110 protein-coding genes, 2 tRNA genes and 6 pseudogenes (1 of these 118 running past the window's edge) are annotated in these 112,565 nt (G+C 56.9%); 78 read left to right on the forward strand and 40 right to left on the reverse strand.

Annotated features, from left to right (window positions below):
• The 6 genes and pseudogenes from A3220_RS01475 to A3220_RS01500 form a co-directional block, all read left to right on the forward strand.
• On the forward strand, positions 1-709 hold a 709-nt coding region (locus tag A3220_RS01475), incomplete at its 5' end, for a transposase (RefSeq protein ID WP_164834371.1).
• 267 nt (positions 710-976) lie between these two features.
• The gene (locus A3220_RS01480) at positions 977-2,440 is read left to right on the forward strand and encodes a methyl-accepting chemotaxis protein (protein ID WP_252860397.1); all 1,464 of its coding nucleotides are present in this window, start codon (positions 977-979) and stop codon (positions 2,438-2,440) included.
• Between the two features lie 30 nt (positions 2,441-2,470).
• Positions 2,471-2,677: pseudogene (locus A3220_RS16680) on the forward strand (NAD(P)H-binding protein); the annotation flags it as partial.
• 188 nt (positions 2,678-2,865) lie between these two features.
• Positions 2,866-3,435 carry a DJ-1/PfpI family protein gene (locus A3220_RS01490; RefSeq protein WP_062372606.1) on the forward strand — a complete coding sequence of 190 codons (570 nt, stop codon included), beginning with the start codon at positions 2,866-2,868 and terminating at the stop codon, positions 3,433-3,435.
• A 92-nt stretch (positions 3,436-3,527) separates the two neighbouring features.
• Positions 3,528-3,920: a ribbon-helix-helix domain-containing protein gene (locus tag A3220_RS01495; protein ID WP_062372610.1), complete on the forward strand. Its 393-nt coding sequence runs from the start codon at positions 3,528-3,530 to the stop codon at positions 3,918-3,920.
• Positions 3,921-4,230: 310 nt separating this feature from the next.
• Positions 4,231-4,581: a hypothetical protein gene (locus A3220_RS01500; protein WP_062372612.1), complete on the forward strand. Its 351-nt coding sequence runs from the start codon at positions 4,231-4,233 to the stop codon at positions 4,579-4,581.
• 21 nt (positions 4,582-4,602) lie between these two features.
• On the opposite strand, the gene A3220_RS01505 is transcribed toward A3220_RS01500, so the two are convergent.
• Entirely contained in the window at positions 4,603-4,815 is a 213-nt protein-coding gene (locus tag A3220_RS01505) for a DUF3820 family protein (RefSeq protein ID WP_054641478.1), read from the reverse strand.
• A gap of 188 nt (positions 4,816-5,003) precedes the next feature.
• Here A3220_RS01505 and A3220_RS01510 point away from each other — a divergent pair, with 188 nt between their 5' ends.
• A complete protein-coding gene (locus A3220_RS01510) occupies positions 5,004-5,228 on the forward strand; it encodes a helix-turn-helix domain-containing protein (protein WP_062372615.1) in 225 nt (74 codons plus the stop codon).
• Between the two features lie 47 nt (positions 5,229-5,275).
• Here A3220_RS01510 and A3220_RS01515 read toward each other — a convergent pair whose 3' ends face one another.
• Positions 5,276-6,151: a LysR family transcriptional regulator gene (locus tag A3220_RS01515; RefSeq protein ID WP_062372793.1), complete on the reverse strand. Its 876-nt coding sequence runs from the start codon at positions 6,149-6,151 to the stop codon at positions 5,276-5,278.
• A 189-nt stretch (positions 6,152-6,340) separates the two neighbouring features.
• Between A3220_RS01515 and A3220_RS01520 the strand changes: the two genes are divergently transcribed.
• Complete coding sequence (locus A3220_RS01520) at positions 6,341-6,766, forward strand: VOC family protein (RefSeq protein WP_062360191.1); 426 nt, start codon at positions 6,341-6,343, stop codon at positions 6,764-6,766.
• A gap of 20 nt (positions 6,767-6,786) precedes the next feature.
• On the opposite strand, the pseudogene A3220_RS16685 reads toward A3220_RS01520, so the two are convergent.
• Positions 6,787-6,933, reverse strand: a pseudogene (locus A3220_RS16685) (helix-turn-helix domain-containing protein); the annotation flags it as partial.
• A 24-nt stretch (positions 6,934-6,957) separates the two neighbouring features.
• Entirely contained in the window at positions 6,958-7,725 is a 768-nt protein-coding gene (locus A3220_RS01525; protein WP_062372618.1) for a class I SAM-dependent methyltransferase, read from the reverse strand.
• Positions 7,726-7,940: 215 nt separating this feature from the next.
• Here A3220_RS01525 and A3220_RS01530 point away from each other — a divergent pair, with 215 nt between their 5' ends.
• Genes A3220_RS01530 through A3220_RS01540 form a run of 4 tightly spaced genes read left to right on the forward strand, consistent with a single transcriptional unit; the run spans position 7,941 to position 9,494 of the window.
• Positions 7,941-8,120: a hypothetical protein gene (locus A3220_RS01530; protein WP_062372621.1), complete on the forward strand. Its 180-nt coding sequence runs from the start codon at positions 7,941-7,943 to the stop codon at positions 8,118-8,120.
• Positions 8,117-8,848 carry an oxygen-insensitive NADPH nitroreductase gene (nfsA, locus tag A3220_RS01535; protein WP_062372624.1) on the forward strand — a complete coding sequence of 244 codons (732 nt, stop codon included), beginning with the start codon at positions 8,117-8,119 and terminating at the stop codon, positions 8,846-8,848. The genes A3220_RS01530 and nfsA overlap by 4 nt, the downstream gene beginning before the upstream one ends.
• 11 nt (positions 8,849-8,859) lie before the next feature.
• Positions 8,860-9,021, forward strand: coding sequence for a hypothetical protein (locus A3220_RS17715; RefSeq protein WP_252860398.1), 162 nt, complete (start codon positions 8,860-8,862; stop codon positions 9,019-9,021).
• 11 nt (positions 9,022-9,032) lie between these two features.
• Positions 9,033-9,494 carry a hypothetical protein gene (locus A3220_RS01540; protein ID WP_252860399.1) on the forward strand — a complete coding sequence of 154 codons (462 nt, stop codon included), beginning with the start codon at positions 9,033-9,035 and terminating at the stop codon, positions 9,492-9,494.
• A gap of 18 nt (positions 9,495-9,512) precedes the next feature.
• On the opposite strand, the gene A3220_RS01545 is transcribed toward A3220_RS01540, so the two are convergent.
• Complete coding sequence (locus A3220_RS01545; RefSeq protein ID WP_062372626.1) at positions 9,513-10,442, reverse strand: glycerophosphodiester phosphodiesterase family protein; 930 nt, start codon at positions 10,440-10,442, stop codon at positions 9,513-9,515.
• A gap of 195 nt (positions 10,443-10,637) precedes the next feature.
• On the opposite strand from A3220_RS01545, the gene A3220_RS16690 reads away from it, so the two are divergent.
• Entirely contained in the window at positions 10,638-11,003 is a 366-nt protein-coding gene (locus tag A3220_RS16690; RefSeq protein WP_252860400.1) for a hypothetical protein, read from the forward strand.
• Here A3220_RS16690 and A3220_RS01550 read toward each other — a convergent pair.
• The gene (locus A3220_RS01550; protein ID WP_062372629.1) at positions 10,980-11,870 is read right to left on the reverse strand and encodes a LysR family transcriptional regulator; all 891 of its coding nucleotides are present in this window, start codon (positions 11,868-11,870) and stop codon (positions 10,980-10,982) included. The genes A3220_RS16690 and A3220_RS01550 overlap by 24 nt on opposite strands.
• Positions 11,871-11,992: 122 nt before the next feature.
• Between A3220_RS01550 and trpB the strand changes: the two genes are divergently transcribed.
• The 6 genes from trpB to A3220_RS01580 all read left to right on the forward strand — a co-directional run bounded on the left by trpB (position 11,993) and on the right by A3220_RS01580 (position 15,991).
• On the forward strand, positions 11,993-13,210 hold the full coding sequence (trpB, locus tag A3220_RS01555; protein WP_062372631.1) for a tryptophan synthase subunit beta: 1,218 nt from the start codon (positions 11,993-11,995) through the stop codon (positions 13,208-13,210).
• Between the two features lie 20 nt (positions 13,211-13,230).
• Positions 13,231-14,049 carry a tryptophan synthase subunit alpha gene (trpA, locus tag A3220_RS01560; RefSeq protein ID WP_062372634.1) on the forward strand — a complete coding sequence of 273 codons (819 nt, stop codon included), beginning with the start codon at positions 13,231-13,233 and terminating at the stop codon, positions 14,047-14,049.
• 112 nt (positions 14,050-14,161) lie between these two features.
• A complete protein-coding gene (locus A3220_RS01565; RefSeq protein WP_062372637.1) occupies positions 14,162-14,413 on the forward strand; it encodes a type II toxin-antitoxin system Phd/YefM family antitoxin in 252 nt (83 codons plus the stop codon).
• Positions 14,403-14,687 carry a type II toxin-antitoxin system RelE/ParE family toxin gene (locus A3220_RS01570; RefSeq protein WP_062372641.1) on the forward strand — a complete coding sequence of 95 codons (285 nt, stop codon included), beginning with the start codon at positions 14,403-14,405 and terminating at the stop codon, positions 14,685-14,687. Before A3220_RS01565 ends, A3220_RS01570 begins: the two co-directional genes overlap by 11 nt.
• 42 nt (positions 14,688-14,729) lie before the next feature.
• On the forward strand, positions 14,730-15,050 hold the full coding sequence (locus A3220_RS01575) for a hypothetical protein (RefSeq protein WP_062372643.1): 321 nt from the start codon (positions 14,730-14,732) through the stop codon (positions 15,048-15,050).
• A 47-nt stretch (positions 15,051-15,097) separates the two neighbouring features.
• Positions 15,098-15,991: a dihydrodipicolinate synthase family protein gene (locus A3220_RS01580; RefSeq protein ID WP_062372646.1), complete on the forward strand. Its 894-nt coding sequence runs from the start codon at positions 15,098-15,100 to the stop codon at positions 15,989-15,991.
• 25 nt (positions 15,992-16,016) lie between these two features.
• On the opposite strand, the gene A3220_RS01585 is transcribed toward A3220_RS01580, so the two are convergent.
• The gene (locus A3220_RS01585) at positions 16,017-17,000 is read right to left on the reverse strand and encodes a putative zinc-binding metallopeptidase (RefSeq protein WP_062372649.1); all 984 of its coding nucleotides are present in this window, start codon (positions 16,998-17,000) and stop codon (positions 16,017-16,019) included.
• A 154-nt stretch (positions 17,001-17,154) separates the two neighbouring features.
• Between A3220_RS01585 and A3220_RS01590 the strand changes: the two genes are divergently transcribed.
• From A3220_RS01590 to A3220_RS01600, 3 genes are all read left to right on the forward strand, one after another.
• Positions 17,155-17,490 carry a zinc ribbon domain-containing protein YjdM gene (locus A3220_RS01590; protein WP_062372795.1) on the forward strand — a complete coding sequence of 112 codons (336 nt, stop codon included), beginning with the start codon at positions 17,155-17,157 and terminating at the stop codon, positions 17,488-17,490.
• Positions 17,491-17,572: 82 nt separating this feature from the next.
• A complete protein-coding gene (locus A3220_RS01595; protein ID WP_062372652.1) occupies positions 17,573-17,827 on the forward strand; it encodes a type II toxin-antitoxin system prevent-host-death family antitoxin in 255 nt (84 codons plus the stop codon).
• The gene (locus A3220_RS01600) at positions 17,820-18,086 is read left to right on the forward strand and encodes a Txe/YoeB family addiction module toxin (protein WP_062372655.1); all 267 of its coding nucleotides are present in this window, start codon (positions 17,820-17,822) and stop codon (positions 18,084-18,086) included. Before A3220_RS01595 ends, A3220_RS01600 begins: the two co-directional genes overlap by 8 nt.
• A 141-nt stretch (positions 18,087-18,227) precedes the next feature.
• Here A3220_RS01600 and A3220_RS01605 read toward each other — a convergent pair whose 3' ends face one another.
• Positions 18,228-19,121, reverse strand: coding sequence for a LysR family transcriptional regulator (locus tag A3220_RS01605; protein WP_062372658.1), 894 nt, complete (start codon positions 19,119-19,121; stop codon positions 18,228-18,230).
• 145 nt (positions 19,122-19,266) lie between these two features.
• Here A3220_RS01605 and A3220_RS01610 point away from each other — a divergent pair, with 145 nt between their 5' ends.
• From A3220_RS01610 to A3220_RS01650, 10 genes are all read left to right on the forward strand, one after another.
• On the forward strand, positions 19,267-20,478 hold the full coding sequence (locus A3220_RS01610) for a YbfB/YjiJ family MFS transporter (RefSeq protein WP_062372661.1): 1,212 nt from the start codon (positions 19,267-19,269) through the stop codon (positions 20,476-20,478).
• Positions 20,479-20,513: 35 nt separating this feature from the next.
• Entirely contained in the window at positions 20,514-21,122 is a 609-nt protein-coding gene (locus tag A3220_RS01615) for a glutathione S-transferase N-terminal domain-containing protein (protein WP_062372663.1), read from the forward strand.
• 343 nt (positions 21,123-21,465) lie between these two features.
• Positions 21,466-21,786, forward strand: a complete 321-nt coding sequence (locus A3220_RS01620) for a DUF427 domain-containing protein (RefSeq protein WP_062372666.1) — start codon at positions 21,466-21,468, stop codon at positions 21,784-21,786.
• Positions 21,787-21,953: 167 nt separating this feature from the next.
• Positions 21,954-22,481, forward strand: coding sequence for a toll/interleukin-1 receptor domain-containing protein (locus A3220_RS01625; RefSeq protein WP_062372669.1), 528 nt, complete (start codon positions 21,954-21,956; stop codon positions 22,479-22,481).
• 10 nt (positions 22,482-22,491) lie between these two features.
• Positions 22,492-22,977 (forward strand): TIR domain-containing protein, encoded by a 486-nt coding sequence (locus A3220_RS16695; protein WP_084812730.1) that lies wholly within the window; start codon positions 22,492-22,494, stop codon positions 22,975-22,977.
• A 228-nt stretch (positions 22,978-23,205) separates the two neighbouring features.
• The gene (locus A3220_RS01630; protein ID WP_062372797.1) at positions 23,206-23,805 is read left to right on the forward strand and encodes a TIR domain-containing protein; all 600 of its coding nucleotides are present in this window, start codon (positions 23,206-23,208) and stop codon (positions 23,803-23,805) included.
• Positions 23,806-23,867: 62 nt separating this feature from the next.
• Positions 23,868-25,484 carry a CBASS cGAMP-activated phospholipase gene (locus A3220_RS01635; protein ID WP_062372672.1) on the forward strand — a complete coding sequence of 539 codons (1,617 nt, stop codon included), beginning with the start codon at positions 23,868-23,870 and terminating at the stop codon, positions 25,482-25,484.
• Between the two features lie 81 nt (positions 25,485-25,565).
• Positions 25,566-26,708, forward strand: coding sequence for a toll/interleukin-1 receptor domain-containing protein (locus A3220_RS01640; RefSeq protein ID WP_062372674.1), 1,143 nt, complete (start codon positions 25,566-25,568; stop codon positions 26,706-26,708).
• 2 nt (positions 26,709-26,710) lie between these two features.
• On the forward strand, positions 26,711-27,277 hold the full coding sequence (locus tag A3220_RS01645; protein WP_062372677.1) for a hypothetical protein: 567 nt from the start codon (positions 26,711-26,713) through the stop codon (positions 27,275-27,277).
• Between the two features lie 236 nt (positions 27,278-27,513).
• Positions 27,514-28,677: a toll/interleukin-1 receptor domain-containing protein gene (locus A3220_RS01650; protein ID WP_062372680.1), complete on the forward strand. Its 1,164-nt coding sequence runs from the start codon at positions 27,514-27,516 to the stop codon at positions 28,675-28,677.
• A 158-nt stretch (positions 28,678-28,835) separates the two neighbouring features.
• Here A3220_RS01650 and recD read toward each other — a convergent pair whose 3' ends face one another.
• From recD to A3220_RS01670, 4 genes are all read right to left on the reverse strand, one after another.
• Positions 28,836-31,223, reverse strand: a complete 2,388-nt coding sequence (recD, locus tag A3220_RS01655) for an exodeoxyribonuclease V subunit alpha (protein WP_062372682.1) — start codon at positions 31,221-31,223, stop codon at positions 28,836-28,838.
• Positions 31,220-34,906, reverse strand: a complete 3,687-nt coding sequence (gene recB, locus A3220_RS01660) for an exodeoxyribonuclease V subunit beta (RefSeq protein WP_062372685.1) — start codon at positions 34,904-34,906, stop codon at positions 31,220-31,222. The genes recD and recB overlap by 4 nt, the downstream gene beginning before the upstream one ends.
• 112 nt (positions 34,907-35,018) lie before the next feature.
• A complete protein-coding gene (locus tag A3220_RS01665; RefSeq protein WP_054641496.1) occupies positions 35,019-35,555 on the reverse strand; it encodes a hypothetical protein in 537 nt (178 codons plus the stop codon).
• Positions 35,552-35,860, reverse strand: coding sequence for a nucleotidyltransferase domain-containing protein (locus A3220_RS01670; protein ID WP_062362969.1), 309 nt, complete (start codon positions 35,858-35,860; stop codon positions 35,552-35,554). The genes A3220_RS01665 and A3220_RS01670 overlap by 4 nt, the downstream gene beginning before the upstream one ends.
• 183 nt (positions 35,861-36,043) lie before the next feature.
• On the opposite strand from A3220_RS01670, the gene pncB reads away from it, so the two are divergent.
• On the forward strand, positions 36,044-37,219 hold the full coding sequence (gene pncB / locus A3220_RS01675) for a nicotinate phosphoribosyltransferase (RefSeq protein ID WP_062362966.1): 1,176 nt from the start codon (positions 36,044-36,046) through the stop codon (positions 37,217-37,219).
• Positions 37,220-37,229: 10 nt separating this feature from the next.
• On the opposite strand, the gene recC is transcribed toward pncB, so the two are convergent.
• A complete protein-coding gene (gene recC / locus A3220_RS01680; RefSeq protein WP_062372687.1) occupies positions 37,230-40,793 on the reverse strand; it encodes an exodeoxyribonuclease V subunit gamma in 3,564 nt (1,187 codons plus the stop codon).
• Between the two features lie 145 nt (positions 40,794-40,938).
• On the opposite strand from recC, the gene A3220_RS17720 reads away from it, so the two are divergent.
• The 3 genes from A3220_RS17720 to chrA all read left to right on the forward strand — a co-directional run bounded on the left by A3220_RS17720 (position 40,939) and on the right by chrA (position 44,626).
• A complete protein-coding gene (locus A3220_RS17720) occupies positions 40,939-41,550 on the forward strand; it encodes a type II toxin-antitoxin system RelE/ParE family toxin (protein ID WP_084812731.1) in 612 nt (203 codons plus the stop codon).
• 95 nt (positions 41,551-41,645) lie between these two features.
• Positions 41,646-43,331: a dihydroxy-acid dehydratase gene (ilvD, locus tag A3220_RS01695; RefSeq protein ID WP_062372694.1), complete on the forward strand. Its 1,686-nt coding sequence runs from the start codon at positions 41,646-41,648 to the stop codon at positions 43,329-43,331.
• Positions 43,332-43,432: 101 nt separating this feature from the next.
• Complete coding sequence (chrA, locus tag A3220_RS01700) at positions 43,433-44,626, forward strand: chromate efflux transporter (RefSeq protein ID WP_062372799.1); 1,194 nt, start codon at positions 43,433-43,435, stop codon at positions 44,624-44,626.
• A gap of 19 nt (positions 44,627-44,645) precedes the next feature.
• Here the strand turns inward: chrA and A3220_RS01705 are convergent, their stop codons facing one another.
• The 4 genes from A3220_RS01705 to A3220_RS18120 form a co-directional block, all read right to left on the reverse strand.
• The gene (locus tag A3220_RS01705; RefSeq protein ID WP_062372696.1) at positions 44,646-47,741 is read right to left on the reverse strand and encodes a molybdopterin dinucleotide binding domain-containing protein; all 3,096 of its coding nucleotides are present in this window, start codon (positions 47,739-47,741) and stop codon (positions 44,646-44,648) included.
• Positions 47,734-48,927, reverse strand: a complete 1,194-nt coding sequence (nrfD, locus tag A3220_RS01710) for an NrfD/PsrC family molybdoenzyme membrane anchor subunit (RefSeq protein WP_062372698.1) — start codon at positions 48,925-48,927, stop codon at positions 47,734-47,736. The genes A3220_RS01705 and nrfD overlap by 8 nt, the downstream gene beginning before the upstream one ends.
• Positions 48,911-49,687 (reverse strand): sulfate reduction electron transfer complex DsrMKJOP subunit DsrO, encoded by a 777-nt coding sequence (gene dsrO, locus A3220_RS01715; RefSeq protein ID WP_062372699.1) that lies wholly within the window; start codon positions 49,685-49,687, stop codon positions 48,911-48,913. Before dsrO ends, nrfD begins: the two co-directional genes overlap by 17 nt.
• 256 nt (positions 49,688-49,943) lie before the next feature.
• Positions 49,944-50,216: an XRE family transcriptional regulator gene (locus tag A3220_RS18120; RefSeq protein WP_062362957.1), complete on the reverse strand. Its 273-nt coding sequence runs from the start codon at positions 50,214-50,216 to the stop codon at positions 49,944-49,946.
• A gap of 217 nt (positions 50,217-50,433) precedes the next feature.
• On the opposite strand from A3220_RS18120, the gene purE reads away from it, so the two are divergent.
• The 3 genes from purE (at position 50,434) to A3220_RS01735 (ending at position 53,883) form a co-directional block, all read left to right on the forward strand.
• Positions 50,434-50,952, forward strand: coding sequence for a 5-(carboxyamino)imidazole ribonucleotide mutase (gene purE, locus A3220_RS01725; protein WP_054645228.1), 519 nt, complete (start codon positions 50,434-50,436; stop codon positions 50,950-50,952).
• A gap of 9 nt (positions 50,953-50,961) precedes the next feature.
• Positions 50,962-52,116 carry a 5-(carboxyamino)imidazole ribonucleotide synthase gene (locus A3220_RS01730; protein ID WP_062372702.1) on the forward strand — a complete coding sequence of 385 codons (1,155 nt, stop codon included), beginning with the start codon at positions 50,962-50,964 and terminating at the stop codon, positions 52,114-52,116.
• Between the two features lie 141 nt (positions 52,117-52,257).
• Positions 52,258-53,883, forward strand: a complete 1,626-nt coding sequence (locus A3220_RS01735) for a diguanylate cyclase (RefSeq protein ID WP_062372704.1) — start codon at positions 52,258-52,260, stop codon at positions 53,881-53,883.
• Here A3220_RS01735 and A3220_RS01740 read toward each other — a convergent pair.
• From A3220_RS01740 to A3220_RS01770, 7 genes are all read right to left on the reverse strand, one after another.
• Positions 53,861-54,685, reverse strand: a complete 825-nt coding sequence (locus A3220_RS01740) for a TraX family protein (RefSeq protein ID WP_062372706.1) — start codon at positions 54,683-54,685, stop codon at positions 53,861-53,863. The two genes, A3220_RS01735 and A3220_RS01740, sit on opposite strands and share 23 nt — an antisense overlap.
• 20 nt (positions 54,686-54,705) lie before the next feature.
• Positions 54,706-54,933 (reverse strand): hypothetical protein, encoded by a 228-nt coding sequence (locus A3220_RS01745; RefSeq protein ID WP_062372709.1) that lies wholly within the window; start codon positions 54,931-54,933, stop codon positions 54,706-54,708.
• A 173-nt stretch (positions 54,934-55,106) separates the two neighbouring features.
• Positions 55,107-55,877 (reverse strand): transporter substrate-binding domain-containing protein, encoded by a 771-nt coding sequence (locus A3220_RS01750; RefSeq protein ID WP_062372711.1) that lies wholly within the window; start codon positions 55,875-55,877, stop codon positions 55,107-55,109.
• Positions 55,878-56,013: 136 nt separating this feature from the next.
• Complete coding sequence (locus tag A3220_RS01755) at positions 56,014-56,745, reverse strand: ABC transporter permease (protein WP_062372714.1); 732 nt, start codon at positions 56,743-56,745, stop codon at positions 56,014-56,016.
• 1 nt (position 56,746) lies between these two features.
• A complete protein-coding gene (locus A3220_RS01760) occupies positions 56,747-57,448 on the reverse strand; it encodes an ABC transporter permease (protein ID WP_054641064.1) in 702 nt (233 codons plus the stop codon).
• A gap of 19 nt (positions 57,449-57,467) precedes the next feature.
• A complete protein-coding gene (locus tag A3220_RS01765; RefSeq protein WP_062372717.1) occupies positions 57,468-58,238 on the reverse strand; it encodes an ATP-binding cassette domain-containing protein in 771 nt (256 codons plus the stop codon).
• A 243-nt stretch (positions 58,239-58,481) separates the two neighbouring features.
• Complete coding sequence (locus tag A3220_RS01770; protein ID WP_062372720.1) at positions 58,482-59,468, reverse strand: succinylglutamate desuccinylase; 987 nt, start codon at positions 59,466-59,468, stop codon at positions 58,482-58,484.
• A 345-nt stretch (positions 59,469-59,813) separates the two neighbouring features.
• Here A3220_RS01770 and wrbA point away from each other — a divergent pair, with 345 nt between their 5' ends.
• Positions 59,814-60,413, forward strand: a complete 600-nt coding sequence (gene wrbA, locus A3220_RS01775) for an NAD(P)H:quinone oxidoreductase (protein WP_062372723.1) — start codon at positions 59,814-59,816, stop codon at positions 60,411-60,413.
• A 72-nt stretch (positions 60,414-60,485) separates the two neighbouring features.
• Here wrbA and A3220_RS01780 read toward each other — a convergent pair whose 3' ends face one another.
• The gene (locus tag A3220_RS01780) at positions 60,486-61,559 is read right to left on the reverse strand and encodes a tartrate dehydrogenase (protein ID WP_062372726.1); all 1,074 of its coding nucleotides are present in this window, start codon (positions 61,557-61,559) and stop codon (positions 60,486-60,488) included.
• 131 nt (positions 61,560-61,690) lie between these two features.
• Between A3220_RS01780 and A3220_RS01785 the strand changes: the two genes are divergently transcribed.
• Positions 61,691-62,608 carry a LysR family transcriptional regulator gene (locus A3220_RS01785; RefSeq protein WP_062372729.1) on the forward strand — a complete coding sequence of 306 codons (918 nt, stop codon included), beginning with the start codon at positions 61,691-61,693 and terminating at the stop codon, positions 62,606-62,608.
• A gap of 10 nt (positions 62,609-62,618) precedes the next feature.
• On the opposite strand, the gene A3220_RS01790 is transcribed toward A3220_RS01785, so the two are convergent.
• Positions 62,619-63,152, reverse strand: a complete 534-nt coding sequence (locus A3220_RS01790; protein WP_062372732.1) for a lipocalin family protein — start codon at positions 63,150-63,152, stop codon at positions 62,619-62,621.
• A gap of 190 nt (positions 63,153-63,342) precedes the next feature.
• Between A3220_RS01790 and A3220_RS01795 the strand changes: the two genes are divergently transcribed.
• Entirely contained in the window at positions 63,343-63,771 is a 429-nt protein-coding gene (locus tag A3220_RS01795) for a secondary thiamine-phosphate synthase enzyme YjbQ (RefSeq protein ID WP_062372734.1), read from the forward strand.
• Between the two features lie 40 nt (positions 63,772-63,811).
• Positions 63,812-66,076 (forward strand): glycosyltransferase, encoded by a 2,265-nt coding sequence (locus A3220_RS01800; protein ID WP_062372737.1) that lies wholly within the window; start codon positions 63,812-63,814, stop codon positions 66,074-66,076.
• A gap of 13 nt (positions 66,077-66,089) precedes the next feature.
• Here the strand turns inward: A3220_RS01800 and A3220_RS01805 are convergent, their stop codons facing one another.
• From A3220_RS01805 to A3220_RS01815, 3 genes are all read right to left on the reverse strand, one after another.
• Positions 66,090-66,782 (reverse strand): VTT domain-containing protein, encoded by a 693-nt coding sequence (locus A3220_RS01805; RefSeq protein WP_062372740.1) that lies wholly within the window; start codon positions 66,780-66,782, stop codon positions 66,090-66,092.
• A 71-nt stretch (positions 66,783-66,853) separates the two neighbouring features.
• A complete protein-coding gene (locus tag A3220_RS01810; RefSeq protein WP_062372743.1) occupies positions 66,854-67,792 on the reverse strand; it encodes an ABC transporter substrate-binding protein in 939 nt (312 codons plus the stop codon).
• A gap of 23 nt (positions 67,793-67,815) precedes the next feature.
• Positions 67,816-69,000, reverse strand: coding sequence for a TauD/TfdA family dioxygenase (locus A3220_RS01815; protein WP_062372746.1), 1,185 nt, complete (start codon positions 68,998-69,000; stop codon positions 67,816-67,818).
• A gap of 125 nt (positions 69,001-69,125) precedes the next feature.
• Between A3220_RS01815 and A3220_RS01820 the strand changes: the two genes are divergently transcribed.
• From A3220_RS01820 to A3220_RS01835, 4 genes are all read left to right on the forward strand, one after another.
• The gene (locus A3220_RS01820; protein ID WP_062372749.1) at positions 69,126-69,998 is read left to right on the forward strand and encodes a LysR substrate-binding domain-containing protein; all 873 of its coding nucleotides are present in this window, start codon (positions 69,126-69,128) and stop codon (positions 69,996-69,998) included.
• Between the two features lie 113 nt (positions 69,999-70,111).
• The gene (locus A3220_RS01825; RefSeq protein WP_062372750.1) at positions 70,112-71,563 is read left to right on the forward strand and encodes a sodium:alanine symporter family protein; all 1,452 of its coding nucleotides are present in this window, start codon (positions 70,112-70,114) and stop codon (positions 71,561-71,563) included.
• A 184-nt stretch (positions 71,564-71,747) separates the two neighbouring features.
• The gene (locus A3220_RS01830) at positions 71,748-72,356 is read left to right on the forward strand and encodes an NAD(P)H-dependent oxidoreductase (protein WP_062372752.1); all 609 of its coding nucleotides are present in this window, start codon (positions 71,748-71,750) and stop codon (positions 72,354-72,356) included.
• Between the two features lie 29 nt (positions 72,357-72,385).
• Positions 72,386-72,688 (forward strand): MGMT family protein, encoded by a 303-nt coding sequence (locus tag A3220_RS01835; RefSeq protein WP_058577101.1) that lies wholly within the window; start codon positions 72,386-72,388, stop codon positions 72,686-72,688.
• A 125-nt stretch (positions 72,689-72,813) separates the two neighbouring features.
• Here the strand turns inward: A3220_RS01835 and A3220_RS01840 are convergent, their stop codons facing one another.
• On the reverse strand, positions 72,814-74,382 hold the full coding sequence (locus tag A3220_RS01840) for a bifunctional GNAT family N-acetyltransferase/carbon-nitrogen hydrolase family protein (RefSeq protein ID WP_062372754.1): 1,569 nt from the start codon (positions 74,380-74,382) through the stop codon (positions 72,814-72,816).
• Between the two features lie 43 nt (positions 74,383-74,425).
• A complete protein-coding gene (locus tag A3220_RS01845) occupies positions 74,426-75,343 on the reverse strand; it encodes a DMT family transporter (RefSeq protein WP_044628479.1) in 918 nt (305 codons plus the stop codon).
• A gap of 231 nt (positions 75,344-75,574) precedes the next feature.
• On the opposite strand from A3220_RS01845, the gene A3220_RS01850 reads away from it, so the two are divergent.
• From A3220_RS01850 to A3220_RS01870, 5 genes and pseudogenes are all read left to right on the forward strand, one after another.
• Positions 75,575-77,596, forward strand: coding sequence for an NADPH-dependent 2,4-dienoyl-CoA reductase (locus A3220_RS01850; RefSeq protein ID WP_062372755.1), 2,022 nt, complete (start codon positions 75,575-75,577; stop codon positions 77,594-77,596).
• A 140-nt stretch (positions 77,597-77,736) separates the two neighbouring features.
• Entirely contained in the window at positions 77,737-78,789 is a 1,053-nt protein-coding gene (locus tag A3220_RS01855; RefSeq protein WP_044628481.1) for a low specificity L-threonine aldolase, read from the forward strand.
• Positions 78,790-79,054: 265 nt separating this feature from the next.
• A pseudogene (locus A3220_RS01860) lies at positions 79,055-80,978 on the forward strand (PrkA family serine protein kinase).
• 71 nt (positions 80,979-81,049) lie between these two features.
• A complete protein-coding gene (locus tag A3220_RS01865) occupies positions 81,050-82,339 on the forward strand; it encodes a YeaH/YhbH family protein (RefSeq protein ID WP_062372758.1) in 1,290 nt (429 codons plus the stop codon).
• A gap of 20 nt (positions 82,340-82,359) precedes the next feature.
• The gene (locus A3220_RS01870; protein ID WP_062372760.1) at positions 82,360-83,922 is read left to right on the forward strand and encodes a SpoVR family protein; all 1,563 of its coding nucleotides are present in this window, start codon (positions 82,360-82,362) and stop codon (positions 83,920-83,922) included.
• Positions 83,923-83,998: 76 nt separating this feature from the next.
• On the opposite strand, the gene A3220_RS01875 is transcribed toward A3220_RS01870, so the two are convergent.
• Complete coding sequence (locus A3220_RS01875; protein ID WP_044628485.1) at positions 83,999-84,313, reverse strand: high-potential iron-sulfur protein; 315 nt, start codon at positions 84,311-84,313, stop codon at positions 83,999-84,001.
• A 252-nt stretch (positions 84,314-84,565) separates the two neighbouring features.
• Between A3220_RS01875 and A3220_RS01880 the strand changes: the two genes are divergently transcribed.
• Together A3220_RS01880 and A3220_RS01885 are read left to right on the forward strand one after the other, a co-directional pair.
• Positions 84,566-84,841 (forward strand): Lrp/AsnC ligand binding domain-containing protein, encoded by a 276-nt coding sequence (locus tag A3220_RS01880; RefSeq protein ID WP_044628486.1) that lies wholly within the window; start codon positions 84,566-84,568, stop codon positions 84,839-84,841.
• Positions 84,842-84,919: 78 nt separating this feature from the next.
• Complete coding sequence (locus A3220_RS01885) at positions 84,920-85,768, forward strand: DNA/RNA non-specific endonuclease (protein ID WP_062372763.1); 849 nt, start codon at positions 84,920-84,922, stop codon at positions 85,766-85,768.
• 230 nt (positions 85,769-85,998) lie between these two features.
• Here the strand turns inward: A3220_RS01885 and A3220_RS01890 are convergent.
• Together A3220_RS01890 and A3220_RS01895 are read right to left on the reverse strand one after the other, a co-directional pair.
• Positions 85,999-86,085: transfer RNA gene (locus tag A3220_RS01890), tRNA-Leu, on the reverse strand.
• Positions 86,086-86,146: 61 nt separating this feature from the next.
• Positions 86,147-86,233 (reverse strand) — tRNA-Leu (locus tag A3220_RS01895).
• Between the two features lie 270 nt (positions 86,234-86,503).
• On the opposite strand from A3220_RS01895, the gene rnr reads away from it, so the two are divergent.
• From rnr to A3220_RS01940, 9 genes are all read left to right on the forward strand, one after another.
• Entirely contained in the window at positions 86,504-88,888 is a 2,385-nt protein-coding gene (gene rnr / locus A3220_RS01900; protein WP_062372766.1) for a ribonuclease R, read from the forward strand.
• Positions 88,889-88,890: 2 nt separating this feature from the next.
• On the forward strand, positions 88,891-89,691 hold the full coding sequence (rlmB, locus tag A3220_RS01905; RefSeq protein ID WP_062372769.1) for a 23S rRNA (guanosine(2251)-2'-O)-methyltransferase RlmB: 801 nt from the start codon (positions 88,891-88,893) through the stop codon (positions 89,689-89,691).
• 211 nt (positions 89,692-89,902) lie between these two features.
• Complete coding sequence (gene rpsF, locus A3220_RS01910) at positions 89,903-90,280, forward strand: 30S ribosomal protein S6 (protein ID WP_062372773.1); 378 nt, start codon at positions 89,903-89,905, stop codon at positions 90,278-90,280.
• Between the two features lie 33 nt (positions 90,281-90,313).
• On the forward strand, positions 90,314-90,541 hold the full coding sequence (gene rpsR / locus A3220_RS01915; RefSeq protein WP_009097135.1) for a 30S ribosomal protein S18: 228 nt from the start codon (positions 90,314-90,316) through the stop codon (positions 90,539-90,541).
• A 12-nt stretch (positions 90,542-90,553) separates the two neighbouring features.
• A complete protein-coding gene (locus A3220_RS01920) occupies positions 90,554-91,405 on the forward strand; it encodes a hypothetical protein (protein WP_044628491.1) in 852 nt (283 codons plus the stop codon).
• A gap of 15 nt (positions 91,406-91,420) precedes the next feature.
• Positions 91,421-91,867, forward strand: coding sequence for a 50S ribosomal protein L9 (gene rplI, locus A3220_RS01925; RefSeq protein WP_044628492.1), 447 nt, complete (start codon positions 91,421-91,423; stop codon positions 91,865-91,867).
• A gap of 154 nt (positions 91,868-92,021) precedes the next feature.
• A complete protein-coding gene (dnaB, locus tag A3220_RS01930) occupies positions 92,022-93,410 on the forward strand; it encodes a replicative DNA helicase (protein WP_044628493.1) in 1,389 nt (462 codons plus the stop codon).
• A gap of 82 nt (positions 93,411-93,492) precedes the next feature.
• Positions 93,493-93,786: a hypothetical protein gene (locus A3220_RS01935; RefSeq protein WP_044628494.1), complete on the forward strand. Its 294-nt coding sequence runs from the start codon at positions 93,493-93,495 to the stop codon at positions 93,784-93,786.
• 139 nt (positions 93,787-93,925) lie between these two features.
• Positions 93,926-94,228: a DUF6482 family protein gene (locus tag A3220_RS01940; RefSeq protein ID WP_044628495.1), complete on the forward strand. Its 303-nt coding sequence runs from the start codon at positions 93,926-93,928 to the stop codon at positions 94,226-94,228.
• Positions 94,229-94,252: 24 nt separating this feature from the next.
• Here the strand turns inward: A3220_RS01940 and A3220_RS17730 are convergent.
• A pseudogene (locus A3220_RS17730) lies at positions 94,253-94,421 on the reverse strand (DUF393 domain-containing protein); the annotation flags it as partial.
• A gap of 79 nt (positions 94,422-94,500) precedes the next feature.
• Here A3220_RS17730 and hemH point away from each other — a divergent pair.
• The 10 genes and pseudogenes from hemH to A3220_RS01990 all read left to right on the forward strand — a co-directional run bounded on the left by hemH (position 94,501) and on the right by A3220_RS01990 (position 103,955).
• Positions 94,501-95,580 (forward strand): ferrochelatase, encoded by a 1,080-nt coding sequence (gene hemH / locus A3220_RS01945; protein WP_044628496.1) that lies wholly within the window; start codon positions 94,501-94,503, stop codon positions 95,578-95,580.
• Between the two features lie 200 nt (positions 95,581-95,780).
• Positions 95,781-98,130, forward strand: a pseudogene (locus A3220_RS01950) (putative monovalent cation/H+ antiporter subunit A).
• Entirely contained in the window at positions 98,123-98,554 is a 432-nt protein-coding gene (locus A3220_RS01955; protein ID WP_044628498.1) for a Na+/H+ antiporter subunit B, read from the forward strand. The pseudogene A3220_RS01950 and the gene A3220_RS01955 overlap by 8 nt, the downstream one beginning before the upstream one ends.
• Positions 98,555-98,587: 33 nt before the next feature.
• Positions 98,588-98,935 carry a Na+/H+ antiporter subunit C gene (locus A3220_RS01960; protein ID WP_044628499.1) on the forward strand — a complete coding sequence of 116 codons (348 nt, stop codon included), beginning with the start codon at positions 98,588-98,590 and terminating at the stop codon, positions 98,933-98,935.
• Positions 98,932-100,533, forward strand: coding sequence for a Na+/H+ antiporter subunit D (locus tag A3220_RS01965; protein ID WP_062372776.1), 1,602 nt, complete (start codon positions 98,932-98,934; stop codon positions 100,531-100,533). Before A3220_RS01960 ends, A3220_RS01965 begins: the two co-directional genes overlap by 4 nt.
• Positions 100,530-101,003: a Na+/H+ antiporter subunit E gene (locus A3220_RS01970; protein ID WP_044628501.1), complete on the forward strand. Its 474-nt coding sequence runs from the start codon at positions 100,530-100,532 to the stop codon at positions 101,001-101,003. The genes A3220_RS01965 and A3220_RS01970 overlap by 4 nt, the downstream gene beginning before the upstream one ends.
• Positions 101,003-101,272: a cation:proton antiporter gene (locus A3220_RS01975; RefSeq protein ID WP_044628502.1), complete on the forward strand. Its 270-nt coding sequence runs from the start codon at positions 101,003-101,005 to the stop codon at positions 101,270-101,272. Before A3220_RS01970 ends, A3220_RS01975 begins: the two co-directional genes overlap by 1 nt.
• Positions 101,265-101,669, forward strand: a complete 405-nt coding sequence (gene mnhG / locus A3220_RS01980) for a monovalent cation/H(+) antiporter subunit G (protein WP_044628503.1) — start codon at positions 101,265-101,267, stop codon at positions 101,667-101,669. The genes A3220_RS01975 and mnhG overlap by 8 nt, the downstream gene beginning before the upstream one ends.
• A gap of 367 nt (positions 101,670-102,036) precedes the next feature.
• Entirely contained in the window at positions 102,037-103,329 is a 1,293-nt protein-coding gene (locus tag A3220_RS01985; RefSeq protein WP_062361649.1) for a lytic murein transglycosylase, read from the forward strand.
• A gap of 71 nt (positions 103,330-103,400) precedes the next feature.
• A complete protein-coding gene (locus tag A3220_RS01990) occupies positions 103,401-103,955 on the forward strand; it encodes an ATP-dependent zinc protease (RefSeq protein WP_062361645.1) in 555 nt (184 codons plus the stop codon).
• A 22-nt stretch (positions 103,956-103,977) separates the two neighbouring features.
• On the opposite strand, the gene A3220_RS01995 is transcribed toward A3220_RS01990, so the two are convergent.
• Positions 103,978-104,688 (reverse strand): 16S rRNA (uracil(1498)-N(3))-methyltransferase, encoded by a 711-nt coding sequence (locus tag A3220_RS01995; RefSeq protein WP_062361642.1) that lies wholly within the window; start codon positions 104,686-104,688, stop codon positions 103,978-103,980.
• 135 nt (positions 104,689-104,823) lie between these two features.
• Between A3220_RS01995 and phaR the strand changes: the two genes are divergently transcribed.
• From phaR to A3220_RS02020, 5 genes are all read left to right on the forward strand, one after another.
• Positions 104,824-105,288, forward strand: coding sequence for a polyhydroxyalkanoate synthesis repressor PhaR (phaR, locus tag A3220_RS02000; RefSeq protein WP_062361638.1), 465 nt, complete (start codon positions 104,824-104,826; stop codon positions 105,286-105,288).
• 78 nt (positions 105,289-105,366) lie between these two features.
• A complete protein-coding gene (gene purD, locus A3220_RS02005; protein WP_062361635.1) occupies positions 105,367-106,653 on the forward strand; it encodes a phosphoribosylamine--glycine ligase in 1,287 nt (428 codons plus the stop codon).
• A 47-nt stretch (positions 106,654-106,700) separates the two neighbouring features.
• The gene (locus A3220_RS02010; RefSeq protein WP_062372779.1) at positions 106,701-107,141 is read left to right on the forward strand and encodes a thioesterase family protein; all 441 of its coding nucleotides are present in this window, start codon (positions 106,701-106,703) and stop codon (positions 107,139-107,141) included.
• Positions 107,141-108,013, forward strand: a complete 873-nt coding sequence (locus A3220_RS02015; protein ID WP_062361629.1) for a phosphoribulokinase — start codon at positions 107,141-107,143, stop codon at positions 108,011-108,013. Before A3220_RS02010 ends, A3220_RS02015 begins: the two co-directional genes overlap by 1 nt.
• 59 nt (positions 108,014-108,072) lie before the next feature.
• Entirely contained in the window at positions 108,073-108,414 is a 342-nt protein-coding gene (locus tag A3220_RS02020; protein ID WP_044628511.1) for a histidine triad nucleotide-binding protein, read from the forward strand.
• A gap of 96 nt (positions 108,415-108,510) precedes the next feature.
• On the opposite strand, the gene ettA is transcribed toward A3220_RS02020, so the two are convergent.
• From ettA to A3220_RS02040, 4 genes and pseudogenes are all read right to left on the reverse strand, one after another.
• Positions 108,511-110,172 (reverse strand): energy-dependent translational throttle protein EttA, encoded by a 1,662-nt coding sequence (ettA, locus tag A3220_RS02025; protein ID WP_062372782.1) that lies wholly within the window; start codon positions 110,170-110,172, stop codon positions 108,511-108,513.
• A gap of 199 nt (positions 110,173-110,371) precedes the next feature.
• Positions 110,372-110,584, reverse strand: coding sequence for a PA3496 family putative envelope integrity protein (locus A3220_RS02030; protein WP_044628513.1), 213 nt, complete (start codon positions 110,582-110,584; stop codon positions 110,372-110,374).
• Between the two features lie 162 nt (positions 110,585-110,746).
• Positions 110,747-111,184, reverse strand: a complete 438-nt coding sequence (locus tag A3220_RS02035; protein ID WP_044628514.1) for a PAS domain S-box protein — start codon at positions 111,182-111,184, stop codon at positions 110,747-110,749.
• Positions 111,185-111,370: 186 nt separating this feature from the next.
• A pseudogene (locus A3220_RS02040) lies at positions 111,371-112,565 on the reverse strand (MFS transporter); it runs 121 nt beyond the window's last position.

Raw genomic sequence — 112,565 nt, forward strand, 5'->3', positions numbered from 1 at the left:
AGAGCGGGACGCCACCGAGCAAGCCGCCTATCAGGAAAAGGTGGCGCGGCGGGAGGCGCAGCGCAAGGCCGGCAAGAAGCCCCGTGGGCGTGACCCCGAACCGCCCACTGGTGGCCCGCGTGACAAGGATCAGATCAATTTCACCGACCCGCAGTCGCGCATCATGCCGGTCACCGGCAAGGGGTTTGATCAGTGCTACAACGCCCAAGCCGCGGTTGATACCGAGAGTCTGCTGGTGACCCATGTCCACGTCACGCAGGCGACCAATGACAAGCAGCAAGTCATGCCGCTACTGACGGCCTGGCAAGGTTACCCGGAAACGCTGGGAAAACCTGACCACCTGCTGGGTGATACCGGCTACTTCAGTGCCAGCAATATCCAGGCCTGCCATGACCATGGTATCGAACCGCTGTTGGCGATGAAGCGAGACGTCCATCACCTTCCGGTCTTTGAACGTTTCGCCGCGGATCCGCCTGCCCCGGAGAGCGAGGACCCCGTCGAACAGATGGCACACCGCTTGAAGACGCAGGCGGGCCGAGCGCTCTACGCATTGCGCAAACATACCGTGGAGCCGGTCTTCGGGATCATCAAACACGTGATGGGGTTCCGGCAGTTCTCGCTACGCGGACTGGATAAGGTCAGCGGCGAGTGGCGATTGGCCACCATGGCGTGGAATATCAAGCGGATGCACCGGTTGACGGCGGGCTGAGGGCTCGCCGCGCCCAACCGGCCAGCAGGCAAGGCGTCAGAACCGCCTTGCAGAAGCTGAGGGGCAGGTTAAGAGCCACACAACAGCACCAACACCAACACAGGGGGGGTGAAGAACCCACGCCTCAGCTCATCCATTAACCTCAAGTCCGACAGACTGCTAGTAGAAGCTTGGCGGCAGGAGGGAACAACTACACTGCCGACGCGGTTATTAGATGACATCTTTAGCGCGCAGGTGGATGTCGGGCGGCTAAGTAGCAACGCGCGTATGGCGGTTGCCACTCTTGCAGACCTAGGGCGTCAAATGATGCAGGTTGATAGCGTTGATGCGCTGGTTAACCTGCGCAGTAACCAAATTTCTCAGCAAGTCTCGCTAGCGCGCCAATCACTTGCTGCCATCGCAACTGCGCCGGACACCACGTTTGTACAGCGCGAAATGATTAAGCGGCTTGATGCGGTCATCGTCGAGCTGAACGGCCTGATGGTGGAAGATGCTGACTCAGTTTACGCCCTACGCCAGCAGCAGCTGACGTTAGGTGCCCAATTGCAAGCAGCTCTGGTGAATGTTGCCCAGGCCACCATGCAAATGCGTAATGCGCTCAGTGATATTGAAGCTTACACGGTAGAGAAGGCAGCAAGTGCCAGCGATGAAGCCCAAACCCTGGCTAACGCAGGTCGTACGCTGCTGATTTTGGTAACGTTAGGCGTCATCGTAGTATTGGCCATCTTCGGCTGGCGCACCCTCGTGCGTGTGCTGGGCCCACTAGTGGCCATGCGCCGTCAGATGGAGAACATCAGCGGCGCTGCCGGTGAAAATGCCGACTTATCCATGCGCTTAGCCCTAGAGCGTAATGATGAGGTCGGGCAAGCGGCCCAGGCATTTAACCGAATGATGGATACCTTTGAAGGCATGGTGGCGAGAATTCGTGAAAGCGCCGAAGCCATTGCCGCGAGCAGCCGTCAGATTGCCGCCGGTAATGAAAACCTTTCCCAGCGGACCGATCAGCAGGCGGCATCGCTGGCTGAAACGGCCTCTAGCCTGGAGCAGATAACCGCCACGGTAAAACAGACCGCTGACTACGCCGACCAAGCTAAAGGTGTCAGCGGTAGTGTGGATGAGCGAGCGCGTTCAGCGGGCGATGTTGCCAAGCGCACCACTGCTGCCATGAGCGATATCCGGCAGGCGAGCGAAAAGATTACCTCTATTATCAAAGCCATTGATGATATCGCCTTCCAAACGAACCTTCTGGCATTGAACGCTTCGGTAGAAGCCGCCCGGGCAGGAGAGCAGGGGCGTGGTTTCGCGGTGGTTGCCCAGGAGGTACGTAAACTAGCAGGGCGCAGTGCGGAAGAGGCGGCGCAAATTCGCCACCTAGTAGATGACAGCGTGAAAAAAGTGAGTGAAGGCGAACAACTGGTAAATGCCTCCAGCCACCACTTGCAGGAGATCATCGACAGCCTATCCGAAGTGACTCGCTACGTAACGGAAATTGCCGGAGCGACCAAAGAGCAGTCGGCGGGTATCGACCAGATTAACCAAGCGATCTCGCAGTTGGATCAGGTCACGCACCAAAATGCCCGCTTGGTACAAGAAGCCTCTACAGCTAGTCAGACCTTGGACGATCGCGCAGGCGATATGCACACGCTGGTCAGCCGCTTCCACGTGAGTCACAGCCCTGGACAGCATCAGGCTGCGCTGCCTGCGAAGCAGGATACCGCCCGCCTGACCTGATCGAAAGCTTGAACCTTTCGTCATAGCGATGTCTCCTATGTAATTCTAAAACCAGGCCGCCTCACTGATGATGCGCCGACCCATAAGTTTGCCAGTACCGTCGAAGAAGCGGGGGATAACCAAATCTCTCGGGCCAACGTGGCCTATGCATTGCTACGTGTGGTGCAAACCCCTGGCCTCATCAATCAAGAAGTCACGCTGCTTGATGGCCAGCGGCCTATCGACGCGCTGCTGTAGCGCTAGTTGTTTTAGCGCTAAGTGATCATAAGCCCGCTGGTTCTCAACGGGCTTTTTTTTTGTGCTGAGTGAAATCATTGCTAGGTGTAGTAAGGGCGTACTACCCGACTGAGCACAGCGCTTGCTAGTCTCAATAAACACGCCCATTGCGTGTGCTCCACCTCGACACAATCACAAGGAGAACGGAGATGAGCAGCAAACGTATTTTAATGATTACCGGTGATTTCACAGAAGATTACGAAACCATGGTGCCCTTTCAGGCGCTGATGGCGGTGGGGCACCAAGTCGATGCGGTATGCCCCGGTAAAGCCTCGGGGGATACGGTTGCCACTGCGATCCACGATTTCGAAGGCGACCAGACCTACAGCGAGAAACCCGGGCACCGGTTTGCGCTAAATGCAGATTTCGCCAGCATCAATCCGGCCGATTACGACGCCCTGGTCGTGCCCGGTGGCAGGGCACCTGAGTATCTGCGGCTCAATCAAGAAGTGCTCGCCATGGTGAGGCACTTCTTTGATACCCAAAAACCGGTCGCTGCCATCTGCCATGGCGCCCAGCTGCTGGCCGCTGCCAAGGTGCTGGAGGGTAAACAGTGCTCGGCTTATCCCGCATGCCAGCCGGAAGTCGAGCTCGCTGGCGGGCAGTTCGCCAACTTGGAAGTCACCGATGCCGTTACCGATGGCAATCTTGTGACTGCCCCTGCATGGCCCGCCCATCCAGCTTGGCTGGCGCAGTTTATGGCGCTATTGAACAAGTAAAGCGAAGGAGCGCGCCCGCTTGTTGGGCGCGCATTACATCAACCGCTATGCTGAGCTCATACAATGGGCGCAAGTAAGTGCAAGGGGGCGTTATGTGCAAACTGTTTATTGATGCTGACCCAGAGCTGTGGCGAAGCGCTACGCACTCGCTGCGCATCGACGGGATGGTGACCAGCGTGCGAATGGAGAACTACTTCTGGCGGCTGCTAGAAGAAATCGCCCAGCGCGATGGTATGAACACCGCACAAATGATCACCCGGCTTTACCATGAGTCGATTGATGCCGGGCACGACTTGGGAAATTTCACGTCGTTTTTGCGCGTATGCGCATTGCGCTACCAAGCCCTACAGCTCAGCGGCGATATACCGCCAAGCGTGACAGTGCCCATCGGCGAGCTGGATGCGCAGAAAATTCTTTCCCGTGAAAGCACGTTGCGTGATATCACTTTGAGTGAGCGCGCGCTGCATAAAAAACACGTTCACTAGTGTCGGTATGTTGCGGTTACTCCAACCGCTCGCGCAGCGCAATAAATGCTGGAGGGTTTGGGTGTCGGTGGTGATGTCATGAATCACCGGGGCCTGCTGGGCGCGCTGCCACTAGCGCCAGCACACTGAACCACGTCAGCACCTTGGGCCAGCGGCTTTTATGGCGTTGCTGGTGGAGTTTATCGGCCATGTTTCCCCCTTGCGTTTTTGTGAGCACCGTTTGAAATAACAGACATTGGCCACCGCATAGCCAGCGATATGGTAGCGTGGCTATTTTCTGGCCTGATACCCGAACGTAAGAGTAACCCTGATGAGCCATTCCCATGCCACTTCGCCCTTAGCGGCTCCCATACGCGCACTGTTAACCCAGGCCCCGGCCAGCGCGCTGCCCATGACCTATCAGCAGGTAGCCAACACCCTAGGGCTGACGCCACCGCGTACCATTGCACGGGTGGCCCAAGCGCTTGAACAGTTAATGGAAGAGGATGTAGCCGCCGGGCGGCCAATGATCGCCGCGCTGGTTATCAGCCGTCGAGGAGAGGATTTACCGGCCAGCGGCTTTTTTGAAAAAGCCGTTGCACTAGGCCGGTTTCCAAGTGCCCCAGCGCAGCATAGCGCCCGCTATGCTGAAGAGCGCGAGCAGGCGCTGCGTGCCCGCTAGTGGGCGCGTGATTCGCTTTCGTTAGCGCTGGCGCAGCGGTGTTAACAGGTCGCTTAAACCGTTATGGTCAATTTCATGCATCAGTTGCAGCAGTTGACCAATCTCCCCGTTGGGAAAACCTTCCCGGGCAAACCAGTTCAGGTAGGGGCCCGGCAAATCAGCAATAATCCAGCCTTCATATTTGCCAAAGGGCATCTTTCGCGTCACCAAGGTCTCCAAATCTTCTGGTTTCATGCGTTAATTCCTTTCATTCTCATTTAAGATTTCTTTTATGTTCCCGTCATCGTGGTCTTTGTTAGACTTTCGTCGAATTTTTTTACCAAGCAGCGCGTAAAGCATCGCCCAGTTGGGCGGGGATACAAGCGCGCACCGCGTAGCGGTGCCGGATTGATTTCGCCTCACTACCCTGATGTTTATACAGCATGACAAAGCGTGCCTACAAAGAACGGTTCTACCCCACCTCCGAACAGGCTGAGCTGCTGAACGACGTGCGTGCCTACACGGCAGAAACGCTACAGTTGGATGAGCCTATGAATCTGCCTGCCGATAGCGTTGAGCAGAGCGATGTTCAAGACGAAGCAGAGGCCAATGAACAGCCTAAAGAAGCGTCCAGCACCACGGAAGAAGAGAGCACCACCGAGGCGTAAGCCATGCGTGTGATGTGCTTTCCAACGCCAGCCACCGGGCTGGCGTTTTAGTGTGTAGCGGTAGCTACTTGCGTCAGCAGGGCGGCCAGTGCCAGAGCCGGTTCACTTAGCTGGCCGCTGGCGCGGTGAACGATGCCGATATCGCGATGGAAGGTGTGCTCTTTCAAATCGATGGCGCGCACTCCGGCAGGCCAGCGCCGGATGGCGCTTGGCTGCGGCACCAGCGCCACCCCCACGCCGTTGGTCACCAGCTGCACGATCGCTTCTAGTTCGTCTACCTCACACACGTCCCGCACTTGGCAGTGGTTGTCTCTTAAAAAGCGATCAACCTGGCGGCCGCCAAACGACGCGCGGTCATAGCGCACAAACGGCTGGCTGGAGAGTAACTCACGCCAATCGTTACCGGCCATTTGGCGGGGCACCAGTAACCGAAACGGCTCATGGGCAAGGGGCTGCCAGCGTAGGTCGCTGTGCAGCGAAAAAGGCGGACGAATGATCACCGCCATATCCAGCTCCCCCGCATCTACCTGATTCATTAGCGCAAGCGAAAGCCCCGGCACTACCCGGGTGCGGCACTCGGAAAACTGGCGGTGAAAGCGCGCCAATACGTTTGGCAAAAGCGAGCGCTGAATGGAAGCAATCGCCCCTAAGGTGACGCGAGTAGCGACCTCCTGCCCGGCGGATGACGCCCCCAAGGTGCCGTACAACGCTAGCAGTGCCTGCGCCTGCTGCAGCGTCTCTTGCCCGCGCTGGGTAAGTACTGCCGCACGGCCGCTGCGCTCGAATAGTGCCACGCCAAGCTCCGCTTCCAAACGCTTCATCTGCGCGCTGACGGCGGCTTGCGTTAGGCCAATGCGCTGGCCTGCGGCGGCAAAGGTGCCGTGCTGAGCCACGGCGATGAGCGTTTTAAGTTCGCGAATCATGGTCGATGGATCTTTAAATTCATCAATAAAAATTGTCAATGCATCAAAAAACAATTGATTTTATTTTTGCATAACGCCTTTTAGGATAGTGACACGGTGGTAGCGCAACGCGCTAGCCATTCACAAATACATTTCTAACGACATTCCCAGCGACATTCCTCAACAACAGCAACACACCAGGAGATTTCCATGAGCCTTTCCCCTTTCCACTTAGCGATTCCTGTGTACGACGTTGCCTTGGCGCGTACTTTTTACAATGACGTGTTTGGTCTGGAAGAGGGCCGCTCCAGCGACCATTGGGTAGACTTCAACTTCTTCGGCCATCAGTTGGTGATTCATGAGCACCCCAAAACGCCCGGCCAAGAGAGCGCCCACACCAACCCGGTGGATGGTCACAACGTGCCGGTACCGCACTTCGGGGTAATTCTTGAGTGGGATGAGTGGGAAGCCCTGGCCGCGCGCCTAAAAGAGCGCGATACCGACTTTATCATTGAGCCTTACATCCGCTTTAAAGGCGAAGTAGGCGAGCAGGCGACCATGTTCCTGCTAGACCCTTGCGGTAATGCGCTAGAGTTCAAAGCTTTCCAAGATAAGAGTCAAATCTTCGCCAAATAAGCTTGGCTCGCCAGGAGCCATCAGGCGCGCAGCGCCTGCTCCTGGCGGCGATGCTGCAGCGGCGACTCGCCAAAGTAGCGCTTATAGTCCCGGCTGAACTGCGGCACGCTGCGGTAGCCAACTGCCAGCGCCGCTTGGTTCACATTGTGACTATCTTGCAACAGCAAAGAGAGAGGTCAAGAAGGGCCAGATTAAGTGTGGGCAACCACCCGGATGCGCACATAATCCGCTGTCCAGTTACCTTGGCCGTCGCTTAGGCTGTGGGCCAACAGATTCAGCGTGTTATCGAAAATAGCGTCTTTCAGATCATCTTCCAGCCCGTGGAAGAAGGGGCTGGCAAACGTCTCTAGCCAGCTCGCCATGCCATTAGGCAGCGGCGTTGGGCGGGGGATGAGTTCAATGCTATCCACACGGAAGCCAACCGTTTGAAGCAGGTTGCCATACTCCTTGGTGGTTGGAAAATACCAAGGGTGGCGGCCTTTAGAGCTAATGCCGCGAAACTGCAGCGAGGCAATGAGCGCAGTGCAAATGGCGGCCACGTTGCCATGGCCGCCAAATTCCGCTACGAAACGCCCGCCGGGTTTCAGTGCCCGTTTTACTCCGGCCAGCACTGCTTGAGGGTCCAGCATCCAGTGCAGTGCTGCATTGCTAAATACCGCATCGAACTCATGGTCAAAGGGCAACTGGTGACCGTCAATGATTCGTGCCGTTACGCCACGTTTTTGGGCGGCGGCCACCATATCAGCAGAGGCATCGATACCCAGTACATCGGCACCTAGCTGCATAATGCGCTCAGTTAATGCACCTTCGCCGCAGCCAAGATCCAGAATGCGCTGCCCTGGCTGGGGCGAGAGCAGCTTGACCACGTCATGGCCAAGATCAGGAACAAAGCTGGCATGTTCCGCGTACCGGTCGGCATTCCATGCCTGACCTGACGGGGAGTGAGAGGCGTTTGACATATCGGCTTCCTAGCATCGTTATTGGACTCAGTGGGTTATTAGCAGTATAGCGAGCGTTCACTTTCACGCGTGCAACATCACGTAAAAATTCTTTAACCACCGTACGTTAACAACTCAGTGTTAACCAAATTGACCGTCTACCCAAGTGTAGACAATACGGTTACGCTGATGACTTATCAGGGAGAGAGTAACCATGAGCCAGCATCATCAAGCGGATGATAATTTTGAAGGTGGGGAAGAGCACGGCGAAGGTATGGATCATTATTATCGTCACCTATGTCATGGCGATTGGTGAGTTTACCCACATCATCGTCGGCACCAGTGAAGCGCTGTATCTGGAGTTCGATGGTCATATTTCTTGGTACGACAAAGCACTGAAGAGGAAAATGTTATGAATGACGTGATTAAGCTACTGAATTCCCACCGTTCGATTCGTAAATTCACTGATCAAGAGATCCCCCGTGGCCTGCTGCTGGAGCTGATTCAAGCAGGGCAGGCCGCTGCCACGTCTAGCCATGTGCAGGCGTACACGGTGATTCATGTGAAAAATCCGGATAACCGTGAAGCCATCGCCGAGCTGGCTGGTGGACAAGGCTATGTTGCTAGCAGCGCGGCATTCTTGGTGTTCTGTGCCGATATGAAGCGCCCAACAGAAGCTTCCGCCCGCACGGGCGCCAACGTTGAGCGCGGTATGACGGAACAGCTGCTTGTCGCCACGGTGGATACCGCGCTCATGGCACAAAATGTGGCCATAGCTGCCGAATCGGAAGGGCTGGGTATTTGCTATATCGGCGGCATTCGTAACAACCCAGATGCGGTGAGCGAACTACTACGTCTGCCTGCTCATGTTTACCCAGTGTTTGGTATGTGTCTTGGGTACCCCGCCCACCAGCCGGAGGTGAAGCCGCGACTGCCCGTTGAAGCGATTCTTAAAGAGGACTACTACACTGATGATAGTGACCATGTAGCCGCCTTTGACGACACCATGCAGGCGTACTATCAATCTCGTAGTAGCGGCAATAAAAATAGTGATTGGTCGCACAATCTAACCCCTCTGTTTGATAGCAAGCTGCGCCCCCATATGCGTGATTTCTTGGTGAAACGCGGCTTTACCATGAAATAAGGAGTCATCCTATGTCCCTTCAGCGTGCCTACGTTCTACTGGCCGGGCTTTATAGCCTGCTACCTGTGATAGGTATCGTGGCCGTGTTTTCCGGCGGCGGAACGCCTCTTGCCATGGCATACCTCTTTTGTTGGTGCCTTGGGCGTGGTCGGGCTGTGGGGGTATGGTTTTAAAGCGCAGTGTCATGAGTCAGCGTATGTGGCGGCCGTTGGCAGGGGTGTTTGTGGTGTGTAGCGTGGTACAGCTAGTCATTATGCTGACCATGCCTGTTTCTGGTGTTTTACTGACTTGGATGCTCACCAGCAGTATCTTCGCCATGCTACTGGCGGTGCTGCTTTACCATTATGGCAACCGCGACCAGCCGCTGTGGGCGACTGATGAAGAGCGTTCTACCGCGCAAAGGCTTGCAACAATGCTCGAGACTAAAGCGACGGTGACCGCCGTACACCGAGAGCTTGGCCATGAAAATAGCGTTAATGTGGCTAAGGTAGGCAGTGCCTACCACGCTCGGATAACGCGCCGCTCAGAGAGTGGGCAGGAAACCTTTGAAAGGCGCTTTCGGCATCCTGAAACCCTGGTGTTTTTTGTAGAGAAATTCGCCAGCGTGACACCGCAGGAGTTCACCTCCTCCGGTGCGACCTCCTAAAGGTATCAATGCGGGTGATTACTCTACTAACTCAAGCAGGCGGTCGGGGTAGTCGGTAAACAGGCCGTTCGCCCCCAGCGCCATTAAACGCTGCATCTCATCTGGTTCATTGATGGTGTAGACGTGTACCGGCAGGCCATTAGCTTGGGCCTGGCGAATAAAGGCCGCATCAATCACTTCGTTGCCCTGATAGGTCGCGTTGGTGCCAATCCCTGCTGCATACTCGGCAATGGCCTGAAAGTCAGCGTCGTTAATCTCACTTGGCCCTGGAGTAGTGTTTTGCCACTCCACCAACTGTTCGCTGTTTTGCTCGCTAGGTGAGTACCACAGCAGCTGAATTAACGGCAGGTTAGGGTTGAGCGCCTGTAGTTTGAGCAGGCTTTGCTGGTCAAACGACTGCACCAATACTCGGCCTTCATTAATCATATCGTAGGCTTCAAGACGCTCCACCAATGCCTCTTCCAAGCCAGGGTTGAGGTCAGGGGATTTTGTTTCGATGTAATAACGCGTCGTTTGACCAAAGTGGTCGAACAGCTCGTTAAGCGTCAGGATCTGCGTGCCGGAAAAATCCGCATCTGCATACTCGGGATTCGCTTCGTGAAACCACGAGCCGGTATCCAGCGCTTTTAACTCAGCCAGGGTGTAATCATGGATATGGCCTTTGCCATCGCTGGTGCGTTCAAGGGTGTCATCGTGGAAGATCACCACCTCGCCATCAGCGCTTAGCTGAGCATCCAGCTCCAGATAATCCACGCCCCACTTATGGGCCAGCTCGTAGGCCGCTAATGTGCTTTCCGGCGCATGCCCGCTTGCTCCGCGATGGGCAATCACTTGGAAATTTTTCAAGTCGTTAAGCTGCTGAGTAAGCGGTGTATCGTTCGCCGCTACGGCAGTGGTAGACGAAGCCGCTAATAGCGTTAGCGTCGTTATCAATGAATAGCGCAACATAATAACACCTTGATAGATAAAGCCATGTAAGACCTTACCAGCCTAACATGACAAACGCACGCTCTACTGAACCACTTTGAATTGCACCGTGAGCCTCATAGGACGCTTGTTCGGATCATTAGCTTCGTTATAGCTAGTGCCCGGGGGCAAGGCTTCACTTAATATCAACTAAGCTGAACCCAGGTCCTCAAGAGGTTGCTCCATGAACCACAAAGAACACCACCGCTCTCATCGTGCTGGCAGGATGACAGCTGCGTCTCGTTTGATGACCCGGACGATGTCAACGTGCCCCAATACTTCGTGGGCTACCCCTTCGATGGCCACGACGCCACCGTGGGCAACGGCACCATGACCGCCTTTCAGTTCACCGACATCAAAGAGGTCGACACGCTGCATCACCTCGCCCTGGAAAGCGGCGGAAGCGACGAAGGCGCACCGGGCTTTCGGCCGCAGTACGGAGAAGGCTTTTATGCCGCCTACGTGCGACCCGGATGGCAACAAGTTGGCGTTTGTGGTGTACCCACACCGAGTAGGGCTTTAACCTTCCAATTCCTTGCGTAACCAATCAGCCAGCGATTCGCTGCGGCGGGCGTTGGCGTGTTTGGGCAGCCACAGGCAGAGCCTGGCCGGGGTTTCGATGCTGCCCCAAGGGGCGACAAGTCGTCCGCTTTTCAGATCATCTTCTACGAGTAGCTTCGGGGCGATGGCGACCCCTAGGCCCGCCACGGCAGCTTCTATGAGGTAGTACAGGTGCGCAAAGCCTTGGCCCTGTTGGAGGGCTGTTTTCAATGCGGCGGTTTCCAGCCCTTGGGCGTCTGCCCACTGGGGCCACGCTTGGGGGCGTGAGGCGGTATAAAGCAGTTTGTTGGTAAACAGCGATGCGGGATGAGAGGTATGGCACGCATCCGCCAAACGTGGGCTGGCCACGGCGCAAATTTCCTCAGACATCAGCTCAATCAGCTCGCCCTCGTCAGGCCACGGTGGCTCGAAAAAGGCCAGTGTTGCGCTGGTCTCCGGCTGGCCGGGCTGCTCGGAATCGCTCACCACCACCTGAAGTTTTAGCTCCGGCAGCGCCTGGTTTAAGCGGTCTAAACGGGGAATCAGCCAGCGGGCCAGCAGGCTGCCGGGGCAGGCCAGGGTAAACGGTGCTTCTTCCACCTCATGCTTGAGCCGGGTGCAACTATCCCTGAGCTTGGCGAAGGCTTCCCCCACGCCGTTTTGCAATTGCTCTCCGTGGTGAGTGAGTACTAGCCCCCGCCCGGCTTTGGTGAACAGTGCTACGCCAAAATGCTCATCCAGGCTCTTTAGCTGTCGGCTTACCGCACCGTGGGTCACGCTTAGCTCATCGGCGGCGGCGGTTACGCTGCCTAGCCGGGCGGTGGCTTCAAAGGCGCGCAGGGCGCTTAAGGGCGGCAGGCTGTGTTGCATGGATGTCTCTTTCAATAGTTGCGTAAAACTCACAGGTTGGTGCCATCTTATCGATTTTTCTTCCCGCCTGCCTGCGCTAACGTCATCACAACCCTAAATCGCCCCAAAACGCAGAGGTCGTGATGAATAAACCTTTAAGCCTACCCGATGCCAACGGGCTGTTTGGCAGTTTCGGTGGCCGCTTTGTCGCTGAAACCCTAATGCCGCTGATTCTTGAACTGCAGGATGAGTACGCCACCGCCAAAAACGACCCTGAATTTCAGCGCCAGCTCGCCTATTTTCAGGGCGACTACGTCGGCCGCCCCAGCCCTCTCTACTTTGCCGAGCGGCTCACCGAGCACTTCGGCGGCGCGAGCATTTACCTCAAGCGTGAAGAGCTAAACCACACCGGCGCACACAAGATTAACAACTGCATTGGTCAAGTATTGTTGGCCAAGCAAATGGGCAAAAAGCGCATCATCGCGGAAACCGGCGCAGGCATGCACGGCGTTGCCACCGCTACCGTGGCTGCGCGTTTTGGTTTGCCCTGCGTGATTTACATGGGCGCCACCGACATCGAACGCCAGCAGCCCAACGTATTCCGCATGAAACTGTTAGGGGCGGAAGTAATCCCCGTCACTTCAGGCACCGGCACGCTGAAAGATGCCATGAACGAAGCGCTGCGCGATTGGGTAACGAATGTCGACGACACCTTCTATATCATTGGCACCGTGGCAGGCCCGCACCCTTACCCGGCGATGGTGCGCGATTTTCAAGCGGTGATTGGTCATGAAACCCGCGCTCAGATGCTCGAAAAACAGGGCCGTTTGCCGGACTCCCTGGTGGCTTGCATTGGTGGCGGCTCCAATGCGATGGGGCTGTTTCACCCCTTCCTGAATGACGCCGATGTGAAGATGATTGGCGTGGAAGCAGGCGGCAAAGGCGTCAACAGCGGCCTACATGCTGCCAGCCTGAACGGCGGCACCCCCGGCGTGCTGCACGGCAACCGCACCTACCTGCTGCAAAACGAAGATGGTCAGATTATCGACGCTCACTCGATTTCCGCAGGGCTGGACTACCCCGGCATCGGCCCCGAGCACGCTTGGCTGCACGAGCAAGGGCGGGTCGAGTACGTTTCCGCCACCGATGACGAAGCGCTGGAAGCATTCCAAATCTGCTGCCGCCAAGAGGGCATCATCCCCGCGCTAGAAACTGCCCACGCCCTGGCTGAAGTGGCTAAGCGCGCGCCGACACTTCCCCGCGAGCACCTGATGGTGGTCAACCTCAGTGGCCGTGGCGATAAAGACATGATGAGCGTGGCCCATCATCTGGGGGATAAGTTCGGAGTAAAAAACGTATGAGCGCGATACAGGAGAACGACATGACTAACACCTCTCGTCTTGAACACTGCTTTACCGCGCTCAAACAGCAAAACCGTCCGGCGCTGGTCAGCTACCTCACCGCTGGCGACCCGGATGCCAAGACCTCTCGCCGCCTGCTGCACGGGTTGCCGGAAGCAGGCGTGGATATCATTGAACTCGGCATGCCGTTCAGCGACCCCATGGCCGATGGCCCCGCCATTCAAAAAGCCGCCCTGCGCGCGCTGGAAAACGGCCAGACCCAAGCCAAAACGCTGGAGATGGTGCGCCAGTTCCGTGAACAAAACAGCACCACCCCCATCGTGCTGATGGGCTACTACAACCCGATATACTGCTACGGCGTCGAGCGTTTTCTCACCGATGCCGCCAAGGCCGGGGTAGACGGGCTGATCGTGGTAGATCTACCGCCCGAACACGACGAAGAGCTGTGCCAGCCTGCCGCCCAGCACGGCATCGATTTTATCCGCCTCGCCACGCCCACCACCGATGCCAAGCGCCTGCCCAAAGTGCTGGCCAACGCTTCCGGGTTTATCTACTACGTTTCCGTGGCGGGGGTGACGGGCGGCAGCGCCCCCACACCGGAGCGTTTAGAAAGCGCCGTTAATCAGCTGCGCGAACACACGCCGCTGCCCATCGCCGTAGGCTTTGGTATCCGCACCGCCGAACAGGCCGCCACCATTGGCCGCTTCAGCGACGCCGTGGTAGTAGGTTCTGCGCTGGTAGACTGCATCGAACACGCCAGCAGCGGTGATGACGCCGTGACGCGGGTGCATGGGCTGGTGAAAGAACTGGCGGAGAGTGTGAGAGGGTGTAGACATTAGGCATCGCATCGTTGAGCAGTGAATGTAAACAGCGAACGCTTGGAGTAGTTGCAAAAAAAGAGCTAATATTAGGGCTAGAAAAGGAGCTTTTTTATGGCTTCAGGAGGTTTCCATGCACCAAGTATTAGCTAACTTTTCGGTCAGTATTTCTGAGCTAAAGAAAAACCCTTCGGCACTGCTGAGCCAGGCAAGCGGTGCCCCCATTGCTGTGTTGAATCACAACAAGCCCGCCGCTTACCTTGTCCCTGTAGAAACTTATGAGGCGATGATGGAGATGCTGGAAGACTACGAGCTGGCCAAGCTAGTGGAAGAGCGTCGCGCCGATAAAGACAAGGCCGTCACGGTATCACTGGATGACCTATAAGCTACGCTTTTTGCCCGCGGCCTTGAAAGAGTGGGAAAAGCTTAGCCCACCCGTCAAACAACAGTTCAAAAAGAAGCTGGCTGAAAGGCTAGAAACCCCTCGTGTGCCTGCCGATAAACTCAGTGGTTTCGATGCCTGCTATAAAATAAAGCTTCGAAGCGTAGGCTATCGTCTGGTCTATGAAGTAGTGGATGATGAACTGTTTATCTACGTTATTGCTGTGGGTAAGCGTGACAAAGGCAAAGTCTACGCGTCGCTAAAGCGCCGGATATAATCCATCACTTATCGTGCAAATGACCACAAACAGAGGCAAATAATGGGCAAACTCTTTTCATTGCTGGTACTGCTAGGGCTGGGCTACGCAGGACTCTATGTCTACTACGGCGTGGTGGTTGAGAAGGGAGTCGAGGAGCAGTTAGAAGCCCGTGGGCTGTCATCGTTGAGTGTGGATAACGTCGAGTACGATTGGCTGGCCCCAGTGAGTGACAGCGCCCATGTTGCCGTCACGCTTGGCTACCGTGGCTCTCAAGCAGCGGTCAACATGCAGCTACAAGGCCACCCGCTGTTTTCTGATGAGGTCACGGTACAGCTCGATAGCCTGCAAGCGCTGCGCTTGGGCCTTAGCTTTGGGCAGTAGTCTTGAGTAGCCGCCTCGTGCAATAACCCCCCTAAAAGGACACCCCCATGTTTACCGGCCTGAGTGCGTTTCCGTTAACCCCCATGAATGAGCAAGGCATCAACGAGCAGGAATTTATCCAGCTAGTGGCGCGCTTGGCGCAGGCGCAGGTGGATTCCATCGGCGTGCTGGGTTCTACCGGTAGCTACGCTTATTTAAGCGTGGAAGAGCGGGCGCGGGTGGCCAAGCTGAGTGTGGAGAGTGCGGCGGGGGTGCCGGTGGTGGTGGGCATTGGCGCGCTGCGCACCCGCGATGTGCTGGCCAATGCCGAGCACGCACAGCAGGCTGGGGCTGGCGGCCTGCTATTAGCGCCTGTTTCGTACCAAAAGCTGACCGATGACGACGTGTTTAACCTGTTCAGCACCATTAGCCACGCCATCAGCGTGCCGCTATGTGTGTACGACAACCCCGGCACCACCCACTTTACGTTCAGCGACGAGCTGCACGGGCGCATTGCCGAGTTGCCCCAGGTGCGCTCAATTAAAATTCCGCCAGTGCCCAATAACCTAGAAGACGCCAAAGCCCGCGTGGCGCGGCTGCGGGCGCTGATTCCTGATGATGTAACCATCGGCATCAGCGGCGACCCCGCCGCCGCGACGGGCCTGTTGGCAGGCTGCGAGGCGTGGTATTCGGTGATGGGCGGGCTCTACCCAGAATTAGCGCTGGCGCTAACACGCGCCGCCCGAGCGGGCGACGCTGAACAGGCTCAAGCCCGCTCAGACGCCTTAGCACCGCTATGGGCGCTGTATCACGACTATGGCGGCAGCCTGCGGGTGGCAGCGACCATTGCCGAACTCACCGGTCGCGCTAGCGCACCTTGCCTGCCCCAGCCGCTGAACACCCTGCAAGGGGAAGCTCGTCAACGGGTGGCAGCGGTGATCGAGGCACTGGACCTTCACTAAATCGCATCAAGCAAAGCGCACGTGGCTAAAGCCCTTGCGCACCGCGCCGCAGCCAGTTGTGAACAAACTCCAGCTTGCGCAGCGCCACTTCGGAAAGCACAAACGGGTAGAGATCCGACAGCCCCATCGAACGGTTTACATGGTTCACGCCTGCCACTAAGGATGCCGCAATATGAATCAGCCGCTCTGAATCCGGTTCAGCGTAGGCATCCCAATTATGGTCATTCGGTAGCACGGGCGAGGTCATGCCCGACGACACAAAGCTATCGGTGATATCGGTTAAGTGCAGCAGGTGCGAGGTGGTTTCCGCCCAATCCTCGTGGGGGTGGGAAGACGCATAGGTGGAGAGAAACCGCGTGTGCCAATCCGCAGGCGGGCCGTTTTGGTAGTGGCGCTGCAAGGCCGCCGGGTAATCTTCCCGCTCATCGCCAAACATCTCGCGGAAGGCATCCAGAAAATCCTTCCGCAAGCTAAGGCGCCACCACAGCATATGAGCAATTTCATGGCGCATATGGCCAATCATGGTGCGGTAAGGCTCATCCAACGCCTCTTTGCGGGTGGTGCGCAGCACGGCATCGGCCTCCGCCACGCTAATGGTCACCACGCCACCCACGTGCCCCATTGGCACTGGGGTATCGCCTTCCGCCAGCATATGAAATACCGGCGGCGCGCCGGGGTTTTCCGGGCGAAACCAGTGCCAGCGGCCTAGGTTATCAATTACCCAGCGCTTGGCTGCCTCGGTTTGCGCCCAGTTGGGTATCGCATCGGAAATGGCAGGGTCCGGGGCTAGGGCGGTCATCGCGCAGGCGCGGCAGAACTCGCCATGCTTGGGGGCAATCCAGTTACAGCCAATCACTTCATGATTGGCACAGAAGGGCGGCATGGGAATAAACGCCCGTGCCTGGGGGTCGTAAGCCACCGGCACACCATCCGCCGTGACCAAATTATCGAACCAGAGTGAACCGGCACCGACCGGATTAGAAAAACGCGCATAGGTCGGGTATCTCAAGAGAAACGAAGCTTCAGTCTAGGAGCCGAGGCCCGGTTACGTCCAACGGCGATTGCAGTGCACGGCCGTTAATGAAACGCGTAGAGCAGTCGCCAAGGCCGCCCTGGCTGAGTATCATCACCCGCTCATTGACTATAGAAAGAAGCCACTGCTTATGCCTTGTCCGCCATGCCCCCGCTGCCAGTCGGAATTTGTTTACCAAGACCAGAGCCTGTTCATCTGCCCCGAATGCGCCCACGAATGGAACCCTGAAGAAGCCGCCGCCGAAGAGGCCGTGAACGTGGAAGATGCCAACGGCACGCCGCTCGCCGAAGGCGACAAGGTCACGCTGATCAAAGACCTCAAGGTCAAAGGCAGCTCCCAAGTGCTCAAGATCGGCACCAAAGCCGTCATCAAACGGCTAAAAGAGGGCAAAGACCACCAGCTAGACTGCAAAGTAGACGGCGCAGGCGACATGATGGTGACTGCACAGTTTGTGAAAAAGGCCTGAAGCAGTCGTCCTGTCTTATTAGCTGTACAGGTTTGCGAGCAACGGCTAGACTTGTACCCTAAATAGTACATGTGAGGCGTGTATGAAAATTGTGTCTTTTACAGAAGCGAGGAATGGCTTAAAAGCCGTGCTGGATGGCGTCGTTAATGATGCGGATACCACCGTGATCACGCGCAGGGATGCTGAAGATGCCGTTGTGATGTCGCTGGATTATTACAATAGCCTAATGGAAACAGTGCACCTGCTTCGTTCGCCTAAAAATGCTGAACACCTTAACCGCTCAATAGCGCAATATCGTGCTGGCCAAACAAGCGCACGAGAGTTAATGGATGAGTAGTCAGCGACTGTTGTGTTGGACAGATGAATCTTGGAACGACTACGTCTATTGGCAAGCGCAGGATAAGAAAACCCTTAAGCGCATTAATAAGCTGATAAACGATGTAAAGCGCTCTCCCTTTGAAGGAATCGGCAAGCCAGAGCCCTTAAAAGAAAACCTAGCGGGCTTTTGGTCTCGACGTATAGACGATACTAATCGGCTTGTTTATGCAGTCGATCACCACGCGATCACTGTCATTTCTTGCCGCTATCACTATTAGCCCGCAACTGAATCGGCCCCGAGAGTGAGCCAGCAGTGGGAGGTGACTTTAGCCCGCGACTGTGCTAGCCGCCAGGCCGCCTTTAGCACCATGGCGCTTGCCCAACTGCCCATCGTAACCCCCTGAATTCTTCAGTCCACCTCACGATGCATTCAACTGAGGCTCATTCACCACCACCGCGTCACGCAACGTTTCAGCAAAGCTTGCCAGGGCGGGTGTCCAGGTTTCTGATTTGGGGGCGACAAAATAGGTATCGATATTGGCGATGGAGGTGGACAGTTCCAGCGTGTGAATCTCGAATCGGTGCTGGTGGGCTTCAACCGTGCCACGGGGGAGCACTGTGTAACCCATCCCGGCAGCAACGCAGCCCAGCATTGCATCCAGCGAACCGAGCTCGAAGATCCTGCCCGCATTAACACCCTGGGCGGCCAGCAAAAGCTCAATACGCTGGCGGTAGCTGCACCCCTGGCGAAACGCCAGGAAAGCAGACGTAAGCAGCGCTTGTGAAGAGGGCATCTGCGTCATCGGCGTAGAGCCGACTAAGACAAGCTGCTCGCTAAACGCTTTGAGCGAGTGGTAGTGGCCATGCTCGAGCCTCCCGGCCACGAAGATACAGTCCACCTGCCCATTAAGCAACAGCTCGACCAGCTCAGCCGTCGGCCCGGTTTTGATCTGGATATCAACGTCAGGCTGCGCTGCGTGATAAGCCGCCAGTATCGGCGGAAGGCGTAGCGCCGTCGTGGTCTCCATGGCACCTATGCGCAGCCGCCCACATGCCTTCACCTGGCCTTTAAACAGCGACACGGCTTCATCGTGGGCCGTTATCATGCGCTCAGCGTACTCCACCAGTGCCCACCCGGCACTGGTAGGACGAACTCGCCCCGCACGGTGAATCAGCTTTACGCTAAGCTCCTCCTCAAGCTTCTTAATGTGGGTAGTCACATTGGATTGAACCGTGTGTAGCCGTTTGGCCGCCGCCCCAAAGCTGCCGGTTTCGGCCACGGCCACCAGTAGCCGTAGCGATTTAAGTTGCACGTGCCATCTCCCAGTCAGGTTATCTATAAAAAAGATAGTATCGATCAAAACTAATCGTTTCCAGGAATGGCTACGCACGCGTAGCCTAAGAGGGTAACTACCTGCTGCTGACCTACCTGAGGTGGCTCCAAAGGGAACTGGCTTGATGAAGCGAACACTCACTACCGACGATCTGCCCGCGTTAATGACCGGCATCATGGCGACCCTGGCGGCGATAGGTATTGCTCGCTTTGCCTATACGCCGTTATTGCCCGCGATCATTCAGCAAGGTTGGTTTACCGCAAGCCAGGGTGCTTACCTGGGGGCGGCCAACCTGTTGGGGTATTTTATCGGCGCGCTTGCCGCCCACTCGCTGAGCGAGCGTTTTGCGCCGCGCTGGGTGTTGGCGGCAAGCTTTGCGGGTATCGGGCTCAGCTTCCTGCTTTGCGCGGGGGCGGGTGGTTTTCACTGGTTCTTCTTCTGGCGGCTGGTCTCGGGGGTAGGCGGGGGGATCTTGATGGTCGTGGGCCCCTCGCTGGCGCTGGCGGCCACGCCCCCGGAAAGGCGAACCCGTGTCGGTGCCCTAGTGTTTACCGGTATCGGGTTTGGGGCGCTGCTTTCCGCCCTCGTTGTGCCGTCACTGCTCGGGGTAAGCCTCTCGCTAACCTGGGGTGCGCTGGGGCTGCTCTGTTTGGCGGCTGGCCTGTCGTGCGACCGCGGCGTTGCGCGCTTGCCCCCACGCCCTGTGGCAAGCCAGGCAGCAAGCCCGGTGGGTAATAGCCCTGTTGGGTATGCGGGGGTAAAGTGGGTGGTGGTACTGGTCATCGGCGCTTACGCGCTGGATGCGGTGGGGTTCGTGCCCCACACCGTGTTCTGGGTGGACTACCTCGCCAGGGAGCATGCCTTGGGCCATCAAACCGCTTCCCTGCAATGGGGAATCTTCGGGCTGGGTGCCCTGTGCGGGCCGTTCATGGTGGGGGCGCTGGCCCAGCGCGTGGGGTGGCAAGGGGGCTTGATGATCGCCTTTACGGCCAAGGCCGCTGCCGTCATGCTCCCGGTGTTCTCGCTTGCCCTGCTCAGCCAGTCGGTTTCCTCGTTCATGGTGGGGGCGATGATTCCTGGCATCGTAGCCCTCACCTCTGGCCGCCTGGCCGAGCTGGTCGGGCCCACCGCCCACAAGCAGCTCTGGGGGCGAGCCACGGCCGCTTTCGCCGCCGCCCAGGCAGGGGCAGGCTATGCCATGTCTGCGCTGTTTGGCATGTGGGGTAGCTACACGCCGCTCTTCACCATCAGCGGCATGGCGCTTGCCCTTGGCTTGTTGCTGGTACTGATGAGCCGAGGCGTACAGCAGCGCCGCACACATCCTTCTGCCCAATAACCTAACAAGCACTATTCAGACAAAGGGAGGCCACCATGGAACTCTACCTGAACGCAACATCCCCCTATGCGCGGTTGGTGCGCATCGTGTTACTGGAAAAAGGCCTGATGGACGTCGTGACGCTCAAGTGGTGCGACCCCTGGGCCGACGATGCCGATCTCCTCAAGGCCAACCCCGCCGGGCGCATCCCCGCGCTGGTGACGGAGGAGGGCACCACGCTCAGCGAATCCATGTTGATTGCCATGTACCTGGACAGCCTGGACAACGTAAAGCCCACCCCGCCCATGCTGCCCACCCCGTTGAGTGACGTGCTGCACCTGGCAGGCCTGGGCCAAAACCTCATGGATGCCGCATTCACCACCGTGATTGCCCGCAAGCACTATGGCCCCGAGATCGACCAAAGCGAGCTGGGCCAACGCCGGGCAAGGGCCATGCAGCGGCTGTTGGAGCAACTGAACAGCGAGCTGAGCGGCAACCCCACGGCCGCATCGATCCACCTGGGCGACATCGCCATCGCCGTCGCGCTGGAATACCTCGCCTTCCGGCTGCCAGAGATACGCTGGAAAGAAGCGCATCCCCAGCTTGCCGCGTGGCATGCGGCTGTAACAGCGCGAACAAGCTTCCAGCAAACCGCCTTCACCTAGCCCCCCGTGGGAGGCCGCTTCAGCCCGCGACCACCTCCCCCATAGGTGAACCCGCCCTGTGGGAGGTGGCTTCAGCCCGCGACCAATCCCCCCAGAGGTGAACCATCCCCCGTGGGAGGCGGCTTCAGCCCACGACCAACTCCCCCCAGAGGTGAACCAGCCCCGTGGGAGGTGGCTTTAGCCCGCGACCATTCCAGCGTGCAGCGGTAGCGTGGAAGTGATGGCTCACCTTCCTCCCAAAGCATCCATGATCGACTAAAAACTAAGCTTTCGAGGTAGGCTTAACCCATGTTTGCTGCTAGGCTCAAAGTATTAGAGCGAATAACGCCGCAGGGACAACACGATGCAGAATGCCCGCATAACGCTTCACCCAAGCAAGCAGCGCATGCAAGTGCGGGTGGATGGCATTCTGCTAGCCGACTCCACCAATACGCTGGAACTCCGCGAACACGGCTACCCACCACGCCACTACTTCCCACGTGAAGACGTGCGGATGGACTTACTTACCACTTCGGAAACGACCACTTACTGCCCGTTTAAAGGGCATACGGTGTATTTTTCGCTGGGTGAAAGTCGAGATGTTGCTTGGAGTTATGAGGAGCCGGTTGAGGGTGTGGAGGCTATTGCGAGTAGGGTGGCGTTTTATGGAGATGTAAACAAATGACGCTTTTCGACCCTGAGCAGACATGCTAGCAAAGGCAACGTGTGCGTTTTCTCATATTCCACACGCACGAAAGGCTGTGCATAAAGCTGATTTTCAATTGATTGCCAGTGAATTGCTTAAGTTAATGCATGCTAGATGTTCGATCAGTATGAATTATAGGAGTAGCAATGGCCATTAATATACGCGACTTACGATCAGCATCTAGTCGCTCGGGAAGTGTTGTTGTAGCTAAATCGCTCACCGAAGCTTTAGCTAAAAAACAGCAAACGGCCTTTTTATGCCACAGCCACAAAGACCGCGAGCTAGCTAAAGGCCTTCAAGTTCTAATGAAAGAAAATGGATGGGACTTGTACATTGACTGGGAAGATAGCGAAATGCCGAGCACTCCCAACAAGGAAACTGCAAACAAAATTAAGGCAAAAATATTGTCTACAGGCTGGTTCTTGTTTTTAGCAACTGACAATTCAACTCAATCACGCTGGTGTCCTTGGGAAATTGGTTTTGCTGATTCAGCAAAAGGATACGATAAGATCTTAATAGTTCAAACAGAAGATGATTATGGAACTTGGTATGGAAACGAATATCTTCAGCTGTATAAGAAAATAGATAAAGGAAGTAATAACCAGACGGGTAAGACTGGTTATGCTGTGTTTGATGCGGGTACAAACTCTGGGACTTGGGTAGAAAATCTATAAAGGAAATAAAATGGCTAAAATTCCTGTTTTTTATAGCTTCCATTTTGACAATGACGTAATGAGAGTCCAACAAATACGTAATATTGGTAGCATTGAGGGTAATCCACCTACTACTCCAAATGAATGGGAAACACTAAAGCGAACAGGTAAGCAAGCTGTTGAAAATTGGATAAATCAAAATATGAAGTACAAACGATGTATTATTGTTTTGATTGGTAGCGAAACCGCTTCAAGACCGTGGGTAGAGCACGAAATCATCAAGGCATGGAATGATGGTAAAGCTTTACTAGGCATTTATATTCATAACCTCAGGTGTCCAAGAAATGGGACTAGCAAAAAGGGAAAAAATCCGTTTGATCTGATCAAGTTTAATGATGGTAGATTAATGTCAAGCGTTGTACCTTGTTATGATCCTAATTCTTTGAATGCGTATCAAGATATATCAAATAATATCTCAAGTTGGATTGATAATGCTATTAAAAATAAAGTAAATTGAGATGATTGGTGAGTGTGTTAAAGCAAATATAGAAACAGCATCAATTTGAACACATTCAGGCATCCTAATGGTTTTGTCGAAGATTACTTTGGGTATCCTTGACGGCTTATAAACCCCTAAACTTTTGACAGGCTCGCATTACATGACGTGCACGGACAGCACATTCCAAGGTGAACTGCAGTCGCTACGGGGTGAGGAATGAGGATTGTCAACGAACTGGAGCAAGGGATGACACGAAAAACATTTTTCTCCTTCCATTATCAGGAAGATGTGTGGCGCGCCTGGAATGTCAGGAACTGCCTGGTCGTCAGCGAGGATCAAGAGGTAGATGGCTTCTTTGATGGCAGTGTGTTCGAAGCATCAAAGAAAGAAAGTGATGAAGCGCTCAAGACCTTTCTTCGTCATGGCCTAAAGAATACCTCTGTGACTTGCGTGCTTGCCGGTCAGGACACCGCTGCCAGGAGGTGGGTACGGTATGAGATCGTACATAGCGTCTTGAAGGGCAATGGGCTGCTCACTGTCGATATCCATGGCTTAAGAAACAACGCGAAGGAGTTGGGAGTGAAAGGCACAGATCCACTGGCTGAAGTGGGTGTCTATCTCGTCAACGACAAGATTTATTTCGCGGAGCTCGAGGGCGGTAAATGGGTGAAGTACTCGGACTACATCTCCGCCATCCCAGCCTCTGATTTGTGGTTTGACGCCCCTGCCAGCAACACGGTTGTTAAGCTATCCAAACACTGCATGAGATACGACTTCACGGCTCAAAACGGCCGGGAAAACATCGCTGGCTGGATCGAAACCGCAGCTACCTTAGCCAGTCGTTAGAAATACGAAACGAGGCGTACTAGCTTGCAGAAATCGACATTTCATATCACTAGGTATTACACATGGCAGTCACTCAGCGCCTAGCCGGCGTTAGGATTCACCTGTCCGGGTCGAACCAAGAATTACAAGCAGACATCACTGATTTCGTACAGAAATTTGCAGCGAAAGTTTTCAATGAAGGAGGCTCCATTGTTCATGGGAGTCATCCTTCGTTCACTGAACCGCTACGCAGAGCTGCAGAGGATTTCATCCAGGCGGGTGGAAACAAGGGGGCGCTTACCTTAGTGCGGGCTAAGCGCTACTCAACTGATCAATACACTGCTGAAATTGAAAAGCAGAGAGTATTCGCTTCTGTGGAGATTGTGCCTGCAGATAGCAGCGATGGTCCGGCCGCAGAAGGCCTGACCCCAATGCGTGATTGGATGGCTGATCGTTCCGACGCCATTATCTGCGTCGGTGGTGCATGGTGGAACATTAATAAAGCAAAAGCAGGCGTTCCCAATGAACTGGATACGATGCTTGAACTCGGAAAGCCAGGATTTGTCGTCGCTGGTTTTGGCGGGGCTATCGCAGGTTATCTCAAGGAAGACCCGTCGTTATTATCTCGTCTGCGTAACGGGCTATCGCCCGAAGCGAATGCGACCATTGCCAACAGTACATCGGTTGACCAAGTCATAGGGCTGATCGTCGACCAACTGAAGAACCTCCCGCTTACTCGCCGTAACGTATCGCGCGGCCGCAACTTCCGTATTTTGGCGCTTGATGGAGGAGGGCTCAGAGGTACCTTCACCGCGGCAGTCTTGGCCAAGTGGGACGACATGCTGAAGGCTGGTGGTGGGAACGACCTTATTTCACACTTCGACCTGGTGGCAGGCACATCCACGGGCGCGATCTTGGCTATTGGCCTAGCCATGGGCTTGAAACCAAATGAAATCCTTGAGTTTTATGAGGAAAAGGGTCCCCAGATTTTTCCGAAGGATCGGAAACTGCGGCACTGGCTCAAATCCAAGCATGATTCAGCCACACTTCGAGGACTGCTGACAGATGTGTACGGGGACAAAACGTTGGAAGCAGATTCCCGCTGCCGCTTGGTGATTCCCACTGTTAGGGCCAAGCAAGGTCAGGCAGAGGCGATCGTCACCCCGCACAGCCCAGATCGAACCGCTTACCGAGGTATTTCAGCCGTCGATGCTGCACTGGCTTCCTCCGCTGCACCTACCTATTTTGATGAAGCTACCTTCGGTGGGCCTATCGCGTTGGAGACGTTTCTGGATGGAGGTGTCTGGGCCAATAACCCCATCCTCCCGGCGTTGGCGGAAGCGGTTCGATACTTGAAAATCCCTTTAGACAGGATTGATGTACTGAGCATTGGCACTCTCAGTAGCGAAAGCGACTTCACTGAGCAGCTAGGAAAGGGCAAGGCAGGTTGGGCACCTCACAGCGTCGATCTCTTTTTCGCTGCCCAAGAGCATGGTGCTTTGGCACTAGCAGAAAGTTTCCTAGGACCGACACGTCATGTGCGTGTTAATCAGCAAACCCCTGTCGAAATCAAAATGGATGATGCCGAGGCCATACAGGAAATGGTGCAACGTGGCAATGAGGCTGGCAAAGAGCACTTTGCTGAGGTGCGCTCCAGATTCTTTGATGGCCAACATGTTGATCGGTGGGAGCGGTTCTGAGAATGCACGGGCACTCGAGAGATAGTGTCTCGGCGCCCGTTTGGTTACTAACGTTTCATTGAAACTGATAGCGAGGCTTTCATGTCATTTATCTATCATCTTGCTATCTTGGGTGCTCCTTCGGCTGAGCAAGTCTCTGAGCTTGAAACGGCTGTAACAGATGCGGTTTCTGGGTTTGGCTTGAGGTTGGGCCAAGAGATCGGGTGGGAGGTAGTTCCTGCTGACTTCACTCCTCAACAGCGAAGATCGGCTGCTGTTGTATTTTTCGGCGGTGTAGACGCAGATCACCCCAGTCTACCAAGCTTGCTGAGAGGCGGTGTTCCTGTTGTCCCAGTCGTGCCTGACCTAGGTCGAGTTGCAATGGAAGTCCCCGAAATCCTTCGGCCATTGAATTGTATGTCGTACGCAAATGGTGGGGCGAAACGGGTAGCCACTGCGCTCTTGGAATGTGCAGGTTTGCTTCCGAAGCAACGTCGGGTATTTGTCAGTTATCGACGGGACGAGGCTAGCCAGGCGGCGCTGCAGATGTTCGACGCGCTCTCTGCCAGGCATTTCGACGTTTTCCTAGATACTCGTAGCATCGCACTGGCAGAAGATTTTCAGACCATGCTGTGGCATCGGCTTTGCGATTCTGATGTGTTGCTGATGCTCGACACGCCTGACTATTTCAACAGTCGATGGACTGCTGCAGAGTTTGGAAGAGCGCTTGCCAAGGGTATCAGTGTTCTTCGAGTAGGGTGGCCTGAAGCCCAGTGCTCCGCTCGCTTGGCAACTGCAAGCCTCGCTGAGCTTGATACAAGTGAGCTAGATGCTGCATCAGGACGGATTAGTGATCACGCGATTGATCGTATTTGTCTCCAGCTTGAGGAAATCCGCAGCGAAAGTCATGCAGTGAGAACCGTTAACCTAGTGAGCAATCTACGAATAGGAATTGAGGCTATAGGTGGTGAGGTGATCGGTATGGGCACCGGTCGAGGGACTCGAGTACGCCTTCCCGATGATCGGATGGTTGTGGTCTACCCAACGGTAGGTGTGCCGACCTCCACGACAATGCACGAAGCTTCAATAAGCTCTCCTGACGAATCCGTAGCCATACTCTATGATCATGTAGGCCTACATCCTCAGTGGTTGAGTCACCTTGACTGGCTAGGCCAGCACATTCCGGCGACGCGCTGGGTCAAGGCTTGTGAAGCTGGCTGGCAATTTGCAGATTGGAGGGCATAGGAATGGGCGCGATTTTCCTTTCAGCAAGCATACCCGTGATTGGACGAGGGAAATACTATGAGACCGCTGCCCCGTTTCTTATCCAGTGTGCCGTTCGCGAGCTGGCGATCGCTACCGTTCGTCGACACAAGATTGTGTGGGGCGGCCATCCTGCAATTACCCCTATGATTTGGAGCATCTGCGAAGATCTAAGGGCAGACTACACAGACTCAGTGATCCTGTATCAAAGCCGCTTTTTCGAGGGTAACTATCCGGAAGAAAATCAACGGTTTGACAACGTAATTTACACCGATCCCGTACCTGGCGACATCAAGGGTAGCTTACAACTGATGCGAGAACAGATGCTCTCTAGGGAAGATTTGATCGGAGCCGTGTTCATTGGTGGGATGGATGGCGTTGAAGTTGAATACGACATTTTCAGGCGGCTCAATCCTGAGGCTTTCATTCTTCCAGTTGCCGCACCAGGTGGTGCAGCGCTTAATCTTGCTCGGGATAAAGGCTATTTTACTGGGCGGGAGCTCGAAGACGTAGATTTCGCCACGCTATTTAGTCGTTACTTACCTGCCTAATAGTCGTAACGTCAGGCCCAGTGTTTTTTTTGATCCAGGTTGAAGTCGTCTCTGGTCTCTGGTCTCTGGTCTCTGGTCTCTTGTCATCGAAATTGAAGCAAATGTGCGACACATCGGTAAGTGCTACCAATACAGATAAATACGCTTGGATTGCTCTTCGTCTTCCAAATGCGATTGAAAAAGCAACCCGTATCCGTAAATCAAGCTCATACTAAAGAAATCACTGTAGGTCAATTATGGCAGGCGTTGTGAAAAGAAAATATCAATCCGAGACAATGAGGTTGAAAAAATCGTTTACTAGGCCTTTGAACTTAATTTCAGAAGCTTTACCTGCTGAGTATGATAAGTATTTACTATTAAAGATGTTTAAAGAGTTGTTTCCGATAATGTGGAGTGAATTGATTCAACGATATGAAAAATATGATAGTAAAGATAAATTTCTAGCTAAAGTTGGCAAGAAGAAAAGGTACTATCATGATCAGCCTGAAGTATTTTTCTTTAACTTGTCAAAAGTTAAACATATGATTTCAAATGGTCAGCGTAAGAAGCATGAGATAAGTTTTAACGAGAAAAGTGCTCAGTTGGCTTATCATGCATTGTTAGATAAAGCAAATAAAAATAAACGTACTCATGAAAGCAAAATGTTATCTACAAATAAAGACTTGCAACTCGTGGAGCCACTATATATTGATGCTTTTATTTCTGCTTATCATAAGAAAGGCATAACAGTCCAAGGTAAAATAGAAATTTTTCATGAGCTGAAAAAATACAATAGCGGTAAAGTGATAGAGTTTTTCCAAAAGCTTAATGATAGTGAAAAAAATAATCAAATTAGAAGAATGGCATTTGAACATCTTCAAAAATTAGGTTTTTTAGTTAGTTTGAGAAAGAATTTCAAAGGAAAAGTCAAATCTTATAACACAGAAAGAGACATATTTAATGTTTCTCCAGAGGATTTGTATCAGAGGCTAGAGTCGAACACTGTGCAGAATAAAAAGTCATTCCATGTTTTTATCTCGCATAGTTATCAGGACTCTAGCTTAGTGCGAAAAGTTAAGTCGTGTCTTAATAATCATGGCCTGACTGTATATTGTGATTGGACAAGTGATAATGACTTTCTAAAGAGAGATTTAGTAAGTGACTACACTAAGATGGTGTTAAAGAAACGAATTGAACAATCAAAGTCTATAGTTTTTCTGCAAACTAATAATACTGTAAATGCTAAAGGTTTACTTTCATCTCCGTGGGTTTTAATGGAGATAGAGTATGCGTTGTCAATTGGCAAGCCAGTATATAGTTTGAACTTTTCTAACATTAATGAGCTTTTTGAAAAAATTAATTTCGAAATTGATGGTGATGTCGAAATTAGTAGTGATGAAATTAGCAAAATACACACATGACAATGTAATCAAGCTTGGGATAAAATATTTTATTAGTAAGTTTTTTGTTAATTTTAAACAAGCATTTTATCTGCTTAATGAGGCGTTAATCAGAGGCATCTAAAAGTCTGCTTATGGCCGAAAACCGACACTATCAGCGCTAATAGTGTCGGTTTGAACTAACCCCCAACCCCACTCACCCTAACCACCTCCCTCACCACCGCCTCATTCAACACCCCGCGCTTGGCTTCCACCACCGTGAGCCATTCGCGGGCGCGGGTGATGCCGGTGTACACCAGCTCGCGGGTCAGAATGGGGTTCAGCGTCGGCGGGAGCAGTAGGGCGGTGTGCAAGAACTCCGAGCCTTGGGATTTGTGAACCGTCATCGCAAACACGGTTTCCACCGCGTGCAGGCGGGAGGGCAGCACCCAGCGGATGGGCTTTGCGGGGTCGCTGGCGGCACTTGATGAAGGGAAGGCCACTCTTAATAGCTTCTGCTGCGGATTGCGCGGGTCAGGCACGGCCAGGGTGATGCCGATATCGCCGTTCATCAGTTTCAGGCCGTAGTCGTTTTGGGTGACCAGTACCGGGCGGCCCTCAAACCAGCCTTTCTCCAGCGTGTAGTCGCTGCCGAACAGCAGCTTTTCGCCGCGCAGCGTGCTGGCGATGCGCTGGTTCAAGCCTTCGACCCCCCAAGGGCCTTTGCGCAGCGCGCACAGCAGTTGGAAGTGGCTGTAGGCGCTGAGCACCTCGCTGGCCCAGGTGTTGTAGACGGCGGGGCTCTCCTCGAAGGACTCCCCCCGTGGGCGCTGTGCTTGCAGCACCTTGAGGTAGTGGCGGTAGCCCGTGGGCGGGGCGATGGGTTGGCCCTGGTGGTCGGTGCGGCCTTCGCCGTTCCCCGCAAAGCCGCTGGGGCTGCCGTGAATCACCAGCTTGTCCAGCGCGGCGTCGTCACTCATGACCAAATGGTGAATATCCGGGTAGCCGTGGCGCAGCACGGCGGTGACGGCCTGCTGCTTTTCCCGTTCGCTTTGCGCATGGCTCGGCTGGTTGATGGCCTTGGCGAGCTGGCCGATGCCGCTGTGTTCATTGAAGCGGTGGCTGACCCGCAGCATGGTAATGGCTTGGTCGAGCGGTTGGCCTTCGGGGTCGATGAAATCCTCAGGCAGCGGCTGGCCGGTGGCCTGGGCCAGCCATTTGGCGGTGGCCGGGGTGTAGTGGGCGGCTTCCGCGCGGCGGCATAGGTCGCCGAGTACCGAGCCTGCCTCTACCGAGGCGAGCTGGTCTTTATCCCCTAGCAGAATGCACTGGGCGTGGGCGGGTAGGGCGCTGAGGGTGGCGGCCATCATTTCGATATCCACCATCGAGGCTTCGTCGATCACCAGCACATCCAACGCCAGCGGGTTGGCGGCGCTGTGACGGAAGTGGCGGGTGTCGGGGCGTGCGCCGAGTAGGCGGTGGAGGGTGGTGACTTCTGTGGGGATGGTGGCTTTTAGCTGTTCTGTGGCTGAATCGTCGCGAGCTAAAGCTCCCTCCCACAAGATTCCCTCCTGCTTTGCCTCTTTCAACAAAGTGGTTAGGTCAGTGAAGGGGAGTTTTGCGACCTGCCCGGCGATGGATTCGTTCAAGCGGGCGGCGGCTTTGCCGGTGGGGGCGGCTAGGCGAATGCGCAACGGCTGGCTGGGGTGCTGGGCCAGTTGCAGGGTTTGCAGCAGGGCGAGCAGGCGTACCACGGTGGTGGTTTTGCCGGTGCCGGGGCCGCCGGTAATGATGCCGAAGCGGCTGCGGGCAGCCAGGGCGCAGGCGGTTTTTTGCCAGTCTAGGCCGTTGCTTTGTTTGAACAGTATGTTCAGGGCTTGGGGGAGTAACCCAGGGTGACTGGCGTCACCCGTCGCCCAATGAATTGGCCTCCCACCTTTGCTTTCTGAGCCTGTGCTTGCTGTGTGGCTAGTGGTTGGCTCGGTTGTCAGATGATTTGGCCTCCCACTTTGGCCTTCTGTGCCCGTGCTTTCTGAGCCGGTGCTGGTGGCTTCCAGGCGTGCGGCGATGTGTTGGTGCAGGCTTTGTTCGTACTGCCAGTAGCGGCGCAGGTAGAGCCGCGTGCTGGGGGTGCCGCTGACTGAGTGAGTGGTCACTACAACCAGCGGTGTGTTACCGGGGCCTTCGCTTGTCAGCAGCGGGTGGTGCAGGGCGGCTTGCCACTCGCTAAGCGTGAGCGTGGCCAGCACGTCGCTGGGCAGCGGCGGCGGGTCGGTGAGGTCGTCCCCTTCGGGCGGTAGCGAAAGGGCGAAATCCGGCGCGTTGAGCGTGGCGTTAATATCCAGGCATACGTGGCCGCGGCCTAGCTGGTGGCTGGCTAACGCGGCTGCCAGTAGCAGCAGCGTGGGGGCGTCCGGGGCTTCACTGGCTAAAAAGCGCACCAGGGCGCGGTCCAAGTCCCGCAGCCAGCCTCGCGCTACCCAGCGTTCGCACAGGGCCAGCAGTTCCGGGGTGCTGCCGAGTGCCGGGTGGGCGCTGGCGGCATCGCCGAACATATCGAAGGTGTGGCTATCGTGTTGGCGGCTCATGCCGTGGCCTCCTGCTGGGTGGCGTGTGGCTCGCCTGCAAACAGGCTATCCAGGGCTTCGATGAGTTCAACCGGGGCGGGCTCGCCGACTACACCGCGCCCAGGGCTGCGGCTGCCGCGCAGAAATACCGTCATCGAGCCGCCCAAGTGCTGGTGCGGGTCGTAATCCGGCAGGCGCGCTTTTAACAGCCGGTGCATGGCGAGCAGGTAGAGGGCGGCCTGCAGGTCGTAGCGTTTGGCCAGCAGCGCGTGGCGTAGGGCTTCGGGTTCATAGGCGCTGTCGTTGGGGCCTAGGTAGTTCGATTTCCAGTCCAGCACGTAAAAGCGCCCCTGGTGCTCGAAGGCTAGATCAATAAAGCCTTTCAGCATGCCGTTCAGGGTGTCGGCATCCAGCGCGGGGCGCTCTACCCCTGGCAGTAAGTGCTTGCTTACCAGCGCATCAATGGCTTGGGTATTCACCCGCTTGGCGGCAAACCAGAACTCCAGCTCTACTTGATAGCTTTCTAGTTCATTCAACGCCACGCTTTGCGGGGTGGGCGCGGCCAGCGGTAGCGGTGTGGTGAGCAGGGCGCTTAGCCAGCCCGCCAGCGGTTCTTGCCATGCTTGCCAGCCACGTAGCTGCACCCGCCGCCACAGCATGTCGTTGAGGGTTTCTCTATCCTTTGCTGCAGTATCGAAACCTTGCTTGCCCGCCCACTCCAGCAGCCCGTGCAGAAAGGTGCCGGGGCCGGGGCCACGTGGAAACTTATGTAAGTGAAACGCTTCTAGCTGGGATCGTTCTTGAGATAGTTCCCGAGGTTCATCCAGTACTTCGAAGGCGGTGGCTTCCTGGGCGGTGGTGGGTTCCAGCGGTGGCAACTCCGGGGCGGTAAGCGTGCCGGAAAGCCGCAGCGCGGAGTAGCTGGCAATCCACCAGTGCTCTTTGGCGGGGCGCGTGGGCGTGCGGGCGTGGCCCAGCGCACTGTTTTGCTCCACGGTGGCAACGCGCTCTGCAGTGGGTGCGGGTGGCTGGTGAATCTGTATCTCGCTGCCTTCCACCAGTTTATCGAGTGCGTTATTGAGCGCCTCCGGTGAAAGGGCATTGCCGCCTTTTAGCAGGTAGCCCAGCGCGCTGTTCTCCAGGCCTTTCAGCGGGGCCAGCCCCAGCCAGGTGGCGTGGCGGGCGCGGGTAAGCGCGACGTAGAGTTTGCGCAGGTCTTCCCCCAGCCGTTCGCGGTCGGCGGTGGCGAGTATCGTGTCATCCGCTTCTAAGCTGAGCTGTAGGTTGCCTTCGCCGTCGTGCCAGCGCAGCGGTACGTCCTCGGCTTTGACCGGGCGGTGGTTGGCGATGAACGGCAGGAACACCAGTGGGTACTCCAGCCCTTTGGATTTGTGGATGGTGACTACTTTGACCAAATCCGCGTCGCTCTCCAGGCGCAGCTTGTGGCTGTCGCCGTGGCTTTCCGGGTCGGCAATGGCGTCAAACAAAAAGCGAATCAGCGCGTGTTCGCCGTCCAACTCGGCGCTGGCCTGTTGCAGCAGTTCGCCCAGGTGCAGCAGGTCGGTGAGCAAGCGCTCACCCTCTTCAAACTCCGCCAGCAGGCGAGCGGGAATATTGAAATCCACCATCATGCGGCGCACCAGCGGCAGCACGCCCTGGCGCTGCCACAGGCGGTGGTAGTGGCTGAACTGCTCGACTCGCGCTTCCCAGGCCAGCTCGTTCTGCTGCAGGTGGTCCAGCTCGGCAAGGCTGAGCCCCAGCACTGGGGTGGCCAGCGCGGCGCGCAGGTGCGCTTCAGCCTGGCGGGAGCTAGCCAGCGGTTCGGCGCAGGCGCGCAGCCAGCGCTCTACCTGGGCGGCCATGGGCGAGCTAAATACCTTATCGTGATCCGAAAGATACACGCTCTTCACCCCTCGGCTAGCCAGCGCTTGGCGAATGGCGCGGGCTTCCTGCAGGCCGTTTACCAGTACTGCCATATCGGAGGGCTTGAGCGGGATGAGCGTATCGTCGGTTTGAAAGCCGCTCTTGCCGTGTTGGCCTGCGCTGAGCAGTTCCGCCATGTAGGAGGCGCAGCGTTCGGCCATCTCGGTTTGGTAGGCGGTTTTGGAGAGCGGCTCGTCGGCTTCCAGCGGCCAGAGCGTCATGGCGGGCAGCGGCTGGCCTTGGTGAGTGAGCTGCTCACTGCGGCCTTTGGCCTCTACCGGCAGAAAGGGCAGCGGGTTGTTGCCGCCTTCTTCGCGGAACAGGAACGCCCCGGCCGGGTGCTCATCGGCGTAGCGGAAGCAGTGGTTCACCGCCTCTACCATGGCGCGGCTAGAGCGGTAGTTGGTGCCCAGTGTGACGTGGCGGCCTGAGGTGTCTTCGCGGGCTTTTAAGTAGGTGAAGATATCCGCGCCGCGAAAGGCGTAAATGGCCTGCTTGGGGTCGCCGATCAGCAGCATGGCGGCGTCTCGGCGGGGCTTGGCGACCTCATACACCGCGTTGAAAATACGGTACTGAATGGGGTCGGTGTCCTGGAACTCGTCGATCAGCGCCACGGGGAACTGGCGCAGTATCTGCGCGGCCAGGGCCTCTTTATTGGGGCCTTGCAGGGCGCGGTCCAAATGGGTGAGCAGGTCGTTAGGGCCCATTTCGGCGCGTCGCTCTTGCTCCCGCTCCAGGCGCACTTTGCACCACTGCACGGCGTGAATCAGCAGGTCATTACGCGGCTCGGGCAGGGCGTTCAGTGCGGCGGGCAGCTCGGCCAGCGCTTCCCAGGCAGCCGGGCAAGGGGGCGCGCCCTCTTTCCATATCTCGGCCATGCCGTCTGGGGTGAGGCGTTTCCAGGCGGCATCGGTGAGTGCGGGGCGGGTGGCGTCGCTGTCGCACCACTCCCGCAGCGCGCCTAGCCAGTTGGCACGGCTTTTGGCGTTGAAGCTTTGGCCTTTGAAGGCTTTGCGCTTGGCGGCGTCTTCTAGTGCGGGCACTAGGTCATCCAGCCAGGCAGGCCAGGGGGCTTTTAACTCGGTTAGGCGTGCGCTGCGTTCGGCCTGGGCGGCGCTTAGGGTTTGCTCGGGGGCGGGGCGCGGGCTGCCCAAGGCCTCGCTTTCGGCCAGCAGTTTGCGCACTTGCCCGTGGAGCTGGTCCGGCGATTTCCAGTAGCCGGTAATGCTGCCCAGCGCTTCGGCGTCCAGCGGGTAGTAGAAGGTGCGCCAGTAGTCGCGCACTACCTCCTGCTCCAACTCTTGCTGGTCGTTTTCCAAATTGAGCGAGAACAGGCTGCCGCTATCGAAGGCGTGCTCGCGCAACATGCGGTAGCACCAGCTATGAATAGTGGAAACGGCGGCTTCGTCCATCCACTCGGCAGCCAGCTCTAAGCGGCGGGCGCAGGCGGGCCACGTGGCCTCGGGGTATTGGCTGCGCAGTGCTAGAAGCAGTGAGTCTTCACCCTGATGACGAAACACCGCCGCCGCTTCCACCAGCCGGTGGCGGATACGTTCGCGTAATTCTTGCGTGGCGGCGTTGGTAAACGTGACCACCAGGATTTCCGGCGGGGTGAGCGGGCGTACGAAGGCGGTGTCGTCTTCACTGTGCTGCCCGCCCAGCACCAAGCGCACATACAGCAGCGCAATGGTGAAGGTTTTCCCCGTGCCCGCGCTGGCTTCAATCAAACGGCTGCCGTGAAGCGGCAGCGTCAGCGGATTCAGCGGGGCGGGCTGGCTCATTCTCATTCTCCGAACATCACGGCAGGCGGAAAGCAAAGCGCCTTTGGCGGGTAGCCAAAGGCACCGGCACTATATCGCGTTGCCAAGAGCTGGGCAAAAGAGCAAAGCAGCGTTAGAGGCTGGTTTGAAAGACTGTGTCGAATTCGTTAGAGAAGTCTTGGGTGGCGGGAAAAATGCCCAATTGTTCAGCACTCCATGTCACTAGTCTTTTTGAGGTAACAAGGAGAACGTCGGCAAGTTCGTTCAGCAAGTTAAAGTGCTCTGCTATTTGTGCATAGTGCGTCGAGTAATCATGAGCGGCAATATTGCGAATAGCGCGGCAGCGCTGCCAGTCACTGGTAGCGTCCACGACGCCCTGCTTTTCGAACAGCGAAAGGACTTTGAGAAAGCTGTCAGTAGACTCCCCTGCCAACAGAGCGCTGTGCCGCATAGCAGAAGCAATGGAGTCCTGTAGCTTGGCAAACCGCTCATTGATAGCGGCCAGTGTTTCAAAAAGGTCGACATCTTTTTTATGGTCGGCTAACCAATCACCGTCCAAAGGCCATGTGACTTTTTTGCGTGATTGATGAAGAAACCAAGCGCAGCGCTGAATGGCTTCAAGCAGCTGCGCCAGATAGCGCTGCTGTTCGCTAAGTACATCCTGGCTCATGCGGCTACCTCAAGCGTCATTGGCCGTGACTGGGCGAGTGCAATGGCTTGAAACGGAGTAGGTTCAGCTGTTGTGACGTAGGTCACGATATCGAACGGTAGCTGGAGGCGTTGTTCTAGCGCCATTTTGAGCTCAGCACAGGCGAGTAGCGGGATGGCGTTGGGGGATATAAGCAGCAGATCGACATCGCCGCCTCGCTTACTATCATCTAGCCGCGAGCCGAAAACATGCACTGCCACCGAAGGCCCCACAAACTCACGGACGCCTGACAGAATAAGCTCGCGCTGTGATTGCGAAAGACGCATGGAGTCCGCTCCTAGTGATAAACCGGTGTTTAAATGGTAGCACTCTACTCACGATAGCAGATAGCCGCTCTCCCACCTGCTAGCCATAGCAAACAGGGGTTAGGCTGTGAGGTATCGTCGCCAACTGGTAATCTAGCGGGCTAGCCGCTCTTGGCGATCTGTTGATGCTGGTGAAGGGATCTCATGCTGACCTCGCTTCTGGATAACGATTTTTACAAGATCACGATGCAGAATGCCGTGATTAAACGCTTCCCCTATGCCCATGCCCGCTACGCGTTTATCAATCGTGGCGAGCATGCGTTTCCTGAGGGTTTTGGTGAGGCGCTGCGCGGTGAAGTGGATCGCATGGTGACGCTGCGCTTGTCGGATGAAGAGAAGCGCTACCTGCAAACCACCTGCCCTTACCTAGACCCCACCTATCTCGATTTTCTGGCGGGCTTTCGTTACGACCCCAGCGAAGTGACGATCGAGCAGCAGGGCAGCGAGCTCTCGGTGGTGATGGAAGGCCCCTGGTACCGCACCATTTTGTGGGAAGTGCCGCTGATGGCGCTGATTAGCGAGCTTTGGTACCAACTGCGCGGCGTGAGCGTGTCGGAAGATGACGAAGCGCTCATCGAGCAGCGCACGCGAGAGAAAATCGAACTGTACCGCCAGCACGGGCTGAAGATTGCCGAGTTCGGCACCCGTCGGCGTTTCTCGTTTGCGGTGCACGACCGAGTCGTCAAAGCGCTGCGCCACTACGGCGGCGAGGCGTTTAGCGGCACCAGCAACGTGCTGCTGGCCATGCGCCACGGGGTGAAGCCCATCGGCACCCACGCCCATGAGTGGTTTATGTTCCACGGCGCTCGCTTTGGTTTCAAAATGGCCAACAGTTTGGCGCTGGAGCACTGGGTGGACGTGTACCGGGGGGATTTGGGTATCGCGCTGACCGATACCTTTACTACCCGCGCCTTTTTCGAGAGCTTCGATAAGAAGTTCGCCAAGCTGTTCGATGGCGTGCGCCACGATAGCGGCGACCCGATTGAATTTGCCGATGCCACCATTGCCCACTATCAGCGCCTGGGCATTAACCCGCTGAGCAAAACCATTATCTTCTCCGATGCCCTCACGCCTGAAAAAGTGGAGCGCATCCGCGCCTTCTGCCAAGGACGGATTGGCATGGCCTTTGGCATTGGCACCAACTTCACCAACGATATTGGCGTAGCGCCCATGAACATGGTGATCAAAATGGTCGAGGCCCGCCCTGAAGGTCAGGGCTGGCTGCCAGTGGTGAAGCTGTCCGATGTGCCCACTAAGAACACCGGCGACCCGGAGATGATTGCGTTGGCGAAGAAAGTGCTCAGTATGGGCAGCTCATAGCCGCTTGGCTTTACTCTTTTTTGCCTTTAACAGCGAAAAAGAGCGGGGCGTAGAGCGCTTCCACCAATGTGGCAAAGGTGTGCCCGTTGGCTTGCTCGAAGAACAACCGCTCGAAGCGGGGCCACTGGTGGCTTAAATACGCGCTTTGGGCTACTTCACCGGTTTGGTAGCGGCCGCCTTCATAGGCGGTTTCAGCGGCGGCGTAGGCGTCGCTGTCTCGGCCTTTTTCTTGCGCCATGTCTGGTGTGCCTTGCTTACTTAGCCAAGCAAACGCGGCTTGCGGTGCGAGCGGTAGCGGGGTTTCTAGGCCCGCTTGCCACGCGGCTAGCTGGGTTTTCAAGTGCTGGCGGGCGGTCTCGGCATCCACCGGCGCTAACGTGACATGACCCGCTTTGGAGAGCAGTTGCGTCGTCATCGGGCCATCCAGGTTGCCCGCTAGGTGCGCAACCCAAGGGCGCAGCAGGTGGCTCCAGCGGTACTGGCCGCGCCCGCTGCCTTGGCTAATCAGGCTGCTACTGAGTAGCAGCAGGCGGCAGCGGTGGCCTGCTTCATCCTGACGCAGTTCGCCCAGGGGCTCTTCCAATGTGAGGCCGTGGGCTTCGAAGTGAATCATGGTGTCGGGCAGGGTATGCGGCCACGCGTCTAGCGCTTCTTCGTAGGCGTTGAAAAGCGCCTCCATGGGTTCGGCGAGTGCCGCGCGCATGCGTTGGCCGAACGCGCCCATGGCCAGCACGCCTTGGCCTTGAAAGCGCTCCAGCGCCTCGTGCAATGCTTGCATGCGCGGCTGGCCGTTATCCACCGCGTGACGCTGGGCGGCAATCAGTTGGTCCTGGAGCTGCCAGTTTTGCAGGCCATCCAGGGCGAATGGCTCGGCGTCCAGCTCGGCAATCGCTTCCTGCTCGAAATAGACCCCCAAGCGAGTATTAAAGAAGCTGCGCACCGGCTCGCGCAGAAAGCCGCCCAGTTGCCCAAGCGAGAGGCTGGTGGGGGCGTTTTCCGGCGCTGGCAGCGTGCGGCTAGCGGCGGGTGGCGTGCGTGGGGCGTGCACCTCGCGCCATTCGTGGGCGTAGGTGAACAGCCGGCTTGCTGGGCTGTTGAAGTAAGCGCGGCTGAAAGGCTGCAGCGGATGCTCGGTGGTGAGTGTTTCCAGCAGCGGCGCGCCGTTTTCCGTTTGCCAGCCGGCTTCCAAGTGGTCGCGCAGTTGGCCCACCAGCACCGAGGGTGGCAGCGGCGTGTTATCAATCTGGCTGCGGCCGACCCAACTCACGTAGAGCTGGTCGCGGGCGGAGAGCAGCGCTTCCAGAAACAGGTAGCGGTCGTCTTCCCGGCGGGAGCGGTCGCCGGGGCGATAGTCGCTGCCCATCAGGTCGAAATCCAGCGGCGGCTGGGAGCGGGGGTACTCGCCGTCGTTCATGCCCAGTAGGCACACCCGCTTGAAGGGAATGGCGCGCATGGGCATCAGCGTGGCGAAGTTGACCGCTCCGGCCAAGAAGCGTTGGGAAAGGCTGTGCTCATCAATTTGCGCCAGCCAGTGCTCCCGCACCATGGAGAGCGGCAGCGGGTCGTTGAGTTCGGCTTCCCGGCTGCTTTCCAGCATCTGCTGCAAGCCGCTTTCCAGCTTGGTGAGCATGATGCTCTCTTGGGCGTCGTCGGTAAGAAAGAAGGTTTCCAGCAGTGCCCGCAGCCGCGCGACCCAGGTGGCGGCATCGGTGGGTTGGCAGAAGCTCTCCCAGGTGGCTTCGAGCTTCTCTAGCAGCGTCGCCAGCGGCCCAGCCAAGCCCGCTTCCAGACCGCCGATATCATCAAACGGTTCGATACCTTGCCACGCGTGGCCGTCGCCCACGGTGTAGCCTAGCAGCAGGCGGCGCAGGCCGAAGGCCCAGGTGTTCTGGCTCAGCCCGCCAGGCAGCTCCAGCCGCTGGCGCTGCTGGGCGTTCAGCCCCCAGCGGATGCCCGCGCCTTCCATCCAGCGCTCCAGCACCGGCAGGTCACGCTCTTCTAGGCCGAAGCGCTGGCGCAGGGCGGGGACATCCAGCAGGTCGAGTAAATCGCTCACCGACAGGCGCAGCTCCGGCAGCCGTAGCAGTTTTTCCAGCGCGATCATCAGCGGCAGGCGGTGGCGGCTGGCCTGGTCGGAGAGCGTGTAGGGAATATGCCGCGGGTCGTCTGTGGGCAGTTGGCCAAATACCGCTTCGATGTGCGGCGCGTAGCGGTCGATATCCGGCACCATGACGATGATGTCTCGCGGTCGCAGGTGCGGGTCGGCGCTAAAGGCGGCCAGCAGCTGGTCGTGGAGAATCTCCACTTCCCGCTGGGGGCCGTGGCCGATATGAAACACGATGGAGTCATCGGCAGCGGGCAGGGCGGGCCAGTGGCCTTGCGTTTCCGCCACGGGGCGCAGCTCGCGTATGTCGTCTTGCAGCTGGCTGAGCAGGCAGTGGCGATCCTCGCCGCTGAACGGCTCGAACATATCGATGCGCAGTGCCTGCTGCTCGAATAGGGTTTGGTAGTTGCCTGCGTCGTCGTGCTCATCGAGCAGGCGCAGGTAGTCGCGGCCCTGCTTGCCCCAGGCGGCTAGCAGCGGCTGGGCGTGCAGGTGCAGGGCGTCATCGGCATCGCCGGTGCCCAGTACATCCAGCGCTTCAGGCATGCCGGTTTTGCGCCGCTGGCGGTAGCGCTGGGCGCGCAGCAGGTCTTTGTGCTCGATGATATCTGCCCAGTAGAACTGGCAGGGGTTATGAACGCACAGCACGATTTGGCAGCAGCGAGAAAGCGCCGCCAGCGCTTCCAGGGTTTGCTGGGGCAGCGATGAAATGCCGAAGATGATCAGCCGACGAGGCAGCCCCGGCGGGCAGTCTTGGCCCTCCAGGTGCTCGGTGGCCTTCAAGAAGCGCTGGTGAACTTGAGCGCGGCTGCTGTTCAGCCCGGTATCGCCTTGGGTGGCAGCCACATCGTCCTGCAAGATGCGCCATAGGGCGGGCTGCCAGCGCTGGTGCTCTTCTAGCGGGCGGTGCTCGCCTCGGGCGGTAATTAGCACATCGTGGCCGTTGGCCCAGGCGTCCAGCCAATCGGCGCGGTAGACCTGGTACTGGTCAAACAGATCCGCCAGCCGCTCGGCCAGTTGGTAGTGCTTGCGCTGGTCACGGTCGATTTCTAGAAACTGCGCCAGCGGCTCAAACACCGGCTGCCCGGCCAGGGTAGGCAGCAGGCGCAGCAGCCGCCATACCAAGCGCGACTTATCGAACGGCGAGGTTTCCGGCACGGCATCGGCATTTTGCGAAACGTGAGTGAGCACCGTGCGGTAGGCTTGCCATAGAAACCGCGCGGGCAGCATCACCTCTAGCGCCGCAGCAATGCCCGCGCCGCCATTCTTAGGGTCTTCCGCCAACGCCAGTTTTAGCCACTGCCCAATACCGTTGCTCTGCACCAGAATGGTTTCGTTCTCCAACGGCCCCAACGGCTGGCGGCGCATCCACTCCACCGCCAAACCGCGTAAATCTTCCAAGCGGTTAGCATGTACCACCATAAAACCGGGGGGGAGCGGAGCGGGGGAGAACAAAGCATTGGCAGGCATACGGCGGCGTTCCTTCACGGCAATCAGCGTCACGGGTAGCGGTGACGCTATGGTGCCATAAGTTGGGGGTACTCGCGTGTATCTGGAGTAGGAACTTTTATGTACGTTGGGTTATCATAAAAGATAACTTGAGCGGGGTTATGCTATGGAGTGGCAGGTTGAGTTTTATCCAGGTGTTGAGCAAGAAATTTTAAGTATGCCGCCCAAAATACAGGCCAGAATGCTCCGGTTGCTGGAGATGGTAGAGACTCATGGCGCTAACCTTGGGCCACCACACACGGAATCGATGGGCGACGGTTTGTTTGAAATTAGGGCAAAGGCAAAAGAGGGAATTGGCCGTTCTCTGTTTTGTTATGTGCATGGGAAACATATTGTCGTTCTTCATGCGTTCGTCAAAAAAAGCCAAAAAAACGCCGCGTCAGGCGTTAACGTTAGCGCGGACAAGACAGCGCGAGGTGCAGTCATGATGAACTTAAAAGCACTAAAAGAGCAGGCTCTTCAAAACCCTGAAGTAGAGGCGGAGTATGAGCGTTTGGCACCGGAGTTTGCCTTGGCCTCCACACTGATTTCTATGCGCCAGCGTGCCGGGTTGACCCAAGAAGAGCTTGCCAAACGCTTGGATACACAAAAAAGTAACATTAGCCGCTTGGAGCGGGGAAGCAGTAACCCCGGCTGGAAAACATTACAGCGCTATGCACACGCCTGTGGTTTTGAGCTGACGGTACATGTTGAACAACAAAAACAGCCAGCCCATTAAGCAGTCAACGCGCTGCAATATTGGAACTCTCCTTGCGTCATCGGCTTACCGCCGCCAAGCTGTGGCCTTTGCTATGCCATTGAGAGGAGTCCGTGATGACCGAGCCGACCAACCATAATACCCGCCGCCACTCTGCCCCGGTGGTGGATGGCCCCGGTAAAGCGGCTAGCCGCGCCATGCTGCGCGCCGTGGGCTTCAACGATGACGATTTTCAAAAGCCTCAGGTAGGTATCGCGTCTACCTGGAGTATGGTGACGCCGTGTAATAGCCATATTGGTGAGCTGGCGGAGCTTGCCCGTGATGGGGCCGATGCCGCCGGAGGCAAAGGCGTGGTGTTCAATACCATTACCATTTCTGATGGCATTGCCAACGGCACCGAAGGCATGAAGTACTCGCTGGTCTCGCGGGAAGTGATTGCCGACTCCATCGAAACCGTGGCGGGCTGCGAAGGCTTTGATGGCTTGGTGGCGATTGGCGGCTGCGATAAGAACATGCCGGGCTGCGTGATGGGGCTGGCACGGCTCGATCGCCCCAGCGTGTTCGTTTATGGCGGCACTATCATGCCTGGAAAGGGCCACACCGATATTGTCTCGGTGTTTGAAGCGATGGGCGCCCACTCCCGTGGCGACATCGACCTAATCGAGCTGAAAAACATCGAAGAGACCGCCATTCCTGGCCCTGGCTCCTGTGGGGGCATGTACACCGCCAACACCATGGCTTCGGCCATTGAAGCACTGGGTATGAGCCTGCCGGGAAGCTCGGCGCAGAATGCCATCTCCCAAGAGAAACGCGACGACTGCAAAGCCGCTGGCGAAGCTGTGCTGGCGCTGCTGGCGCAAGACATCAAGCCCTCCGATATCATGACCCGCGAGGCGTTCGAGAACGCCGTGACCGTGGTGATTGCACTGGGTGGCTCCACCAATGCGGTGCTGCACCTGATTGGCATGGCGCGCACCATCGGTGTTGAGCTGACCCTGGCAGACTTCACCGAGATCGGTAAGCGCGTGCCGGTGCTGGCCGACCTGCGCCCCAGCGGCCACTACATGATGAGCGAGCTGGTGGCGATTGGCGGTATCCAGCCGCTGATGAGAATCCTGCTGGATGCTGGGCTGCTCAACGGCAACTGCTTAACCGTGACTGGTAAAACGCTGGCGGAGAATCTCGCTAACGTCGAGCCGTACCCGATGGATCAGCAAATCATCGCGCCGCTGGGTAACCCGATTAAAGCCGAAAGCCACCTGCGTATTCTGTTTGGCAACTTAGCGCCGGAAGGGGCGGTGGCGAAAATTACTGGTAAAGAGGGCACGCGTTTTAGCGGCTCGGCGCGGGTGTTTGGCTCGGAAGAGGAAGCCCAGGCACGCATCAACGATGGCACCGTAGTGGCGGGGGATGTGGTGGTGATTCGCTACGAAGGCCCGAAAGGCGGCCCCGGCATGCGTGAAATGCTCACGCCTACCTCAGCCATTATGGGCCGTGGCTTGGGCAACGATGTGGCGCTGATTACCGACGGACGCTTCTCCGGCGGCAGCCACGGTTTCGTGGTGGGCCATGTCTCCCCGGAAGCCTTCGACGGTGGCCCGCTGGCGCTGGTGGAAGATGGCGACCCGATCACTATCGATGCCGAAGCCGATACCATTGATGTGCATATCAGCGATGAAGAGATGATGCGCCGCCGTGCGGCCTGGCAACAGCCTGAGCCGCGCTATCGTAAAGGCGTGTTGGCGAAGTATGCCAAATTGGTCAGCTCGGCCAGTACCGGTGCGGTGACCGACCAAGAATAACCTGTGAAGAGTCACCGGCACGGTTAGGCTGTCACTAAGTCGTCAAGCGCAAGGCGTACCCTTAATGCCTTGCGCTTTTTAATGAGTAAACGGTGGGCACGATGGCGGTAGAGAATAAGATACGAGGACGAGCCAGCGAGGTTTTTTGGGCATTTTTAACGCTGGGGCTGACCTCCTTTGGCGGGCCGGTGGCGCATCTGGGCTACTTTCGTACGGCGTTTGTTGAACGCCGCCAGTGGCTCAGCGAGCAGGCCTACGCGGATTTGGTCGCGCTATGCCAGTTCTTGCCGGGGCCAGCCAGTAGCCAGGTAGGCTTTGCCTTAGGGTTGATGCGCGCTGGCCCCTGGGGGGCGGCGATGGCGTGGCTGGCGTTTACGCTGCCCTCTGCTATCGTACTGGTGCTGTTTGCATTGGGCGCGGCAGTGCTGGATGGCCCGGTGGCCAGCGGCATCATTCACGGCTTAAAAGTGGTGGCGGTGGCCATTGTGGCCCACGCGGTGTGGGGCATGGCGCGCAACCTCTGCCCGGATAAAACCCGCACGGGAATTGCCCTGGCAGCGGTGTTCGCGGTGGTGCTGGTTAGCGGGCCGTTGGGGCAGGTGGCGGCGATTGTGCTGGGCGGCGTGGCGGGGCTGCTGCTTTGTCGCCAAAGCGCTGCAGCATCGTCTAGCGAATCGCTGCACTTCCCGGTGACACGCCAAGCGGGCACGCTGGCGTTACTAATATTTGCGGGGCTGTTGGTGCTCTTACCGCTGTTGGCGGCGAGTGCGGGTTGGTTGAACGTCGTCGATGCGTTCTACCGTTCAGGCGCGCTGGTGTTTGGCGGTGGCCATGTGGTGCTGCCGCTGCTGGAAGCGGAAGTAGTGCAATCGGGTTGGGTCACGGCGGATGAGTTCTTGGCCGGTTACGGCGCAGCGCAGGCGGTGCCAGGACCGCTGTTTACGTTTGCTGCATATTTAGGGGCGCTGTTGCCGGGAATTCCCAGCGTGATTGGCGCGTTACTGGCGCTGCTGGCGATTTTTGTACCGGGGTTTTTGCTGCTGGTCGGCGTGCTGCCATTTTGGAACCAGTTCCGCCAGTGGAGCAGTGCTCAAGCGCTGATGCGTGGTGCCAATGCGGCGGTGGTGGGGATTTTAGGCGCGGCGCTTTATCAGCCGGTGTGGACCAGCGCCATTCTTGGGCCGTACGAGTTTGTGCTGGCGTTGACGGGCTTTCTGCTGCTCACCGTATGGAAGCTGCCTGCATGGGTAGTCGTGATCGTCGTCGCTTTGGGTGGGGTAGTGATCACGCTGTAGCATCACTACCCCAGCCGGTTTATACGCGGCTTACTTTAACCGGTAACCCTTGGCGCACGCTGGCGCCGCTAATCGGTTCAAGCCAAGTGCCGTCTACCGCCCGCGTAGGGTCTTTAAACCCCAAGTCGTTGATGTTGATGCCTGCCCGCATCCACGGCATATCAGGCTGGGGTTCACCGTCAATGATGTGTGGTGTGGCGCCTAAATCTTTATGACCGTAGCCGTGTTCAATACCCAGTGCGCCGGGCACAACGCTTTCGCTTACCAGGGCTAGCCCCACCACGCTGCCGCCAGGGCTTTCAATGCGAATGGTGTCGCCGTGCTGAATGCCAAAGCGTTCGGCATCTTGGCGGTGCATTTGCACGGGGTTGTAGGGCTTGATCATCCGCAGCCGTTCGTTACCGATGGCGTAGGAGTTCATCAGATTGGATTTGAACGAGAATGCCAGTAACGGCCACTCTTGCTCTGAGAAGATCTCCCGCATGGGCTGCTTATTCGCCATTTGAGGCAGCGAGTGACACGGTACGCCCCGGTTTGGCAGCCCATTGGTGGTATCAATGCTGGTGCCAACCGCTTCGTTATAGACACACAGGGTTTCTTTCCACTGGCGTTTTAAATGTTGGCCTACGAAGTGTTCGCTGGCATCTTCAAAACGTCCACCCCGGGCGTACAGATAGGCCACACGGCTGCGCTCGTCGGCTTTCAGCGTACGTTCAAGCTTAGGCAGCAGCGGTGCAATGCCACTATGGGCAACGTCAGTTTCGTTCGCTTCTGGTAGCGGCGTCTCTTGGAAGGCAATATTGGCCGCTGCCCGCAAGTAGTAATCTTCAGCGCGGTTGAGGGGGTGCAGATTGCCATCAGTATCGGGGATGGCGTTATCACCGAAGCCCGGCAGCCCCAGCCGTTTAGCTACGGCAATAAAGAAGCTATCCATAGACACCGGCTCGCCTTCGGCGGTTTTTTGTTGGCGCGGTTCAACCACCGGCCAGCACGCGGTGGTCAGCTTGCCTAGCGTGCCTTTCCAGGAGCCTGTAAAGCCCCATACTTCGTACATCACTGAATCCGGTACGATGTAATCGGCGTAACGATTGGTCTCGTTGATAAAGCCATCAACCGCGACAAATAACCCTAGTCGGCTGGGATCTTTTAACTTATCGACAACGACGCCTTTCAGGCCCGCTTGGCCATAAATCGGGTTGGCCATGCAGCCAATCAGGGCTTTGATGGGGTAAGGGTAACCATCCAGCGCAGAAGGTAAATGCTCGGTGAGGGTGGGTGGCGCGAGTGAGCGCCAAGGAGCCTTCGCAGGGTAAGGGTTCTCACCAGCCGCTACCTTACGCTGGTACTCCGATGATTTTTCATAGGGGAAACGTGAGCGCGAGAGAAACACGCCCTGTGGGCCACGCTTGCCGGGGAAATTAGCTAAGTCGTAGCGTGGGCCTTCGCCGGTGCCTTTATAGGTGCCACCGCCCACCGCGCTGCCGCCTTTCATGTTGTAGTTGGCTGCCAATAGGTTGAGCATTTGAACGCCAAAGGCAGCGTAGAAGCCGTTGCCTGACATCATACCGCCGTGGCAATTAACGGCTGCCTTGCGGCCGTGGCTGGCGTACTTTTTGGCTAAATCGATAATCGTTGCTTTGGGAATACCACAGTGTTCCGCGTAGGTGTCCATGTCGTATTCATGGGCCGATTCACGCAGCAGCGTTAGGCTGGTTTTAACGGTGACGGTGCTGCCATCGGCAAGCTCCACTGCGCGCTCGGCAAATAGCTCGGCGGCCATGACATCTTCGCTGAGCGCGAATTCGCCGTCTGACACGACGACGGGCATATCCGCATCGCTACCGGCCTCAGCAAGCCCCAAATCGCTGGCGCGCAAAAAGTAGCCACGGCGCGGATGTTCAAACGTATCAATGACCAAGTGCGTCGCGTTGGAGTGGGTGGTCTCGCCTGCAGCATTGGCAGCGGTCTGGCCCGGCAGGGCGAGGAAGTCGCTCGCGTAACCCTCGTTATCCAGTAGCCACTGAATCATCGCCATGGCAAAGGCGCTGTCGGTGCCGGGGCGAATGGGCACCCAGCGGTTATTATCCGCCGCGTGGGAAGTGGCGGCATTTAGCGCGGGGTCGACTACCACGTACTCAAGGGTTCCTGCAGCGCGTGCCTGAGCAAGCAAGCGGCCCTGACGCTTAAACGGGTTGCCTGCTTGGCTAGGCGCGCAGCCGATATACATGATGAACTGTGCGTTCTGAATATCGGGTTTTACATGGGCATTGGTGACAATATTGTTCATCACGGCCCCCGACCCCATGCGGAACGCCAAGCCGCAATAAGCACCGTGGTGGCCGTAGTTGCGGGTAGCAAAGGCGTTGAGCGTGAAGCGCTTGAGTAAATCTGAGCGCCCGTAGTCGGTGGCTTCCATGACCATCAGCTGATTCGCCTTGGGGCCGTACTCTGGATTGGCAGGGTCGATAGGCGTGTCATGGTCGTGAATGGCGCGCAGCCCATCCACATGGCCTTCACCAAACAGATCGCCCCCCTCACAAATCTCTTCAATCAGCTGTTCAAACGAGATTTTTTGCCACTCCCGATTACCGCGCTCGCCAACGCGCTTCAAGCAGTGGTCGATACGGAACGGGTTAGTGATCTGGCTCATCATGGCATTTCCGCGGGCGCAGGCGGTAGAGCGGTTAACCTGCCCCTGTTCGCTGTAGGCGCTGACGCTGCGAAGCGCATCGGCCACTGGGGTGCGCATCGGTAAATGGTCATCTGCAGAGAGCGGATGGTAAGGATTGCCAGATACCCGCAGCACTTCGCCTTGGGTGTCATCAATGCGTACCCGTACGCCGCACTGGGTGGTGCAGCCGTAGCAAATGGTAAAGGCGGTGCGTTGATCGGGAGTGAGGGTTAGCTCGCCAGTGGCTAAGTCAACGCGGTACTCCGGCGTAAGCGAGTTGCCGTGAATGTTGTGCTTGGGTTTTTCCCCCGCGCTGCCACTGAGTCCTTTGGCCATCTTGGCAAGCGGGTCAGCGTAGCCTACTGCAAAGGTGGCGGCACCGCCTGCGGCAGCGGCGCCTTTGAGAAACCGGCGGCGTGAGGGGTCTTGAGCAGACTTAGCCATGGTTAGGCGCTCCTTGTTCGGCGTTAAGCGAGTCACTAGGTGTATTGGTATCGAAAGAGGGCGGCGGTTTAACGCCACCTTGCTGGGCTTGCCGCCATGGGATAAATAGCTCAATCAGTAAGATAGCGGCGAACCAAAGCCCAAACGTACCGAGAATACCTAACAGTCCGGAAGAGCCAGCGGGGATGCCATAGTGGTGAAAGCCTGCGCTGTTACGGGCGACGTGCTGAACGTCCATCAGCACCACCCAACGGAACATCCAGCCCATATGAATGGCTACCAAACCAAGTAGCCAAGCCCAGGCAAACAGTGCGGGTTGGCGTTGGGTAAAGCGTGAGAGTAACCACGCCACCGCTATAAAGAGCGTTATGCCAGTAATACCGCCCCACAGCGCGGTGCTACGCCAGGAGGGACTGTGACGAACAGACTCCAGCGCTGCTGCGACCGAGCCAATGTTGGCGTTAATACCATCCAGGTACCAGCTAGCCGCGATTAAACCCGCCACGGCACAGAAGGCGAGTAGGACATACAGCGTTTGCCGAACGGTGGCGTGCGAACACAGCCCGCTTACCTGGTTGAGTACCAACACCAGCCCTGCTGCCGCGATGAAGCCTGTCGCGACCAGCATGGGCGGAAGCCATACGGTGTTCCATAGCGGGCGTGCTTTCACAATGGCAAGCTCCGCGCCGGTATAAAGCATAATGCCGCTGGAAAGCAGTAGTGCGGCTACCCCCACGATGGCCACCAGTGCCCTTGGAGTAGCGCTATCGCCCAGACTTAGCCATTTAGCCATCCATCCGCTCAGCCCTGGCGCATTGCGCTGGGCTTGGAGCGCCGGGCGCCAAGCCAGCCAGGCAAGGCCCAGTACGCTGACGAGATAGAGCGGCAGAACCACGCTGCCGATGGACATCCACGAGTGGGTGTTGGCGTAAGCATAAAAGTGCCAAAAGCGCAGCGGTTGGTGTAGATCTGCAAGTAGTGCAACAGGTGCGACCAGCGTGGTGCTGACGCAAGCGATGAGTGCAAGACGTGCGGTGGGCAGCCACGCTTTTTTGCCGAAGATTAACGCGGGGGCTGCAAGCCAGAGACTCGCGTAGGAGACGGCGATCATGAAAAAGTACTGTACTGCCCAGGGGTACCAGGCAATGTCATAACGCGGGGCGAGCAGTTCAATGGTGGAATTCATAGCCCATCTCCTGGCCGTGGGGGTCAAACACTTCAAGCGCCACGGGTCCCGCCACGGGGCGTGTAGTGAAGCGTTCATCCATCCCGAGGTAGAACACTTGGGGAAGCGTGTTTTTTTCTGGCTGAAGTACCATCAGTGCATCACGGTGCTCTTGAATCATGCGGCTGATTTGGCTGTCAGGATTGCGCATATCACCAATAATCCGCGCACCTCCAACACAGCTTTCAACACACGCGGGCAGTAGCCCTGCCTCTAAACGGTGCGCGCAGAACGTGCATTTGTCGGCGGTTTGGGTACGCTCGTTAATAAAGCGGGCGTCGTAAGGGCAGGCGTTAACGCAATAAGCGCAGCCCACGCAGCGGTCGCTGTCCACCACCACGATGCCATCCTGCTGTTGGTAGGTAGCTTCAACGGGACAAACGGGTACGCAGGGCGGGTTTTCGCAGTGATTGCACAGCCTGGGCAGCATAAACGTGGCCAGCTCACCGCTCTCCTGATGCTGCACTTCGTACTGGGAGACCGTGGTTCGAAACTGGCCAAGCGGGGCGGCGTTCTCAATATGGCACGACACTGTGCAAGCCTGGCAGCCGATGCATTGGCGAAGATCAATCAGCATGCCGTAGCGCTTTGCGGGATCACCTTCCCGTCGAGCAGGCTGTTGATTAATGCCTGCTTGGGCAAGGCTAGAAAAGGGTATCAGTGCAGCGCCTGCACTTAATCGGGCCAGCTGGCCGAGTAGCGAGCGGCGTATGGCGTCCATAGCGCCTCCTTAACTGATGAACAGGTCATTCGCAGGGGCGAATGGTCGGGGTACGCTAAGACTACTCCTTACGTTGAAGGGGAAAGTTGATTCTCGTCAATGAGTTAGCGCACTTTACTTAATGCTCACTTAATCTTAAAACGCTAACTGATTGTTTTCATGAAAGACGTCCTATTAAGCGTGACAAACAAAAACAGGCTGACCCAATGGGCCAGCCTGTATCGAAAGGGGGTAGATTCTGATGTAGTAGCTGTTGCTATGGCGCCTCCAGCTCTAACGTGCGGCGCAGGACATTAAGCTCGTTGATGTCCAGGTGCTCTAGCCTTCCGGCGAGCAGGTCGCTGATCTTTTGAACGGGTAAGCCAGCCTGGCGGGCTATTTCGCGGCTTCCCAGATCTGATACGGCGATCAGGCGGGTAATAATACGCATGAGGCGCGTACGTTTTTCTAGTTCCCTGACATCGAGGTCAGGGCTGCTTCGCGGAGGATCTAATGATTCTGCGTGAGCAGTTGAGTATGCCGTACTCATGTGACTCCATCAGTCGGAAATGACAAACACACAATGCCGCCAACTCACGCGGTTTTCAATGCCTAATTTGATGAAAATTTCACGCAGCGAGTAACACCCGCAAATGCCCGTGGCTCTGGTAAACTATGCGCCTTCCTATTTCTGAGTGAGCTGCGCACTGTGCGCGGCTTATGGACTGCTTTCTAGCTTAAATAGGCCGTTGGCCGAGGAGTTTTGCATGTCGAACAGCGCACCCAAGGTGGGCGTGATCATGGGGTCGAAGTCTGATTGGCCGGTCATGGAGCACGCGGTGGCGATGTTAGAGCGGTTGGGCGTTCCCTACGAAACCCGTGTGGTATCGGCGCATCGCACACCCGACCTGCTGTTCGAATATGCAAAAAGTGCCGCTGAGCGTGGCCTGCAGGTGATTGTGGCAGGCGCAGGCGGTGCCGCTCATTTGCCGGGTATGGTCGCATCACAAACGGCACTGCCGGTGCTGGGTGTGCCGGTGGAGTCTAAAGCGCTGAAGGGCTTGGATTCACTGCTTTCCATCGCCCAAATGCCGGGTGGTATTGCGGTAGGCACCCTGGCTATTGGCAAAGCCGGTGCCACCAACGCAGGCCTGCTGGCCGCACAAATTGTGGGTCTTCAGGACAGCGCCGTGCGCGAAGCTGTTGAGGCGTTCCGCGCCGAGCAGACCCAGTTGGTGCTGGATAACCCCGACCCGCGCCCTGACGTAGACTCCTCGGCCCAATAGGTAGCCATCATGAGCGCACAGAGTGCAAAACATATGATTGCAAAAAACATTGGTGTCCTCGGTGCAGGCCAACTCGGGCGTATGCTGGCGCTGGCAGGTTATCCGCTGGGCAACACCTTCACCTTTTTAGATACCACCGGTAACCCCAGCGCGGGTATCGGCGAGGTGATTGTCGACCCGGAGAACCAGCATCTGGCGGCGTTTCTGGATAAGGTCGATGTAGTGACCTATGAATTCGAGCACCTCCCCGTTGAGTTGGTAAAGCAGATTGAGCAGCACAAGCCGGTTTATCCCGGCAGTCGCGCTATTGCGGTGTGCCAAAACCGTGTAGAAGAGAAAACGCTGTTTGATCGCTTGGGTATTCCCACGCCGGCCTATCGCGTGGTGGAAAGTGCTGAGCAGCTCGCTGCCGCCGCCGCTGAGCTTGGTTGCCCGGTAGTGGCCAAATCAGTCACGGAAGGCTACGACGGCAAAGGGCAGGCGGTGCTGAAAGCACCGGAACAGGCTCAAGAGGCGTGGGACTCGATTGGCCATACGCAGCTCATCGTCGAGGCGTTTGTCGATTTTGTGCGCGAAGTATCGATGATTGCGGTGCGCGGCCGCGATGGGGATGTGGTGTTCTACCCCATGGCAGAGAACCAGCACGTGGGCGGCATCCTACGCTACTCCGTGGCCCCACTGCCGGATTTAGACCCCAGCGTTCAACAAACCGCCGACAGCTACATTCGTGCGCTGCTGGATGAGCTGGATTACGTGGGCGTGCTGGCGCTGGAGCTGTTCCAAACCCGCGACGGCAGCCTGCTGGCCAACGAAATGGCCCCCCGGGTGCATAACTCCGGCCACTGGACGATGGATGGCGCGGCTACCAGCCAGTTCGAGAACCATCTGCGGGCAGTTCAAGGCTTGCCGTTAGGCGCAACCAACGCCATTGCGCCCACCTGCATGGTGAATGTGATTGGCCTGGAAGGTGATAACGCCGCGCTGCTGGCCATTGCCGACACCCACCTGCATCGCTATGACAAAGCCGAGCGCCCAGGGCGTAAGCTGGCTCACGTTAACGTCGTGGCGTCGAGTCACGCCGAGCTGCTTGAAAAAGTGCGTGCTTGTCAGGCGTTGATACCCGATGCGCCCCCCGTTGAGTGGAGTTTTGAATCTACGTTATGAACAACGAAGCCGCCTGAAAAGGCGGCTTTTTAATTTCTGATGGTGACTACTTTTGTGACTTAAACGTGCTAAAACAGATGTATTAAACAAAGCCTAACCAATAAGATTGGCGTTAAGCCGACTGAAGAACAGGGAGTTTGTATGTCGCCCCCCACACCCCTCGCCGCCACGGCGATGGCCTCCGGGCTGCGCAGTGGTTATCAGCGTGACTATCACATCACCATGCAGCGTTTGCGTGGCGAAAAAGTGCGCCTGCTTTACGACAACCTTTGGCAGCCAGTGCTGAGCAGCGTGCTGGCGGGTGGGCTGCTGGTAGCGGCCATGTGGCCGGTGGTGGATGCCGCGCTACTGCTGGGGTGGTTTACGGTGCTGGTGGCGATTTCAGGATTGAGATTACTGCTAGCCCAGCGGTTTAAGCGCCTGCCTGCGCTACAGCAGCAGCGCCAGCGCTGGCTGCGTTGGTTTGCCATCGGTGCCATTGCATCAGGGTGCGTGTGGGGGACTTCGGGTGTGCTGCTGTTTAGCCACGACCACCCCGGCCAAATTGCCGCGCTCTCGATTGTGCTGGCCGGTATTGCTGCGGGGGGCGTGACCACGCTCTCTTCGGTGTGGTGGATTGCCATTGGCTTTGTATTGCCCATTCTACTGCCCCTGAAGTTTCAATTTCTGCTACAGGGCTCGTCCCTCTCCATTTTGATTGGTCTGATGTTGGTGCTGTTTTTAGGCTTAATTATGGCGACCAGCCGCCGCTTTAGCCGCACCATTCACGACAATATCGCCCTGCGGGTGAGCATGGCCGCCCGGGAGGCGCAGCTGCGCGAAAGCGAAAACCGCTATCGCTCTATTTTTCAGCACTCGCCGTTAGGCGTGCTGCACTTCGATGAGCAGGGGCAGATTACCGACTGTAACAGCAAACTGCTGGCTATCCTGAGCGTGGAGCGCTCAAAGTTACTCGGCTACCGCATGCTGGACCGCTCTGCCGACCGAAAGGTGGCTCAGGCGGTTAGGGATGCGCTGGAAAAAGGCACGGGCTATTACGAAGGCACTTACCAACTGCCCAACGCCAGTGTGGGCACGCCTTTGCGAGCGTTCTTCAACGGGGTACATAGCGCCAGCAACCAGATGGTGGGCGGTGTGGCGATTATTGAGGATTTCACCGAACGAAAGCGCAACGAGGCGATTATCTACCGCCAGGCTTACTACGATGCGCTAACTGATTTGCCCAACCGCCGGCTGTTTATCGAGCGTTTAGAGGCGCTGTGTAATGGGCAGAACAGCGACCAGCGCGGTGGTTTGGTGATGTTTATGGATATGGACCGCTTCAAGCTGATTAACGACACCCTAGGCCATGCCGCAGGGGATGACTTGTTGGTGCAGGTCGCGCGCCGCTTGGAGTCGTGTTTGCAGGCGGATGATATGGCCGCCCGTTTAAGCGGCGATGAGTTTGTGCTGCTGGCGCTATTTGATACCACCGACCCTGAGGCGCTCAACGCCGTGGCGGCGCGTTACATGGATGCGGTGCAGAGCGCGTTGTCCGGCAAGTACCGTTTAGAGAGCCGCTGGGTAGAGGTGACACCTAGCATGGGCTACACCTGTTTTGATGCCACGGCCTGCGACCATGCCGATGTGCTTAAACAGGCAGATACGGCGATGTATCAGGCAAAGACCGAAGGACGGGCGCGGCTGCGCCGCTACCAGCCCTGGATGCGTGAAGAAGTGAACAAGCGTGTGGCGGAACAGGCGCCTAACCTGCCAATTGACCGCTAAGCAGTAGCCACAGGGCAATCAAGGCAAAGTGCCCTGGGTACCAGGCAAGCCAAAGGCGGCGCGGCATTTCCAGCGCCACCGGCGGCACTCGCTGGGCAGCACCGGCAGCCAGCATCAGCACGATCACGCAGGTGGCGACGGTGAACGATTTAGCCATGTCGGAGGCGTTCATTTGCCCGGCAATCCAGAGCACAGGAAATGCCGCTAGCCCCGCCCAAAGGCGCGATTTCAACGCATTTCGGGTTTCGCTGAGCGCCTGCATGGCAAACATAAACAGCGGAATCAGCAGCAGGCCGTTGTGACCATACTCCACCCAGAACCCGAGCAAATACCACGCGGTAACGCCCACCGCGGCTCCCAGCATCAGCCAGCCCAAACCTAAGGTTTGTTGCTGGTAGTGCTGCCAGCCCTGGCGTACCAAAGCACCCAGTGCCAAGCCGCTGGCCAAGGTGAAGCAGACGTTCAAGATAAACGCATCGGAGGCGCGGGGCATCAGCATATAGGGCAGCTGTGCGACGAGTCCGATAATCAAAATCCGCCGAGAATAGCGCAGCGGATTACGCGTATTAAATAAGCCGTGCCACGCCACCATGGCGGCAAACAGCGGAAACGCAATGCGCCCAATCGAAGAGCCTGCCCAACCTAAATCCCAATCCCCCGGCAGCACGTAGCGGGTCAGGTGGTCCACGGTCATGGTAAACAGCGCCAGCCACTGTCCCCAGGCGGTCCAGTGGGATGAGGGCCGTAGCGCGGCCGCCGCATCTGCGGCTGGGGCCGAGTGAGCCGCCGTCGATTCAGCCATGCTACCTCCTTGTACGTGGTTCAGTGATAGTAAAGACCCGGTTTGGCGGAGCAAGTTCGCTGGAGTGACGGGGCCTGGCAGGCGCTGAAAATCGGTTTACCCAGCGCCCAAACGTGGTCAATGGCCCAGCGGCCTTCGCTGAGCACAATAAAATCCGCATCCACGCCGATGAACTCAGGAATGTAGAGAATATCGCTGGCTACCGAACCGGTCAGCGTAACGAGGGGAAGTTGGCACGGGCGTGCCAAAAGGCGGGGTGGGCTATTCGTAGAATCATTCGCTCAGGTAGAAACGGGCGATATTGCCACGGGTACCTGGGCGAAGCGCGTGCAGCGCGGGGGATAAGAGGAGACGTGAGGGCATGATGGCGTCTCGCTTGCGTGCCTCCCCAAGCGGGGAGGCAATCTTAGGCAGCTAGCGCTTACTCTTCGCCGAAGTAACGGGCGTAGATTTCATCGTAAGTGCCGTCTTCCTGAAGCTCAGCCAGAGCTTCGTTGAACTGTTCGGCCAGCGCTTCATCACGCTGACGGAAGGCGATACCGAAACCCTCACCGAAGTACTCTTTAGGCTCGCTAATGCGTTCACCCACCACGACGTACTCAGCTTCTTCGCTCTCTAGCAGCGTGGACTGGCCGATCGGGAAGTCGAGGAAGACGATATCTAGACGCTGTGCTTCCATGTCCAGCACCATGTCGTCGGCGGTGGAATAGCGGCTGATGTCGGCAACGCTGCTGAAGTTATCGGTGACGTAGTTATCCTGCAGGGTGCCGCGCTGAACGCCAATGGTTTTACCCGCAAGGGTCTCTTCGTTGGCTTCGCTGATATCCAGGCTGCTGGGGGCAAACCAGGCAGACGGCATGGTGATGTAGGGGTCAGAGAACAGCACCTGCTGACGGCGTTCGTCGTTGATGGTCATGGAAGACATGATTGCATCGTAGTTGCGTGACATCAGGCCTGGAATAATGCCGTCCCACTCCTGCTCGACCCACTCACAGGTAACACCGATACGCTCGCATAGGGCGTTGCCCAGGTCGATGTCGAAGCCGGTCAGTTCACCTTCAGCGGTGCGGTATTCCATGGGCTCGTAGGGAACGTCGACGCCGATACGCACGTTGTCGTAATCGCGCGCGTGAGCAGAAGATGCTGCAGCGACGGCCAAGCCCAGCAGAGAAACAGTCAGTAGTTTTTTCATTTTTAGACTCCAAAAGAAGCAGGTTCACCCAAGGTGATCCCCCTTAACGTACCCCAGGTTGAGGTCGGCGAGAAAAGGGGGAGTCTGCATTTGAACCAACGTTTGTTTTACGCTGGACGTGTTGGATTTATTGTAGCTAGGAATTTTGTGGCCGCAGGTGGGCCAGTAATTTTTTCTCTAGGAAGCGGAAAAAATACAAAATCGCAAAGGTTAAACAGAGATAGATGGCCGCGACAAACAGGAAGGCATCAAACGGCGCATAAAAGCGGGCATACACAAAGCGTGCCGCGCCGGTGAGATCCATTAGCGTCACCACGCTAGCAATCGCGCTGGCGTGCAGCATGAAGATGACTTCATTGCCGTAAGCGGGCAGCGCACGACGAAAGGCGCTGGGCAGAATAATCCGCCGCATCATTAGGCTTTGCGACATGCCGTAGGCTCGCGCTGCTTCGATCTCGCCTTTAGACGTGGCTTTTATCGCCCCACGGAAGATCTCGGTGGTGTAGGCCGCCGTATTGAGCGTAAAGGCGATAAGCGCCGGGTAGAAGGCTTCTTTTAGCACTGGCCACAGGAAGGTTTCCTGGATACCGTCGATGAACACAACGCCGTAGTAGATGATGTAGAGCTGGATCAGTAGCGGCGTGCCGCGAAATACGTAGGTATAGAGGTAGACCGGCAGGCTGATCCACTTATGCTTAGAGCTGCGCATAATGGCCATCGGAACCGCAAGAATTAACCCGGCCACCAGCGATAGAAACACCAGCTGTGTGGTGGTCACCAAGCCTTCCCAGTAGTATCCCAGGGTGGTGGGCGTAAAGATCAGGTTGTCTGCCAGCAGATCGTTAAACCATGCAGAGATATCTAGCATGTCACTGCCCCCCAAAGCCGATGTCGTAACGTTTTTGTAGCCGTGCAAAAATCCACTCGGAGACGCTGGCAATGAGCAGGTAGGCCGCCGCCACTGGAATGAGGAAGACAAACGGCTCGTGGGTGGCCCGAGAGGCTTCTGCCGCCACCCGCACCATGTCCGTCAGGCCGATCACCGACACCAGAGCGGTGGTCTTGAGCAGTACCATCCAGTTGTTGGAGAGGCCGGGCAGCGCATGACGCATCATCTGGGGAAAGCGAATGCGCCGAAAGACCAGCGCGTTGCTCATGCCGTAGGCTTTGCCTGCTTCAATCTGGCCGTTATCCACCGCCATAAAGGCCCCGCGAAAGGTTTCGCCCATGTAGGCACCGAAGATAAAGCCGATGGTCAGTACGCCTGCGGCAAAGGCATTGAAATTGATGTAAATGTCGATGTCGTAGTTGTAATACAGCATGTCGCTGATGGCATTGACGCCGATCTGGCCGCCGAAGAACAGCAGCATCATCAGCACTAGGTCCGGCACACCGCGAATCACCGTGGTGTAAACGGTGGCGGTGCGACGTAACAGCCAGTTACGCGACATCTTGGCGCTGGCCGTCAGCAGCCCTAGGAGGATGGCCAAGATCAGCGATAGAACGGCCAGTTGAACGGTAACGCCCGCCCCTTCGATCAGGCGGGGGCCGTAACCTTGCAAATCGAGCATGGTGTGGGTGCCTCGCGGATCAGTATTTAGGAGCCAGGAACTGCTTCAGGCGCGGTGACTGTGGGTTACCGAGTACATCGTCGGGAGCCCCTTGTTCCTCTACCAAACCTTGGTGCAGGTAAATTACCTTGCTGGAAACGTCGCGGGCAAAGCTCATTTCGTGGGTGACCACGACCATGGTGCGTCCTTCATTGGCCAGATCGCGCATCACTTTCAGCACGTCGCCCACTAGCTCCGGGTCGAGCGCTGAGGTCGGCTCGTCAAACAGCATCACTTCAGGGTCCATGGCCAGCGCCCGGGCAATGGCGCCGCGCTGCTGCTGGCCGCCGGACATTTGTGCCGGGTAGGCGTTGGCGCGAGCGCTAAGCCCTACGCGGTCCAGCAGTGCGTGGGCGTGCTCAATGGCCTCTTTTTTCGGCTTACCGAGCACGTGGATCGGCGCTTCGATGATGTTCTCCAGCAGCGTCATGTGCGCCCACAGGTTAAAGCTCTGGAACACCATGGAGAGCTTGGCGCGCATTTGAACCACCTGTTTCCAGTCGGCGGGTTCGCGGCCGTGCTTGGTGGTTTTAAAACGGATTTGCTCGCCGTGAACGTACAGTTCGCCGTCGTCCGGCTGTTCCAGCAGGTTCATGCAGCGCAAGAAGGTGCTTTTGCCTGACCCTGAGGCACCAATGAGGGTGATGACGTCACCTTTTTGGGCTTCCAGAGAGAGGCCTTTGAGGACTTCTGTATCGCCAAAGCGCTTTTTAATATTGCGCACTTCAAGGGGAGTAGGCGTAGCGGCCATAACTTAGGCTCCAGTACAGGGTTGCCGCAGCAGCAACAAATGAATTCGTCGTGCGTGTGTGCGGCTGGCGCGAAAAAAGGGGCGATTCTATCAGGACTGCGCCAAATGCGCGTACTTTATCAGGACGACATTGGTCTTGGTACGTAGCGATGTGTCCTGACGGCCCCTTCATGTTGTTGTTATAAAAAAAGACGTCGTTATGAAAAGTACGTTTTCATCGTCAGACAGTAGCGCAAGTGTCCGTCAGGTAATGGCATGACTGGGTACCACCAGCAGTGCCGCACGAGCGCCTATGTCGACGTGGGCATTGGGGAACACCACATGTAATGGTGTCTTCTCCACGATGAAATCACCCGCTACCCCATCTTTGGCGAGGCAGGTGCCGGGCTCGAAACGGCTGAAATTGGGCACGTCATCGTCGAAGCAGAGCGTAAAGTCCTCCGCTTGGCGCATCAGCTCGTGCTGTACTTTAAAAAAGGCCATGGTTTCGGCGGTTTTTTTCGGCGGCTCGTAACCTGCGCTGAGCGAGCTGAGTAACGTTAGCATCGGTGCCAGCGCCGCCATGTCGTTCTCGCCAAACGGCGCGACGCGGCCAAGCTCGAAGGTAAACGCCTGTGCGTGGTGATAGTGTTTGCTGTAGTGGGAGAAGGTCCAACTATGCTGATGTTGATGCAGCACCGCCTGCATATCGGCAGCGGCCAACCACTGCCACTGCTCAGCGTCTGTGGCAGTTTCTGCATAGGGCTCTACCACAAAGCGGGTATATAAGCTGCTACGGATCGCGGTATGCAGGTCGTAATGTAGCTTAGGCAGCGCATGATGACGATTGAAAAACGTATCTACCGCTTCCATTAGCTCTCGAGCTCGGTCTGGTTCGCTGCCCTTTGCGTCCAGCTCGCGCTTGAATAGCCGGTTAAGATTGGTGGTGATAAAGCGCTTCTGTTCTTTTAAGGCGGGAATGTTGCCTAAAATGACTAATATCGGCGCACCTAATTGCAGGGAGCTGGCTTCTAGAGCGCTGAGCCAGTCGCCAAGGAGTTCCACAGGAGCGGTTTCGTTGCCGTGGATAGCGGCAGAGAAAACGCAAGCATGGGCGCCAGGGCGAAGAATGTTGGGCGTTAGTTCCAGAACACCTGGCCCATGAAGATGGTAAGTGCCGCTTGGGAAGCGGCCGATGCGCGGGGAAGGGCGTTCGCCGTCAAGCGTCCAGTCGAGCCATTGGCCTAGCATGAAAGTGTCCTTAAGCATGGGCATTCGCTTTTTGTTGCCCTACCTTTACCACGCTGGCCGTTGACCACAAGTGGGGGCGTCGTTCGCGTGAAAATGGTCGGTGGGAAGATGAAAGTTGTTGGCACAAAAAAACGCTTATGGCAGATCGCTACAAGCGTTTTCAGGCCCAGCGCTTTTAGTGCCGAAGTGGCACAAGTGCAAGGTCGGCACATCGATGAAATCGAAGCGCGGCGTCGAAAACATTCGCTTTTATCTACGCTTAACTGCGCTATGTTTCAATGAGTTTTCACTGCCCGCTGTGGGCAACCTGTCTGATGCTTGAATGCAAGTCCAAAGGAGTGAGTAATGACGAAGGTACTGGTACTTTATTATTCCATGTATGGACATATCGATACCTTAGCAGCCGCTGTGGCGGAGGGGGCAAAGGGTGTTGATGGCGTAGAGGTCACGGTCAAACGCGTGCCCGAAACTATGCCGGAAGAGGTGTTCAAAAACGCGGGCGGCAAGCAGGATTTCACCACGCCGGAAGCCACGCCCCAAGAGCTGGCGGATTACGATGCCATCATCTTCGGCACGCCCACTCGCTTTGGCAACATGGCCGGCCAGATGCGTACCTTCCTCGACCAAACCGGAGGCTTATGGGCCAACGGCGCGCTGCGTGGCAAGGTGGCGAGCGTATTTACATCAACCGGTACCGGCGGTGGTGATGAGATGACCATTACCTCCACCTGGACCACGCTGGCCCACCATGGCATGGTCATCGTGCCGATTGGCTACGGCATCGAAGAGCAGTTTGATATTTCGAAAGTAAGCGGTGGCACGCCCTACGGTGCCGCGACGCTGGCCGGTGGCGATGGCTCCCGCCAGCCGGATGACCGCGAGCTGAAAATTGCCCGCTTCCAGGGCAAACATGTCGCTGAGATTGCTGCCAAACTGGCAAACTAATCGACGCTTGAAACGCACAACGCCTCGCTGCCAGCGAGGCGTTGTGCGTTAACGAACGCTTTTATAGAAGAATCAACCGCGAATCCGCTCGGCAATGGCGTTACCGAGGCTTTCGGTCGTGCCCTGGCCGCCCACGTCGCGGGTGAGCACTTGGCTATCGCCCTCACTCAGCACCGCTTCAATGGCCTCGACCATCGCGTCGCCCGCCTCCTTATAGCCCAGGTGCTCCAGCATCATCGCCCCAGACCAAATTTGGCCGATAGGGTTGGCAATGCCTTGACCGGCGATGTCCGGTGCGCTGCCGTGTACCGGTTCGAACAGGCTGGGGAACTTGCCTTCTGGGTTGATGTTGGCCGAGGGGGCGACGCCAATGGTGCCGGTGCACGCAGGGCCTAAGTCGGAGAGAATATCGCCAAACAGGTTGCTGCCCACCACCACGTCGAACCAGTCCGGATGCAGCACGAAGTTGGCGGTCAAAATATCGATATGGAATTTATCCACCGCGATCTCTGGGTACTGCTTGGCCATCTCGGCCACCCGCTCGTCCCAGTAGGGCATGGTGATCGAGATGCCGTTGGACTTCGTGGCCGAGGTGAGCTTTTTACGTGGGCGGGTTTGTGCCAGGTCGAAGGCATACTTCAGTACGCGATCAACGCCGGTACGGCTCATCACCGTTTCCTGAATAACGATTTCACGCTCGGTGCCTTCATACATCTTGCCGCCGACGCTCGAGTACTCGCCCTCGGTGTTTTCGCGCACGACGTAAAAGTCGATGTCGCCGGGCTTGCGGCCCGCTAGCGGGCTTTTGATGCCGGGCATCAATCGGCAGGGGCGCAGGTTGATGTACTGGTCGAACTGGCGACGAAACTGCAGCAGCGAGCCCCATAGCGAAATATGGTCGGGCACTTTGTCTGGCCAGCCCACGGCTCCGTAAAACAGTGCATCGAACCCTTTGAGCTGGTCGAACCAGTCGTCGGGCAGCATCTTGCCGTGTTCCAAGTAGTAGTCACAGCTGCCGAACTCGAAGTTGGTGAACGCCAGGTCGATATTGAAGCGCTTGGCGGCGGCTTCCAGCGCGCGAATACCTTCGGGCATCACTTCGGTACCGATACCGTCGCCAGCGATGACTGCAATACGATGGGCCATGGAAGATCCTTATGTGGTTGGATGTTGCGGAAAGGATGGAGTGTGATTGCTTAGTAGGAGTGTAGCGCCTGTTGGCGACGAGATAATCAGGCTATTATGCAAGCTATTGTTGCCTAAAAGTGAATAATCCCATGATGCTGGATGACATCGCCTTTTTTCAGCAGCTAGCGCGAGCGGGAAGCTTGACCGCCACTGCTCGCGAGCTTGGGCTGTCTCTCTCAGCCGTGAGTAAACGTTTGAAGCAGCTAGAGGCTCGGCTGGGGGTGACGCTGGCGGCGCGCACGACGCGCCGGCTGACGCTTACTCTCGAAGGCGAGCGCTACCTGTCTCAAGGTGGTCTCATTCTGGAGGAGTTACAAACGCTCGAAAGCTCACTCAGCGAGACCGCGAACCAAGGCCTAAGTGGTCGGCTGAGGGTCAACGCGACCTTCGGCTTTGGCAGGCGGCATATCGCGCCGCTGCTATCGCGGTTTTGCGCCGAGCACCCAGGCGTGGAGAGCTGGCTTGAGCTGACCAACTTTCCCCTCAATTTGAGCGATCACGGCTTTGACGTCGGCATCCGTATTGGCGAGCCACCGGATTCACGCCTCGTCGCCAAGCGTATCCTACCCAACCGCCGCGTCTTGTGCGCTGCGCCTAGCTATATGAACAAAATGCCGCCGCTGAAGGCTCCGAGCGATCTTACCCAGCACCGTTGCCTGGTGATTCGTGAAAACGATAGCGACTTCCCGCTATGGCGCTTCGAGCACCGGCAATCCCAGCAGCGCCAGGCCGTGAAGGTCAGGGGGCCATTGGCGAGTAACGACGGCGAGGTCATTACCCGCTTAGCGCTGGATGGCCACGGTGTGATGCTGCGTTCCTGGTGGGATGTGAACGAGCATCTATCCAGTGGGACGTTGCAAACGCTGCTACCGGAGTGGCAGGGCATACGCGCTGACTTTTACGCCGTGTTCGAGCATCGCCGCCATGTGCCGGAAAGGATCAGCGCGTTGATCGACTTCTTACAGCGAGAAATAGCGGGCCGTGTGCCCGCCTTGCCCAATGGCTAACGTGGGTCCGTTAGCGGCCTGGGCAGGTTTGATCCTGCACCACGTCGATCAACTCGTCGGTGGGAAAGTCCAGCTCGGCGGCGCGCTGACGAAGGCGCTGCTCCACGTCGCCTGCTATCGTGGGGGTGCGTGCCAGAATCCACAGGTAGTCTCGGTTAGGGCCTGCCACCAACGCCCACTGGTAGTCATCGTCGAGTTCGAGAACGTTGTAGCCGCCGTAAAACGGGCCGAAAAAGCTGACTTTCAGTCGCCCCACGCTCTCGTCATCGATGAAGTAGGCGCGACCTTCGGCTTCGTCCCAGGCGCGTTCTTCCAGGTCGTAGCCTCGGTTGATCACCTTGACGCCCCCATCGTCGCGCCTACTGTAGGTAGCGGTGACGCAGTCTAGTCCCTCTTCGAAGGAGTGATCCAGGCGAGCGATTTCGTACCACTCGCCCAGATAGCGCTCGAGCTCGAAGTCAGTCACCGGTTCCGTGCCATCGGGAATGCCGGTGCAACCCATCAAGAATGTGCCGGTCACGGCCAGGGTTGCCAGCGTGGCCATGCTCCTTGGCCGCCATACGGATGTCATCATCTCGCTCCTTTTAATGTCAGACCATCACAGCGCTCAATTTATCAGGGTAGGTGGCACCACGCCACGCGGTCCTCTTGGTACTGTTCGGCAGGTAGTGGAAATAGGCTATGGTATGTCTGTTAACGTATCCTCTGACAATGCATATAACAAAGGAGTGTTTATGTGGCATCAACAAGAGATTCACTTGCCGGAAATGTCCCGCGGTTTTCATTTGATTACTGATGAGATCGCCAGAGCACTGCCCTGTTTGGCGGAGTGCCATCAGGGGCTTTTGCATCTACAGCTCATGCATACCTCCGCGTCGTTGACGCTCAACGAGAACACCGACCCGGACGTGCGCCATGATCTGGATGCTTTCATGCGACGTTTGGTGCCAGAAGGACTGAGCTACTTTCAGCATACGTTAGAGGGCCCCGACGACATGCCCGCCCATGTGGCGTCTAGTCTATTGGGCACTCAGCTCAGCCTTGCGGTACGCGATGGCCGCTTGGCCCTTGGCACGTGGCAAGGGGTGTGGTTAGGTGAGCATCGTGAGCAGGGTGGTTCGCGCCGCTTGCTGGCCACCTTGAACGGCTGTGCCGCGCTTTAGTCACAGCCACCGAATGACTCTTTGAGATAAGCGCCTCTACATGCCTCGACGCCTTTTTCGCCTCTCCCGCCAGCGCTGGTTGAGGCTGTTTTTCGTTTTGAACCTTGCGCTGGTGGCGGGGTTGATCATTCACCAAGTGTGGCTCTACGTGGCCGAACCCGAGTTCGAATCGCTGCATACCGTAGAAGTCGCCGAGGTACGCGACCGACTAGCAGGCCGAGATGCCTACCGCTTTGCGGTGGTGGGCAACATCAATAACTCGGTAAATGTCTTTCAAGACGAGATCGTTCCGCTGCTCAACCAGGGCGATATCGATTTCATGGTGTCGGCGGGCAATGCGGTGAGTGGCGGCCAGCAGGAGAGTTATCAGGCGATTTATCACAGCCTCGAACTGCTCGACATGCCTTATCTCTTGACCTACGGCGATAATGAAGACAGCGATTTCGGCAGCTACCTGTTTTACGACTACTTTGGCCCGCATTTCTATGCGTTCGTGGCGGGCAACAGCCACTTCATTTTTCTAGATGGTACCGGCAAGTCGTCGACTTCCTGGCAGTTGGATTGGCTGGAGCGCGAGCTAGCCGCCTCTGACGCGGCCCATCGGTTCGTGTTCGTGGGCCTGCCACTGCATAACGTCATTCAGGATGCCCCGCTGTTCGAAGAAGATAACTACCTCAACGATCCCCGGCTTGCTGAAGGCATCATGCGTTTGGCCGAGCGCTATGGGGTCGATACGGTGTTTTCCGCGAATCTCTCGCTATACGCCCAGCAAACCGTCAACGGGGTGACGTACGTGACCACCGGCGGCGCGGGCGGCCTGCTGCTGGATGCCGATGAGAGTTTTCATCATTACGTCGTCGTCGAGGTGGCCGGTGACAGCGTGGGCATCTCGCCGGTGCGATTGAACGTCGACCTCCCCGGCTGGTGGCGCATGCTGAGCAGCGTGGGGTCGACGATTTACGCTTTCTTCTACGTCAGCTATCCGCGGTTCTTGCTGATCGTCGGGCTGCTGACACTGTTGGCCATGCGGCTTTACCGGCTGATTTTCGAGGAGCGCGACTACTATCCTGACTTCGATATCGACCCCACGCCCTACCTGGAAAAAAGCCTGCGGGTGGCGATGGTGTCGAACAACTACTTCCCGTTCGTTTCCGGCGTGTCGGTATCGGTGGAGCGGCTGCGCCAGGGTCTTGGCGATCTCTCACATCGGGTGCAGCTGCTGGTACCGCGCTACCGGGAGTCGTGGCAGGACGATGACACCATTCTGCGGGTACCCACGCTGATGGCGTTTGGCGAGAAGCGTGAATTTCGCTTGACCAACCCGTTCAGCGCGGGCTTTCGCCGCTGCCTGCGTGAGTTCAAGCCCGATGTGATCCATGTACATCACCCGTTCTGGCTGGGGTCGATGGGTCTGTGGATGGGGCGTCGTTTGAAAGTGCCGGTCATCTACACCTATCACACGCGCCTGGAGCACTACGCGCACTTCGTACCTCTGCCGGGGGCACTGTTTCGCAACCTGATCTCTCATTATTTGATCAAGCGCTTCTCCAATCGCTGCCAGGGGGTCATCGTGCCGACCTACTCGGCAGAGGAGTACCTGCGCATGATCGGGGTCAAGACGCCGACGCTGGTGCAGCCCACGGGGATCGACGCGGCACGCTTTGCCGATGCCGACGAGGAGGCCGTGGCGTCGCTTCGCCAGCAGTTGGCTATCGCGGTCGACGATACGGTGCTGGTAAGCGTTTCTCGCATCAGTAAAGAGAAGAACATCGGCTTCATGCTGGAAGCGTTGGCAGAGTTGAAGCGCCAGGGAAAGACCAGCCTACGCTTGCTGTTGGTCGGCGACGGCCCGGACCGACAAGCGATCCAAACACAGATCGACACGCTGGGTTTGGAAGCACAGGTCACCTTGGTGGGGGCCGTGCCGCCAGAAGAGATGGCGCTCTACTATCACGTAGGCGATGTGTTCGTGTTTGCCTCTACCTCGGAAACACAAGGTATGGTGATTCTAGAGGCCATGGCCGCTGGGCTTCCGGTGGTCGCCGTACGCTCGAGCGGTATCGATGACGTGGTGCGCGATGGCCACAACGGCTTCAAGACGCCGCAAAACCGCCAGAAGTGGGGGCAGCGAGTGGTGGAACTGGTCGAGGATGACGCGTTGCGCGAAACCCTCGGCGATCAAGCCAAAGCGTTCGCCGCTGACTACGATATCGGCAAGTTTGCCGCCGCGGTGGCGCACTTTTATGCCGAGGTGCTAGCGAAACATCACACGACGCATCAGACCCACGAGCGTCAGCCCAAGTGATGCAAGCGAGAGGCTAGCCGTCGTTTCGAGGACGGTTCGTCCGAGCGGTGGCCACGCGCTTGAGTAGCCAGAGTAGGCCCACCCCGACGACCACGCCTGCCACGGCCAGCACCAACTCTTGTTGTGAGGCAGCGGTGAACAGCGCCCCTAGCTGGCTGCCGAGCAGGATGACGGCGGCCAGTCCCGGCACGATGCCCAGCGTCGAGCCGATCATGTAGTCGCGGAAATTGAGATGAAACGCCCCGGCCAACATATTGGTGAGCGTGAAGGGAGCCAGCGGCAGCAGGTTGATCACCGTCATCGTACGAATGCCGCGTTGGGAGAGATAGCCGGAAAGGCCGCGTAGGTGGCGGCCACCGTAGCGCATGAGGGCATCTCGCCCCAGCCAGTGGCCCACCCAGTAAGACACCACCGACGAACTCAGCGTGCCCAACGTAGCGTAAGCCAATCCCCATACCGGGCCAAACAGCAGGCCGGTCAACACGACCAGCAGGCTTAGCGGAAACATCACTAACAGCGAACCGGTATAGACGGCCATGACGGCGGCAAACATCCAGGGGGCACGCTGCCACTGGCTAATGGTGGTAGTGAGTGCTTCGAGCTGCGCCTGAGTCAGCAGCCCTTGCTGCTGCAGGTAGCGCCACATCACGCCCAGTATCACCAGCGTGATCAGTAAGCCTAGCCCTTTTAGCAACGTTCGTGACATTCCATCCCCACCGCCTATCTGGCAAAAGAGCGTTAGCATACGCCACTGCGGCGGTGGGGTGAACGAGCGCGTTACTGTAGGCGCGCTTCAATGACGGGCCAAGCGGCATCACCCTCGGCGGTCGTGACATCGGCCAGCATGGCCTCTATGCGTTCGGGGTTGTCGTTGATCCACTGCTGAGCCACCTCGGCGAGGTCACGCTCTTCTTGACCGAAGGCTTGGATCATCCAGCTCTGTTCCTCGGCGGTAAAGCTGAACTGCTCGAAAAAGGTGACCAGCGCCGGGTGGGCATCAGCGTAGTCGCTGCGCAGCAGGGTACGTACGTCGCTTTCGCCGTTGTTCTCACCAAACAGGTTTTCCGGGTCTTCCAGGTAGCGCATGGGGAGTTCGAGATTCATCCAGTGGGGCGTCCAACCGACCCAAACGATGGCTTCTTCTCTGGAAATGGCATCTTGTGCTGCAGAGAGCATGCCCACTTCGCTGGTATCCACCAAGCGCCAGTCGCCGAGGCCCCAGATATCGTTATCGATGGCGTTATGTAGAATTTCACTGGCGGCCGATCCTGCGCCAAAACCATGAATTTGGCCATTGAACTCGTCACGGTGCGCGTCTAGATCGGCAAAGCTGCGAATACCGCGCTCATGTAAATACGCTGGAACGGCCAGGGTCATCTGCGCGCCATCGACGTTGTTGGCGATGTCCCTGATGACGCCGGAGGTTTTGCGAGGCTCGAACATCTCTTTTTGCGCAGGAAGCCAAGCGCCTAGAAAGGCGTCGACGTCGCCACTTTCCAGGCCTTGATAGATCACTTGCAGGCCAATTTCATGGGTTTGAGTGTCGTAGCCCAGCGGGTTAAGGAGCTGCTCGGCGATTTCGGTTTTCACGGTAATGCCAGGCCAAGCGGGAACGCCGAAATCTAGCGTGGCGTCATCGGCGACGGCGGCTTGGGTAGTAACGCCTGCTAGGCCCAGGGTAATGGTCGCAACGAAAGGACGAAGTGAACGTGTCATGGAGGAGGGTCTCCTTGCTAGGGTTATTGTGATGGTGCGGTCGTACGGGCAAGAACACGCAGGCGCGAGGCCAGCATGTCCCAGTCTAGGTAGGTGCCTTGAAGGTGGCGAGCACCGCTATTAGGATCGAACTCCCGGCGGCCGTGGAGTACGCGACGGTTATCGAACGCCACCATCTGGCCCGGTGTTAGTGTGAACTCCAACTGATGCGCCTCGCTGTGGAAGAGTTGCCACAGTACTTTGTAGGCCCGGTACCAAGCCGTCATTTTTTCGGCCGGCAAATGGAGCGTATCGCGTATCCAATTATTGAGGCGTATCTCCATCAGCTCGCCTTGGCTATCCAAGGTGATCACCGGGGCTTTGATGGCGATATCGTGAAGGTCGTCTTGAAACCGGAAGTCGATGGGGGTCTCACTCAGAATGGCGAGTGCCTCAGGGTCCTGTTCGCGTAGCGCATCGATGACCCGGGCGCCGTCGGCAAACAGTGACTCACCGCCGCTGGCGTCGTTTTGCAAGCAGTAGAGCAGTTGAATGTCCGGCGGCTGCTGCCAGTTGGGTAGGTCGATATGCAGCGGCAAGCCTACGGCGGTGTAGGCTGCGTTGTTAGGGTTGGGCTTGGAGCGCACGTTGAATCGCCCGCCGAAATTGGTGGCGCGTTGCGGGCCAATTCGCTCGGCAAGGCGGCTAACTTCCTCTTCCACCAGCGGTGCGTCAGTGATCAACGCCAAACCGTCGCGTAGCAGGGCGGTCAGCCAGGCTTTCTCCCCTGCCGGGGTCATGAAATCGGCATGGCGAACGCGCTCTGGGAAAAAGTCATCGCGCCACGGCGTCGGATTCGGCAGGGATGAGACGCGAGTCGCCTCGGGGCGGCGCTGGTAAAGCCAGCCGCTATGAAAGGCGCTGTCATGCCCGTCGTGCCACTGAAGATAGAGATGACCATCGGCCAAGGTAACGCTGGGCGCTTGTTCGATATCGTCTAGCGGTAGGTAGAGGCGCTCGCGGGTTTGCGGGTGGCGACACGCCTGGCAAGCGCAGTGATCACGAAACCACAACAGAGGTAGCGCCGTTTGCGTACCGTCTTGCCACGTTAGCGAAAGGCCGCTGTCGGTGAGCGTGGCGTCCTTGAGTGCCGGGCCGTGGTCATACGGCACGAGTTCGCTCATTTGAGGGGCTGAACGCTTTTCCGTTGTGGCTAGTGCGCTGGACATAGAAACCTCGCTGAGAATGGGTGACGTAACACACGATCTGCTTATTAGGATGCGGAGACCCTTGCGCAGTGACAAACGATGAATTTGGCCCCAAAGACCCTGTTTAACTTATAGGTTGCTTTCCCATGAACTCACTCCATCCGCTGTTATGGCTACAAGCGTTTGAGTCCGCCGCCCGAACCCTAAGCTTTACGGCGGCGGGTAATGAGCTGGGCGTGACCCAGGCCGCCATCAGCCAGCGTATTCGGCTGCTGGAGGATCGCCTGGGGCAAAAGCTGTTCGTTCGCCACGCGCGCAGCCTTTCGTTGACCCCGGCAGGTCAAGCGTGGCTGCCCAGCATTCACGATGCGTTTTCACGCATCAGTGAAGGGACCTCGGAGGTGTTTGGCATCACCAGCGAACGACCGGTGACGCTGCGCGCTACGCCGGTGATCCAGCAGTCATGGCTCGCGCCAAGGCTCGTGGCCCTGCATCGACAGAAACCAACGATTTTGCTGCGCTTGGTCAGCGCGATTTGGCCCGACGACTTTGGGCCCGAAGGGGCCGATATCGAGATTCGCTATGGTCGGGGTGAGTGGAGTGGGCTCGAGATGTTGCCGCTGGGCGACGAGCACTTGCTGCCCGTGTGCGCCCCTGCGCTGGCGCGCTCGCTCAACGAGCCTGCAGATTTGGCCGGGCATACGTTGTTACACGCGGTGGGCTTTGGCGTTGGGTGGCCTGGTTGGCTACAAGCGGCGGGAATAGCCCATCTAGAGTCTGAATGTCGCTCCCTCACCTGCGATAATCAGGTGATGACGCTAGCGCTCGCTAGCCAGGGCGGTGGGGTGGCGCTCACGCATCACCGACTGCTGGAGCAGCGTGAGGATTTGGTGGCCCCCTTCGATATGAGTGTACCCAGCGATGAGCGTTTCTGGTTGGTGCGGCCCAGCAAGCGCCAAGTCAGCGACGAAGCCGCAGACGTGTGGGCGTGGCTGGCAGCGTCTCGCGAGTTGCCTTGAGTCATCCAGCAGTGGTTACGACTGCTGGACAAGAAATTTGCCCTTTTTCTTGCCATTTTGGTGCAGCCGTGAAGAATGATGCGCCTTCATTGTTTCAAAAAGGCGTGTTTCGTATGGATGTTACTCTTCCTCCTCTGTTGACCGCGATGGTGGATCGCGGCAACGGGCTGTTATGGGGCAGTGTACTGATTTACCTGCTCATCGGCGCTGGCCTCTATTTTACGGTCATGACCCGCGCCATTCAGATTCGCTATTTCGGTCATATGTTCAAGCTGCTGCGCGGCTCGCGGCAAGCCAACGGCGGGATCTCGTCGTTTCAGGCGCTCTCGACCAGTCTGGCTGCCCGCGTAGGTACGGGCAATTTGGCGGGTGTGGCGGTCGCCATCTATTTTGGCGGCCCAGGGGCTATTTTTTGGATGTGGATGACGGCCATGGTTGGCATGGCGACCAGCTTCGTGGAGTCCACGCTGGCCCAGGCGTACAAGACCGACCATGGCGACAATACTTTCCGCGGTGGCCCGGCGCGCTATATCGAGCGCGGTTTGGGCCTGCGCTGGTTAGCGGTGCTGTTTTCGATCTGCCTGATCATTGCGTTTGGGTTGGCGTTCAACAGCGTGCAGGCCAACTCCATCGCGCAGGCCATGGAGCAGGCGTTTGCTATTCCCACCTGGGCCATGGGGTTAGTCTTGATGGCCATCGTCGCGCCGATCATCTTCGGTGGCTTGAAGTCGATTGCGAAAGTGGCTGAGTTAGTGGTGCCGCTGATGGCACTGCTGTACCTGATCTTGGCGCTGGTCGTGGTGGCGCTCAATATCAGCGACCTACCCGCTGCCATCATGACGATCGTGCAGAGCGCTTTTGGTATCGAGCAGGCGGCCGGCGGTGCGATGGGCTATGCCATCTCGCAAGCGATTATGAACGGTATTCAGCGCGGCTTGTTCTCTAACGAAGCGGGCATGGGCTCTGCGCCTAATGCGGCAGCGACTGCCAGCACCCGGCCGGATCATCCGGCGGCCCAAGGGTTCATTCAGATGCTGGGGGTCTTCCTGGATACGCTGGTGATCTGTACCGCCACGGCGGCCATCATCATCATGGCGGGCCCGGAACTGCTGGCCAGCGAGGAGAGCAACGGCATCCAGCTGACCCAGACGGCGCTCTCCAGCCACGTAGGAGACTGGGGCGGCATGTTTATCGCCATCGCTATTCTGCTGTTTGCCTTTACCTCGGTGATTGCCAACTACTCCTACGGCGAATCCAACATTGAGTATCTGGCAGGCCGCCGTGCGCCGGTGGCGGTGATGATTTACCGCTTTGCCGTGCTAGGCATGATCATGGTGGGTTCCGTAGCCAGCCTTGGCGCGATCTGGAATTTTGCGGATCTCTCCATGGGTATGATGGCGATCATTAACCTGGTGGCGATTCTGCTGCTATCGCCCATTGCCTTTGCGCTGTTCAAAGATTACGACACGCAGCTCAAGGCGGGTAAAGAACCGGTCTTCGACCCCAGCCAGTTCCCGAAGCTGGCCAAAAAGGTCGATCCCAACGCGTGGCCTAAGCAGAAGTAACAGGCGCGAGTTAAGTGCTTAACGCCCCGCTTCACGTTGCCAAAGTGCAGCGTGGGCGGGGCGTTTTCATGAGGTCAGAAGGTTCGGTTTTGTCGAATGAAACTCGGAAAACGTTGCGCTGTTGCTTCGTCAAAAGCGCCGTAGAATAGCGCCTAACCTTACCACTGATTTTCAAGGAATTTTCATGATCACTCGTGCCCTGTTAGTGACCTCTTCTATCCTTGGTGATAACGGCCAGTCCAACGCGCTGGCGACTCATTTTCAACAGCAAGCCGCTGCACGCGATGGCGTCGCCGTTACCCACCGCGATGTCGTTGCCAACGCGCTTCCGCACCTCGCCATCGAAGAGCTCGGTGCGTGGCAGACCCCGGCTGACGAGCGCACCACCGAGCAACAGGCGCTGGCCGCGCACTCGGATGAGCTGCTGGCAGAGCTGCGTGCTAACGACGTGCTAGTCCTGGCGGTGCCGATGTACAACCTGGGCATTCCCTCCCAGCTGAAAGCGTGGTTTGACCGCGTGCTGCGCGCCGGTGAAACCTTCCGCTACACTGAAAACGGCCCGCAGGGGCTGATCGAAGGAAAGCGGGCCATTATTCTGGCTGCTCGTGGCGGTCAATACGCGGGCACCGAGTTCGATAGCCAAACGCCGCACCTGAAAACCATGTTGGGCCTGATGGGCATTAGCGATGTGGAAGTGGTGTTTGCTGAAGGTTTGAACATGGGCGACGCTCACCGCGATGCTGCCCTGAAAGAAGCCTTCCAAGCCATTGATCAGCTTGTCGAAGCGCTCTAAACCAACGCCATAAGCCAAACGAGGTTGTCATGCCACGCCCGGAACTGCTCGAACAGATTTACACTATTGTCGATCAAATTCCGGCGGGGCGGGTGACGACCTATGGCCGCATTGCCAAGATGACCGAAGGAGCAACGGCGCGCATGGTGGGGTCGGCCATGCGTCACCTGCCCGAGGGGCATCAGCTACCCTGGCATCGTGTCATTTCCGCGTCACTCAAACTGGCTGACCACGGCGGCGCGGCACGCCAGCACGAAAAGCTGCGTGCCGAGGGCGTCGCGTTCGATGCCAAAGGCCGCGTGCCGAGCCACCTTGTTTGGCCGGATGAGTAGCTCTTGGGTGAGTGGTTAATAGGGAGGTGTGAATAGAAAGCTGTGAATAGCGATTTGTGAATGACAAAACGCCGCCCGGTGGGCGGCGTTGGCGTACTTATGCGTAGTGGGTCGCAGGTTGAGCGTTAGTCTTCTTGCCTACTGCCGGACTTCAGCGACCAGTCCCGCCAGCGCAGGTCGAAGAGATCCTTGCGGCGGTCCTTGAGGTTGGTGACCGAGCCTTCTGCACGCACTACGGTCAGGCGGGTCAAGTCCAGGTCCGAGAAGATGATCATCTCGGTGTTGGGCGTGGTTTCGGCCAGCACTGCGTCATGGGGGAAGGCAAAGTCGGAGGGGGTGAATACCGCCGACTGGGCATACTGGATATCCAGGTTCTCGATGGACGGCAGGTTGCCGACGCTTCCGCAGATGACCACGTAGCACTCGTTCTCGATAGCCCGCGCCTGAGCGCAGTGTCGCACACGCAGGTAGCCATTTTTGGTGTCGACCCAGAACGGCACGAACAGAATGTCCATGTCCTGGTCGGCCAGCAGGCGGCCCAGTTCCGGGAATTCCACGTCGTAGCAGATCAGGATGCCGACACGGCCTGCATCGGTATCGAACACCTGCAGATCGTCGCCGCCTTCGATCACCCAGTCGCGCCGCTCCTGCGGGGTGATATGCAGCTTGGACTGTTTCTCCACCTCGCCGTCCCGATGGAACAGGTAAGCCACGTTATAAAGACGGTCATCCTCACCCACCTCGATCATCGAACCACCGACGATGTTGATGTTGTAGGACACCGCCATCCGCGACAGCTCGCTCTTGAAACGGTCGGTGAAGCCCGCCAAAAAGCGGATGGCAGCGGTCTGGTCTTTCTGCGCGGCGCGATCCTGCAGGCCCATGAGTGGCGTGGTGAACAGCTCCGGGAAAACGGCAAAGTCGCTTTGATAATCCGACAACGCATCGACGAAATACTCGATTTGCTGCAGCGCAGCCTCCACGGAGGCGAACTCACGCATTTGCCACTGCACCGCGCCCACGCGTACCTGAGTGGGGCGAGTGTCTAGCACGTTTTCAGCGGGCTCGAACAGAATATTGTTCCACTCCAACAGCGTGGCGTAGCCACGCGACTGCTCGTCTTCCGGCAGGTACTTGCGTAACAGACGTTTGACCTGGAAGTCGTTGGCAAGCTGGAACGACAGAATCGGGTCGTAAATCTCTTTGCGGGAGACTTTGTCGATGTACTGGGCCGGGGTTAGCTCGCTGGCGTGCTGGTGATACTCGGGAATACGTCCGCCCGCCAAAATAGCCCGCAGGTTGAGCGAACGGCACAGCTCTTTACGCGCTTCGTATAGGCGGCGGCCCAGGCGGTAGCCGCGATAGTCTGGGTGGATCAGTACATCCAGCCCGTACATGGCATCGCCTTCCGGATTGTTCAGGATGATTTCACGATGGCCGATCAAATCGTCGTATTTGTGCGGGTTGGAGAACTCGTCGTAATCCACCTGCACGGTGAGGGCGACGCCCACCAGTACGCCGTCGTCTTCAATGGCAATCTGGCCGTCGGGAAACTCCTGGATCAGCTTATCGATGGTGTGCTTAGGCCAAGCGCCACCAATATCGTGATACACCGCATCCATCAGCGATTTCAGCTGCTCGTAGTCGTCGCTGGTGAGGTTACGCAGATTGAGGTGCAGGTCTTCTAGGGACATAGGTCAGGGGTTCCCATTCATAAAATGAAGTTGGCCTATTGTATCACTGCTGTACGCTTTGCGTTTTACGGGCGGCTGCCGCGCGTACCAACGGACGTGTCAGCGTTTGCGCCATGATCACCCCGGCAAGGATTAACAGCCCACCTATAAAGTGGAACCCCGATACCTGTTCACCCAGTAACGCCATGGCAATCAGCGCGCTAAATAGCGGCATCAGGTTGATAAAGATACTCGCCTGGTTAGCGCCGATTTGGCGGACCGCTCGCATCCACAAGAACGTGGTAATAACGGAAGCAGGAATGCCTGCGTACAGGATCAGCCAAACGTTCTTCCCATCCACCGGCGTCATGGGGCCCATCAAGTAGGGTGGCAGCAAGAACAACACGGCAAAACAGACCTGGGCATAGAGCATGACCCAAGGAGGCAGATTCATCGCCCAGCGTTTGAGCATCACGCCATAAAGCGCATAGCAGGTGGCGGCGACCACCATTAACGCGTCGCCCTGCGCCACCTCTAACTGCAGCAGAGAAAGTGGGTTGCCGCGGCCCAGCAGCACGGTGACGCCGATAAAGGCGAGCACGCCGCCTACGACGCCGCCTAATGTGGGTGGTTCCTTCAAAATTAGCGCGCTCAATAGCACCGTGAGCAGCGGCACCATTGCTGCAAGAATGCCCATATTGGTGGCGGTGGTAGTTTCAGCAGCGATATAAGCCAGCCCCTGCCATAGCCCCATCCCTAACAGCCCTAGCAGAGCGAGCTTTGGCCAGTTACGCACGATTTCATCTTTGTGACGCAGTACGGCCGGCAGCACAAAAGGAGTCATGACGACGAGGGCGAGCAGCCAGCGTAAAAACGCGATACTGCTAGGAGCAATGGCATCTACCGAAAGCTGGTTGATGGTCATATTGCCGGACCATATCAGTACGGTGGCCAGCGGCGGTAAAAAGTAAATCAATGGCATAGCACATTCCCTAGATTCAATCCCTGATCGTTAGCCGGTTAATTTGACGCGCTTTGCCGCCAGGGGCAAGGGGGAAAGTAGTCGATATAGCGACTATCGTCTGGATAAAAAGGCGATACAGTTGCGTGGTAAAAGTCTGTACGTAGCCAGCGCTATGTCATACGCTTGTTTGAATGTGAGTGGCAAGCCATTGATTGCCCGCCGTACTAATAACAGTGAAGGAGCACCGTGATGCGCCAAGCGCCAGCTTATCCGCACCTATTTCGTCCATTAACCGTGGGACATTTAACGCTGCCTAACCGCGTATTGATGGGGTCCATGCACACCAATTTAGAAGAAGCGCCGAATGGCTTTGAGCGCTTGGCAGCGTTCTATGCAGAGCGCGCGCGTGCAGGGGTAAGCCTGATTGTGACGGGTGGCATTGCGCCCAATGCCGAAGGGGCGGTATTTCAAGGTGCCAACGCGCTGACAGAGGAGTCTCAAGTGGCGGAGCACCGCCACGTTGTCGACGCGGTACATGCCGCCGGTGGGCACCTATGCATGCAAATTTTGCATGCCGGGCGCTACGCTTACTCACCAGAGCTGGTGGCCCCCTCGGCGCTGCAAGCCCCCATCAACCCGTTCACCCCCCGAGCGCTCTCCAGCGACGAGGTAGAGCAGCAGATTGCCGACTACGTGCGCTGTGCCACGCTGGCCCAGCAGGCGGGCTACGATGGGGTTGAGGTGATGGGCTCGGAAGGCTATTTGATCAACCAGTTTATTTGCCGCCGCACCAACCAGCGTGACGACGACTGGGGCGGAGATTTTGAGCGGCGTATGCGTTTCCCTGTCGAGATCGTCAAGCGTATTCGCCAAGCGGTTGGCGAGCGCTTCCTGCTGATCTTCCGCCTGTCGATGATTGATCTGGTGGAAGAGGGCAGCTCCTGGGAAGAGGTCGTACAACTGGGCCAGGCCATTGAAGCCGCTGGCGCGAACGTCATCAATACCGGCATTGGCTGGCACGAGGCACGGGTGCCGACCATCGTGACCAGCGTGCCCCGGGCCGCGTTTACCGAAGTCACCCGCCGCATTCGCGCGGCGCTGTCGATTCCGCTGATTACCACCAACCGCATCAATATGCCGGAGGTGGCTGAGCGCGTACTGGCCGAGGGCCATGCGGATATGGTGTCGATGGCGCGTCCGTTTTTGGCTGACCCCGAGTGGGTGCGTAAAGCCGAGGCGGGCTTGGCGAAGGAGATCAATACCTGCATCGCCTGTAACCAGGCCTGCTTGGATCACACCTTTATGGGCAAGCTGACTTCCTGCTTGGTCAACCCCCGTGCCTGCCACGAAACCGAGATCACCCTGGCGCCTGCGCAAACACCTAAGCGGGTAGCGGTGGTAGGCGGCGGCCCAGCGGGGCTTGCCACAGCAGTAGCGGCGGCCAGTCGTGGGCATGCCGTGGTGCTCTTTGAGCGGCGCAGCGAGTTGGGTGGGCAGTTTAACTACGCTCGCAAAATCCCCGGTAAAGAAGAGTTTAACGAAACTCTGCGCTACTTCCGCGTCATGCTCGAAAAGCACGCGGTGGACGTGCGCTTAAACACCGAAGCCACTGTAGGCGCCCTGGCAGATTTTGACGAAATCGTGATTGCCACGGGGGTGGTGCCCCGTGAACTGGCGTTACCAGGAGCCGACCACCCCAGCGTGCTGAGCTATGCAGACGCCATTGAGCAGCCTGAACGAGTAGGCAAGCGCGTGGCGGTGATTGGGGCAGGCGGCATTGGTTTTGATGTTTCGGAGCTGCTTTCCCACGAGGGGCACCCCACCATGGAGGTGGCCGCATGGTGCGATGAGTGGGGCGTCGATTTAGCAGTGGGCGAGCGGGGCGGTTTGAAAGCGCCGCAGCCGCCACGTTCACCGCGCAGCATTGTGATGCTGCAGCGAAAAAGCTCTAAGCCAGGCAAAAACCTGGGTAAAACCACGGGTTGGGTGCATCGTGCCTCGTTAAAGCAGCGTGGCGTAGAAACACTGGCCGGCTGCGAGTATGTGCGCATCGACGATGCGGGCTTACACATCCGCCGCGAAGGGCAAGAGCAGGTGGTCGAGGTGGACACCATTGTGGTGTGCGCAGGCCAAGAGTCGGTACGCGACTTGATTTCGCCGCTGGCCCAAGCGGGTAGCCGCGTGCATGTGATTGGCGGCGCAGATGAAGCGGCCGAATTGGATGCTAAGCGCGCTATTGATCAAGGCACCCGGCTGGCGGCCTCGCTGTAACTCGCGTGGGGGGCGTGACGTTAACGCTAAAATGGCGATAGACTGATGGATCACCCTAACTACTAAGCCACGTTAGGGATTTAAGGCGCGGGTGGCACTCAGCCTGCGCCGCACGACCGTCAGACAAAAGGATTATCGTCATGCCCTCGGAGTGTACCCCACGATTTTTAGCCAGTGACAACACCTCCGGTATCTGCCCGGAGGCGATGCAGTACTTACTCGAAGCCAATCAGGCCGATGATTTAGCCTACGGCAACGACCGCTGGACCGCCCGCGCCGCCGACCGTTTTCGTGAAATGTTCGACTACGATTGCGACGTATTTTTCGTGTTCAACGGCACTGCAGCCAACTCACTGGCGCTCTCCGCGATGGGGCGCAGCTACCACAGCGTGATTTGCCATGAGCTGGCGCATATTGAAACCGATGAGTGCGGTGGGCCGGAATTTTTCTCCAACGGCGCCAAGCTGCTGACTTCACCAGGGGCGAACGGCAAACTCACGCCGCAAGGAATTGAAGCGCTGGTGACCAAGCGCAGCGATATCCACTACCCGAAACCGAAAGTCGTCTCGCTCACCCAGGCTACCGAAGTAGGCACCGTCTACTCCCGCGAAGAGCTGCTGGCCATTCGCGCCATGGCAGATAAGCATGACCTTCGGCTGCACATGGACGGTGCACGCTTTGCCAACGCTTGTGCCAGCTTGAACGCCTCACCCGCAGAGTTGACCTGGCAAGTGGGCGTCGATGCACTGTGTTTCTCGGGCACCAAGAACGGCTTGGCGTTTGGTGAGGCGATCCTGTTCTTCAATCGCGAGCTGGCGGAAGACTTCTCCTACCGATGCAAGCAGGCGGGGCAGCTAGCATCGAAAATGCGCTATGTCTCTGCGCCCTGGCTGGGCCTGCTGGAAAGCGGTGCTTGGCTAACCAATGCCGAACATGCCAACGCCATGGCGCGTTATCTATCGGAAGGGCTACAGGCGTTGCCGGGTGTTTCGCTGATGTTCCCCACCCAGGCCAACAGCGTATTCGTTGAATTGCCACCTCACGCCATCGAAGCGTTGAAAGCCAAAGGATGGACCTTTTATACCTTCATCGGTGCCGGCGGAGCGCGGTTCGTCTGCGCTTGGAACACCACCGTTGAATTGCTCGATCAGCTGTTGGCCGATGTGAAAGCCGTGCTTGACGTTCGTGCTTGAGCAATACCGCCGCTAAAAACTGCTCTGACGTTGAGCTCTCAAGCGCCGCCTTCTCAGGCGGCGCGTTGCATTGTGGGGTTGCCACAATATTTCACGCAACTAACCCCCTGTTGCTGTGCTCATATCGTTAACAGCGCTGCGTTGAAGGTTTAGTCATCACTTTTTGCTAATGCTGACTACGCTGATAGAGCGACACCTCGAATAGCACACCGTCTGGGGTATTGGCTTGGCGGTTGCGCTGGGGGATGGGCCACAGGAGAGTTCCATGAGCATCTTTGATCACGTTCAAGACCGATTTGCCCGCGTTCAGCAAGAGGACATGAGCCTTGAGGAGTACTTGGCGCTTTGTCGCCGCGACCCTAAGGTGTATGCCAGCGCCGCAGAGCGCATGCTGGAAGCGATAGGCGAGCCTGAAGTGATCGACACGGCGAAAGACCCGCGTCTATCACGTATTTTCTCGAATAAGGTGATCCGCCGCTATCCCGCTTTCGCCGAGTTTCATGGGATGGAAGAAGCCATTGAGCAGATTGTGGCGTACTTCCGCCACGCGGCCCAAGGGCTCGAAGAGCGTAAACAGATTCTTTATCTACTGGGGCCGGTCGGTGGCGGTAAATCGTCACTAGCCGAGCGCCTGAAGCTATTGATGGAGCGCATTCCCTTCTATGCCATCAAAGGATCGCCGGTCTATGAATCGCCGCTTGGACTGTTCTCACCGGAAGAGGATGGTGAGCTGCTGGAGCAGGAGTACGGCATTCCCGGGCGCTACCTGCGCAGCGTGATGTCGCCCTGGGCGGCTAAACGCTTAAAAGAGTACGGTGGTGATATTTCCCAGTTCCGGGTGGTGCGCCTCTACCCATCGCGGCTGAATCAAATTGCCATCTCCAAAACTGAGCCGGGGGATGAGAACAATCAGGATATCTCATCGCTGGTCGGCAAAGTCGATATTCGTCAGCTGGAGCTTTACTCCCAAGATGATCCGGATGCCTACAGCTTCTCTGGCGGGCTGTGCCGCGCCAACCAGGGGCTGATGGAGTTCGTGGAGATGTTCAAGGCACCCATCAAGGTGCTCCACCCGCTGCTGACCGCTACCCAAGAGGGCAACTACAATCCTACCGAGGGCATGGGCGCGATTCCTTTCGATGGCGTGATTCTGGCCCACTCCAACGAGTCCGAATGGCAGGCGTTTCGTAACAACCGCAATAACGAGGCGTTTCTGGATCGTGTCTATATCGTCAAAGTACCCTACTGCCTGCGGGTGTCGGAAGAGATCAAGATCTATCAAAAGCTGTTGGAAGACTCCTCCCTCAGCGCCGCGCCCTGCGCGCCGGATACGCTGCGCATGCTGGCGCAGTTCTCAGTGCTGTCGCGGCTCAAGGTGCCGGAGAACTCCAGTATCTACTCCAAAATGCGGGTGTATGACGGGGAGAACCTGAAGGACACCGACCCACGCGCCAAGTCGATTCAAGAGTACCGCGATGCGGCTGGGGTCGATGAAGGTATGCAAGGGCTCTCGACCCGCTTTGCCTTCAAAATTCTCTCCAAGGTGTTCAACTTCGATAGTACCGAAGTCGCGGCCAACCCGGTGCATCTGCTGTACGTGTTGGAGCAGGCGTTGGAGCGCGAGCAGCTGCCGTCCGAAGTATTCGAGCGCTACTTGGGCTTCATCAAGGAGTTTTTGGCCCCGCGTTACGTGGACTTCATCGGCAAAGAGATTCAGACCGCGTATCTCGAGTCTTACAGCGAGTACGGTCAGAACATCTTTGACCGCTATGTGACCTATGCCGACTTCTGGATTCAAGACCAGGAGTACCGTGACCCTGAAACCGGCGAGCTGCTCAACCGCCAATCGCTGAACGAGGAACTCGAGAAGATCGAGAAACCGGCGGGTATCTCCAACCCGAAAGATTTCCGCCATGAAGTGGTGAACTTCGTGTTGCGGGCGCGGGCGCAAAACAACGGTATGAACCCTAGCTGGCAGTCGTATGAGAAGCTGAAAGGCGTCATCGAACACAAGATGTTTGCCAACACCGAAGAGCTGTTGCCGGTGATCTCGTTCAACGCCAAAGCGTCGAAGTCGGATCAAAAAAAAGCACGAGGATTTCGTGGCGCGCATGGTGGACCGTGGCTATACCGAGAAACAGGTGCGGCTGCTCTCCGAATGGTACCTGCGCGTGCGTAAGTCTCAGTAGCGGGCCGCTGTCGGCCCGCACACAAGAGCGCCAAGAGTCGGCGCTCAAGATCGAGGTGTTGAGGAGGTCGAATGACCTACTTTATTGATCGCAGACCTAACGCTAAGCACAAGAGCGCGGTCAATCGGCAGCGCTTCTTGGAGCGTTATCGCAAGCACATCAAGCGCTCGGTGGAGGAGGCGGTCAACCGCCGCTCCATCACCGACATGGAGCGCGGCGAGAAAATATCGATTCCCACCAAGGACATTTCCGAACCCGTGTTTCAGCACGGGCCGGGCGGGGCACGCAACATCGTCGCGCCGGGTAATAAGGAGTTTTTGGAAGGTGACAAAATCCGTCGACCTAGCGGCCAAGGGGGTGGTGGCGGTGCCGAGGAAGGCGGCGCTTCTAACCAAGGAGAGGGGAACGACGAGTTTGCGTTTACCCTTAGCCGCGAGGAGTTTCTGGAGTTCGTCTTCGATGGCTTGGAGCTTCCCCATTTACAACGCAAGCCGCTCAAGTCGTTGGAAGAGATCAAAATGGTGCGGGCAGGGCTTGCGCGAGATGGGGTGCCCTCGCGCATTAGCATTACCCGCTCGATGCGCGAAGCCTATGCACGGCGTATCGCCATGCGCGCGCCCATCAAACGTGCTTTGAAAGAGGCGCAAGAGGCGCTAGCGGCCGAGGAGCGCAAAGACCCGGTGCTGCGTAACCCGGCGCGTATCGTGGAGCTCAAAGCCGAGATCGAGCGGCTGGAGAAGCGCATCGACGCCATTCCCTTCATCGATACCTACGATTTGCGCTATCACCAGCTCGCCGCCCAGCCGCAACCATCGAGCCAAGCGGTGATGTTTTGTGTCATGGACGTGTCGGGCTCCATGACGCAGAACCATAAAGACATCGCCAAACGGTTTTTCTTACTGCTCTATCTTTTTTTAGAAAAGCATTACGAGAAAGTCGAGCTAGTGTTCGTGCGCCACCATACAGCTGCTAGAGAGGTGAATGAAGAGGAGTTCTTTTACTCGCGAGAAACCGGCGGCACCATCGTCTCCAGCGCGCTGAACCTGGTCAACAAGATCATCGAAAAACGCTACCCCGCCGGGCAATGGAATCTCTACGTGGCCCAGGCATCCGATGGCGACAACTGGGACGACGACTCCAACATCTGTCGTGATCTGCTGGTAAAGCAGTTGATGCCCCAGCTGCAGTATTACGCCTACGTGGAGATTACCCCGCACGATCATCAGTCGTTGTGGCACGAGTACGAAACCGTAGCAGCACAGTTTCCCGAGCGGTTTGCCATGCGCCAGATCGTCGATGCGGGAGATATCTACCCCGTTTTTCGTGAGCTATTCAAGCGCCGCATGAGCCAAGAGCGGTAGTGCGAGTCGAGGAGTGCGCCATGAGTGTAAACCGCAAGCCCATCGCCACTGGGTCGGACTGGAATTTCAGCGTGCTGGAGCGTTTTGATGAGGAGCTCGCCAGGCTCGCCGATGAGTATCGGCTGGATACCTATCCCAATCAAATTGAGGTGATTACCACCGAGCAAATGATGGATGCCTACGCCAGCGTCGGTATGCCAGTGGGATATCACCACTGGTCATTCGGTAAGCAGTTTCTCTCTGTGGAGCAGGCCTACAAACGTGGACAAATGGGGCTTGCCTATGAGCTGGTCATCAACTCCAACCCCTGCATTGCGTACCTGATGGAGGAGAATACCCTGATGATGCAGGTGTTAGTGATTGCCCACGCCTGCTACGGTCATAACTCCTTCTTCAAGGGCAACTACCTATTCCGCACGTGGACCGATGCGGAATCCATCGTCGATTACCTCGTGTTCGCTCGCAAATACATCGCCCAGTGTGAAGAGCGCCACGGCGTGCACGCCGTCGAGCAACTTTTGGATGCCTGCCATGCGCTACAAAACTACGGGGTAGACCGCTACAAGCGGCCATCACCCATCTCGGCAGAGGAGGAGGCCAAACGCCAAGACGAGCGCGAAGCGTACCTGCAAACCCAGGTCAACATGTTGTGGCGAACGATCCCCGAGCCGCCAGCTGGCGTCGCGCCGCTCCCGGGAAGCCTGCACAGCGATGATGACCCGCTAGGCCTGCATAGCGGCGGCTGCTACCCCTCAGAACCACAAGAAAACTTGCTCTATTTTATCGAGAAGAACGCACCGTTGCTGACCCCTTGGCAGCGTGAAATCGTGCGTATCGTGCGTAAGTTGGCCCAGTACTTTTACCCACAGCGGCAAACCCAGGTCATGAACGAAGGGTGGGCGTGTTTCTGGCACTACACGCTAATGAATCGGCTTTACGATGAGGGTAAGGTCGATGAAGGACTAATGCTGGAGTTCTTACAGTCCCACGCGGCGGTCATCAATCAGCCGGGGTTCGATAGCCCTTATTATAGTGGCCTTAATCCCTACGCGCTGGGCTTTGCCATCTTCATGGACATCAAACGGATATGCGATGCGCCGACGGCTGAAGACCGCGAGTGGTTTCCCGATATTGCAGGTAGCCCCTGGCGGGAGACCCTTGAGTTCGCGATGCGCAACTTTAAGGATGAATCCTTCATACAGCAGTTCTTGTCACCTAAGGTGATTCGCGACTTAAAGCTGTTTTTAATTGTCGATGACGACCAGGTAGAGATGCTTGAGGTTGCTGCTATTCACGATGACCGTGGCTACAAACGCATACGTGAAGCGCTTTCAAGCCAATATGCTCTGTCGGTGCGTGAGCCGAATATTCAGGTGGTAGAAGCTGCCATTCGCGGTGATCGCTCATTAACGCTGCATCACATTCAGGATAGTCGTCGGCCACTGGGGAGAAGTGTCTATCCGGTGATTCGCCATTTACAGCAGCTATGGGGCTTCCCTGTACACTTGGTATCCATGGAAGATGGGAAAGTCACCCGCCGTTATCACTGGCCGGTAGAGGAAGAGAGCAAAGGGGCTGGCTAAAAACAGTGACCCCGCGCAGGGCGCGGGGTCATGGATATCGCAGTAGCCTAAGGTTTGCTTACACCTTGGGGGTTGCTTACGCTTTGGCCGTCCACGATTGGCACCAGCCTTCCGGTGCAACGCTGTTTTCTGGGAAGAGCTGGCAACCTTCGGTGTCTGCATTGAAGAACATGCAGTTAGAGCAGAGTTCGCCCTCTTCATAAGCGGGATGGTCACTCGCATCGCTGGCCACTTCGACGTAGTTAAGCGCCTGAGCGGTAGGAGAGGACGGATCCAGACGCGGCAGTTCCTGAGCAAAAGCACTCTTCGACAGAATGCCAGCACCAAACGGTAGGGCAGCGAGGCCCAGCACACTGTTACGCATGAACTTACGACGGCTCTGATTAGCCATGGTGTCTCCTTATCGTCACGGTCTGACGTTTTGCTACGGTTGTCGGGTGGTGATCCACCTCTTAATACTCCGACAAGTCTTATAAATCGGAGGCCTACGGTACATGCTAGCGCATGCTCAAAATTAGTGCGAATAACCTTATAAATAGCGCGACAATTAGCCACGCTGTCAGGCAGCGCTTGGCCGTACCTAGCAGGCTGCTATACTCGCCCCGTAGCGTGATATCCACAAGACATGATTAGTGAGGGCGCCATGCAAAACGCAGTGATCTTGATTAATACCGAAAAAGGCCAAGTAAAGGCAGTGGCTGAACGCCTAGCCGATGTGGAAGGGATCAGCGAAGTGTACTCCACCTGCGGCCGTTACGACCTAGTCGCCATTGCTCGCACCCGCGATTTTGAGAGCCTAGCGGAGCTGGTGACCGAGCGCCTAAATGCCGTAGAAGGGATTAGTGATACCGAAACGCTGAATGCCATGCAGGTTCACTCTCGTCACGACTTGGAAACCATGTTTTCACTCGGCTGGTAACGTTAGCTACCTACTAAAAAAACATACTGGTCTATCTAAAAAGCTTGTAGGGGAGTGACTCCGTTGGGGAAATCGCTTGTGCACTGGCGTCGTCAGGGGCGACGCCTGGGCATCGCTGTGCTGTTTGTAATAGTGGGAACCGGGTTATGGGAATTCCAGGGGCGCCAACATCAAGATGCCTATACCTGGCAAGGCGTGCCCACTTGGGAGGAGTTTCGCCCCACCACGTTTCATCGCGTTTTACGCAACGATGGCTTTTTAGTGGGATGGTCGGATGTTCGTGTCGGTGCGCTATGGGTGAGCTATCAAGTGAAGGCCGTACCGGACAATACCCGGATCGGCGGGCGGCCCAACTTTCAGGCTGACTGGCGCACGCTATGGCCGGTGGATACTGATAGCTACTCAGGGAGCGGCTACGACCGCGGGCATCTGGCGCCTAACTACGCTATTGCTGCCGTGCATGGGCGTAGTGCGCAAATCGACACCTTCTTAATGAGTAATATCACTCCGCAGCGGCCCAACTTAAATCGCCAACTGTGGCAGCGTTTAGAAGAGTCGGTGATGGACCACTTCGCGCCGCGTTTTGAGCGCTTACAGGTGATCACCGGGCCGATCTACCCTGAGCGCTTTATGGATAACGTGTTTAACCGCGTCGGCTTTGTGGAAGTGCCTCAGGCGTTCTACAAAATTATCGTTGCGCCTCACGACGAAGCGCCTTTAGCGCTGGCATTTATTATGCCCCAAGACGTCAGAGGCAATGAGCCGCTGGATGACTACCTCGTCACCATTGATGATATCGAAGCGCAAACGGGACTGAACTTCTTTCCTGACTTAACCCCTACCATGGAAGCCGTGCTAGAAGGCGAGCTGCGGACACAAGGATGGGCGCTGGAAGAAATTGCTCGCCGCCCTGGGCGCTATCAATAAGCACGGAGATGCATTAACCAGCAATCACGGCGGGCGAAGCCGCATTAATGTTTCGCCCGCTTGACATGTTTGGCAAGTAAGTTAAGGCGGTAGGGTGCAATCGCAGTCATGAAGATAAGACGCAAAAAAGCGCCATACAAAGATGGTTCTCTATTAAGAATAACTCTGAGCGAGGTATTTATTGAATATCTATTAGGAAGATAAAGAGTGATGCGGACGGGACCATAAAATGGTGCCCAGGAGAGGACTTGAACCTCCACGTCCATACGGACACTAGCACCTGAAGCTAGCGCGTCTACCAATTCCGCCACCTGGGCGCATCATTCTTTTTACAACTAAAATTTTACAACTAAAACAGTTGTAGCGTCTGTATTCGTATGGTGCCCAGGAGAGGACTTGAACCTCCACGTCCATACGGACACTAGCACCTGAAGCTAGCGCGTCTACCAATTCCGCCATCTGGGCAAGTGGCGCGTATGATACCGAGGCCGTGGTTAAATGCAAGCCCCAAGGTGCTTTTTTTAATACTGAAATCGCATTAATGCGGTGTTAGGTGGTTGGGTGATTGAGCGGGCAGCGCTATACTGCGCCTATGACCAAACAAAACATGACATGCTTCAGCTTATTAGCAGCTGACAACGGCGCTAACGCCGTCGAAGACAACTCCCACCCGCAGTGCACCACGCCTGCGCTAACTGTCCGCCTCCCGCAAACGCCACCAAGGATGTTGATCGCATGAAGTACTGGACGTTGAGTGATGATCCGCACGCCGAGCGCGAGGCGCAAAAGTACGATAATCCTGCGCCCAGCCGCGAATATCTACTGGCTGCCTTAGAAAGCTACGGTAAACCGATTACTCATGAAAACATGAGTAGAATGCTGGGCATTGAAGATGAAGAGCACCTAGAAGCCGTGCGTCGGCGCCTGGCCGCTATGGAGCGCGACGGGCAAGTGCTGCGTGATCGACGAGGTGCTTACGCGCTGATCGATAAGCTCGATCTGATTAAAGGTAAGGTGCTTGGGCATCGCGATGGTTTTGGCTTCGTACTCAGAGATGATGGCAAAAAGCCAGATCTCGTCCTGCCGCCTCGTCAAATGCGGCGTGTATTTCACGGGGACCACGTGCTGGTACGCATTAGTGGTCGTGACCGTCGCGGTCGTGACGAAGCGACCATTGTCGATGTGATTGCCCGCAATACTCAAACCATTGTCGGTGTATACCGTAGTAACACGCCGGAATTTGGCGTGCTGATTCCTGAAAACCCGCGTATTACGCAAGAAGTGATCATCCCACATGCCGCCTGTGGGGGTGCCAAAGACGGCCAGGTCATTTCGGCCAAGATCGTGCAGCAGCCCGCCACGCGGGTGCAGCCGGTGGGTGAAGTCATCGAAGTGCTGGGTGAGCGTATGGATCCTGGCATGGAGATCGACATTGCCATTCGCAGCTATGACATCCCCGCCGAGTTTCCGCCAGAGGTGCTGGATCAAACCAGCGAAATCTCTGCCGAGGTCTTGGAGGAGGATAAAAAGCATCGCGTCGATCTGCGTGACATTCCGCTTGTCACCATTGATGACGAATCTGCCAAAGACTTCGACGATGCTGTCTGCGCTTGGAAGACCAAATCCGGTAGTTGGAAGCTGCTGGTAGCGATTGCCGATGTGTCGCACTATGTTCGACTCGGCACTGCGCTGGATGATGAAGCGCGTACGCATGGGAACTCGGTTTACTTCCCCGGTCAAGTCGTCCCGATGTTGCCGGAGCTGCTCTCCAATGGTCTCTGTTCGCTGAATCCGCATGTCGACCGCCTGGTGATGGTGTGCGAGATGAATATCTCCAAAACCGGCGCCATTAGCCGCTACTCGTTCTATGAAGCCGTGATGAACTCCCATGCTCGCCTGACCTATAACAAGGTGGCGGCGATGTTGGATGGCGAGAGCGAAGAGGGTGAGGCGCTGCGTCGTGAGCATGCGGAATTAGTCAAGCCGCTCAAAAACCTGCACGAGCTGTATGGCCTGCTGCGCTCTGCTCGGGAAGAGCGCGGAGCGATCGATTTCGATACTACCGAAACAGCGATCATCTTTAACGATGAGCGCAAGATCGAAAAAATCGTGCCGCGTACCCGCAACGACGCTCACAAGCTCATCGAGGAGTGCATGCTGGCCGCCAACGTAGCCACGGCGCGCTTCTTGGATAAGCATGACCTGCCTGCGCTTTACCGTATTCATGAGCGGCCCACGCCCGAGCGCTTAGACAAGCTGCGCCTGTTCTTGAGTGAGCTGGGGCTTTCCTTGGGTGGGGGCGACGAACCCACGCCGCAAGACTATCAAGCGCTGCGTGAAGCCATCGCTGACCGACCGGACGCCGATATTATCCAGACGGTCATGCTGCGCTCGATGAATCAGGCGGTCTATTCGCCGCAAAATGAAGGGCACTTCGGTTTGGCGTACCAAGCGTATGCCCACTTCACGTCACCGATTCGCCGCTATCCCGATCTCTTGGTTCACCGCGCTATTCGTTCGGTCATTCGCGGGCCGCGCCAGACCAATACGGTCGTGCGGGTAGAGGGAGCGCCGGTAGAGCCGCCGAGCAAGTGGTGCCCCTATACCTTCGAGCAGATGCTGGAACTGGGCGAGCACTGCTCGATGACCGAGCGACGCGCGGATGAAGCGACTCGCGATGTCGAGAGCTGGCTTAAGTGTGAGTTCATGTCCGATAAGCTTGGGGAGACGTTCGAAGGCACGATTGCCTCTGTAACGCAGTTCGGTCTGTTTGTTCGTCTGGACGACTTCTATGTAGAAGGCCTAGTGCATGTCACCTCGCTGCCGTCGGACTACTATCATTACGAAGCCGAGAAGCATCGCCTAAAAGGGGAGCGCACGGGTACTACGTATCGCTTAGGCGACGGTTTGACCGTGCAGGTAGCGCGTGTCGATATGGATGACCGTAAAATCGACTTTGGCCTCGCCGACGATAAGCCACGCCCGCGCCGCCAACCGCGCAAGCGCCGTGGTGAGAGCGGCGGCCCGAAAGCCGCTGCTGCAACCGATAAACAGCCGACTCGTCGTGGCCCGCGCCGTACCCGGAACGGCCCGCGTAAACCATCAGCGAAAAAGGGTTGAGCATGAAGTCGTCGTCATCTCGACGTAACCCGCGTAATGCCGCCATTCGCACGCCGGATGGCTTGGACCAAGTGTATGGTGTTCATGCGTTAGAGAGCCTGCTCGAACGCGGTGAAGCCCCGCGCGAGCTTTGGGTTCAGCAGGGGGCGGGCAACCGCCTAAAAGATGTGGTAGCAAATGCCCAGGTAAGCGGTGCGCGTATTAAAGAGCAGCCTCGCGAGGTGCTTGATCAGCTCACCCAGGGTGCGGCGCACCAAGGCGTGGTGGCGTTTTGCGCGCCATTAACGCCGGAAGGCGAAGAATCGTTATGGCTGAGGTTGCGCGCCTGGCAAGCGCCTACCCCGCCGCTACTGCTGGTGCTGGATGGCGTCACCGATGTGCATAACTTCGGTGCCTGCCTGCGTAGTGCCGATGCTGCGGGGGCTCATGGCGTGATTGTCGCAAAAGACAAAGCCGCACCTTTGAATGCCACGGTCAGAAAAGTCGCCTGCGGTGCTGCGGAAGTCGTGCCGGTCTATCAGGTCACGAATCTATCGCGCACCTTGGCCAAGCTCAAAGATGCGGGCGTTTGGATTACCGGTACCGCCGGTGAAGCAGAAGCCAGCGTGTTTGAGATTGATATGACTGGCCCCACCGCGTTGGTGATGGGGGCAGAAGGGAAGGGCATGCGCCGTTTGACCCGTGAAGCCTGCGATAATCTTGCCAAGCTGCCTATGGCAGGGCAGGTGTCGAGTCTTAATGTCTCGGTGGCTACCGGTATTTGTTTGTTTGAAGCCGTTCGTCAGCGGCAGCTTGCAAGTTAGCGGCCAGCCCACTAGAATGCTTGCGCCCGTTTATTCATAAGCGGGCGTTCGTATTGGTAAGTGACTTATACGATCAACAGTTCTGCTTGATGTCCTGTCTCGGCTGTTCGCGGCCTAGAAGGGGCATTTCAGTTAACTCCTTGCTTCCCTGTCGCGGTTAAGGCATTTGCCCTAACGCACACCGGAAGCTGCCAAACCGCAAGGAGATTCCATGCGTCATTACGAAATCGTGTTTATGGTCCACCCGGATCAGAGCGAGCAAGTGCCGGCTATGGTCGAGCGCTACACCAGCATCGTTACCGAAAACGCTGGTACTGTGCATCGCCTGGAAGATTGGGGCCGTCGTCACCTGGCTTACCCGATCAACAAGATCCACAAAGCCCACTACGTGCTGATGAACGTTGAGTGCACCGGCGAGACTCTCGAAGAAATCGAGAACATCTTCCGTTTCAACGACGCCATCATCCGCAGCCTGGTTGTTCGCTGCAAAGAAGCGATCACCGAAGCTTCCCCGATGATGAAGCCGGCAGAAGAGAAGCGTCCGCGTCGCGAAGAAAAACCGCGCGCTGAAACTGAAGAAACTGCCTGATTTTATCCACCGCACGTTTTAAGGAGCTAGTCCATGGCACGTTTTTTCCGTCGCCGTAAGTTTTGCCGCTTCACCGCTGAAGGCGTCAAGCAGATCGACTATAAAGATCTCGACACGCTGAAGGCTTACATCACCGAAACCGGCAAGATCGTTCCGAGCCGCATCACCGGCACCAAAGCACGCTATCAGCGTCAGCTGGCGACCGCTATCAAGCGTTCACGCTACCTGGCACTGCTGCCCTACTCCGATAGCCACCAGTAAGCGTTTGACGTGATGCTGGCACTCGCAAGATGGCTGATGCGTGGCACGCCCTATGCCGCAGGCGGGGCAGCGCTAGCAGCGTTAGTGCCCTGGCTGTTTTGGTTAGGTGCGGCCATTGCGGCGTTAGTGACGCTGCGCAAGGGCTTTGCTCCCGCGCTTCCCGTCATTATCGCTGCGGCATTACCAGCCGGTTTCTGGTGGGCGCAGGGTGATGTGATTCCGCTGGCGAGCGTACTACTCGTTTCGCTCATGGCGGTCATATTGCGCGAGAGGATGCGCTGGAGTGAAGCCTTGATCGTTGGCACCTTAGCGGCCGCGGTCATGGTGCAGCTTGGCATCTTCAGCCCGCCGGGTGGCACCGAACTCATGCTGGAGCAGCTGCGCGAGAGCTCGCAAGAGATCGACCGCATGCTCACGGAGTTTGCCAACCAAGGCATCGATACGACGACTCTGGCCGCCATGGTCATTGGCGGCGTCACGGGGTTGGTTGTGTTGTTAGCGGCCATCGCATGTTTGGCGCTAGCACGCAGCTGGCAGGCTGGGCTTTATAACCCAGGTGGCTTTCGTGAAGAATTCCATGCGCTGCGCCTGGCCCCTAAAGAACTCGCTATTTTAGTAGTGCTTGGGGTGGCAGGTATGGTGCTGGGAGCGCAGGCGCTGGCCATGCTGAGTTGGATTCCGCTGCTGATAGCCGGTATTGCGTTAGTGCATGGGTTTATTGGAATTAAGGGGATGAACGGGCTGTGGCTGGTGGCATTTTATGTGCTGCTGATCACGACCTGGCCCACGATTCTCATTGTGCTGCTGTTGGGGCTGATTGATACATTCGCGAACGTTCGCGCACGCCTTGCCCGCAGCAATTGACAAGAGGTTTACGAGATGGAAGTCATTCTGCTCGACAACATTGGTAAGCTGGGCGGCCTGGGTGACAAGGTCACTGTTAAGCCTGGTTATGGTCGTAACTACTTGGTGCCTTACGGTTTAGCCGTACCGGCTACCAAAGAAAACGTTGAAGCGTTCGAAGCGCAGCGTGCAGAGCTTGAAGCTCAAGCCGCTGAGCGTAAAGCAGAAGCCCAAGCACGTGCTGAGCAGCTTAACGACATCGAACTGTCGTTGGTTTCTAAAGCGGGTGATGAAGGTAAACTGTTTGGTTCTATCGGTCCGCGTGACCTGGCCGACGCGATCTCCTCTGCTGGCATCGAAGTTGCCAAGAGCGAAGTCCGTATGCCGCAGGGCCCGATTCGTCAAACTGGCGAATACGACATCGACCTCCACCTGCATGCAGAAGTGGACGCCGTTGTACGCGTGGTCGTTGTCGCCGAGTAATCTCGCTCGCCAACGCTAACGCCTCTAAGGGCGCGGGATATCCCGCGCCCTTTGTCTTTTTAAGCTGCTACTGATTCGCTATGCCAGTGGTACGAAGGAAGCTGCCCGGCTAAGATAAGCGCCGTTGGCAATGCGTTATTTTAAGGAGCTCGCTATGCAGGACCAGCCTTCTGCTGATCAAGAAACGGCGGCGCTTAAGCTGCCGCCGCACTCGCTAGAGGCGGAGCAGTCGGTGTTAGGCGGGCTTATGTTGGACAATCAGGCGTGGGACAACGTCTCTGAGCGCTTGGTAGCCGACGATTTTTATCGTTATGAGCACCGGTTGGTGTTCAATGTCATGATTCATCTAGCGGAGTCAGGGCAGCCGCTAGACGTAGTCACGCTTTCCGAAGCGCTGGAAGCCCGTGACCAGTTAGATACTGTAGGTGGGCTCGGGTTTTTGGCAGAGCTGGCCCGCAATACACCCTCAGCCAGCAACATTCGCGCCTATGCAGATATTGTTCGCGAACGCGCCACGCTGCGTAAGCTGATTCGGGCAGCCAATCAAATTGCTGAAGGGGCGTTCTCTCCGCAAGGGCGGCCCGCCGATGAGCTGTTAAACGAAGCCGAGCGGCTAGTGTTTCAAATTGCCGAAGAGCGCCCCAAAACCGGTGGCCCCATTGGTATGAGCGACCTGCTTACCAAAGCGGTCGACCGTATCGATGAGCTCTTCAACCTCAAAGGCGAGATGACCGGGCTATCGACCGGCTTCCGTGACCTGGATGAAATGACCTCCGGCCTGCAGCCCTCGGACTTGGTGATCATCGCCGGGCGCCCCTCGATGGGCAAGACGACTTTCGCCATGAACTTGGTCGAGCACGCGGTCATCTCTAGCGACAAGCCGGTGATGGTGTTCTCCATGGAGATGCCCGCCGAATCGCTGATGCTGCGTATGCTCTCTTCACTGGGGCGCATTGACCAAACGCGGGTACGTTCGGGGCAGTTAGAGGATGAAGACTGGCCGCGCCTCACCTCGGCAGTGAACCTGCTGAAAGATAAACAGTTGTTTATTGATGATACCGCCGCGCTCTCGCCCAATGAAATGCGCTCACGCCTGCGCCGCGTGGTACGCGAGCACGGTAATATGGCGCTCATCATGATCGACTACCTGCAGCTAATGCAGATACCCGGCTTCTCCGAAAACCGTACCGGCGAGATCTCCGAGATCTCCCGCTCTTTGAAAGGTTTGGCAAAGGAGTTCAACTGCCCGGTTGTGGCGCTTTCGCAGCTCAACCGCTCCCTTGAGCAGCGCCCCAACAAGCGCCCCGTGATGTCGGATTTGAGGGAATCGGGAGCGATTGAGCAGGATGCTGACGTCATTGCCTTCGTTTATCGGGATGAGGTGTATAACCCGGATAACCCTGACAACCAGGGGATTGCGGAGCTGATCATCGGTAAGCAGCGTAACGGGCCGATTGGTACGGTGCACATGGCCTTTATTGGTAAATACACGCGCTTTGAGGACCTGGCTCCCGATAGCTATGGCGAAGCGTTTGGCGATTAACTTGAGCGACATGGGGGAGAACGTATAATGCGCACCCTCATGAGCAGTTCGCCTCGAGCAGATAGATAGACAGGAGTAACAAATGGCAGGTGGTTTTAGGCGCGGTAACCGCAAACGTCTTCCTAAGTTGGAAGGCCGCGGTGAACTCCAGTCGCTAGAGCGCGAGGGGCCTTTTAAAGAGTGGCTGGGCATGCCCGACCTTTATCGCTACTTTCTGGTAGTGGAGGGAGAGAAGTACAGCTACCAAACGGAAGATGCTGAACTTCCCGTCGCGGTCGGCGACAAAGTAGTGTTTCGGTACAAAGAGACCAAAGGCGGTAATTGGATTGACCGCAACTCGCTGGGTAAGGCGATTGATCCGTCCGAGTATCAGTAAATCGACCATAAGTTGACGAGTTGGTCAGGAACTCTTTTCTGTTATTGCCCTCTTAGGCAGTTAGTGCCACGGTAATATCATTGTCATGGGGCCGCGTCATGCTGTGCTCCATGACGATGACCAATAACAGGAGGGAACCATGGAACTGAAAGCGCTCAAACAGTTCGTCGCGAGTCACGACAACTTTGAGATTCGGGTGATTACCCATTCGGGAAGCCGCTTCTACCAAGTAGAGCTAGAAGATGTAGAAGGCGAACGCCATATGCTGATGCAACGTAATAAGCCGATGCTGTTCCGTTCATTAGATGACGTTTATCTGGAGCTAAAACGTGCAGGCATCCATCGCGCTTACCTGGTGCAACATGTGCCGCAGGATGAAGTGATTGGTCACGACGCCCATTACAGCTCGCCACTGACCTCGCGTATGCCGCTAGTTTTTTAATCACTGGTTAACTAACGGTTTAACCTAACGCTTTTCCCACCACAGCCCCAGCCGGATACGGCGTCGGGCAAAAAAACGGTAGCCTGCATCCATCATGCTTCGCAGGCCCGCTAAGCAAGAAAGTCTTACCAGCCGCCGGTAGCCCAACACCGCATACAGGGCCCGCCCGGCTGGCGTCCATGCCGATAAACCATCTCCCTGATTATGCCGCGACTTTGCCGAAAAGTGTTAAGATTTTGCCCATTATGTACTGCACCTAAGGAGTGAGCGAGATGGCCGATAGCGTTGTAAAGGATCAACCCGGTGAGGGGCGTTTAACTCATGCGCCCAGCAGTCACCCTGCGGTTCCCCGCGCCAAGGTGGGCGTAGTTCTGGCCAACCTGGGAACACCCGATGCCACCGACTACTGGTCCATGCGCCGCTATCTCAGCGAGTTCTTATCCGATAAACGGGTTGTGGATTACGCCGGTTGGAAATGGCAGCCGCTGCTGCAGCTGATCATTCTCACCAAGCGGCCTTTTTCATCTGGCCATGCGTATAAAAGTATTTGGAATAATGAGAAGAATGAAAGCCCGCTGCTAACCATCACGCGTGCCCAAACGGAAAAAATGACCGAGCGCTTAAAGGCGTTGTATGGCGATGATGTAGAAGTTGATTTCTGCATGCGCTACGGCAACCCCTCCACCGATAGCGTGCTAAAGCGTATGAAAGAGAAGGGCTGCGAGCGCATTGTGTTCTTCCCGCTTTACCCGCAATACGGCTCGCCCACCACCGCGACGGCGAATGATCAGGCGTTTCGCACGCTGATGAAGATGAAGTGGCAGCCCTATATTCGCACCGTGCCCGCTTATTTTGAGCATCCTGCCTATATCCAGGCGCTGGCGAATTCGGTACAGGAAGCTTATGACGGGTTTGAGAGCCGCCCGACCAAGTTAGTTGCCAGCTATCATGGGGTGCCTGAGCGTTATTTAATGGAAGGCGACCCCTACCACTGCCAATGCCAGAAAACCACACGGCTGCTGCGTGAGAAGCTGGGCTTAAGCAAGGAGGAGGTGGATACCGCCTTTCAGTCGCAGTTTGGCCCCGAGAAGTGGGTTGGCCCGCAAACAGTGGAGCACGTTGCCGAGCTGGCCAAGCAGGGGCATAAGCATATTGCGATTCTTTCGCCAGCATTCTCTTCTGATTGTGTGGAAACCCTTGAGGAGATCAAAGAGGAGATCCACGACAGCTTTATGGAAGCGGGTGGCGAAACCTTTAGCTATATCCCCTGTTTGAATGACCGCGATGACCATATAGATGCACTATTGGCAGTGGTCAATAACGAGCTCTCTGGCTGGTTGTCGACACCGTAAAGTCGCGTATTTGCTATAAAAACCGTCTAGCGTATTACGTTAGGCGGTTTTTTATTGGGGCCGTCTTTTCTAGAAATGTGAGAAACGCTAGTATAAGGTTTGTGCATATAAAATCACACTTATTCAACGTTTAAGCGGCTTGTGCATCTGTATAGGCGGCTTATTGGGATGAATGAACGTCACTAGGGAGAAAGCGCCGGATGCAATTTGCCGTGTTAATGGGCTTCGTGTTGGCAGCGTCTTCACCGCTGCTCAACCGTTGGTTTGGGGAGCGAACAAGCCTGCTGCTTGCGCTGTTTCCGGCGTTTCTGGCTGGTTGGTTTTTTAGTCAAGCGCCCCTGGTGTTGAGTGACGGGCCTCAGTTACTTGAGTGGTCGTGGGTGCCTTCGCTAGGCATTAGCCTTAGCTTTTTACTGGATGGCCTTTCTCTGCTGTTTGGCTTGCTGATTACGGTGATTGGCACCTGTGTCCTGGTGTATGCGGGTGGCTACTTAAAAGGCCACCAAGATATTGCCCGTTTCCACCTCGCCCTCGTCGCCTTTATGGCCTCTATGCTGGGGCTTGTGTTAGCGGACGGCCTGCTGACGCTGTTTATTTTCTGGGAGCTGACCAGCATCACCTCGTACCTGCTGATTGGCTTTAACCATACTGATATTGAAGCACGCAAATCCGCTCGTCAGGGGCTTTTTGTGACGGTTGCTGGTGGCTTGGCGTTAATGGCAGGTTTGGTGCTATTGGGTATCGCCAGCGGCAGCTGGTCTCTGAGTGAGATTTTGCAGTCAGACGATGACCTGCGCCAGCATGCGCTTTATGCCCCTATGCTGATCTGCTTATTGCTAGGAGCCTTTACCAAGTCGGCGCAGTTCCCATTCCACTTCTGGTTACCTAACGCTATGGCGGCGCCGACCCCTGTGTCGGCCTACCTGCACTCCGCTACCATGGTGAAAGCGGGGATTTACCTGTTGGCACGCCTTCAGCCTGAGCTGGGTGGCACGGCCATGTGGGTGACAATACTCTCAGTGGTGGGGGCGACCACCATGCTGACGGGTGCCTTCTTAGCCATTCACCATACCAATATCAAAAAGCTGCTGGCCTACTCCACCATTATGGCGCTGGGAACGCTCACTATGCTGCTGGGGATTGGCTCCGAATACGCCATGACTGCTTTTGTCACCTTTCTGCTCGCCCACTCCATGTATAAAGGGGCGCTGTTTATGGTGGCGGGCATCCTTGACCATGAAACCGGCACGAAAGACGTCACCGCCATGGGCGGATTACGAAGCGTTATGCCTGTCACGGCGGTAATCGCTTTTGTGGCGGCGCTCTCCTTGGCAGGTGTGCCGCCGCTGTTTGGCTTTATCGGTAAGGAACTCATGCTGGAGGCAGCGTTAGGCGCCGAGCGCATTCAACTGTTGCTGGTGCTGTTTGCTTTCCTGGCAGCCATCTTGACCATTGCGGTGGCGGCGATTATTGCGCTACGGCCGTTCTACGGCGCACGCCATGAAACACCCCAAACACCCCATGAGGCGCCGTTGAGTATGCTGATAGGCCCAGGCCTATTGGCATTCGGGTCGCTCGCGCTTGGCTTGGCCCCTGCTGTGCTAGGGGCCGATGCGCTCTTGACCTCGGCAGCAACGGCGGTGGCGGGGGAGACGCTGCCGGTCTCGCTGTCGCTGTGGTACGGCGTCAACGTGGCGCTGATTATGTCGGTGGTGAGCTTGATCTTCGGCTTTTTGCTGTTCAAGCGGTGGGACAGCGTACGCGCCCAGTTAGCCAGGTTGGCACCAGTGATGCGTCATGGCCCCGAGGCGGGGTACGAAGGCTTGATGAATGGCGTCGTGCGCTTCTCTGAATGGCAGACACGCCTGCTGCAAAACGGCTATATGCGCAATTACATCCTGGTCATGCTGGTAGTGCTGATCGCGCTGATTGGCAACTCAATACTGCTGCGCCACTCTCCGCAGCTGGCGCTCTCCCTAGACGTGCGTTTCCATGAAGTCATTGTGGTGGGCACCATGGCAATGGGGGCGCTGTTTGCCACAATTTCACGCTCCCGCTTAGGCGCCGTGGTATCGGTGGGCATTATGGGCTTCTCCATCGCGCTGATCTTTATTCTGTTTAGCGCGCCAGATTTGGGGATTACCCAACTGCTGGTAGAAACCATGACGGTGATTCTGCTGGTGCTTGTGCTCTTTAGGCTGCCGCGTTTTTTCGAACCTCTCCACCAACCTTGAGCGCATCCGTGATGGGGCCGTTGCGGCCACCATGGGGGTGTTAATCTTCTTGCTGATCATAACCGCTTGGAGTATCGACCAGTTTGAATCGATCTCTACCTATATGGTGGAAAACAGCGCGCCGCTTGCCTATGGTCGCAATATCGTCAACGTCATTTTGGTGGATTATCGTGCCCTCGATACGCTCGGCGAGATGTTTGTTTTAGCGTTAGCCGCGATTGGTGTGATTGCGATGCTAAAGCTGCGTCATGGGGAGACAGAAGGCAAAGCGACGGATAGCGACAAAGCCAGCGTGAAGGAGCCCTACGATGGTTAAATCAGGCACGATTATTCTGAATACGGCAGCGCGGTTCCTGATGCCACTGCAACTGATGTTCTCGGTTTTTCTGCTGCTGCGTGGCCATGACGAACCGGGCGGCGGCTTTATTGCCGGATTGGTAGCAGCTGGGGCGTTCACTCTTTACCTGTTTGCCTTCGGGGTCAGTGCCACCAAAGAGGTGCTGCGCATGGTCGACCCGCGAGACTTGATCGGCGCAGGACTCTTTTTTGGGATGATCTCGGTAGTGCCCGCTTGGTTCATGGGGCAGCCTTTTCTGACTGCTCAGTGGTGGACGATTCCGGTGATCGACTTTAAAGCGTCTACGCCGCTGATTTTTGATATCGGAGTGTATCTGGCGGTGTTGGGGTCGGTGATGGGCATGGTCATGGCATTAATGGAGGTGGATAAGGATGAGCCATAAGTTACCCAACCCGCTGTTTGCAGGAGGCCGTCCATGGAACCGTTAATGGCACTGGCGATTGGCCTGTTATACGCCACCGCTATTTTTATGATGCTACGCCGCTCTATCGTCAAACTCGTGATTGGCTTGATGCTACTCTCTAATGCCGCCAACCTGCTGATTTTTACTACCGCCGGTATGACTCGTGGCGCACCGCCGCTGATTCCTGAAGGGATGATGCAGCCTTTGGGCGATGTCGCTGACCCACTGCCTCAAGCGGTGGTGCTTACCGCTATCGTGATTGCCTTTGGGGTATTGGCGTTTGCGGTGGTATTGATCCGCCGGGCCTACGAAATCGTTAAGGCAGATGATTTAGACAAGATGAAGGATACCGACACGTGAGGCCTGAAGTCGCACTTCCCGTTTTGCTGCCGCTGCTTTCCGGGGCCATTTCGCTGATGTTTTGGCGCTCGAGGCCCATGCAGCGCTTTATTGCCGTGGCTGGCAACGTCGTACTATTTGTCGTCAGCCTGTGGCTGTTCGTTGCGGTCTTAGAAGATGGCTACATCACCATTCAAATGGGCAGTTGGCCAGCACCGTTTGGGATAACGCTCGTCGCTGACATGCTCAGCGCTGTGATGATTCTGCTCACCGGAATCATCGGCTTGGCCATGGGGATTTACTCCCTGGCGACGACTGGCCGCGGCCACGAAAAATTTGGCTACTACCCCCTTATGCATCTGCTGTTGGCGGGTGTGGCGGGTGCTTTTTTAACGGGCGATATCTTCAACCTCTATGTCTGGTTTGAAGTCATGCTGGTGGCTTCGTTTGCGCTCCTGACGCTGGGAGGCGAGCGCGCGCAGATGGAGGGCGCCATCAAGTATGTGACGCTCAATCTGCTGGCATCGGTCATTTTTCTCACTGCGGTAGGCCTGCTTTACGGCACGGTGGGCTCACTCAATATGGCCGATATCGCGCTGCGCATGGATGAAGCCGAGCACAGCGGCATGGTCGAAGTGCTGGCGGTGATGTTTATGGTGGCCTTTGGTATCAAAGCCGCTGCGTTTCCGCTGTTTTTCTGGCTACCTGCTTCTTATCACACGCCTCCGGTGGCGGTATCCGCACTGTTTGCAGGCCTGTTAACCAAAGTGGGCGTTTACTCACTGTTCCGGGTATTTACGCTAATCTTCGATCAGACCATGGGCTACCTACAGGACATCATGCTGTGGGGGGCCGTTCTCACTATGGTGACCGGCGTGCTGGGGGCGGCCGCCCAGTATGAATTCCGGCGTATCCTCTCGTTTCATATCGTCAGCCAGATTGGCTATATGATCCTGGGGCTGGCGCTCTATACACCACTGGCGATTGCAGGCGGTGTGTTTGCCATCATGCACAACATCATTGTGAAGACGAACCTGTTCTTAATTAGCGGGATTACCCACCGCCTACAGGGCACTTACCAGCTTAAAAAGATGGGCGGGCTATATCGTGAACGCCCTTGGCTGGCCGTGGCGTTCTTTATTAGCGCCTTCTCTCTGGCGGGCATTCCGCCGCTGTCGGGTTTCTTTGCCAAATTCGTGCTGGTGCGCGCAGGCTTTGAGGCAAAGGCTTACGTGGCGACCGGCATCGCCCTGGCCGTGGGTTTGATGACGCTCTACTCCATGGTGAAGATCTGGAACGAAGTGTTCTGGAAGGCGCTACCTGAAGAAAACCAGGTGCCCGAAACACCGACACCGACAGGCGATGATGGCCGGTTACTGAAGCCCAGCCTATGGATGATGTATCTGCCTGTCGTGGTGCTGGCCATGATGTCCCTGCTTATTGGCGTGTTTGCCGAACCCATCATGCTGGTGATGAACCAAATAGGCGATCAATTGATGACGCCCTCAGGCTATATCGAAGCGGTACTCGGTGCCTCCGCAAGTGCGGAAGCAGCGCTACTGGATCCCATTGAGATACAGGCCGAACGTGTCGATGACCGCTTGGAGGAAACACCATGACCGGCGCCATTTGGAACCTCTTGCTTGGTTTGGCCTGGGTGCTGCTGAGCGGCGACTTCTCCGGGTTGAATTTGTTGGTGGGGATGATTTTTGGCTATATCGCGTTGCTGCTGATTGAGCCTCAAGTCGATGGGTTGAAAGGCTATCCTGCTCGTGTGCCGCGCTTCATCGGCTTTCTCGGTTTTTTCATCAAAGAGTTGGTTCAGGCCAACTTACGCGTGGCATTCGATATCCTGACGCCGCCTTGGCACATGCAGCCGGGGGTCATTGCCTTACCGCTGTCGGCACGCACCGAAATGGAGATCACCCTGGTGGCGAATTTGATTTCGCTCACACCGGGTACCCTGAGCCTAGACGTGTCCGATGACCGTAAAGTGTTGTATATCCATGCGATGTTCCTGGACGACGAAGAGGAGCTTCGACGCAATTTGAAAGAGATGGAACACAGGGCACTGGAGTTATTTCGTTAATGGAAACCGTGATTTTAATTAGTCAGGTGATCATGGGCTTGGCGCTCGTGCTGACCTTCGTTCGCGTGGTGCGCGGACCTAGTCTGCCAGATCGCGTAGTGGCCCTAGAACTGTTCTCGACGACGGTCGTGGGATTGGTCGGTGTGTATGCGATTCAATCGGGCGTCTCGAGCTTCTTGGACGCCGCGATCGTGATTGCGCTGATGGGCTTTTTAGCCGCCATTGGCTTTGCGCGCTTTTTAGAACGTGGAGGGCCGCGGGATGATTGATGTAATTAAAGGGGCCATGCTGCTAACAGGGTCTAGTTTTATGCTGTTAGCCGCCGTTGGTTTACTTCGCTTGCCTGACTTGCTGACGCGTATGCACGCCACCACCAAGGCGGCGGCGCTCGGGGTGATTTTAATCATGCTGGCATCGGCCATGCATTTTGCTGAAGTGGGCGTAGTGGCACGCTCGTTTGCCATTATTGTGTTTATCTTAATCACTGCGCCGATTGCCGCCCACGTGATCGGGAGGGCCGGATACTTCGTAGGCTCAAGGCTGTGGAGCGGCACGGTGAAAGATGAATTGCGTCCTAACTACGACCCGCTTACCCATGAGCTTAAAAGCGGCATGGAAACCCAGGAAAACGCCAAGCGACACCCGCGTAACACCGACCCAGATTAGCGCGACGAGCACTACCAACGACCTCTTTAAGCCACCTCGTTGTGGCTTTTTTTATGCCTAAAAAACCCGAAATAGAGACGCTATTCTGAAAAACTGTTATGTCAATTTGTGTACAATAATTGTACTATATAAGATGTTATGTCCATGTATTACGGCGTGGCGTGGCAGCGACTCCGCGACCCGCGCCAAGATAGGTATTTCAACGTATTAAAGCAAGCGGGCCATTACGACCCCAAAGGGCTTTACGTAGCATACTGGCTGCCAGCCCTTGTTCTCTGCCCTTCGGTTTAGCGGCCTAGGGGTGGTATCTCCCTCATTTCTGAGCCATCATCCAGCTCACGCCAAGGATTGCTGAGAGAAGAATGCTATGCCGTTAATACCCGTGTCATTACCCGCCGTGTCGCTGAAACATAACAATTCGTTGAATACTCGCCGAGCCGCTGTATTCCCGTTGTTATTCGTTGCCGCTACGACGCTTGCTCTCCACAGCCCTGCCACACACGCCAGCCCGCAACTAATGACCGAGGTAGATGCACGAGCCGCTGAAGAGGTGCGCTATGCCAACTTCAATCAGTGGTTAAGCGAGTTTCGTCGCTATGCCGCCAACCAAGGGATTAGCGAAGCGACGCTAGCCTCCGCCTTTGATGGCCTGCGCTACCGCGAGCGGGTGATTGAATTAGACCGCTACCAGCCTGAGTTCGTGCGTGCCATTTGGCAGTATTTGGATAGTGCCGTGTCTACCGCGCGTATTACCAATGGTCAGGAGAAGTACGCGCAACACCGTGAAACAGCCCAGCAGATGCAGCAGCGCTATGGCGTACCAGCAGAAATCATCGTGGCCATCTGGGGCGTTGAGAGTAATTACGGCAGCAACTTTGGTGATTTCTCGACGCTAGAGTCCCTCGCCACGCTGGCCTATGATGGCCGTCGGCGAGACTTTGCTCGTGGGGAGCTGCTAGCAGCACTACGTATTATTGACCAGGGCGACATTGCCGCAGAGCAGATGAAAGGCTCTTGGGCGGGAGCGATGGGGCATACCCAGTTTATTCCCAGCAGCTTTGAGGCCTACGCGGTGGATGGCGATGGCGATGGTCGCCGCGATATTTGGGGTAGCATACCCGATGTGATGGCCTCTACCGCGAACTATCTGGCGCGGGCGGGCTGGCAGGCCGGGCAGCCGTGGGGTACCGAAGTTGTGCTGCCTACCTCCTTTGATTACGCCCAAACCGGCCGCAAGAGCAGCGCTGAGTGGGCCGCGCAAGGCGTGCGTGCGGTGAACGGTGACCTGCCTTCCTTCGATAGTGCAGCGGTGATTGTACCGGCCGGGGCAAATGGCCCCGCGTTTATCGTAGGCCCCAATTTCCGCGCTATCTTGCGTTACAACAATGCCACTAGCTATGCGCTGGCGGTTGCCACGCTAGCCGACGCCATTGCTGGGCGAGAGGGCATTTCGCAAGCATGGCCACGCGATGAGGCACCTTTAACCCGTGATGATGTCAGAACGCTCCAGCAGCGTTTGAACAACGCCGGTTACGCGGTAGGCACTGCCGACGGCATTATGGGGCCGAATACTCAGGCGGGGCTGCGTGCCTTCCAGCGCGACCAAGGCCTAGTGCCGGATGGCTTTGCTACCCAGTCGCTGTTAGAGCGGTTGCGCTAGCTCAGGGCGCTTTCATCGCTGTTTGAATCTCTTTGATAGCTAGGCAAACTTCTCACCAAGGATGAGTCGCAATGGGAAAAACATTTCTAGGGGTGTTGGGGGCGAGCGTATTGGCTGGTTCCCTGTTGGTCAGTGCTACCGTACAGGCTGAGGATAAGGTCTTCGGCTGGGTGGAAAATGCTTACATCGAGCCATGGGGGATTGCCGTCAAGGCCAAGTTGGATAGCGGCGCACTTACCTCATCACTGGATGCCCGTGATATCGAGATGTTTGAAAAAGATGGCGAAGAGTGGGTGCGCTTTCGTTTGAAGCTGGAAGATCAAGAGAGCGGTGACACCTTTAGCGACCAAATCGAGCGTCCTCTCTATCGCGAGCAAACCGTGCGCGGCGCCGGGGGGCGTGACGAGCGCCCGGTGGTGCTGATGGACGTGTGCATGGGGGATACCATCTACGAGGAGCAGTTTAGCCTGCGTGACCGAGAAGAGATGATCTATCCGCTACTATTGGGGCGTCGTACCATCAGCCACCTGGGCTTGTTAGACGTACGCAATACGTTTCTACAGGAACCCGAGTGTGGAGAAAACGCTGCGTACGTTCCCCACGACCCCGAAGACGACCAGTCTTGATCCTTTATTAGTCAGGTAGCACTCAAAACAGCCGTGACAGCAGCGCGGTGACGGCTGTTTCTACCCGCAGGATACGAGGGCCTAAGTGCATTCCCTCGCAGCCTGCCGCCAGTAGCTGCTCCACTTCCCACGGGATAAAACCGCCTTCGGGCCCCACCAGTAATAGCGTTGGCTCATCAATACCGCGCGGGCAGGCATTCTCCATGCCTGGGTGGGCAACCAATCCTCTTCGTTCTGTTAGAAGTGCCGGTAGCTGCTCTTCCATAAAAGGACGAAACCCTTTGCAGAGCGTCACGTTAGGCAGTTGAGTATCCCGCGCTTGTTCTAGCCCAAGTATCAAATGCTGATGAATTTTTTCTGGCTGCAGTTCCGGCGACTGCCAGTAACTCTTTTCAACCCGCTTGGTGTGCAGCAGGGTAATCTCTTTGACTCCTAACGCCGTGACGTGCTCCAGCGTGCGTGCCAGCATACGCGGGCGCGGCAGCGCCAAGACAAGATGAACGGGCAGGGCAGGCGGCGGCGGTTCGTTGATATCTTCCAGCGCAAACAGAGCCTGCGTTTTGTTGAGCTCCGTTAGCGTGGCCTTACCCATAGCGCCGCCTTGAATACCCACGGTTAAGCGATCGCCTTCGTTAGCGCGGTGTACTTCATGCAGATGGGTCAGGCGGCGCGCATCGGTAATACGAGCGTGGTGACCATCGACCTCGCTCAGATCTAGCAGTATCAAATTCATAGTCGTCGTCTATTGGTCATAGGAAAGGCGCGCTTAACAGCACTAATCCGCTAAGCTGGCTTGCATGGGCGCGTGTTGCAGGCACAATAGCAGCAACGGCGATAAAAGCCTCTATCGTGTTTAAGGAGATGCGCTGTGCGCGTAATTCGCAAATATGCCAACCGCAGGTTGTACGATACTCAGCAGAGTCGTTATGTCACTCTTGAAGACTTGCGGCGTTTAATCATTGAAGAAGAGCCGTTTCGCGTTGAAGACGCCAAGAGCGGCGAAGATCTGACGCGCACCATTTTGCTATCGATCATTATCGAACAGGAGCAGGCGGATAGTGAAGCCGAAGTGTTCTCGAACGACCTGCTGGCCCAGTTGATCCGTGTGTACGATATGTCCTCACCGCTGCCGCTGGCGCGTTATTTGGAGCAGGGCACCCAACTGATGCTAGAGCAGCAAAAGCGCATGCAGACCCAATGGCAGCAGGCGATGCGCCACTCACCCATTGAGTTTATGCGTGAACTGGCCGAAGAGAATATGCGTTTCTGGCAAAATGCGCTGAACCAGCCTACCAAGACGGATGACGACGATAAAACGGACAAAAACTCCTAATCCCTCTTTAGGCCACGTTAGGGACGCGTTGTGGCATAATGCGCCCCAACGACGCTCTCCCGTTTGAGAAGGATACCCATGAAAGTTTTGATGATCGGTGGCGGTGGCCGCGAACATGCCCTTGCTTGGAAACTTGCCCAATCCAATGATGTCGAGCAAGTGTTTGTGGCACCTGGCAACGCAGGGACCGCCACAGAACCTAAGCTGACCAATGTCGCTATCGGCGCAACCGACCTGGATGCCTTGGTGGCGTTTGCCCAGCAAGAGCAGATTGCGCTAACCGTGGTGGGCCCAGAAGCTCCGCTGGTGGAAGGCGTAGTGGATCGGTTCCAAGCCGCTGGTTTGACTATCTTTGGCCCCAGCCGGCGCGCGGCACAGTTGGAAGGCTCCAAATCGTTCACCAAAGACTTTCTGGCCCGCCATCACATTCCCACCGCCGATTACCAAACCTTTACCGCTGTCGAGCCAGCATTGGCGTATTTAGCTGATATGGGCGCGCCCATCGTCATCAAAGCGGACGGTTTGGCGGCAGGTAAAGGCGTGATTGTCGCCATGAGCGAAGCGGAAGCCGAAGCGGCGATCCGCGATATGCTTGAAGCCAACGCCTTTGGTGACGCTGGCGCGCGAGTCGTCATCGAAGAGTTTTTGGAAGGTGAAGAAGCCAGCTTTATCGTGATGGTGGATGGCGAAAACGTCGTGCCCATGGCCACCAGCCAAGACCATAAGCGTGCCTACGATGGTGACACCGGCCCCAATACCGGCGGTATGGGAGCCTACTCTCCGGCACCGGTAGTGACACCGGAAGTAGATGCGCGGATTATGGAGCAAGTGATTTTGCCCACCGTGCGTGGCATGGCGGAAGAGGGCAACGCTTACACCGGCTTCTTGTATGCGGGGCTAATGATTGACCCGCAAGGCAACCCCAAAGTAATCGAGTACAACTGCCGTTTTGGTGACCCGGAAACCCAGCCGATTATGATGCGCCTTACCTCCGATTTAGCGGCGCTCTGTTTAGCAGGTGCCAAGGGCGAACTGGCAGACAAGCAGTGCGAGTGGGATAGCCGCGCAGCGGTGGGCGTGGTGTTGGCGGCAGGTGGCTACCCCGGCAGCTACCGCAAAGGTGACGTGATTCACGGCCTAGCCGATGCCGAGCAGGCGCAGTGCAAAGTCTTCCATGCAGGGACGGCGCAAAACGCAGAGGGTGATATCACCACTGCTGGCGGTCGCGTGCTGTGTGTGACCGCCCTGGGCGATAGCGTCTCAGCTGCCCAGCAGCAGGCGTACCAAGGGGTTAAAGCGATTCACTGGGATGGCGTTGAGTTCCGTCGTGATATCGCTTTCCGTGCCATCGCGCGCGAGCAGTAATTACCGGCCTTTTAAGGTCAAACCGTCACCCAGCAAGGAGTTGAACTATGGAGCGTGTTTCGCAGGAGTTCCCTAACGCAGCGGTTATCCATCGTCATCCGCTGACTGTGCGGGTGACGGATATGAACTACGGCCGCCATCTGGGGCATGATGCGCTGGTATCGCTGCTTCATGAGGCTCGTATGCAGGCCTTCGCCGCCCTCGATCTGCCCGAGTGGGATATACACGGCTACCCAAGCGTTGTGGTTGACCTCGCCGTGCAGTATCAACAGGAGGCCCGCTTTCCCGATGCGCTGGTGATAGAAACGGCAGTGCCCGACCCAGAAGGCAAAGCCTTAACGGTTTACCATAGGGTGACTAAGGCAGAAACGGGCGATGTGGTGGCTACCGCTCGGGTAAATAAACTACTGATTGACTTGGCTGCTGGCCGCCCGGTAGCGATTCCCGATACGGTGAAGCAAACGCTTGCTGATGCAAGGGGGGGATAATGTCCCGAGAATATCCCATCATCGCGGTAACGGGTTCGTCAGGGGCGGGTACCACTACCGTGCGCCGCAGCTTCGAGCGCATGTTTTTGCGTGAAGATGTGCATGCTGCCATGGTGGATGGGGATGCGTTTCACCGCTATACCCGCGATGACCTAAAGCGCATTTTCCGTGAAGAGCCAGAACGTAAAGATGAGCTATCCCACTTTGCCGTAGAAGCCAACTTGCTTGATCGCCTGGAAGGTCTGTTTATCGAGTACGGAGAGCACGGTGCTGGCATCTTCAGGCACTATATCCATGCGGAAGATAAGCAGAAAATTGAAGCCGGGTATCGGGTGGGCACCTTCACCGAGTGGCAGTCGCTGCCTTGCGGCACTGACTTGCTGTTTTACGAAGGGCTGCACGGTGGGTTAGTGACCCAAGAGTACGATATTGCCCGCCATGTGGATCTATTGGTGGGTGTTGCGCCGACCATGAATCTGGAGTGGATTCAAAAGATCGACCGGGACACAAAGCTGCGCGGCTACTCTCAGGAAGCGGTGATTGACACTATCTTGGGCCGTATGGATGACTATGTGCGCTATATCCAGCCACAGTTTTCCCGTACCCATATCAACTTCCAACGGGTGCCCACGGTCGATACGTCCAACCCCTTTGAAGTGCAGGATATTCCGACCGATTCGGAGTCGTTTGTGGTCATCCGTTTCCGCGACCCTTCAACCGTCGATTTCCCTTGGTTGCTGGCGATGATTAAAGACTCCTTTATGACCCGCCCGCATACCCTGGTGGTGCCCGGCGCTCGTATGTCATTGGCGATGGAACTGATTCTGGCACCGCTGGTTCGCCACTTACTGTCGCAGCGCCGTTTTCGCTAACGGGGTAAGCGGGGCTGCCTTTTATCGATAATAAACGCGCCAAACCTAAGGAGGCCGCGATGGAGTGCCTGTTCTGCAAAATTATTAACCGCGACATTCCCGCTGATATCGTGTTTGAAGATGAGCACGTGCTGGCGTTTAACGACATTAGCCCTCAAGCGCCGACCCATCAGCTTATTATCCCTAAAAAGCATATCTCGACGCTTAACGATATTACCGCCGACGACCTAGCCCTCGTAGGCCGCTTGCAGCACACCGCCGCGCAGCTTGCTAAGCAGCAGGGGTTTGCCGAGGATGGCTACCGTGTGGTGATGAACTGCAACGAAATGGGCGGGCAGACCGTCTACCATATCCATATGCACTTAATGGGTGGGCGCGAGTTTACCTGGCCCGCAGGCTAAACTGTCTCGCCGACCAACGGTAAACAGCCATCCATAAAAAAAGCCCTGCGGCGGGAAACGCCAGCAGGGCTTTTGCATTGCATAACGCCTAAAACATTAGGCGTCGATGCGCTTGTACTTCATGCGCTTGGGCGTGTCATTACCGACGCGTTTCTTGTGATCTTCTTCGTATTCGGTGTAGTTACCGTCGAAGAACACCACTTCTGAATCGCCTTCAAACGCCAGAATATGCGTGGCGATACGATCCAGGAACCAACGGTCGTGAGAAATCACCATGGCACAGCCAGGGAAGGCGAGCAGGGCTTCTTCCAGGGCGCGCAGGGTTTCGATATCCAGGTCGTTAGAGGGCTCATCCAGCAGCAGCACGTTAGCACCCTGTTTTAGGGTTTGCGCAAGCTGCAGGCGGCCACGCTCACCACCGGAAAGCTCATCCAGACGCTTCTGCTGGTCGTTGCCTTTGAAGTTAAAGCGACCAACGTAGGCTCGCGAAGAAACTTCATAGCCATTGATATTAAGAATATCCTGGCCATCGGACACTGCTTCCCAGACAGTTTGCTTGTCGTCTAGGGCGTCGCGCAGCTGTTCAACGTAGGCAATGTCGACGGTTTCGCCGATTACCACTTCGCCAGCATCCGGCTGCTCTTTGCCGGTTACCAGCTTAAACAGCGTCGATTTACCGGCACCGTTACCGCCCACAATACCCACAATCGCCCCTGGGGGAATAGTAAAGGAGAGATCCTGGTAGAGCAGTTTTTCGTCAAAGCGCTTGGTAACGTTGTGGAACTCGATCACTTTGTCACCCAGGCGCGGGCCAGGCGGAATGTAGATCTCGTTGGTCTCATTACGCTTCTGGAAATCGCCAGACTGCATCTCTTCAAAGCGGTTAAGGCGCGCTTTGCTCTTCGCTTGGCGGCCTTTGGCGTTGCTGCGCACCCACTCAAGCTCTTGCTTGATGGCTTTCTGACGAGACGCTTCCTGTTTGGCTTCTTGGGTCAGGCGCTGCTCTTTCTGCTCAAGCCACTGGGAGTAGTTGCCTTCAAACGGAATACCTTGGCCGCGGTCCAGCTCAAGAATCCAGCCCGCGACGTTATCCAAGAAGTAACGGTCGTGGGTAATCGCAACGACAGTGCCGTTGTAGTCATGCAGGAAGCGCTCCAGCCACGCCACGGATTCAGCATCCAGGTGGTTGGTGGGCTCGTCCAGCAGTAGCATGTCCGGGCTTGAGAGCAGCAGGCGGCAAAGCGCCACACGACGACGCTCACCACCAGAAAGGTTGCCTACTTTGGCATCCCACGGCGGAAGGCGCAGCGCTTCTGCGGCTACCTCCAGCTTACGCTCAAGGTTGTGGGCATCGGCAGCTTCAATGATGTTCTCAAGCCGTGCCTGCTCGCTGGCCAGGGCGTCAAAGTCGGCATCGGGTTCGGCGTAGGCAGCGTATACCGCGTCTAGTTTTTCCTGCGCCTCTTTGATGGCGCCTAAGGCCTCTTCGACGGTATCCCGAACGTTTTTCTCGTCGTCCAGCTGCGGCTCCTGGGGCAGGTAGCCCACGTTGATGCCGGGCATCGGACGAGCTTCACCTTCAAACTCTTTATCGACACCGGCCATAATGCGCAGCAGCGTGGATTTACCGGCACCGTTTAAGCCCAGTACACCGATCTTGGCGCCAGGGAAGAACGAGAGCGAAATATCCTTGAGAATTTGCTTTTTGGGCGGCACTACTTTGCCAACCCGATTCATGGTGAATACGTATTGCGCCATGGAAATCCGTTAGGTTGTGGTAAAAGCGAGACCAGCAAATCTGCTGGCTTGGTGCACAGATGATAGTGCCCAGCGCGGCTAAAGGCCAGCAAAGCAGTGGGGCACGCGTGGAGTGGTCAAGCCGCAAAGATAAGGGGCACTCATTTGGGTGCCCCTCGGGTATGTCCACCTTGAAAACGCTTAACAGATTGGCAAGGCGCTACTCTTCTTCGTCCCAGTCATCTTCAATCGCGCGCTGTAAGCGACGCTCTTCAAGCCACGCTTCTACCTGACGGCGAGCGCGCAGGGTATCCGCTTTACTGGGTTTGCTTTTACCGTAGTGATCGTCGTTGACTGCATCCAAGTTATCAAACTCGTCAGCATCAAGCCCATCGTTGGTGTAGGTTTCACGATTTAAGGGGTCACGGCTCATGGTATGCCCTCCAACCCAAGCCGGCGCACCGGCATCACAACGGCTCCTTACCTAACGAAAGCAAAGTAAGAAGCGCCTAACGCTAAACAAGCGCCTAGCCGCTATATAACGCCACTTGGATTGAAGTTCAAGCCCTATCTTTGTTTTTATGATGACAAATGTTTATTTGGCGTTTTCTTGCTGATTTTTTAGCGCTGACAGTGCCAATTGGGCCTCAACGCGTTCGGTCACATCTTTCTGAACGCCGATGTAGTACATCAAGTTGTCGGCTTCGTCATAAACTGGCGTAATTGACAGCTCATTCCAGAACATAGTGCCGTCTTTACGGTAGTTACGCAGCACTTCCCGCGAGGGGCGGCCATCCTGTAACGCTTCGCGGATCGACGATAGCGCATCCTGGTCGCGGTCTTCGTTTTGCAGAAAACGGCAGTCGCGATACAGAATTTCATCCGCACTGTAGCCCGTTAAGCGCTCAAAGCCCTTGTTCACGTAAATCAGGATGTTTTCGTCACCTTCCTGCTCCGCAACGACGATGCCATCTTCAGAAGCGTCAATAATGCGCTCAAGTAACTCCGGGTTGATCAAGGGAGATCGTTTCATCAATGGATTCCTGTTGCTTTCGTTCTTTCGTAGCCATGGCGCTGTTGATCAGCGCGGGGCTCTCTTACTGCAGGACGATGCGGAATTTCACACTACCGAATAGAGGTAGAATAGCAAAAAAACAGCTCTCTACCGCCAACTGCTGCCCATCATGGCGAGCGTTGCGGTGCTTTGCAATCAACAACGCTATTCGGCTTCCGGTAACCGCTGTGCGCTGAACATCGCCCCCACTGCCGTGAGCGCCAAGACCACCAGCAACATGGCGCTTCCTAGCCATTGCGCCAACGCGCCGATAATACCCCCGACAACCAGCATCAGTACGCCCGTAAGCGTATTGGAAAGCGCTACGTAAAGGGCGCGATTGTCTTGGCTGGCAATATCCACCAAATAGGTTTTGCGACCCAGGCGAACACCGTGATGCACAATCACCAATAGCGCATAAATCGCGGCATAGGGTAAAACGCTCTGCGTCCAGTCACCCGGCAACCAAGCTAAGGCCGCGCCTAATAGGCAGCACAACACCGTACCCACGGCAGCGTCGCGCATGACCCGGCGGCTGGACTGATCCGCGCGTTTTCCCCATATCGGGCTTGCCACCATAGCGGCTAGGCCGGATACCACCACTAAAATGCCCTAGGCCGCCCAGCTCGGTTCCGCTCTGCTGCTGGCCGAGTAGCGCCAGGTAAGGCAGCGCCAGCGCGCTTGAAAGTAGCAGGGCCCTAGCGACATTGAAGTGTAAAAAACGTGCGGTCTTCACGCAGTAGCGATAGCCCCAACTTAATGCTATCCCAGGCGTTTTCGCCGCCCTCGATGGAACCTGGCACCTCTTTAATGCGGGCTGCGCACAGCGCATTGAGTAACCAGCCAGCGGCCGCTACGCCAAGCAGTATGGCCAATGCCAAATTGCCGGGGCGGTCACCGAACCACATCAATACACCGCCGGCAACCAGCGTTGCACCACCCGCGACGCTGCCGCTCCAGCCCATCAAAGTGCCTCGGCGGCGCTTGGCGATGGTTTTGCCGAGCACGTCCTTGGTAGCAATGGAGGAGAGCCCCCGTGCCAAGGAGAGCATGACCAACGCGGCCAACACCAACAAGCCGCCGATAGCCCCGCTGCCTATCAGGGCCAGTAACGCCAAAGCAATAGCCGCCACCGCCTGCAGCACGGCCCCCACCACCCACACCCACTTGCGCTGGGGCTTTAGGCGAATAAAGCCAGCCACAAACAGCTGGGGGAGGAGGGCGCCTGCTTCACGAATCGGTACTAATAACCCCACCATCCATACCGGAGCGCCGATAATACCCAGCAGCCAGGGCAGCACTAAGCGGGCGCTCGACAGCTCATCCGCTAACTTATTACCTAACGAAGCGAAAAGGTGCA

Origin of the sequence: Halomonas sp. KX33721 (assembly GCF_001596805.1) — a bacterium.
Lineage (GTDB): Bacteria > Pseudomonadota > Gammaproteobacteria > Pseudomonadales > Halomonadaceae > Vreelandella > Vreelandella aquamarina.

Coding starts and splice junctions, on each gene's coding strand:
- nrfD (WP_062372698.1), bottom strand. CDS start 48,927: ATGAATTCCACCATTGAACTGCTCGCCCCGCGTTATGACATTGCCTGG.
- recB (WP_062372685.1), bottom strand. CDS start 34,906: ATGAGCCAGCCCGCCCCGCTGAATCCGCTGACGCTGCCGCTTCACGGC.
- rnr (WP_062372766.1), top strand. CDS start 86,504: ATGAAGTACTGGACGTTGAGTGATGATCCGCACGCCGAGCGCGAGGCG.
- A3220_RS01730 (WP_062372702.1), top strand. CDS start 50,962: ATGAGCGCACAGAGTGCAAAACATATGATTGCAAAAAACATTGGTGTC.
- A3220_RS17720 (WP_084812731.1), top strand. CDS start 40,939: ATGGAGTGGCAGGTTGAGTTTTATCCAGGTGTTGAGCAAGAAATTTTA.
- A3220_RS01590 (WP_062372795.1), top strand. CDS start 17,155: ATGCCTTGTCCGCCATGCCCCCGCTGCCAGTCGGAATTTGTTTACCAA.
- A3220_RS01510 (WP_062372615.1), top strand. CDS start 5,004: ATGACAAAGCGTGCCTACAAAGAACGGTTCTACCCCACCTCCGAACAG.
- A3220_RS02015 (WP_062361629.1), top strand. CDS start 107,141: ATGTCCCGAGAATATCCCATCATCGCGGTAACGGGTTCGTCAGGGGCG.
- A3220_RS01645 (WP_062372677.1), top strand. CDS start 26,711: ATGGGCGCGATTTTCCTTTCAGCAAGCATACCCGTGATTGGACGAGGG.
- A3220_RS01705 (WP_062372696.1), bottom strand. CDS start 47,741: ATGGCTAAGTCTGCTCAAGACCCCTCACGCCGCCGGTTTCTCAAAGGC.
- A3220_RS16695 (WP_084812730.1), top strand. CDS start 22,492: ATGGCTAAAATTCCTGTTTTTTATAGCTTCCATTTTGACAATGACGTA.
- A3220_RS01670 (WP_062362969.1), bottom strand. CDS start 35,860: ATGCGTCTTTCGCAATCACAGCGCGAGCTTATTCTGTCAGGCGTCCGT.
- A3220_RS01960 (WP_044628499.1), top strand. CDS start 98,588: ATGGAACCGTTAATGGCACTGGCGATTGGCCTGTTATACGCCACCGCT.
- rplI (WP_044628492.1), top strand. CDS start 91,421: ATGGAAGTCATTCTGCTCGACAACATTGGTAAGCTGGGCGGCCTGGGT.
- A3220_RS01870 (WP_062372760.1), top strand. CDS start 82,360: ATGAGTGTAAACCGCAAGCCCATCGCCACTGGGTCGGACTGGAATTTC.
- A3220_RS01740 (WP_062372706.1), bottom strand. CDS start 54,685: ATGGCTGAATCGACGGCGGCTCACTCGGCCCCAGCCGCAGATGCGGCG.
- A3220_RS01500 (WP_062372612.1), top strand. CDS start 4,231: ATGAGCCATTCCCATGCCACTTCGCCCTTAGCGGCTCCCATACGCGCA.
- A3220_RS01615 (WP_062372663.1), top strand. CDS start 20,514: ATGGAACTCTACCTGAACGCAACATCCCCCTATGCGCGGTTGGTGCGC.
- A3220_RS17715 (WP_252860398.1), top strand. CDS start 8,860: ATGTCCCTTCAGCGTGCCTACGTTCTACTGGCCGGGCTTTATAGCCTG.
- A3220_RS01800 (WP_062372737.1), top strand. CDS start 63,812: ATGCCTCGACGCCTTTTTCGCCTCTCCCGCCAGCGCTGGTTGAGGCTG.
- A3220_RS01490 (WP_062372606.1), top strand. CDS start 2,866: ATGAGCAGCAAACGTATTTTAATGATTACCGGTGATTTCACAGAAGAT.
- trpA (WP_062372634.1), top strand. CDS start 13,231: ATGACTAACACCTCTCGTCTTGAACACTGCTTTACCGCGCTCAAACAG.
- A3220_RS01620 (WP_062372666.1), top strand. CDS start 21,466: ATGCAGAATGCCCGCATAACGCTTCACCCAAGCAAGCAGCGCATGCAA.
- A3220_RS01735 (WP_062372704.1), top strand. CDS start 52,258: ATGTCGCCCCCCACACCCCTCGCCGCCACGGCGATGGCCTCCGGGCTG.
- A3220_RS01780 (WP_062372726.1), bottom strand. CDS start 61,559: ATGGCCCATCGTATTGCAGTCATCGCTGGCGACGGTATCGGTACCGAA.
- A3220_RS01825 (WP_062372750.1), top strand. CDS start 70,112: ATGGATGTTACTCTTCCTCCTCTGTTGACCGCGATGGTGGATCGCGGC.
- A3220_RS01755 (WP_062372714.1), bottom strand. CDS start 56,745: ATGCTAGATATCTCTGCATGGTTTAACGATCTGCTGGCAGACAACCTG.
- A3220_RS01855 (WP_044628481.1), top strand. CDS start 77,737: ATGCCCTCGGAGTGTACCCCACGATTTTTAGCCAGTGACAACACCTCC.
- A3220_RS01880 (WP_044628486.1), top strand. CDS start 84,566: ATGCAAAACGCAGTGATCTTGATTAATACCGAAAAAGGCCAAGTAAAG.
- chrA (WP_062372799.1), top strand. CDS start 43,433: ATGGCGGTAGAGAATAAGATACGAGGACGAGCCAGCGAGGTTTTTTGG.
- mnhG (WP_044628503.1), top strand. CDS start 101,265: ATGATTGATGTAATTAAAGGGGCCATGCTGCTAACAGGGTCTAGTTTT.
- A3220_RS01540 (WP_252860399.1), top strand. CDS start 9,033: ATGAGTCAGCGTATGTGGCGGCCGTTGGCAGGGGTGTTTGTGGTGTGT.
- A3220_RS01480 (WP_252860397.1), top strand. CDS start 977: ATGGCGGTTGCCACTCTTGCAGACCTAGGGCGTCAAATGATGCAGGTT.
- A3220_RS01995 (WP_062361642.1), bottom strand. CDS start 104,688: ATGAATTTGATACTGCTAGATCTGAGCGAGGTCGATGGTCACCACGCT.
- A3220_RS01785 (WP_062372729.1), top strand. CDS start 61,691: ATGATGCTGGATGACATCGCCTTTTTTCAGCAGCTAGCGCGAGCGGGA.
- A3220_RS02020 (WP_044628511.1), top strand. CDS start 108,073: ATGGAGTGCCTGTTCTGCAAAATTATTAACCGCGACATTCCCGCTGAT.
- A3220_RS01920 (WP_044628491.1), top strand. CDS start 90,554: ATGCTGGCACTCGCAAGATGGCTGATGCGTGGCACGCCCTATGCCGCA.
- rpsR (WP_009097135.1), top strand. CDS start 90,314: ATGGCACGTTTTTTCCGTCGCCGTAAGTTTTGCCGCTTCACCGCTGAA.
- A3220_RS01525 (WP_062372618.1), bottom strand. CDS start 7,725: ATGTCAAACGCCTCTCACTCCCCGTCAGGTCAGGCATGGAATGCCGAC.
- hemH (WP_044628496.1), top strand. CDS start 94,501: ATGGCCGATAGCGTTGTAAAGGATCAACCCGGTGAGGGGCGTTTAACT.
- A3220_RS01840 (WP_062372754.1), bottom strand. CDS start 74,382: ATGTCCCTAGAAGACCTGCACCTCAATCTGCGTAACCTCACCAGCGAC.
- A3220_RS01795 (WP_062372734.1), top strand. CDS start 63,343: ATGTGGCATCAACAAGAGATTCACTTGCCGGAAATGTCCCGCGGTTTT.
- A3220_RS01635 (WP_062372672.1), top strand. CDS start 23,868: ATGGCAGTCACTCAGCGCCTAGCCGGCGTTAGGATTCACCTGTCCGGG.
- purE (WP_054645228.1), top strand. CDS start 50,434: ATGTCGAACAGCGCACCCAAGGTGGGCGTGATCATGGGGTCGAAGTCT.
- A3220_RS18120 (WP_062362957.1), bottom strand. CDS start 50,216: ATGAGTACGGCATACTCAACTGCTCACGCAGAATCATTAGATCCTCCG.
- A3220_RS01790 (WP_062372732.1), bottom strand. CDS start 63,152: ATGGCCACGCTGGCAACCCTGGCCGTGACCGGCACATTCTTGATGGGT.
- purD (WP_062361635.1), top strand. CDS start 105,367: ATGAAAGTTTTGATGATCGGTGGCGGTGGCCGCGAACATGCCCTTGCT.
- A3220_RS01985 (WP_062361649.1), top strand. CDS start 102,037: ATGCCGTTAATACCCGTGTCATTACCCGCCGTGTCGCTGAAACATAAC.
- recC (WP_062372687.1), bottom strand. CDS start 40,793: ATGCCTGCCAATGCTTTGTTCTCCCCCGCTCCGCTCCCCCCCGGTTTT.
- A3220_RS02035 (WP_044628514.1), bottom strand. CDS start 111,184: ATGAAACGATCTCCCTTGATCAACCCGGAGTTACTTGAGCGCATTATT.
- A3220_RS01505 (WP_054641478.1), bottom strand. CDS start 4,815: ATGAAACCAGAAGATTTGGAGACCTTGGTGACGCGAAAGATGCCCTTT.
- A3220_RS01770 (WP_062372720.1), bottom strand. CDS start 59,468: ATGCTAGGCCAATGGCTCGACTGGACGCTTGACGGCGAACGCCCTTCC.
- A3220_RS01760 (WP_054641064.1), bottom strand. CDS start 57,448: ATGCTCGATTTGCAAGGTTACGGCCCCCGCCTGATCGAAGGGGCGGGC.
- A3220_RS01600 (WP_062372655.1), top strand. CDS start 17,820: ATGAGTAGTCAGCGACTGTTGTGTTGGACAGATGAATCTTGGAACGAC.
- A3220_RS01545 (WP_062372626.1), bottom strand. CDS start 10,442: ATGTTGCGCTATTCATTGATAACGACGCTAACGCTATTAGCGGCTTCG.
- A3220_RS01935 (WP_044628494.1), top strand. CDS start 93,493: ATGGCAGGTGGTTTTAGGCGCGGTAACCGCAAACGTCTTCCTAAGTTG.
- A3220_RS01830 (WP_062372752.1), top strand. CDS start 71,748: ATGATCACTCGTGCCCTGTTAGTGACCTCTTCTATCCTTGGTGATAAC.
- ilvD (WP_062372694.1), top strand. CDS start 41,646: ATGACCGAGCCGACCAACCATAATACCCGCCGCCACTCTGCCCCGGTG.
- A3220_RS01530 (WP_062372621.1), top strand. CDS start 7,941: ATGATAATTTTGAAGGTGGGGAAGAGCACGGCGAAGGTATGGATCATT.
- rlmB (WP_062372769.1), top strand. CDS start 88,891: ATGAAGTCGTCGTCATCTCGACGTAACCCGCGTAATGCCGCCATTCGC.
- A3220_RS01550 (WP_062372629.1), bottom strand. CDS start 11,870: ATGCAACACAGCCTGCCGCCCTTAAGCGCCCTGCGCGCCTTTGAAGCC.
- A3220_RS01820 (WP_062372749.1), top strand. CDS start 69,126: ATGAACTCACTCCATCCGCTGTTATGGCTACAAGCGTTTGAGTCCGCC.
- rpsF (WP_062372773.1), top strand. CDS start 89,903: ATGCGTCATTACGAAATCGTGTTTATGGTCCACCCGGATCAGAGCGAG.
- A3220_RS01625 (WP_062372669.1), top strand. CDS start 21,954: ATGGCCATTAATATACGCGACTTACGATCAGCATCTAGTCGCTCGGGA.
- A3220_RS01570 (WP_062372641.1), top strand. CDS start 14,403: ATGACCTATAAGCTACGCTTTTTGCCCGCGGCCTTGAAAGAGTGGGAA.
- dsrO (WP_062372699.1), bottom strand. CDS start 49,687: ATGGACGCCATACGCCGCTCGCTACTCGGCCAGCTGGCCCGATTAAGT.
- A3220_RS01875 (WP_044628485.1), bottom strand. CDS start 84,313: ATGGCTAATCAGAGCCGTCGTAAGTTCATGCGTAACAGTGTGCTGGGC.
- A3220_RS01845 (WP_044628479.1), bottom strand. CDS start 75,343: ATGCCATTGATTTACTTTTTACCGCCGCTGGCCACCGTACTGATATGG.
- A3220_RS01565 (WP_062372637.1), top strand. CDS start 14,162: ATGCACCAAGTATTAGCTAACTTTTCGGTCAGTATTTCTGAGCTAAAG.
- A3220_RS01940 (WP_044628495.1), top strand. CDS start 93,926: ATGGAACTGAAAGCGCTCAAACAGTTCGTCGCGAGTCACGACAACTTT.
- A3220_RS01630 (WP_062372797.1), top strand. CDS start 23,206: ATGACACGAAAAACATTTTTCTCCTTCCATTATCAGGAAGATGTGTGG.
- A3220_RS01580 (WP_062372646.1), top strand. CDS start 15,098: ATGTTTACCGGCCTGAGTGCGTTTCCGTTAACCCCCATGAATGAGCAA.
- A3220_RS01815 (WP_062372746.1), bottom strand. CDS start 69,000: ATGTCCAGCGCACTAGCCACAACGGAAAAGCGTTCAGCCCCTCAAATG.
- A3220_RS01970 (WP_044628501.1), top strand. CDS start 100,530: ATGACCGGCGCCATTTGGAACCTCTTGCTTGGTTTGGCCTGGGTGCTG.
- nfsA (WP_062372624.1), top strand. CDS start 8,117: ATGAATGACGTGATTAAGCTACTGAATTCCCACCGTTCGATTCGTAAA.
- A3220_RS01595 (WP_062372652.1), top strand. CDS start 17,573: ATGAAAATTGTGTCTTTTACAGAAGCGAGGAATGGCTTAAAAGCCGTG.
- A3220_RS02010 (WP_062372779.1), top strand. CDS start 106,701: ATGGAGCGTGTTTCGCAGGAGTTCCCTAACGCAGCGGTTATCCATCGT.
- A3220_RS01515 (WP_062372793.1), bottom strand. CDS start 6,151: ATGATTCGCGAACTTAAAACGCTCATCGCCGTGGCTCAGCACGGCACC.
- A3220_RS01975 (WP_044628502.1), top strand. CDS start 101,003: ATGGAAACCGTGATTTTAATTAGTCAGGTGATCATGGGCTTGGCGCTC.
- A3220_RS01665 (WP_054641496.1), bottom strand. CDS start 35,555: ATGAGCCAGGATGTACTTAGCGAACAGCAGCGCTATCTGGCGCAGCTG.
- A3220_RS01750 (WP_062372711.1), bottom strand. CDS start 55,877: ATGAAAAAACTACTGACTGTTTCTCTGCTGGGCTTGGCCGTCGCTGCA.
- A3220_RS01955 (WP_044628498.1), top strand. CDS start 98,123: ATGGTTAAATCAGGCACGATTATTCTGAATACGGCAGCGCGGTTCCTG.
- A3220_RS01495 (WP_062372610.1), top strand. CDS start 3,528: ATGTGCAAACTGTTTATTGATGCTGACCCAGAGCTGTGGCGAAGCGCT.
- recD (WP_062372682.1), bottom strand. CDS start 31,223: ATGAGCCGCCAACACGATAGCCACACCTTCGATATGTTCGGCGATGCC.
- A3220_RS01765 (WP_062372717.1), bottom strand. CDS start 58,238: ATGGCCGCTACGCCTACTCCCCTTGAAGTGCGCAATATTAAAAAGCGC.
- A3220_RS01520 (WP_062360191.1), top strand. CDS start 6,341: ATGAGCCTTTCCCCTTTCCACTTAGCGATTCCTGTGTACGACGTTGCC.
- pncB (WP_062362966.1), top strand. CDS start 36,044: ATGCTGACCTCGCTTCTGGATAACGATTTTTACAAGATCACGATGCAG.
- dnaB (WP_044628493.1), top strand. CDS start 92,022: ATGCAGGACCAGCCTTCTGCTGATCAAGAAACGGCGGCGCTTAAGCTG.
- A3220_RS01835 (WP_058577101.1), top strand. CDS start 72,386: ATGCCACGCCCGGAACTGCTCGAACAGATTTACACTATTGTCGATCAA.
- trpB (WP_062372631.1), top strand. CDS start 11,993: ATGAATAAACCTTTAAGCCTACCCGATGCCAACGGGCTGTTTGGCAGT.
- A3220_RS01575 (WP_062372643.1), top strand. CDS start 14,730: ATGGGCAAACTCTTTTCATTGCTGGTACTGCTAGGGCTGGGCTACGCA.
- A3220_RS01810 (WP_062372743.1), bottom strand. CDS start 67,792: ATGACACGTTCACTTCGTCCTTTCGTTGCGACCATTACCCTGGGCCTA.
- A3220_RS01865 (WP_062372758.1), top strand. CDS start 81,050: ATGACCTACTTTATTGATCGCAGACCTAACGCTAAGCACAAGAGCGCG.
- A3220_RS01990 (WP_062361645.1), top strand. CDS start 103,401: ATGGGAAAAACATTTCTAGGGGTGTTGGGGGCGAGCGTATTGGCTGGT.
- A3220_RS02030 (WP_044628513.1), bottom strand. CDS start 110,584: ATGAGCCGTGACCCCTTAAATCGTGAAACCTACACCAACGATGGGCTT.
- ettA (WP_062372782.1), bottom strand. CDS start 110,172: ATGGCGCAATACGTATTCACCATGAATCGGGTTGGCAAAGTAGTGCCG.
- wrbA (WP_062372723.1), top strand. CDS start 59,814: ATGACGAAGGTACTGGTACTTTATTATTCCATGTATGGACATATCGAT.
- A3220_RS01640 (WP_062372674.1), top strand. CDS start 25,566: ATGTCATTTATCTATCATCTTGCTATCTTGGGTGCTCCTTCGGCTGAG.
- A3220_RS01805 (WP_062372740.1), bottom strand. CDS start 66,782: ATGTCACGAACGTTGCTAAAAGGGCTAGGCTTACTGATCACGCTGGTG.
- A3220_RS01850 (WP_062372755.1), top strand. CDS start 75,575: ATGCGCCAAGCGCCAGCTTATCCGCACCTATTTCGTCCATTAACCGTG.
- A3220_RS01610 (WP_062372661.1), top strand. CDS start 19,267: ATGAAGCGAACACTCACTACCGACGATCTGCCCGCGTTAATGACCGGC.
- A3220_RS01650 (WP_062372680.1), top strand. CDS start 27,514: ATGGCAGGCGTTGTGAAAAGAAAATATCAATCCGAGACAATGAGGTTG.